We start from the raw sequence: 115,343 nt of genomic DNA on the forward strand, positions 1-115,343 counted from the left end.
CTCTAATTCGCTACCTTTAAATTCTTTTTCTAATTCAAGCGTATTTTCATCCCAGCCTAATGCTTCAACAACATCACTCGCTAAGTCTTTACCGATAATGTATTTTTTACCGTTCACATTATATTGACCATAAGTTAAATCAGGATGTACTGTAATCGCCACGTTAGAAGGTAATGTCCATGGTGTTGTTGTCCAAATGATGAATTTCGCATCTGAATCTACAACGCCTTTACCATCTTTAACATCAAACGCTACAAAGATAGACGCTGAACGTTTATCTTGATATTCAATTTCTGCTTCTGCAAGTGAAGATTCACTTGATGGTGACCAATATACAGGTTTTTTGCCTTTGTAAATTAACCCTTTATCTGCCATTTCGCCAAATAAACGAATTTGTGCTGCTTCATATTCTGGTTTTAACGTGATATATGGATTATCAAAATCACCTTTAACACCTAAACGTTTAAAATCTTTTTTCTGATTTTCAATTTGTTCTAAAGCAAATGCTTCACATTTTTTTCTGAATTCAGCAATAGATAATTCTTTACGTTTAACACCTTTTTTAGTTAGTGCTTGTTCAATAGGTAAACCATGCGTATCCCAACCTGGGACGTAAGGTGCATAAAACCCACGCATTGATTTATATCTAATCATCATGTCTTTTAAGATTTTATTCAGTGCATGTCCCATATGCAAATTACCATTAGCGTATGGTGGGCCATCATGCAAAATGTATGATGGATTCCCTTCATTTTTATCTAACACTTTTTGATAAATGTTTTGTGCTTCCCATTCTTCTTGGATCTTAGGTTCTTTATTTGGTAACCCTCCGCGCATTGGGAAATCTGTCTTTGGCATTAATAACGTTTCTTTATAATCCATTTTATACACTCCTTGTTCCGATTTTCATAATAAATTCAATTCATCCGTACAATAAAAAGAACCCTAAGTTCAATTAACAGGGACGATTAATACCGCGTTACCACCCTGATTAACTCAACTTAGAGTTCTCTCATTGTTCATATATTTTTTTAAAATTACAGTGATATAAACATCTTACATATGAAAGGCTCTCACTGTCCCTAACTCGCTTTGATATGCAAAAAGATGTTTACGCGTCTGTTATTTATATTAATTACTATTTTTTATCTGTTTCAGTATTTGTAGCCTGAGCATCTGCTTCTGCAGTACTATCTGCCTCTGCTTTCGCTTTCATCGCTTTTTCTTCTTCAGTCAAATCATTTTCATGTAAATGATTAATATTTTCTTGAGTTACTTGTTCAGAATCAAGATCATAATTTAATAAATAATCCCAATCTTCACTTTTTAGTAAATCAAGTTGAGCCTCAACTAACATGCGAAAACGTGATCTAAATATTTTTGATTGTCGTTTCATGTCTTCAGTTTGGAATGAGAGACGACGTGCTTTTTCAACCGCATCATTAACAATTTTATTAGCCTCACTTTGTGCTTTAGAAACTGTTGCTTCAGCATCTTTAGTTGCAGCTAATTTCGTTTCTTCCCCAGCTTGTTTCGCATGAATTAAAGCATCACTTACAGATTGATGAACATCTTTATATGACTGTATATTTGTATCTTTATCTTCAATGACTTTCTCTAATTGCTTTTTATCTTCTTTTAAACGTTCAATTTCGTTACTTAGTTGTTCTAAATAGCTTTCAACCTCAGTTGGTTCAAAACCAGTTTTTACGCGTGTAAAGTCTTTGTTTTTTATTTCATTTGGTGTAAAAGGCATGCGTTATCCTCCTTCTATAATACACTATTTTAGCACTGCTTTAAATATCTGAAATAGTGATTTATGTCTATATTTTCTATTTTTTTATAATCATTTGTATGCATTCTTATTGATAGAAATCTAATTTAACTTGTTTATACGTTATATAAGTATAACATTATTTGAATAAAGTTTTGTACGAAATTCTTACTTTATCTTTTTTTGTTTTACCACCAATATCAGTAATCATTGCTCTACCATAACCTTGGATTGACAATAAGTCACCACTATCAAGTTGAAAATCTGTAGCGTCGATCATTGTATGATTGACCTTGACACGCTTTTTATCAATTAATTGTTTAGCAATTGTACGGGATTTGCGAATCATTTCTTTTAAGATGACATCTAAACGCAAACCACTCACAGTAGTTTCATATGTTTGCCAATGCTCTTTTGATTGTATCATATCTTTTATAGGAATAGAATTAAGTTTAACTGTAGCACCCTTAATCCTATTTAGTTCTAACATAATATAAGATTCCAATTGTTTTGTCAAAGTAAATTGAATTGAATCATCCACAATAATATCTCCTAATTGCTCTCTTTCTATCCCTAAAGACATAATTGTTCCTAATATATGTTGATGTTGTAGCGTTACAAACTTTTTAGGATAGTCTATTTCAACCAATACAATTTCAAACAGTTCTTCTTCTGGCACAAGATAATCAGGTGCAACAATAGCCCTTTTGCGTTCTGCATATGGCCCACCAAAGAATGTGACTTCTAAATCATCGTAACTACCCACTATAACACTTATAATATATTGTCCACGTGGGTCTAGAAAAGGTGTTAATATAGGCGCATACTGCTCATTCGCACGGTTACACTTATCCATAAGTTGATCTATTAATTCATGTTCTTCTTTTCTAAAATGCTGGTAAATATCGATGTTAATCACTCCACATACAAGAGAAAGCACCTCGCGTCATACAACGTTAGGTGCTTCTCATTTATTTTATACATTAGTTATAAGTAAACTTAAATTCTATTTAACGTAAATTGATTTAAGCTAAATTACTCAAAATTAAATTAAAAATACTTGCTAAACCTTGTCGGAATAAGACAAGTACAATTATTGCTACAATTGATGATATATCGATCATACCAATTGGAGGAATAATTTTACGGAATTGTTCTAAAAATGGTTCATAAATTTTAGCTAAAAATTGACCGAATTTATTTTCTCGTGCATTAGGTATCCATGACATAAAGAAATAAACAATCATTCCGTAATAATAAATTTGAACCAAGAATAAAATAAAACTAAATATACTTCCTAATAAACCTATATCCATTTATTATTACCTCTATTCACCTTGGTATTCCATATTTTCTATGTGATCTGTAATACTACCAGCGACTTCAATATTATCTGGAGTACATAAGAATATATCTGACCCTACGCGTTGAATGTCTCCACCGATTGCATAAACTGTACCGCTTAAAAAGTCGATAATACGTTTAGCAGAAACTTTATCAATACGCTGTAAATTAACTAAAGTTGCACGACGATTTTTGAGTTCGTCTGCGATATCTTGAGTATCTGAAAAAACACGTGGTTCAAATAAACACATTTTAGAACTTTCTTCTGTAAAACCGAATTGATCTTGTTCTTGATTATTCATATTCACAACGTTCCTTGCATTATTTTTTGATGAAGTGTTATTCATTTGATACTTCCTTTCACCTGAGGATTGCTGTAATCTTGATGACTGCTTTTTGGGAACGGATTGTATGGATCTTTGTCGCTCTGTATTTTCATTATTTTTATATTCATTGAAATTCGTTTGAGACTGCGCTTGTTGCTTGTTTTGTTGTCTACCTTGTTCTTCTTCTGGTGCTTCTAATTCGTCATCTTCTTCTTCAACCACGAAAAATCCACTAAATAAATCTTTTAAAGCCACGGGGCTCACTCCTCTTTTCCTACAAGTTTAGTCCCAATTCTCACAAATGACGCACCTTCTTCAGCAGCTAAATGGAAATCATTACTCATTCCCATCGATAACTCAGTGCATGGTGCATAATTTAAATTGAGCGCTTTAATCTCATCTCTTTTATTCTTTAATGATTGAAATAAGCTTTTTATATATGACTCGTCATCAGTTAATGGAGCCATAGTCATAAGACCAACTACTTCTAAATTTTCATATTGTTCCAATGTTTCAATAAAAGTATTCACATCTTTCAACGCAACACCTTGTTTAGATTCTTCACCTGAAACATTTACTTGAACAAAACACTTTATTTTGTGTTCTGCCCTTTTGTTAATTTCTTTTGCTAATTTAAGACGATCTAATGCATGAAAGTAATCAATTTCATTAATCACTTCTTTTACCTTTCTAGTCTGCAATGAACCAATAAAGTGCATTACTATATCGTCAGGTAAAGCTTCTTTTTTTAGTTGAAACCCTTCTAAACGATTCTCACCAAAATGTCTAATCCCCGCATTATAAGCATCATTAGCTCGGTCTATTGTAACATACTTTGTCACTGCAATCACGTTTGGCAACGTTGAAATATTACCTTTTTCGCAGTGTGTTTTTAATTGTTTTTCAATTTGTTCTAAATTATATTGTACGTTCAAATCTCTACACCTCTTCATTATTGACCGATAAATGCTAACATGCGGCCAGTATTCCCTTTCTCTACTCTATATGAGAAAAATAAGGATAAATCGTCAGATGTCGCATAGTTAGTAATATAAATATTGTCTTTAGGAACACCTGCATTTTCAATTAATAAAGCATTTGCGCGTTTTAAATCAATGCCATGTCTGTCATTGTCTCTTGTCTCAATATATTCATTCATGTCTATCGGTAATGATTCAAATTTTGATTTAATATCATCATTAATTTCATAAGTTGTAGATGTTGCAGGTCCAATTACGATATTCAAATCATTTAAATTAAAATTGATATGGCGAATGACTTCATTCACAATTTGACCGACAGTTCCTCTCCAACCAGCATGTGCCAAACCGATGTAATGATGTTTTTCACTATAAAAATATATAGGTACACAGTCCGCGTAACACATTGTAAGCAGAATATCAGATTCATAGGTATATAATGCATCTACACCATGTAGAGCATCCGTTAAAATATCAATATTCGTGCCTTTATCTTTAGCTGTCACCTCTACAACTTTATTTTCATGCGTTTGTATAGGGAATACCCATTGTTCTCTCGGGTATTGAATTACAGCTGCAAGCTCTTCTTGATGTTGTGTAACGTGTTGTGGATTATCATTAATATATCTAGCCATGTTAAAAGCTGATTTAGGATAGGGACTCAAACCTTCTTCTCTTGTTGTTATACCCAATTTTACATTGCTTAAATGGCTATCCTCATATTTCAATATATGATTATCTTTAATAAATTTATCATGCATACTATGACCCTCCATTAATTAAAACTGTAATTCCTCGCTATGACTTCATATAGGAGACCCGCGACAATAATTTATTCTAAAATTTTAGACAGATATATGATTAAGTTATATTCACAAATAGCAATAAAATTCAAAAAAGTCATCAGATCTTTGGACCTGATGACATCATTGTATTTATTATTGACTACTTTAAGCTTTAAGCCTTATGTATACAAGGCGAGCTAGTTCGAAAATTAACGTCTAGTTCTTCTTGAACGTCTTTCTTCTCTATTTCTGATAAAGCTTGGAATGTCATCTTCATTTGTAGTATGACTTCTGCCTTCACTAGCACTTTCTGATGGTTGAGAAGTATTTGCTGTATTTGATGCAAATGAATCTTCTTTTGAACTGTTACTACTTGTTGCGCTTGTACCGAAACCAGTATTTGAAGCTTTACGTGCTTGTGATGAAGGTTTATCTTCAAATCCAGTAGCGATAACTGTAACTACAATTTCGTCTTGTAATTCTGGATTAATTACAGTACCGAAGATCATATTTACATCTTCATCTGCTGCATCTTGTACGATGTCAGCTGATTCTTGTGCTTCGAAAAGTGATAGTGACTCTCCACCAGTGATATTCATAAGTACACCCTGTGCACCAACGATTGAAGTTTCTAATAATGGTGACGAAATCGCCTTTTTAGCTGCTTCTACTGCGCGGTTTTCGCCAGAAGAAACACCAATTCCCATTAATGCTGAACCTTGGTTAGACATGATTGTTTTCACATCTGCAAAGTCAAGGTTTACTTCACCTGATACTGCGATTAAATCAGAAATACCTTGAACACCTTGACGTAATACGTTGTCGGCTTCTTTAAATGCTTCCATCATAGGTGTTGATTTATCAACGATATCTAATAATCTGTCATTAGGAATAACGATTAATGTATCTACAGCTGCTTTCATTGATTCTACACCAGCTGCTGCTTGTGTTTGACGCTTACGACCTTCAAAACCAAATGGACGTGTAACGACACCTACTGTTAATGCTCCCATTTCTTTAGCAATTTTTGCTACGACTGGAGCAGCACCAGTACCAGTACCGCCACCCATACCAGCAGTTACGAATACCATATCTGCGCCTTGGATAGCATCTTCAATCTGTTCACGAGACTCTTCTGCAGCTTTTTTACCAATGTCCGGGTTAGCTCCAGCGCCTAAACCACGTGTTAATTTTTCACCAATTTGGATTTTAGCTTCAGCTTTAGACAGGTTTAAAGCTTGTCCATCCGTATTGATTGAAATAAATTCAACATTATTCATACCATGGTCAATCATACGGTTTACAGCGTTGTTACCGCCGCCCCCTACACCGATGACTTTCAACGTCGCTAAATGATTAAATCCTTGTTCAAATTCTAACATTTATATTTCCTCCTAGTTTTAATGGCCAATCAATCGAATAGAGATTTCATAAGTTTTTTGAATTTACCTTCTTCTTTGTCCTGAGGTTTACGTTCTTCATCTTGGTTGACGTCTACTTTTTCGTCGTATTCCTCAGGTGCTTCTGGTTCTTCCATTTCAGAAGCTGACGTTTGTGGCTCTTCTTGTTTGTTTGATTTTTTCTTGAACCAGTCAAATCCGCTTGATTTTGTGCTATGTTCTCTTTCATCAGATTCGATGACTTCTTCTTCGAATTCTTCACTGTCATGATTACTAATTGTAACATAATCTAGCAATTCGTCGAAAGTAATGCTACTAGAAATTGTTGAAATTGCTGAAGAAAATTCAGGTTTTCTAATGCCCATTTGTGACGGTGTATGAATTCTTACTTTTTCACTTACCATATCTTGTAGTAATTCTTTAACACCTAATAGGTTTGCCGAACCACCAGTAACAACGAAACCGCCGTTAACTTTAGTAAGTCCTAGCTCTTGTAATATATCAAAAACATTAAAGAAGATATCTTCAACACGTGCTTCAATAATATCTGCTAAATCTTTTTGAGTAAATTGAGCTTCTTCTTCACTATCCACTTGGTCTACACTAAATACGTCATGATCAGAAGCAGATTCAAAGAAAGCGTGACCATATTGATGTTTAATCTTTTCTGCTGTTTCATAAGATGTGTTTAAGCCTTGCGAAATATCTTCTGTGATATCTCGACCAGCCATCTCAATTGCCTCAGCATCAACAAGCTCGCCACGTTCATAAAATGCAAGTTGTGTAATATCTTCACCGATATCGATGATACATGTACCTAGCTCTTTTTCAGTAGCTGATAGCACTGAACCATAGTTATACGCATCTGAATACACATCTAATACATCTACGCCACAAGATTCAACACATTTAATCATATTGATTAAAATTGATTTTTGAATTGCAATAACACCAGCTTCTACTTTCAAACCATGTCTAGCAATTAATTCTTTTGGATCTGAAACTTCATTTTCCCCATCAACAATAAATTTAATCGGGAATGCATTTATAATTTCAGTTTCTGGCACATCATTTTTTTCACGAATACCTTCAAGCACACTTTCAATATGTGTACCATTCAATTCTGTATCTTCATAAAATTCTATTTCATTTACTTCATCAAATACTTCAGTTCCGACTATTGGAAGTTTTAAAAACACTTCTTTAATATCTACACCTGAAGCAATAGAGGCTTTTTTGATTGTATCTTTTACCGCTTGTTTAGCGATATCGAAATCATCAATAAGACCATTTTTAATCCCACTTGTGTAGGTCTGTCCTGTACCTATCACATTTATACCATTGTGAAATTTTTCGCCCACTATCGTTTTAACGCTTGATGAACCAATATCTATACTTACATAATAATGCTCTTCCATAGATAGGCACCTCCTGACAATAACTTATTCAAGTTCACACTATTAACAGTTTACAATACGTTTTGATGCTTGTGAACTATAAACACATGTATTTGTCGAAATTTTTTAATTATTTTTATCTGATTCTTTATTTATTTTGTTTAATGCACTTTGTAACTCATCTTTTGCTGCATCTGTTTCTGTTGTTTGTTCGTCTACATTTTTGTCACTTGCTGATTTTGTTTCATTACCACCACTATAAGGAATAAATGATGCACCTACTGATAAATCAATATATCCTGACTTTTTCAATTCGCCTGATTCATCACGTTCTAGCGATTGAGACATTTGCGGATAATATTTCATTTTATTAGCAATCGTATTGAGATTACCAAGAATTTGAATATCATCAGATGTGAATAATTTGATTTGATTTTGTAAATTTTCTTGAGGATCATATTTAATTTCTGCAATCATACCTCTTACATTTGCTGGCATTTTTGCAAGTTCATTAATAATTTTTTCTTTCTCCTCTTTTTCAAATCCTTCTAAAATGGGTCCATCATCCGTTGCATTACCATCATAGTTTTTCAATTCTGTACCATTTTCTAGAATAGGCACGTAATTATCTTTCTTTTTCGTCATTCCAACAATTTGATTTTCAGAGATCTCAACCGTTAATTTATTAGGCATTTGTTTCGTGATTTTCGCGCTTTTTATCAATTTGTTTTCTTTTAATTTATCCGTCGCTTTTGAAGTGCTATATGTGTACATTCTAGAGTTGTCTTTAACATCAATTGCTTTATTGATTGCACTTTTGGAAACATTATCATTGCCTTTTATTTCCACACTACTTATCTTACTTAAAGGCGTGAACATATATATAAGAATCAAAATGATAATAAATAACAATACACCAAATACTGAATATTGAATTTGCTTTTGTCGTTTTCGACGTTTTGCTCGTTTTTCTTTTAAGTATTCAGAGTCAAATTCACTTACTTTATTAGTCATTCATTTTCACACCCTTTAAAAAGAAGGTAAGTGCGCTTGGAAACTTTTTATAAATTTATTTCCACGCTCTTCAAAAGTATTGTATTGATCCCAACTTGCACAGGCTGGAGATAAAAGTACAACGTCATTTGGCTCTATAGCGTCTTGTATTTTATCGACTGCGTCTTGTACATCAGTCGCTGTTATTACGTATTTGCCCTGACTTTCACCTAGTTTCACAAATTTACTTTGTGTTTCTCCAAATGCGACCATCACCTTGACGTTTTTCATATAAGGAATAAGTTCATCAAAATCGTTACCACGATCTAAACCACCACACAACCAAATAATTGATTGATCAAATGAATTTAGTGCAAATTGTGTTGCAAGTGTATTGGTTGCTTTTGAATCATTGTAATATTTATTCGTTTTATTTGAACCCACATATTGTAATCTATGTTCAATACCAGAAAATGTAGTAAGACTATCGATGATTGCTCTTACTGATATACCAGCTAAAAGTGCAGCTAACGTCGCTGCAAGTATATTTTCTAAATTATGTTCACCTGGTAATACTAAATCGTCTTTATGAATAATTCTAAATCCTTGAAACACAATAAAACCATCTTTTACATAAATACCATCAACTTCTTGTTGTGTAGAAAAATAATAGGTTTTGGCACTTAATGATTCCGATTCAATTAAATGACGTTGGTGATAATTACAAATTAAATAATCGTCCTCTGTTTGATTTTTATAAATTTCTTTTTTAGCATTTTGATAGTTCTCTAACGATTCATGGTAATCAAGATGTGCCGAATATATATTTGTAATAATAGCAATATGCGGCTTGTATCGATCTATACCAAGTAGTTGGAATGAAGATAGTTCCGTAACTAAATAATCATTTGCTGTAACCTCTTGAGCTACTTTAGATGCAACATATCCAATATTCCCTGATACTTTACCTGTTACTCTGCTTTTTTGAAACATATCTCCAATTAATGACGTTACTGTAGTTTTACCATTGGTACCTGTGACACCAATAATAGGTGCTTCTGATATCAAATAACTCAATTCAACTTCTGTTAAGATTTTCAAGCCTTTTTCTACTGCTGCTTCAAGTAAAGGTACAGTGTAGGGTATTCCAGGATTTTTAACTATAATAGGATTACTATCAAGTAAAGACAATGGATGTTCTCCACCAATGACTTTAACCCCTCTATTTTCTAAATCTTTGGCATGTGAATCTTGGCTTAAATCTTTGCCATCATTAACTATGACATTCGCGCCCAACTTACTTAACAACTTCGCTGCTTCATAACCACTTTTCGCTAATCCAATTACTAATACATTTTTATTTTCTAATCCTGTATATTTCAGCAATTTAATTCACTCCAATCCATAGGCCAATTAGTCCTGAAATCAAACCTACTGTCCAAAATACCGTCACAACTTTCTTCTCATTCCAACCAACTAATTCGAAATGATGATGTAATGGTGACATTTTGAAAATTCGTTTTCCTGTTAATTTGAAAGATGTAACTTGAATAATTACTGATAAAGTTTCTGCAACAAACACGAAACCAATAAAAATGAGTGATAATTCTTGATTTAACATAATTGAAATTGTGGCAAATATACCACCTAACGCCAAGCTACCTGTATCTCCCATAAATACTTTAGCTGGGTTTAAATTGAATGGTAAGAACCCAACTAAAGCAAAAATCATAATAATACAGAACAGACCGATAGAGGTAGCACCTTGGAAATAAGCCATAATTGCATACATAACAAATCCAATTATAGACAAACCAGTTGCTAGTCCATCTAAACCATCTGTTAAATTCACTGCGTTTGAGAAACCTACTTGCCAAAACACAATGAATATTACATATGCAATAGATAGTGGTATTTCTGTATTCGTAAATGGAATATGTATTCCTGTAGAAAAATCAGTTAAATTAAACGCTTGGCTCAAAATGAAGAAGATGACTGCTATCGCAATCTGTGCTAAGAATTTTTGTTTACTTGTTAACCCTTCATTGTTCTTTTTCACAACAATGATGTAATCATCTATGAATCCGATTAAACCAAACCCTATTGTTACAAATAATAGTAAAATAATTGGATTAGGATTTTCCATAAAAATAATTGCGAGTATCGAAGTTACAATGATACTAATCAAGAAAGTAAGTCCACCCATTGTAGGTGTGCCTGTTTTTTTCATATGACTTTGCGGGCCCTCTTCCCTAATACTTTGCCCAAATTTCATTCTTTTTAATGTTGGTATCAATACTGGGACTAATATAAAAGTGACTAAAAGTGCAATAATTGCGAGTAAATAAACCATATTATGCTCCTTTATATATTTAATTGGATTATTTCTAAGTGCTAAGTGGCTACAGTATGTATAGAGGTAAGTAGCTTTATCAGTTATTTAATTAACGTCATACGCTACTAAATACTGACAAGCTCCTATTTGTGAACACCTCATAATCATGAAACAAATATTCTAACATGATTTAAAATTGAATTCAGAAGTTGTGCTAATTAAATTTATTCTTTATCTTCTTTATTTTCTTCATTGTCTTTAGATTTTGATTCGTCATCAGCTGTTTCTCCATTAATTTCTTCAGAAGACAACGTTACTTCTATATTATCTTTTTTACTTATCTTTTGACCTTCTGTTATCGATTGCTCTGAAACAAATCCACTACCTTTAGTAGTTACTTTTGTATTCGTAAGCTTTTCAAATGCAACGACTTCTTCTTTAGTCCAGCCGGACATGTTTGGCATCGTAACATCGCCATCAGTCAATAATAACACTCTACTATTAGGCAATACTTCTTTATCTGCAGTAACAGATTGTTTTGTGATTTTCTCACCGTCACCTATAACAATAGGTTCTAGAGACTTACTATTCACTTTGTCTTGTGCTTTTTGTGTTTCTTGGCCTTCAACGTCAGGCACTTTGCTGTATTTCACATCTGATTTGTCTTTCGAATTTTTATCGCCGACGTTCAGATATTTCAACGTGTTCTCCATAATTGGTTTAAAAGCCTTACTTACACCACTTTCATAAGCTTCTTGGTCATTTTTCTGAGCTAAACTCATACCAGCATAAACGACAACTTCTGGGTCATCTTTTGGTGCATCACCGATAAAGCTTACGAAATATGGATTTTCACCCTCTACGTATCCACCATTATCTGGATCCGCTACTTGTGCTGTACCGGTTTTACCTTCTATTTCATACCCATCGATTCTATAGTTTTTAGCATTACTCTTTTCGCTGTTGACAACCTTATCCATTTCAGTACGTACTTTTTTAGCGGTATCTTTTTTGATTGGTTTACCAGCGATTTCTTTTTCACCTTTGTAGAAAGTATCATTACTTACAGGATTAGATACACTATCTATAAACCATGGTTTCAACATATTACCTTCATTATAAAACGCTGATTGCGCTTGTAACATTTGTACTGGTGTTACAGTCGTTGATTGACCAAATGCAGATGTTTTTTGCTGTGCTTCATTATCCCATGCAATGTCACCAGTAGCTTCACCATCAAACATGCCGTTCGTTGATTCACCGAATCCAAATTTTTCATACCATTCTTTCATCTTATCTGAACCAACTAAATCTTGTAAATGCATCATTAAGGTGTTTGAAGAATATGTGAACCCAAGTGACATTGGTATTTCTCCCCAACCTACTTTGTTCCAGTCGGAAATTTTTGAGCCCATGACTTCTTTAGGTTCTGCTGTATATTTTTTATCTGGCTTAAATTCTCCTTCTTCAATTGCTGCTGCTAAACCAAAGTTTTTAAATGTGGAACCTGGTTCATACGTATTTTGATACAAATCATTCGCCCACTTTTTACCAAAATCTTCACCAGTTTCTGGATTGAACGTAGGTCGTTGACTGTAAGCGAGAATTTCGCCTGTATCTGCATCCATGACTACAGCAAATAAATCTTTCGGTTTATAATGCTCAACCATTCCATCTAGTGCTTCTTCAACAAAGACTTGAATATTGGAATCTATCGTTAGATGGACATCATCACCGCGTTGTGGCGTTTTCTCTTTTTTAGTATTCGGCGCAATATAGCCCCAAATATCATGAATATAAGATAATGCACCTTTTTGTCCTGATAAATAACTATCGAATATCTTTTCAACACCCATAGCACCATTTAATTCACCCGTATCAGCATCTTTTTGTGCTATTCCAATAAGATGTGATGCAAAGTTACCATTAGGATAGAAACGTTCAGTTTCTGGATAAAGCGTAACTCCAGGTAAATTCATTTTCTCTATCTTTTCTTTTTCTTGATAGGTTAAATCAGAACCTTTTTGTCCAAATTCAACTTGAAATGCTTTCTTGTTATCCAATCTTTTCTCAATATCTTCTTCAGACATGTCTATCACTGTCGCTAATTTTTTTGCAGTTTCTTTTTTGTCTTTAACATGTTTCGGTTTCTCGCTACCTTCACTCGCTTTTTTATCAACAATGGCAACGACTTTATATCTTTCTACGTCTTCTGCTAGTACTTTTCCATTACGGTCATATATTTTTCCACGTTCAGGCTGCTCTTGGCTTTGGACTAAATATTTTTCGTTTGCCTTCATTATTAAATCTTCACCGGAAGAGTGACCTGTCAACATAATATATGAGTATCTTAAAACCAACGTAAAAAAGAGCAGTCCAAATCCGAGAACGAGTAGGACTGCCCCTATTTTACTTTGTTTAATTAAAAAGTTCGGTTTTTTAAATCTAATTTTTCGCTTCGCCATTATTACGCACTACCTTTACATTGTCGTTCTTAAGGCTCATTCCTTCGTCTTTTGCCTTATCGTAAATGCGTTCATATGAAGAGTTCTTTTTAATTTCAGATTCTATTGCGCTGTTTTCACTTGATTGTTGTTCGATTTTAGTATCTAAATCTGCAATTTTTCCTCGAGTATCATACGCATCCATTTTTAAAGATAGCATATAAATACTTATTAAAGCAATTACTGTTATAAGTCCTATGTATAACATTTTCTCAAACTTTGTAAGTTGAACTACTACTTTGCGTTTTACGGTTTTGGTTTTAGGTTGCGTTTTAGGTTGTTTCCTCGGCTGTGATTCGGGAATCTGTTGTTCTGATCCATTATAAGGTTGATAAATCTTCTCTACTGCCACTCATCATTCACTCCTTATTTCAATATTTCTGCAACACGTAACTTCGCACTACGCGCACGGTTATTATTATCTAGATCTTCTTCAGCAGCGGTAATGGGTTTACGGTTAACGCGTTTCAATTTAGGCGTGTACGCTTCAGGTATGACTGGCAATCCCCGTGGAACATCTGGACCTTTTTCATATTCTTGAAACATTTGTTTGCATAATCGATCTTCCAATGAATGGAAAGTTATGACTGAAATTCTACCATCAATTTTCACTGCACCTATCGCTTGTTCTAGCGAATCTTCGAATGAAGATAATTCATCATTCACTGCGATTCTAATTGCTTGGAAAATCCTTTTTGCAGGATGACCACCTTTTCGTCTAGCTTTTGCAGGTATACCTTCTTTTATTACATCAACGAGTTCTAACGTTGTTTCGATTGGCTTTTGTTCTCTGTTCTGTTCTATACGTCGGGCAATTTGTTTTGAAAATTTTTCTTCACCATATCTATGAAAGATTCTGACTAATTTTTCAAATTGCCAATCATTTACAACTTCATAAGCTGATAACGATTGTGTTTGATCCATCCGCATGTCTAATTTGGCATCGTTATGATAACTAAACCCACGTTCAGGTACATCCAATTGTGGACTGGACACACCTAAGTCGTAGTAGATGCCATCTACTTTTTCAATATTCAAATCATTTAAAATTTCAGTTAATTTTCTAAAGTTGCTATGGACAAAGGTCACTTTATGTAAGTGTTCTTTCAAAACTTCTTTAGCATTTTCAATCGCTGTTCTATCTTGGTCGATTGCTATAAGCCTACCTTCGTCACCCAATTGATTTAATAAATAGAGAGCATGCCCTGCGCCACCTAATGTACAGTCGACATAGACACCATCTTCTTTAATATTTAAATAATCAATGGTTTCTTTAAGCATAACGCTGACATGATGAAACAAATTTAACTCCTCCTATTAAAACTCAAAATCAATCAGGTCTTCAGCAATATCTTCGAAACTATCTTCAGATTCTTCATAGAAACTGTTCCAAGTTCCTCTATCCCAAATTTCAATACGATTTGAGACACCTATTACTGTACATTCCTTACTTAAGTTAGCGTATTGTCGCAAATTTTGCGGAATGTTAATACGCCCTTGTTTATCTAATTCTACTTCTACGGCTCCAGAGAAGAACATACGCATAAATTTACGGGCGTCCTTTTTAGTCATTGGTAATGTCTTCATCTTCTCTTCGATAATTTGCCATTCTTCCAAAGTATAGCCAAACAAACATTTGTCAAGGCCTCGGGTGATTATAAAACGCTCATTTAAGTCATAGCGAAACTTGGAAGGCACTATCATACGTCCCTTTGTATCCAACTGATGCTCGTATTCTCCCATGAACATTTATAATCACCTCACCTTCTCATATATATAATTTACCACATCTCACCACTATCCTCCACTAATTATACAATTTTCACCACAATTTCTTATTCAACGTAAAAAAAACCCGATTCATCATAATGATGAATCGGGTGCACCCTTACTGCCTCTAAGGTTTTATTATAATATGATCAAAAGTGTAAGAAAGTGGTGGATAAGTGGAGGGACTGAACACATTCATCCCAAAATCATTCATAATTTGTAAAGGGTTCCATATTCTTTCTTGCAATCCTTCCATTGGATGAAGTGCGCCACTTAATTCTTTGAAATGTTTCATACTAATTTCATTTTCTCGTTCTATATTTAATAAATATCTATTTATCAAATAATCGTATTGCTTTTGATGAATTGAATTGTTTTTTTCTAATAACAATGTATTATCATTGTTGCCTTTTACTTCTGATTTTAACGATTGATATAGTGTTTCTTGTTGTGCTTTCATTGATTCGATTTGATCAATAAATGCTTGAGATGCTTGTGCTCTAACAAATTTTTGTTTTTCATCTTCAATTCCATTTTCGATAATTTGGTTTTTATCCAGTTGATATTGTGTTAATAATTTTTCAATTCTGTGATTAATATAAGTAATTCGCAAGCGTGGTAGGACGATTGGCATTGAAACATCCAACGTTCTAAACACATCACTCAATTCAGTCCAATACTTTATTTCACTTGGTCCGCCAATAAAAGCAACAGTATTAAATAACCATTCTTCCATTACAGGTCTTGTTACCACATTATTTGAAAATCTTTCTGGTTCAGAATCTACTATACTTAAAACCTCTTGGGGCGTCATTGTCTTATCTGATTTATTCAAATAGAATTGTCCCTCTTTGAATGTTAGTAATTGTCTCATATTGTCTTCGTGTAAAAACAAATGCACATTTGTATCTGTTTGAATCATTTGCTCTAAACCACTATTTGTTGTTTGTGTTTGTGTTTTCCTAAAGGCTGCATCAACATCAAGATGATTTTCCACAATCTTTCTAATCAACGGTTGCTCTAACCGACGTAGTTCAGGATCATTAGCATCTATCATTAATAAACCATATGTTTTAAACACTTCATGTAGCAATGCTTTAAACATATCGGACCAACTATCATGTGCATCAATAATATTACGGCACATTTCAATTAAAGGTCGTGAATGTTCAGTTTCATTCAGTTGTTGGAAAAATTGATTCAAAGTTTCTTTAAGTTGGGCTTTATCAGGATTATAATGTGAGACGCTTGCTTCAGGTGGCTCCATTGTATGATATTTGATTTTATGTAACTTAGCATCTTGATTATTGTATGCATAAGTATGATTTACTTCGTCAAAATCATGGTCTTCCCCTGCAATCCAAAACACAGGTACAATATGTTTGTTATAATCTTTAGATAGTTTTTGGCTTAGCGTAATAATAGAAAATATTTTATGGAATGTATACAAAGGTCCACCAAATAAACCTGCTTGTTGTCCACCAACAATTACTTTTGCGCCATTACTTAATAATTTAATATTACTTTCTTGTTCTTCAGTCAAAGATAAATCACTCATATAGTTTTCAATCACTTTTGCTAATGCAACTTCTCTTCCATTATTTTCACTAAGAAGTCTGTGTTTATAGTTCTTCTCATCCATTGCATCTAAATGATAGAACTGAGCTAGTGTTGAATCACTTTGTTTAATTTTTGAAATAAATTGATCTTTTTCGTTAAGTTTCGTAGTCATACAATCCATTCGTAATTCTCCTTATGTTACTCTATTCCTAATCAGTATAAAGTTTATGTACTATATTGACAATTTAACGGCTTAAAATAACCTGTATTTTTTACTTCTTTAATTCAATGTATATACTATAATAAACGATTTTTGAAAAATTTAAAAAAAGTGTGTTTATGTATTTGAAATAAGTATCGTATACAGACCATTTTAATAGTATGTTTCGCGTCATCATTTTTGTGAAATATCATTAGAAATAAGGTATAATAAAATATAATAGTACAAAGGGGGAAGACGCTATGAGTAACGTGAAACGTCTCGATATAAATTATAAAACAGACGAATTATTCGAAGATTTTAGAAACTTCGGCAACAAAGACTTGTATATGGTTGATGAATTACGTGGAGAAATGATAGATGCGAGTTCAGATTCACCTTTTTATGGTATTCAAATTGGTGATAGATTAGGTGCAAGAATGGCATTGTATCGTAAAGGGGATGTTGAAGAAGTCTACTTCCCTGATTTCGACGATTACAACGTTTTGTGGAAATTAGAAGTATTAAACGACTTTCAAAATCGCGGTTACGGTAAAGAATTATTAGATTTCGCGAAAAAACAAGGACTTCCTATTAAAGTAATCGCTCGTAATCAATCTAAAGCATTCTTTATTAAACAAGGATTCAAAGACGTAAATGCAGTAAACAAGGATGGACATGATGTTCTAGTTTGGACACCATAAACAAGAGTACGAAAGATAAACATATGTCTTAGTTATTTATTTTCATCAGCAGTCCGACACTCAATGTATTTGTTTTCAACTTTAAAAAAACTACGCGTATACATTAATGTATACGCGTAGTTTTTATACGACCATTCCAACTCTTGAAATCCTCTTTAGTCAGCCGAGTATGGGCAAAAATCTGAAATACAATTTGATTTCGTATTCTTCCCCTCTTCTATTCCATATAAATTAGTAATTCATTGAGTGATGTTATTGTAAAATCTGGTTTGATATCAGTTTCATTTATTTTATTTCTAGGATTAAACCAACACGTGTCAATTTGGGCATTTTTGCCGCCTAATATATCTGACGTCATAGAATCTCCGACAATTATGGCATTATCTCGTTTGTCTTCACCGATTTCCTTAAATACATAATCAAAAAATTCAGGCATCGGTTTTTGGTAACCTGTTTGTTCTGAAACAAAAACACCTTTAAATAATTGACCAAACTGAGCCTTCTCAATACGGCGCTCTTGCGTTTCTAACACACCATTCGTCACAATATATAAATCATGATTTTGTTTTAAATACTTTAATGTTTCAACTGTGTCAGGAAAGAATTTTATTGGTGCTTTCGCTAATTCATCTCTAAATATGTGATCCGCTTCTTTACCATCCACAGTCATTTCATGTAAATCAAAATATACTTCAAATCGTTTGCTTAAAACTTCTTCTTTCGTTAATTTATTAATTTGAAAAGCTTCCCAATGCGCTTGATTCACTTTCATAAATGTTTTTAAATCGTCATGATTAGCGATTAATTTATATCTTTCTGTCATTTTGAAAAATGCATGTGATTCTGCATCATGAAAATCTACAATTGTATCATCAAAATCTATGAGCAGGCTTTTAGAATTCATTTTTATTTCTCCTCTTTTTATACATATTTATTATTATAATTGGATGCACTTATTGTTTATATTCACACAATAACAGTATACACATTTTGAACACACAAAAAAATGGCCAAGGTTGTTACCCTGACCACTGCTTTCTATTTTAATAATTAGAATCCAAACAATTGTCCTAATAATCCAGCGCCGCTTGATACGATATCTACAATGCTTGTCCCTAATTCCACACCATTACCTGATTGTGCTGCTTGTATAGTATTTGCAATAGCTTCTGCTAATTTAGTCATAAAAAATCTCTCCTCTGTTTATAAGTTTTATAATTTATTTTTACTAGAATCCAAATAATTGTCCTAATAGACCTACACTGCTTGATACGATATCTACAATGCTTGTCCCTAATTTAGCTCCGTCTCCTGCAATACCAGCTTGTACCGTTTCTTTTATTGCGTTAAATAAATCTGACATATCGATTATCTCCTTTAAAGTATTATTTTTTGAAATCTACTTAGATTAAAATCCTAATGCTTGAGAAATTAATGCTGCTCCATTAGAAATGATGTCTAAAACGCCACTTCCAATTTTGATGCCATCTCCTGCAATACCAGCTTGTACTGTATTTTTAATTGCTTCAAATAAACCTTCCATTATAAACACTCCTTATAAAATAAGATTTCTCTGACTGAAAACTATGTTGAAAACGATACTTAATAAAAAAATTTAGTTTGTGTATCGCTTGTTATATATAATATAAGATAATCCTTAGTTATATTGTTTAATATTCCTTACTTAATCATAAAATTGCTTTATCTGTTATTTAATTGCTAGTTTAAAACAGTTATGAATTCCCAATTGTATTTTGTACAATTAAATAACACTTTATAATATTAATGTATTATTAATTTCGTGTTAGAAAATCATTAATTTTATCAGAAACTTTAAAGATTAATGTATAAGTAGAATTACTTTGTAGTATGCTTATATAAATAAATTCAACAGACTATCTTAATAGATTGGGAGGAATATTATGAAAGCAGTGCTTAAAATTAATAACCATATACGTCTTAGGGATGCTCAAACAAGTGACATTGAAGATTATCTCTCAGTCCCTTTTAATGAAGAACTTTTGAGAATGTATGGCTCTGATATGAATGTAGAAACAGAAAAGCAAAAATCTGGTGCTAAATTACTAATTTCTAGAATTATTAATAACCCATATGAATGGGTTATTGACTATGACGCTTTATTTATAGGACAAGCTCGTTTATCTTTAGATAAAACAAATAATAAAGCAAAATTTGCAATAGGCATATTTAACCCGAATTTTTGGAATAAAGGAATTGGCACTCAAGTAACACATCAAATTTTAGAATATGCCTTTAATCACTTAGAAGTGCATAAAGTTTACTTAAGAGTCCTATCATATAATTATAGAGCTATAAAGTCTTATAAAAATGCAGGTTTTATAATTGAGGGTAGTGATCGTGAAGGTTCTTATATAAATGGAAATTATGAAACAGACTTATATATGAGTATCTTACGCAATGAATTTCAAAGTAATTTCATCGATAAAGTTAAAAATTAAAAAGGAGACTCCAAAATTGGAATCTCCTTGCAATATCTATAAAGTCACAGTTCTTTTTTAATTAAACCTCTTTAACAAAATTTCTATTTGCGGTAATAAATGTACCATGCATTGTTTTGAGTCGTGGCGTACCTTTTGAAGAAGCTACTACTTTCTGAATAGCTACTTTTTCATTTACCTTAAGCTCTTTCAAAGCTTCACCGCTAAAGTCCCTATTTTGATATTCCTTACATTCTTTTGTAATAATCACTGTTTCAGGTTTCTCATAAATATATCGATTAGCGTTACTAGTAGCAACACGATAAATAAACTTTTGATTAGCTGTTAGTACTAATCCATCAACTGTGATGAGTCTTGGCGTATTCTTTTTAGTATAGCCAATGTTTTTAATTTCTATTATCTCACCTATTTCAACATTAGCATCTGCGCGCTCTTCAAACTCCACATCTTTATATAAATTGACCTTTTTCGCTATGCCAATCGTTATTGGATTATAAGTGAAATATTTATTAGGCGCTTCTGTCTTTCTAGATTTTTTTTCATTCACAATAAATTCAGACTTGAAATTTTGTCTATTAAGTTTGAGCGTCTGCGTTGCATTAGGTAAATTCATGTTAATCGTATATTTCTTATATTTATCGTGAATTAAATTAATGTTAAAGTCAAAGTCGCACTTACTTAAATCCTCAGTTTTTACGTATAATCGATGCTCATCTTCAGAGAATTCAACTTCGATTGCATTGAGCTCGTAATTAATTTCAGTAAGTAACACTTGATCAATTGTAGTCTCTGGGGCTTTATAAACTCTTATAACTTCTCTTAATTCATTACCAATAAGATGCGTGCCTTCATAAACAGCAAATAACTCTTCTTTCATTGGTAAATAATCTTTTATAGTTTCCGGCATTAAAAAGTGAATTTGATTATCTTTCACATATCTATCTGCCTTTCCACCTTTTAATAGCATGCCGATAAAGTCAAAAAGTTTTTCATATTCTTTATTTATAAGCATTTGATAAATGTTTTTATATTTATCTCCAATGATATAATCTTCAACATTTTTATCATGCTCATTTAAAGTGTCTATCATTTGTTGAAATAGATTATAGAATACGGCTTTATTTTCACTTTTTAGAAATCTGCTATTATTAAATAATCTAGAAATGAAATCTACCTCTACAAGTCGACTCAATGATTGAAATTCTGCAGACTTAGGTATATCCAATTTCAACACTTCTTGTAGTACCAATAAATTAAAATGTGTTTTTTCTATAATATTTGTTTCACCTACAAGTGATTGATTATACGAATATCTATTCACATGATAAACAGGCGTTGAATTCATAGAAGCTGTTTTACATTTAGAAATAGCATTGATAAAGAACAATTTATCTTCACCAAATTTCATATGCTTGAACTCTATTTTATTCTCAACAATGATATCTCTTTTAATAATTTTCCCTGGTGGCCCAACTGCTCTAAATATCTTATTAATTTCATATGGCACTAAATCATTTGCAACTTTATACGAAGTGAATCTTCCTAATTTGCTAATCGCTTTATCCGTATGTTTAATACTATGTCCAAACGCAACATCGGCATTGTTCTCTTCAGCTTGGTTTAACAACATCGGCAAACCAATTGAATCTAACCAATCATCGGCATCAAGAAAAGTTATGTATTTCCCATTCGCATTTTTAATACCCACGTTTCTAGGTTCAGCAGGACTACCCGTGTTTTCTTCTAATTTAATGAGTTTTAAAAAACTGTATTTATTTTTATATCCTTCAATTATTTTTAATGAGTTATCGCTAGAACAATCGTCTATAAATATCGCTTCAATTTTATCTTCATCAATATTTAATGCCCCAATTGATTCTATACATTCATTAAGAAATAATTCCTTGTTGTACACTGGTACAATGATAGACAGCAATTTTTCCAATTCCTAATTCCCCTTTTAGATTATTTAGTATTCATTATATAATATAAATGATTACTAAAGTATTTTTTATAAAAAATAATCCCTACTTATTTTTATAATTCATTAATTTTTTAAATATGTATAAAAATCGTTTGTTATGTATTCATTAATATTTTAAAAACTACTACCTCAAAATAACATAAAATGGTAATACACAACACTTTAAATGGAATTATTTTAAAATACTAATCATTCATGTATTAAATTTAGTGAAAATTATAATTGGAATATATCTTTCTCTCATATTAAAGCGTCTATTATTATTTATTACTTTACAATATCATCTCCATAATTTGTAAAAAATCCTTTCACTCCTATTTTTTTCAAAAATCTATAGTCATTCTCATTGTTCACAGTAAATGCGTGTACTTGCATAGCATTATTTTCAATACTTCCTATAAGTTCACGATCTATTTTTTTATGCGAAATTCCAACTGCATAACTATAACTGCTTATACTTTCTAACATATTATCGTCTAATTTGTTTAATTCATTATCATAAATCAATTTAACCAATGGTATGTTTTCATCCTCATTTTTAATTGTTTTTAAAGCTCTATCATCGAAGGATTGTATAACTATGTATTTAGAATTAAATAACCTTTTATTCTTTAATTTTTCTACCGTAATATGTGCCATATTAGGATTATCTTTAGCGTTTTTTAACTCAATATAGTATTTAACATTGTTATCATATTGATCTAAAACCTCATCAAAAGTTGGAATCTCCAAACTTCGCTCTTTCTTATCTTTTAACTTCATTTTTTTTAGTTCTTCAATTGTATAGTCATCCACCTTGCCTTTTCCATTTGTAGTCCTATCTACTGATTCATCATGCATAACCACTAAATTATCGTCCTTAGTTATTTGTAGGTCCAATTCCAAATAGTCAATATTCATTTCATGAATTGCTTTATCATACGCTGGGAAACTATGTTCAGGTTCATAACCACTAGCACCTCTATGGGCAATTATTAACGGTTTTTTTCCGTTCCTTCATACCATTTAACTTTTGGTATGAATATTATTATAGACACTATAATAATCAGAATGATTCCAGGTAAAACATATGTGTAAAATGATTCTCTCTTTATTTATATCGCCCCATTTTATTTTAAAAAACTATGAAAAATGTTTTTTTCTTAACTTTTTAATTATATTGTATTATCCGTATATTTAATATACCATATACACAAATGTTTTAGATTTATTTAGTTATATATAATAAATAGCCAATACAATGAGACGACTTATAAAAATTAGATAATATATTTATATTGTGGTTATTTATAGATAGAAAAAGGGCAACACACCATACGTGTATCGCCCAACTGAGCCCCTTAAAAAGACGGTGGCCTCGTTTAATAAATGATTAAATAACCATCAAACTCGGTCAAAGTTAGAGATGGTTATTTTTTATGGTTTAATTTAACAATTGTAATAACTAAACCTAACAAGGTAACGATGAACGTACCGAAACCTAACATTGAGTGTAGCGCTTCTACAATTGAAACCACAAAAGGCGTCTCCTTTCTAAAGTTGTTAACGGTACTTTCATAAGCATCACTTTACTTTATACTGAGGTTAGCCACCATCTATCCAATTTACTCGCTCTTATTTCACTATATTTTTCTACATACTATTACTTTTGTCGACCTATAGAATTTGATAATATTTTTATATTGTGGTAATTTATAGATAGAAAAAGGGCAACACACCATACGTGTATCGCCCAACTGAGCCCCTTAAAAAGACGGTGGCCTCTGTATCTAGTTATAGTATAACCTTCTACTGCCAGCCAAAGCGAATAGAAGGTTATTTTTTATGGTTTAATTTGACAATTGTAATAACTAAACCTAACAAGGTAACGATGAACGTACCGAAACCTAACATTAAGTGAAGCACTTCTACAATTGAAACCACACAAGGCATCTCCTTTCTAAAGATTTTAACGGCACTTTCATAAGCACCACCTCACTTTATACTGAGATTAGCCACCATCTATCCAACTTGCTCGCTCTTATTTTACTATAATTTTTAATCTCATAACCATTACTTTTAATGACCTTTTTTCACTACGTTATAATCAAAATATTTCAAGCTGATAAGTATAAGATTTAAAAAAAGAACCCTTAGCTGCATCTGTAAATGGGTTATCTTTCCACATCGTGATTAATGCGACTGCGATAGTCATTAGTGTTGACTCATCCACTGGAATAGGACTCACTTCTTTATTTGACAACCACTGGTTCACTAACACCAAAATTAAACTTAATACTCTTACGATTACTGTTACTTTTACATCCATATTCTTTTCCTCCTCATAATAAAAAGCCGACACAATATGCCGACTTAAACATTTGATAATATTTATATGTTGTGTTAATTTATATATAGAAAAAGGGCAACACACCATACGTGTATCGCCCCAATGAGCCCGTTAAAAAGACGGTGGCTTTGATAGTTATTTAGTAACCATCTACAACTCGCCAAAGCTAGAGATGGTTATTTTTTATGGTCATTTTTACTAACTAATACTAGGCCAATGATTGTCATGACAATCATTAACATTTCATAATCAGTCAATGTTACTCCTTTCTAGGAGTCAAACCACATTTCATAGGCATCACCCCATTTATAATGAGATTAGCCACCATCTATCCAAGTTGCTCGCTCTTATTTTACTATAATTTTTAATCTCCTGACCATTACTTTTAATGATCTTTTTTCACTACGTTATAATCAAAATATTTCAAGCTGATAAGTATAAGATTCAAAAAAAGAACCCCGTCGTTACAGGGTTCTTAGTTTTAAAAGGTATGTAGTTTTACTGCTTTAGTGTCCTGGGAGGGATTCGAACCCCCGACCGATGGCTTAGAAGGCCATTGCTCTATCCAACTGAGCTACCAGGACATAATCTTTTTGAACACAAGAATAATTATATCTAACTTAGCCTAATAAAGCAATACTCCGAGCATTAAAAATAAATATGATTTTTCACTATAATAAACCTTTTATCTTATTTTCATACTATTTTTGAAATTTAATTTAAAACAACCGCTGAAACTGCCATATTAATTATTTATCCATTTTAATAATATATAGAAGCGCATACCCATAATGACTCGAATATGCACTACTCATATTATATACTAAATGTTTCACTATCAATTATATCGTGATTTCGATTACGAAAATTTAATTTTGCGCTTTGGTCTTCTTCATTGATCAATAATTCTGCATAAGTTTCTTCAACTCGGCTTCGTGATTGTGAAATACTACCAGGATTAATAACATGAACGCCACCAATATTTTCATATTTTGCCACGTGTGTATGGCCATAAAAAGCAAATTCACAACCTAACGCTGTAGCTTTTTCAGCTAATTTCATTCTTGTACGATTAACGCTATATAAATGACCATGCGTGGAGAAAGCATGAATGCCATTTTTTTCTATTTTTTCTTCGTTTGGAAATTCTGGAGAAAAATCTGTATTTCCTTTTACTCTATGAAAATGACTGAGTTCACTATCATCATAAGCAAATTCAGAATCACCTAAATGCAATGCAACATCTGCATCTTCATGATGATTGATAACATCAAAAAGCACGCCCTGTTCAGTGTGATTATCACTGACTATAATCCATTTTGTCATTAAGCATCACCTTCTAAATAATGTTGTAACTTCTCTATTGCTCTACCCCTATGACTTATTTCGCTTTTTTCTTCAACAGTGAGTTGAGCCATTGTTTTATTTTTGTCATCTATATAAAATATCGGATCGTAACCAAACCCATTTTCACCGATTTTATTTAATGTAATTTCTCCTTGGACTGTGCCTTTAAATTGAACTGTTTCTTCATTAGGCGCACTCATGCTAATTACACATACGAACTGCGCACTACGATTTGTTGACCCACCTAATTTGGAAAGGACTTTTTCAATATTAGCATCATCATCTTTAGCCGTGCCAGCATATCGAGCTGAATAAACACCCGGCTCTCCATTTAAAGTAAATACTTCGAGTCCACTATCGTCTGCAATCACACGTTTGTTTAATGCTTTTGCCGCTGCTTCTGATTTTAATTTTGCATTGGCTTCAAAAGTATCACCAGTTTCTTCCACATCAAAATCTTCAATAATTTCAGAAATGCTAATGACATTAAAATCTGGAAAAATAACTTTAAAATCATTTATCTTACCTTTATTATTTGATGCAATTACAATATCCTCCACTATTATGTTCCCTCTTTCTATACTTCTATTTTTTCTACTTTTGTTTCCATATTTAACCATTCTTCTATTATACGTTCGATATGCTCTGTTTCACCCGTAGCAAAAAACCTATGTTCTGGGTGAGCTGTATAAGCAGCATGTTCATTACTAAATGTTAATAATGCGCTTACTTCACGTGCTGTCTCTAAACCAGAAGAAATCACCACTTTTTCGCCACCAAAATAATCGTTTATTGGCTGATAAAGTAAAGGATAATGCGTACAACCTAATATAACAGTATCTGCATTACTATTTCTCCAATGTTTCAATGTTTGATGCACGATAATACTAGTTATTGTAGGATCTTTATAACGCATTTCTTCAACTAAAGGAACAAAGCCAGGACATGCGATACCAGAAACTTCTACATTAGGATTAATGTTTTTAATGTGATATCTATAAGCCTCAGATTTAATTGTACCTTCTGTACCTAAGATTAAAACATCATTATTTTTCGTTGTCATTATTGCTGTTCTCGCACCAGGCTCAATGACACCAATGACTGGTATAGCTAATAATTTTTGTAAATATTTTAAAGCAACTGCCGTCGCAGTATTACAAGCAATAACAAGCATTTTTATATCAAATTCCATCAGCTTTTCAGCTAATTCTGTTGTGAATTTCCTAACTTCTGCGCCTTCTCTCGGGCCATAAGGGCAACGTTTAATATCACCCAAATAATAAATTGTTTCGTGAGGTAGTTGGCGCATGATTTCTTTTGCTACTGTTAACCCACCGACACCCGAGTCTATTACACCAATTGGTTTCTCCATATTCAATTACATCCTTATTCATTTGCTTGTCCTTTATTGTAGCACAGCCTTGTTTTCAAAATCATTTATCAAGACTGAAATACAATATTATTTTTTGCTATACATATATAATTATACCAATTAGCAAATTATGACACCTAGTAAAACAATAAAAATGAGCGATAAAAGACTCTAGCCATATCTCATGTTCCTTTAAAATCTGAAGATTTTCAAAATAAAAAGACTTAACATCTGTTTTAAATAGATGTTAAGTCTTTTGTTTATATTATACGCTATTAATTGACTTGGTGATCTGAACCAAAGAATGATTTAAACATATGGAATGATGTTTCTCTATTTAATGCTGCAATCGATGTTGTTAAAGGAATACCTTTAGGACATGCATTGACACAGTTTTGAGAGTTACCACATGCTTGTAGTCCACCGCCACCCATTAAGGCTTCAAGACGCTCATCTTTTGTCATTGAGCCTGTTGGGTGTAAATTAAATAATCTAACTTGTGAGATTGCTTGTGCACCAACGAAATCATTACTACTTGTAACGTTAGGACAAACTTCTAAACATACACCACATGTCATACATTTTGATAATTCATAAGCTGTTTGACGTTTTTTCTCAGGCATACGAGGTCCAGGACCTAAATCGTAAGTACCATCAATTGGAACCCAAGCTTTCATACGTTTCAAGTTATCGAACATTCTAGTACGGTCAACTTGTAAGTCACGAATAACTGGGAAAGTACTCATTGGTTCTAATTTAATTGGTTGTTCTAATTGATCAACAATTGCAGAACATGATTGTCTTGCTTGTCCGTTAATCACCATTGAACAAGCACCACACACTTCTTCTAAACAGTTCATATCCCAGATTACAGGTGTTGTTTTTTCACCTTTACTGTTAATTGGGTTACGTCTGATTTCCATTAAACATGCTATAACGTTTAAGTTTTCTCTATAAGGAATTTCAAACTCTTCCTCATAAGGTTTTGATTCTTCTGTATCTTGACGTTTAATAATTAATTTGATTGATTTTTGGCTTGGTTGTTGGTTTTGTTCTTCTTGCGCTGCCGTTTCATTTACTTCTTTTGTATCTGCCATAATTATTTACCTCCTTTAGACGTCGTAGAGTAGTCTCGTTTACGAGGTGGAATTAAGCTTATATCAACATCTTCGTAAGTGAATTTAGGCGCTTCTGTTTTTCCTTGATATGTTGCTAAAGTAGTTTTTAACCATTCTTCATCATTTCTATCAGGGAATTCTGGTTTGTAATGTGCACCACGAGATTCATTTCGGTTGTATGCACCGATTGTAATTACACGGGCAAGTACAAGCATGTTCCATAATTGACGAGTGAAGAATACTGCTTGGTTACTCCAAGTTTGAGTATCTTCAATATCAATATTGTTATAACGCTCCATTAATTCTAAAATCTTTTTATCAGTTTCTAATAAAGTTTTATTTTCACGAACAACGGTTACGTTAGCTGTCATAACTTCTCCGAGCTCTCTATGCAATTTGTACGCATTTTCTGAACCTTGCATATTGAGTAATTTATCAAATTTCTCTTGTTCTTCTTTTACACGTTTTTCAAAGATACTATCATCTAAGTCAGCGTAAGAAGTTTCAATGTTAGAAATATATTCAATAGCATTTGGACCTGCAACTGTACCACCATAAATTGCTGACAATAGTGAGTTGGCACCTAAACGGTTACCACCATGTTGTGAATAATCACATTCTCCAGCTGCGAACAAGCCTTTGATATTTGTCATTTGATCGTAATCTACATATAGCCCGCCCATTGAGTAATGCACTGCAGGGAAGATTTTCATTGGTACTTTACGAGGATCATCACCTGTGAATTTCTCATAAATCTCAATGATACCACCTAATTTTACATCTAATTCATGTGGATCTTTATGTGATAAATCAAGGTAAACCATGTTTTCACCGTTGATACCTAATTTTTGGTTTACGCAGACGTCAAAGATTTCACGGGTAGCAACGTCACGTGGTACAAGGTTACCGTAGTCTGGGTATTTCTCTTCTAAGAAGTACCAAGGTTTACCATCTTTATAAGTCCAAATACGTCCACCTTCACCACGCGCAGATTCACTCATTAATCTAAGTTTATCATCACCAGGAATTGCTGTTGGATGGATTTGAATAAATTCACCATTTGCATACATTGCACCTTGTTGATAAACAATTGATGCTGCTGAACCTGTGTTAATCATTGAGTTCGTTGTCTTACCAAAGATAATACCTGGACCGCCTGTAGCCATGATAACTGCATCAGAACCAAATGATTCAATACCAGATGTCGTCACGTTTTGAGCAACGATACCTCTTGCCATGTTGTCATCATCTTTAACTATACCTAAGAATTCCCAGCCTTCGTATTTAGTAACTAAACCATCTACTTCAAAACTACGAACTTGTTCATCTAAAGCGTATAGTAGCTGTTGACCAGTTGTTGCACCAGCGTATGCTGTTCTGTGATGCATTGTTCCACCAAAACGTCTAAAGTCTAATAAACCTTCATTTGTTCTATTGAACATTACACCCATACGGTCTAGTAAATGAATGATCTTAGGTGCTGCATCTGTCATTGCTTGAACTGGTGGTTGGTTTGCTAAGAAATCTCCACCATATATTGTATCGTCTAAGTGAACTGCAGGCGAGTCGCCTTCACCTTTTGTATTTACTGCTCCGTTGATTCCACCTTGTGCGCACACAGAGTGTGAACGTTTAACAGGAACAAGTGAGAACAAGTCGACATGCGCTCCTTGTTCTGCTGCTTTAATTGTTGACATTAGACCGGCAAGTCCTCCACCGACAACAATAACTTTCTTCTCTGCCATAAATTGTCACTCCCCTAAATATAAATCTGAAACTTATTTTTTATCTTATAAAAACGCAAGAATAGCACTTATACCAATGTATGAAACTACGATAAATACCACTAATGAAACCCATGTGAAAATTTGTTGTGATTTTTGTGATTGTAATACACCCCATGTTACTAAGAATGACCATAAACCATTCGCAAAGTGGAATGTAACAGCTAATAAACAGACAATATAGAAAACCAACCAAAATGGGTTAGTTACAATGTCATGTACCATGTCGAAATTTACTTCATGACCTAACGCACGTTGAATACGTGTTTGCCATACATGAATAGCAACAAACACAAAAGTGATAACACCTGTTATACGTTGTAGTAGGAACATCCAGTTTCTAAAAGCTGAGTAATGCCCTACGTTCTCTTTTGCCGTAAAGGCAATATGTACACCATAAACTGCGTGATACAGAATCGGAATGTAAATCAATACAAATTCCAATACAATTAAGAAAGGTAAAGATTCAATGAATCCAGCCGCTTGGTTAAATGCTTCTGCACCTTTCGTTGCTTGGTGGTTTACGAGTAAATGGAAAATTAAAAATCCACCTATAGGTATGACACCAAGTAAAGAATGTAAACGTCTTAAATAGAATTGATTTTTCGAGTATGCCAAAAGGAAGTTCCCCCCTGTGAAACAGTTGATTTTTTTGAAATTCTTTCTTAGAAATATATAAAGCGATTACATAATTTCTTTCGAAAACAAACGTACAACACTAAATTATAATATTATATGTTTGTTGCAATATAATATTATGCCGTATAATTCTAAACATTTAAGCGAATCCTTAATTGAATATTACTCAATGTTTAAAAGGTTTGATTTCAAATGATAATTTTTCTCAATTAGAAAACGCTTCCACATACTTTTAAAAAAAGAATTCCTCTTATTTGCTATTGTAACACTAATTAAAAACAATTTGGGCATGAGAATGATTCTCATGCCATAAACATTTTATTTTTTATTGTATAAGGCTTGATGTAAATTTTGGGCTACATTTTGTGGTAAGCCTGATGCTTTCAAATCATCAATACTTGCTTCTTTCATTTTTTTAATTGAACCAAACGTTCGCAACAATTTCGTTTTACGCTTGGCACCAATACCATCTACTGTATCTAATACTGATTGCAAACCTGTTTTTTGGCGTGTTTGTCTATGAAAAGTAATAGCAAATCTATGCACTTCATCTTGTATCCTTTGTAACAGATAAAATGCTTGGCTGTTTTTTTTGAGCGGAACGATTTCAGCACTTTCTCCATATAATATCTCTGACGTTTGATGCTTATCATTTTTACGAAGGCCAGAAACAGGGATATCTAATCCTAATTCATTCTCAAGCACATCTATTACACCACTCATATGCCCTTTACCACCATCTACAATAATTAAATCTGGCAATGGTGCGCCTTCATTTAGGACGCGCGTATAGCGCCTACGTACCACTTCACGCATTGATTTATAATCATCTGGCCCATCTACTGTTTTAATTTTATATTTTCGATATCCTTTTTTATTTGGTTTACCATCAATAAACGAGACCATAGCGGAAACTGGATTGACACCTTGTATATTAGAATTATCAAACGCTTCAATTCTAATTGGTGTTTGAATGCCCATACGGTCACCAAGCTCTTCAATTGCTTTAACTGTTCGGGACTCGTCTTTTGCGATTAACTCGAATTTATTTTCAAGCGTTACTTCAGCATTATGATTCGCTAAATCTACCAATTCTTTCTTTTTTCCTTTCATAGGTTGGACAATTTTTGTATCTACGACTGAACCAACCATTCCTTTATCTAAATGTTGCGGAATGTGCACTTCTTTAGGTAACAAGTGTTGATTCAAATCATAAAATTGACCGATAAAAGTATAGAATTCTTCTTCTTCTGTTTGTTGTATCGGTATCATTGTTGCATCACGTTTAATCATATTACCTTGGCGAACGAAAAATACTTGAATACACATCCAACCTTTAGATACGCTATATCCAAAAACATCTCTTATTGTATAGTCTGAAGTTGTGATTTTTTGTTTTTTAGTTAAATTATGAATATGCTGAATTAAATCTCTATACTCTTTTGCTCTTTCAAAATCTAACGTTTCACTCGCATCTTTCATATTTTGTTCTAAATTATGCAAAATCGTTTTATCTTCACCATTTAAGAAATCTGAAACCTCTTTGGTCATTTCTGCATATTTTTCTAATTCAACTGGATAGACACATGGGCCGAGGCATTGACCAATGTGATAGTATAAACACAATTTGTCAGGCATTTTATCACATTTTCTAAATGGATAAATACGATCAAGTAATTTTTTTGTCTCTTGCGCAGAATAAGCATTAGGATAAGGGCCAAAATACTTGCCGGTACCCTTTTTAACTGTTCTTGTAACAATTAACCGCGGATATTTTTCTTTAGTAATTTTAATAAAAGGATAACTTTTATCGTCTTTTAATAAAATATTATATCTTGGTTGATATTGTTTGATAAGGTTAAGCTCCAATAACAGTGATTCAGTCTCACTAGACGTGACAATAAACTCAAAATTTCGAATCTCTCCAACTAAACGTGTTGTCTTTGCATCGTGAGCTCCAGTAAAATAAGACCTTAATCTGTTTCTTAATTTCTTCGCCTTACCGACATAAATAATTTGGTCATTACGATCTTTCATCAAATAACAACCTGGTTCAGTTGGTACAACTGTGAGTTTCTGTTTGATTTGTTCTTGATACGTCTCCACGTTAATGTCTCCTCCTTTCACTTCATATTTCCTTTAAATCTATATAATACAACGACATGAAAGTAAATATACATCATGTTTTAGTTAATAATTTTTAATCATATATACATCTCATTATTTGAGTTGTTAAATATTACCTACAATCTATTATAAATAGTACCGACGCATTAAACAATCTATTGAAACGCTAATAAATTGAAAACTGGGACATTAAATAAATTAATGTCCCAGCTTTGCTAGTGATTTACTATAAATGTTTCTCGATTACTTCTGCTAAGTTTTCTTTAGGTTGGAAACCTACTACTTTATCTACTGGTTCGCCATCTTTAAATACGATTAAAGTTGGGATACTCATAACTTCAAATTTAGCAGCTGTTGATGGATTTTCATCTACATCAAGTTTTAAAATATTAGCTTTGCCATCATAGTCACCAGCTAATTCTTCTAATACTGGAGCAATCATCTTACAAGGGCCACACCATGTTGCCCAAAAATCTACTAAATTTACACCTGATTTGATATTTTCATCAAAGTTTGAATCTGTTGCTTTTACGATTGCCATAACTGCCAATCCTCCTTAAATTTCAAATGATGAAGAAATTATAACAGACTTTATATCATTCTGCATATTTCTTGCTCACGCTTATTTTAATTCTGCCACGGTAACGCCAAATCCACCTTCGCTTGGCATTCCGTTTCTATATGATGACACACTTTTATGTCGTTTTAAATGTTTTTGCACACCTTTTTGTAAAGCACCTGTACCTTTACCATGAATAATATAGACTTGTTCATAATTACTCAACACTGCTTGGTCTAAATATTGATCAACAGCTACCATTGCTTCATCATATCGATAACCACGTAAATCAAGTTCCATTTTAATACTTTGTCGGTTTTCTCGTTTAATCATCTTGGTAGGTGTTTCTTGGGTTTTCTTCGTTTTCTCTAAATCTTCTAATGGTAATTTCATTTTTATGATACCCATCTGTACTACCGCTTCTTTATCACCTATTAACTCTAACACATCACCTTTTTGACCATACGTCAGTACTTTTACTTCATCTCCAGCTTTAATCTCGTCCCATTTTTGCTTTTGAACATTTTGTTTCAGTGATTTAGCTTCGTACTGGTCTTCAAGCTGTTTCTTCTTATCAATTAACTCATGCTCTTTAACATCAGCACCTTTTTTATCTCTAAGATCACGTAACTCTTTAAGAATGTCATCTGCTTCTTTCGTAGCCGATTTCACACGTTGATTCGCTTTTTCTTTCGCTTCACTTAAAAGTTGTTTTTCATAATTTTGATATTGCGCATACTGTTTAGCAAGTGCATCACGCGCTTCTTGTGCTTCTCTTACTAGCTGATCTAATTCAATACGTTGTTCGTCAACACGTTTAGAATTATGTTCTAATGAGGCAATCATTTCATTAATTTCTTGTTCATCTTGCCCAATCATTGATTTGGCTTTTTGAATCACTTTCATATTAAGTCCTAATTTTTTAGAAATATCAAACGCGTTTGATCGTCCAGGAACACCCATTAATAATTTATAAGTCGGACTTAATGTATTAACATCAAATTCGACACTGGCATTCATCACGCCTTTCCTATTATAGCTATATGCTTTTAATTCAGGATAGTGTGTCGTAGCCATTACAAGTGAACCAATTTCATGTACATGATCTAATATGCTCATTGCTAATGCAGCCCCTTCACTTGGGTCTGTCCCTGCACCTAATTCATCAAATAAAATCAAACTATTTTTAGTAGCGTCTTGAAGTATTTCTACAATATTTTTCATATGAGAAGAAAACGTTGATAAAGACTGCTCAATGGATTGTTCGTCACCAATGTCACAATACACATTTTCAAAAATACTTAATTTACTGCCATCAAGTGTAGGAATTAACATGCCTGATTGAGCCATAGCAATAATTAATCCCAGTGTCTTGAGCGTTACCGTTTTACCACCCGTATTTGGTCCCGTTATAATCACAGTTTCTATATCTTGAGCAAATTCAATCGTATTCGCCACAACAGAGGTTCTATCTAGCAAAGGATGAAATGCTTTTGGTAGATAAACAGTTCTATCCGTAGTAAATTCTGGTTTCGTACCTTTAATTGATCTTGCATAACGTGCTTTAGCTGTTAAAAAATCAATTTGACCCATAATAGATTCTGAAATCAAACAAGCGTCTGCTTCTTCAGCAACCTGTACAGTTAGTTCAGTCAATATACGTTCACGCTCTACAGCTTCATCGTTACGGAAACTACTAATTTGATTACTCATTTCTACAATTGAGGAAGGTTCTATATACAATGTTTGACCAGAAGCTGATTGATCATGCACAATCCCGTTAAAATCTTGACGATACTCAGCTTTTACTGGTATAACATTACGATCGTTACGTACTGTCACAATTGCATCAGAAAGTTTTTTCTGGTTGCCTTGATGCTTTACAATTTTATCTAAATTTTGTTTTATGCGTTGCGTTGTTTTAGAAATCTTACTTCTAATACCTTGTAATTCGTAACTAGCATCATCAAATAAATCATAAGCATCACATTTTTGATGTATATTTTGATACAAGTCTGATAACACAGGGAGTTGTTCCATTCTATCGTTTAGAATTGGGTAATTAATTTCTTCTTCTTCGTTCAACAAACTATTATAAAATGTTTTATATTGATTTTGTATTTGTACTAAGCGTTTAATTACATTTAATTCGCTAACATTGAGTACGCCACCAATTGTCGCTCTATGAATAAATGAAGATATTTTTGCTAAACCACTTAAACTTGGCATGCGATGCTTATTATAGATTTGAGCTATTTCATCTGTTTCATTCATTTGAAATTCGACAGTATTGAAATCAGTTGCTGGAGTCATCGCTACAACTTTTTCTTTACCTAAATCACTTATTGTTTCATTCTCTACAAGTACTTTTATTTTGTCGAATTCCAGGACATTTAATGATTTCTGTCTCATATAATCCCTCTATTTCTTCAATTTAATGTTATTTTCTATAAGCGATTTAAACGCCTCTCGTGACATCGTATTGATTACTCTGTCTTTTTTTACAAACCCTTTTTGTGCAGTCGCCACACCGTACTTCATGAATTCAAGATGATCTACATGATGGGCATCCGTATTAATAGTTAATTTAACATTCGGATGTTTTTTAACTGTTTCGGCATTTAGATCTAACCGTTTAGGGTTTGCATTAATTTCTAAAATCGTGTTTGTCTCTTCGGCAATCTCACATAATCTATCAATATCTGGTTCATAACCTGGGCGTTTACCAATAATACGACCAGTTGGATGTGCAATATGTCTAACATATGGATTGCGACATGCGTTTTCTAAGCGTTTCATAATGTCTTCCTGCGATTGGTTAAAACTTTGATGTATTGCTGCAATAACATAATCTAATTGCGCCAATACTTCATCGTCATAGTCTAAACGGCCATCAGGAAGTATGTCCATTTCAATACCTGAGTAAATATCAATTTCTTCATATTTATTATTCAAGGCTTTGATCTCTTCATTTTGGCGTAATAGGCGCTCAACTGACAAACCATTGGCAACTTTTAAGCTTTGAGAGTGATCTGTAATCACCATGAATTGATGGCCTTTAGCAATGTTAGCTTCTATCATCTCTTCAATACTGAATGCACCATCACTATACGTCGTATGCATATGAATATCACCATTAATGTCATCTAATTTTATAATTTCTGACAGGTCCTTATCAAACTCGCTTCCATCTTCACGCATTGCTGGGTCAATCCATTTCACACCGAAATGATCATAAATTTCTTTTTCACTTTGATATTGCAGCAATTCGCCATTTGCTTGTTCAATGCCATATTCACTCACTTTTTCATCTTTTTCTTTAGCTAACTGACGAATACGAATATTATGATCTTTAGAACCAGTGAAATGCTGTAGTGTGTGATAGAAAGCTGAGGGTTCGATTAATCTGAAATCTACACCTATTGTTTCATCATCATAAGTTACTTCTAATGATACTTTTGTTTGTCCAACAGCTACTTCTTTAACTTTATTAGGTATATCAAGTAATGCCTGTTGTACTTTAGTTGGTTCATTTGTACTTATAATATAGTCTAAATCTTTACTCATTTCTTTAAATCTTCTATAACTACCAGCAACTTCGTATTGTTCGATACCTTCAATTGAGGATAAATGTTCATTAATTTCAATGTTTAAGCCTCGCATTTGATCAATAGGGTATTTATCTTTTTTCGCACCAAGCGCTTTAACTGCCTCTAAGATATTTTGTTCCGTTTTTTTAGCAAAGCCGCTTAATTCACTCACTTCACCAGCTTCACAAGCTTTTTGTAATGCTTCTTTACCGTCTATATTTAATTCTTTATAAAGTTTCGCTATTTTCTTGCTACCTAATCCCTGTATTTTCAGTAAAGGGATTAGCCCTTCTGGTACTTCTTCTTGTAGTGACTCTAATGTCGAAGAAATTCCTTCTTGTTGATATTCTTTAATTACGTCTCCTACACCTTTACCAATACCTTTTAACTCTGTGACATCCTCTATTTGATCAAGTGGACGTTCATCTATTTCAAGACTTTGAGCTGCTTTTCTATAAGCTGAAACTTTAAATGTGTTTTCACCTTTTAATTCCATATAAGTAGCTATTTTTTCTAATAATTGAATAATATCTTTTTTTGTCATTACTTTCACTCCATAAAAAAAGGTCAAGACAGATTACTGTTATGCGTTCATCAGTAAATTGGTTATGCCCTGACCTCCTGTATTTTAAAAATCTATATATTTTACGAAAATTATGCTAGCTATATGTTTAATACAAACGTCGATACATAAGGTGTATGTAATAACATATATTCTGCAATAATCGAGCTTGAAAGTTGCTGTTGTATGAATTCTAATGGATAAAGTGCTGCACTATACAATAATGTTGTGCAGATAATAATTGAAGATATTATTCCCATTAACATACCAATAAATCGACTTATTAAATTGAGCCCTCGGTATTGAATAACCTTATCAAAGACAACAATAACCCCATAACAAATTATCTTGGTAATTGTCGCTACGATTAAAAATGCAATAATGTGGTCGAATCGCTGTTGTAGGTTATCAAATTGAAAAGCATAATTCAAATCGTAAGCTTGTGTTTTAGGAAAAGGTATAAATAATTCCAATCGTTGAGATATTTGCAAATAAAATCGTTGCGCTACCCATAATGAAAACAACGTAGCACCTAGATGTAATGCACTAAACCATACACCTCTTCTAAATCCAATCATTCCTATGTAAATAAAAACAATTACAATTAATATATCAAAAATCATTATTCATCACTGTTTTTCAGTTGTTTTATTTCTTGTTGCAGACGATGATTTTCCTCTTCTAATTGTACTTTTTCATGCATAATGTTTACTGCTGTTAATATTGCTTTTCTTGTCGTGTCTAAGCCTGCACTCTTACTACCTAGTTCTTTAATCCTTTCATCGACGAGATGTGCTACATAACGGATATGTTCAGGGTTGTCCTCTCCGACAATTGTATAACGCTGATCATTTATAGTGACGTTAATCCGATTTTTAAACTCTCCCATATAATAACTCCTGACTTTTGTTTATATTTCCGAATTCATTCTCTAATTGATTCTTTTAAGTGTTTAATTTAGTAATTTATACTATTTATTACGAACCATTATACACGACAAAATATTATTTTGTAAGAGGTGTGATTTGTAATATTTGAAATATTTGTTATTTATAACATTTTTGACAATGTAAATGAAAACGCCTCTACATAAACTTTTAATAGATGGTGCTTTCACTAGTAGCTCGGTTATTTATACTTGTGATATGATATTCATTGTTGAAATATAAATATTAGTAATCCATATAAAGTGAGGCCAAAAAACATGACAAATGTTGTACTTAAATTAACAAATCAAGAAATCCAGCAATTAATGTCTAAAATTCAATTTGATACATCGAATGTTTCTCAAGGAATGAAAGGCAAAACCAAATATAAAAGCACTTCAATTTCAATTTACAATTCAAATAAAGTCATGTTTCAAGGTAAAGATGCAGATAATATAGCATCTCAACTCTTACCTAATACAGCTAAACCTGCACAATCTAAAACGAATTCAGTTAAAAAAACTTCTAGCACTAATAAAACTATTCGATATAACAATTATCAATGTATTGGTAGTGATGAAGCAGGCAGTGGCGATTATTTCGGTCCACTTACTGTATGTGCTGCTTATGTTTCCAAAAAGAATGTACAAGTATTAAAAACGCTTGGCGTTGATGATTCTAAGAAATTGACTGATGCAAAAATCGTTGAATTAGCTGAACAACTTGTAACTTTTATCCCTCATTCTTTGTTAACTATGCACAATGAAAAATATAACGAAAAACAAAAATCTGGCTGGTCACAAGTTAAAATGAAAGCAGTATTACATAACGAAGCAATCAAAAATGTAACACAAAAGATAGATACTGATGCATTAGACTATATTGTCATTGATCAATTTGCTGAGGCTGGTGTATATAAACGCTATGCTCTAACCGATTTACCCTTCAGTACTAAAACAAAATTCGAAACAAAAGGTGAATCTAAATCTATAGCAATTGCGGCAGCCAGTATTATTTCACGTTATGCCTTTGTTAAAAATATGGATAGTCTCTCGCGTTCTGCTAAAACAGAGATTCCGAAAGGAGCTAGCAATAAAGTCGACCTTGCAGCAGCTAAAATCATTGATCGTAAAGGCATTGACTATCTAGACTCTATTACTAAAAAGCATTTTGCTAACCGTTCAAAAGCAGAAAAATTAGTACAAAAGAAACATCGTTAGCAACTAAATTCACTATTAATATTATAACTTTAGCATAAAAACCTTGACATCCCATAATAATGGTCTACCAAGGTTTTTAAATTACACTATTTTATCTAATTGTTGCACCTTCTGCTTGTAAAGCAGCTAAGATGTCTTCATGTACTGCATTTACTTTGTCATCTGTAAGTGTTTGTTGTGTATCTAAATAAGCTAAACGAATTGCAATTGATTTCTCATCTTCAGCAATGTGTTCGCCTTCATAAACATCAAATACTTCGGCTTTTTGTAAAATTTCTCCACCATGATTTTCAATGACTTTCACTAATTTAGCTGAAGGTATTGTACGGTTGATAACTAAAGCAATATCTCTTGATACACCTGGGAATCTAGGGATTGGTTGATAATTAATATATCCAACTGAGACAGCCATCAATTTCTCATAATTTAATTCAAAAACGTATGTGCGTTTTAAGTCATTTTCTTTTTCAACTTGAGGATGTAATTCACCAACAAAACCAATGATTTCATCGTTTAATTTAACCATAGCTGTTCTACCAGGATGTAAGCCATCAATTTCTCCAGATTCATAGTCAAATTGGATATCCAGTTTTTCGGCAATGCGATCTACGATACCTTTGGCAACAAAGAAATCAACTTCTTCTTTCTTACCTTGCCAAGCATTAACTGTGTAATCACCTGTTAAGATGCCACTTAGATATTCAACTTCATCTGGTAATTCACTTTCGCCATTACCAAAGAATACACGTCCTAGTTCATACAAGCGCACATTATTATTTTTACGTGCGACGTTATAAGAAACTGCATCGATTAAATGAGGTATCAAACTTTGTCGCAAAGTAGCATGCGCCTCACTCATCGGCATTAATAAATCAATTGTAGCGCGTTCTTGTAGTGCGAAATCTTTTGCTCTTTGTTTGTCTACCAATGAATAATTTATTGCTTGACTTAAACCAGCACCTTCTAGTGTTGCTTTCACGACACGAGACTTACCTTGTCTATCCGTTAAAGCACCATGTGTTACTTCCTCAAACACAGGTAATGTTGATGGGATTTCATCATAACCATACATACGTGCAATTTCTTCAATTAAGTCTTCTTTTATTGTAATGTCTTTACGACGAGACGGCACCATAACAGTTAAGATATCTTCATTTCTAGTTGTTTCAAATCCTAATTGTACAAAAATCGCTTCAATTTCTTCCGCTGATAGTTCAAAACCTACTGTAGTATTTACTTTATCAATAGAAATTTCAATTGGAGTAACAAATTGACCTAAATCGCCTTCTGCCACACGACCTTGTGTTACTGAACCGCCTGCATAAGTTTGTAGTAAATAACACGCTCTATCTACCGCTTCATCTACAAATTCTGTCGCAATACCTTTTTCAAAACGACTAGAGGCTTCACTTCTTAAGTTTAATCTTCTTGACGTATGTCTAATAGAAACAGGGTCAAAAATCGCACCTTCAATCACAACATTCGTTGTTGATTCAGTCACTTCTGAGAAATCGCCGCCCATTACACCAGCTATTGCTATTGGATTTGTGCCGTTTGTAATAACAATATCACTGTCTTTCAATATTCTTTCTTGATCATCTAAAGTAGTCATTTTTTCATCAGTATGAGCTTGACGTACTTCTATTTGACTTGAACCTATTTGATCTTTATCAAACATGTGTAGTGGTTGTCCGTATTCTAAAAGTACATAGTTTGATATATCTACGACGTTATTGATTGGGCGAATGCCTGCTTTGATTAAACGCATTTGCATCCACTCTGGAGAAGGCGCGATTGTTAGACCATTTACTACTCTTGCACTGTAATATGCTACTTTATCTTTATTTTGAATGTTCACGCTGATTTCATCTGACGTTTGTTCAGAAATTTCATTACTATTTGTTTCTGGTTTCTTCATTGACACATTGTATAACGCTGCAGTTTCATAAGCTGTACCAATCATACTTAATGCGTCAGCTCTATTTGGTGTTAAATCAAATTCCATCACTTGGTCATTTAAATATAGCGCAGTCATAGCGTCTGTACCTGGAGTCACTTCAGACGAAAAGACATAAATACCATCTTCAAAGTTTTTAGGGACAAGATTGCTTGGCACACCAATTTCTTGAAGGGAACAAATCATACCCTCTGAACGTTCTCCACGTAATTTAGCACGTTTAATTTTTATGCCACCAGGTAATCTGCCACCTACTGTTGCTACAATGACAGTCTGACCAGCATCAACATTAGGAGCACCACACACGATTTGAACCGGTTCTGCTTCACCAATGTCTACTAAACATATATTTAGCTTGTCAGCATCTGGATGAGGCGCTTTAGATTGTACGTATCCGACAACTAAGTTCTTGATTTCTTTTGTATAATCTACAATATCATCTACTTCAATACCAGTACGTGTAATTCTTTCTGCAAGTACATTAACTGGTTCATTAATATCTACATAACTTTCTAACCATTCTTTTGAAATAAACATTACTTTTCACCTCTATCTTCTACAGCTTTAAATTGATCTAAGAAACGTACATCATTTGTATAGAAATGACGTATATCCTCAATACCATATTTCAACATTGCAATTCGATCAGGACCCATACCAAATGCAAAGCCAGTATATTTATTTGAATCAAAACCTGCCATCTCTAACACATTAGGATGCACCATACCAGCTCCTAGAATTTCTATCCAACCAGTTTCCTTACAAACATTACAGCCTTCACCTTTACATTTGAAACATGAAACATCTACTTCTACAGAAGGTTCAGTGAATGGGAAGTAACTTGGACGTAGTCTAATTTCTCTCTCTTCACCAAATAATTGTTTAGCTAATAATTCTAATGTACCTTTCAAATCGCTCATTTTAATATTTTCATCTACAACTAAACCTTCAATTTGAGTAAATTGATGACTGTGCGTTGCATCATCAGAATCGCGTCGATAAACTTTACCAGGGCATAAAATTTTCACAGGACCTTGGCCATTGCGTTCCTCCATCGTTCTTGCTTGAACAGGAGACGTGTGTGTACGCATTAATATTTCATCTGTAATATAAAAGCTATCTTGCATGTCTCTTGCAGGATGTGATTTAGGTAAGTTTAGCGCTTCAAAGTTATAGTAATCTTTCTCTACTTCAAAACCATCAACAATTTCGTAACCTAAACCTAAGAATAAATCTTCAATCTCTTCAATCGTTCTTGTTAAAGGGTGTTTAGAGCCTATCGAAATTTTACGGCCAGGTAATGTAACATCAATTTGTTCTTCTTTTAATTGTTGTTCTAATTGTTCATGCGCTAAAAGTTCATGACGTGATTCAATTTCACCTTCAATGGCTTGTCTCACTTCATTCACTTGTTGACCATAGGCTGGTTTTTCTTCATTCGATAAATCTTTCATATGTTTCATTAAACCAGTAACTGAACCTTTTTTACCTAAATATTTAACTTTTACATCTTGTAATTCTTTTTCATTTTGAGCTTCATTAATATCAACTAATGCTTGCTGCTTAATCTCAGTCATCGCTTCTGTCTGTGCCATACATAGTCCTCCTATTTTAAAATCTTAATGTGTAATGATTTTTTGTAAAAACGCAAAAAAGACTTCCATCCCTTGAAACTGGGACGAAAGCCTTCCGTGGTACCACCCAAATTTATGCCTAAGCATACACTTGCTGTCATTGATAACGGAAATGAGATCCGACTTAAATTTCTTTAAGTAACCAAAAAGGTGAAAAAAACTAAATACAGTGGATTATCTTGCAGTCTTCGGATAATCTCCCTTAAGCAACTGTATGAAAATAGTCTACGTCTTTTTAAAGGTTAATATTTATTTTGAAATATCATTAACTATATTATATACGATAATTGATTAAAGGGTCAACCTTTCAAGTGATACATCACGATACTACCAGCTATTGCTACATTTAAACTTTCTGCCTTGCCATAGATAGGTATTGTTAAATTTTGAGACGTTTTACTCAATAATTCAGGGTTTACACCTTCACCTTCATTACCTAAAAGTAACGCGAACTTTTCTTGACTTTGTATTTGATTATAGGCTACTGCATCATCCAATGCAGTACCATACACTCCCCCTTCAAATCCATCAATAAATTCACTTAAATCTTGTGACACAATTGGAATATGAAAGACGCTGCCTTGACTCGCACGCATAACTTTATCTTGATAAGGGTCTGCTGTACCTTTTTCAAGCACAATTAAATCTAATCCGGCAGCATCTGCGGTACGAATTAATGTTCCTAAATTACCTGGATCTTGGATACAGTCTATAAGTAGCACTTGTTGTGCTTTCGCTGTTTCATGAACAGGTTTTTCAATCACCGCAAAGAAGCCTTGTGGTGTAACTGTACCTGATAATGCTTCAGCAACTTTTAAATTAATTTCAAATACTTCTTCAGCATAATTAATCATACCATCATCAAGTCTTTCAATATCTACGACATACAATTGTTCAATTTTTAAATTGCTTTTATAAGCTTCTTCAATTAAATGATAACCCTCGATAAGTGCGCGTCCTGTCTTATCTCTTTCACGTTTCTTTTTTAATTTAATTGCATTTTTAACTTTACTATTTTGAGCCGAAGTAATCATTTCCATAGCATAGCCTCTTTATTTTAGTATTTTTAACTCTTAAATTTATGCTTAATATTGGTACTAATATTTTTAAAAAATGTAGAAAACTGGCTTTCACTTTCCACTAAAATATTATCTCCTGTATATGTTACTATATCACCTTTAACTGGTGAAGCGTTATTGAGAAATTTAATTTTCAAAGTTTGAGTGGTTTGTATATCTTTATGATTCATCACTTGAAAGTGTACATGTGGCTCAGAAGCATTTCCTGAATTACCTACATTTGCGATATGTTGTCCACGTAATAATGTATCACCTTTCTCAATTTTGAACGAATACGGTTTGATATGTGCTATCATACTATATTCATTACGACCGTGCTTAATAACTATGTAATTACCTTCGGGATGCATTGTATTATATTCTCCAGGTGTGCAATCAGGAATCCCATCTACAACTTCTTCTACTACCCCGTTTGCCGGAGCTAAAATAGGTGCATTATAACTAAAATAATTCTCGCACTCTGTGGGGTCACCATTATATGTAAAACCTTCTATTACTTTTACAAAATCAAAAGCATTACGTTGATTTTTATATCTATAGTGATGATTTAACAACTCATTTGCGCCACCAGTATGAACTAGCCAATCTTCTTGTAAAGGGATTGTATAACTACATTTCGAGAATTTAATTGAATGTGATTGCTTAATCGGTATTAGTGCCATTCCAATAATTTCTTGATATTTATTTAAGATAACACTTACACCTGATTCCATATTAGTATCAAACCAAATATACTCATCTTGACGATTTATATGTAAATGCTTATACAACCTGTTTGTTCCTCTAATACTGTTATACGCACTTAATAACTTCTTAAATTCTTTATAAGAAGAAATTTCTTGAAAATAATCACTAAAATGCTCATAAAGCCAAATGGCATCACTATTTTCTATTTTATTTATAATTATTTGTGCATTAATTGTTTCCATAATTTTACACAACCTATCAGCTGAATATAAATACTACCTATCACTAACATAAAAAATCGCTCAAAAATTATCAAGTGAATAATTAGTGAACGATTAGTATAGGCTATTATTAAGCCATTTAATTAAATGAAATTATTTTGATACAACGTCTTCGCCATTGTATGAACCACAGTTCTTACACACGCGGTGAGATAATTTATATTCTCCACAACTTGGGCACTCTGTCATACCAGGTACTGAAATTTTGAAATGCGTACGACGTTTATTTTTTCTTGTTTTTGACGTTCTTCTTTTTGGTACTGCCATGATATATCCTCCTTATATTCAAACACTAAATAGAAATTTTCAGATTCAATAATCCATTATACTATAGATTATTAAAATCCGCTATTACTCTTCGTCATATAATTGTTGTAGTTTTTGAAGCCTAGGATCAATTTGCTTAGATTCAGATTCTTCCTTATCTTTTGCAAGCTCAACCGCTTCTTCTTCGTCAATAACTTCCCAACCATTGCCTTCACTTAACATCTGATCGCTTTCGTTTGAAAAAACACGCATTGGTTTTCCAATGATAACTAGTTCTTCAGTAATATCTTTTAGATTTATCATACCGTTTGTTGCATCATGGTAATGTTCATCTTTATCTTCGCCATTACTATATTCATCATATCCTTCTAAATCAAAAATCTCTTGAGATTTAATATCTATAGGAGTTTCTACAGGAACTAAAGTACGTGCACACGGCATCGTATACGTTCCAGTTATATGCATATCTGCAATGACTTCATTTGATCTGACGGTTAATTCACCTTCAACATCAATATCAGATAGATCTATTAAATCTAATGATTTTACTAAATGATCAAAATTAACCGTTTGATGGAATTCAAATGGTTTATCTTGGAATTTTCTTAATTGTGTTATTGACCATTTCATAGGGCTTCACCTCTAACAAGCACAAAATTTATTTTAACTTTATAGACATAAGTTGTCAAGATTTTTTCTTAACACATTTACATCTGTTACAATATATATAATGAATTCTGAAAGGAAGAATTGCAAATGAAAAGCGTTGCACTAGTCACAGAATATAATCCTTTCCACAATGGTCACTTATACCATGCACAGAAATCAAAGTCAATTACTGAAGCTGAAGTTTCTGTCGCAATTATGAGTGGAAACTTTGTAATGAGAGGCCAACCAGCAATTTATAATAAATTTACGCGAACACAAATGGCGTTAACCGCTGTCGACCTAGTTATTGAATTACCTGCCTACTCTGCAATTTCTGCAGGACAATATTTTGCAGAGACTGCAGTTCAAGTCGCAGATTATTTAAATGTTAATCATTTATCATTCGGAAGTGAATCTGGTGATATAAATGCATTTTTATCACTTGCACAAGAAATGAATAAAGTAGAAGATTCACCACAATTTTCAGAAAAATCTAAAGAAGGTAAAAGCTATCCACGAATCATTAGTGAACTTATCTCTGACCATTCATTACTTTCGTCACCTAATAACACTTTAGGGATATCATATGTGCGTGCGATTCAAAAATGGGCACCAACCATCCAACCCTGGACGATAACTCGAGAACAAAGCGCTCATCATGATGATTTGATTTCAAACTTTGCTTTTGCAAGTGGTACTTCGATTCGTAAATCAATTCAAACAGGTGATGACCAATGGAAAAAAGTTGTTCCTGAATCGGCTCAAACACTTTATGAAGCGCCCCAAGTTTCAATTGAAGATACCTTCACTTATATCAAATACGCAATTTTAAGCCAAGATGTGCAAACTTTAAAACAAATCCACTTAATGAGTGAAGGATTAGAACATCGTTTAGTGCATTTAATCAATGAAGCTACTTCTTTTGAACATTTAATGAAATTAATTAAGTCAAAGCGTTATACATATACGCATATCCAACGTTTACTTATGAACATTTTACTGAATTTCAAACAACAAGATAAACCTTCAACAATTGAAGCAGTTAGAGTATTGGGCATGACACAAAAAGGACAACAGTATTTAAAATATTTAAAGAACACTTTTCCAGAGCGTAATTATATAACACAAGTCAACAAACAAAACGCGCATTATTTTACGAACGAAATACACGCTACTCAAATTTATAATTTTCTTTCTAATAATACCGCTACCGACTTCAATACACCTGTGATACGTGTTTAAAAAGTGTAATAATCATAAATTAAAAATGGCTGACCGCATACCTAAAAGTATGAAGTCAGCCATTTTTAATTATCCAGTTGCCTACTTGAATAGCTACAGTTCAGCGATTTCATACAAAGTCTAGAGCCATTTTCCAATTTGTTATTTAGCATTTGGTTCTTTATAGTTATTTTCTAAATTTTTTATTCAATGCTTTTTCCACATGTACTGGAACAAAATCTGAAACATTCGCCTTATATGCAGCAACTTCTTTAACAACACTTGAACTAATAAACGAGTAATTTGTACTAGTCATCATATACATTGTTTCTACATCACTATTTAGCTTTTTATTCATTGAAGTCAGTCTCAATTCATATTCAAAGTCACTTACAGCTCTCAAACCTCTGATTATTGTCTGCGCACCAATATCGTCACAAAAATCAACAAGTAAACCATTAAAATGATGTACTGTAACGTTATCCAAATGTTTCACTGATTCTTTAATCAATTCTATGCGTTCTTCAATTGAAAATGTTCCTGCTTTACTACTGTTTTTCAAGACACAAATGTGAAGCTCATCAAAGCGATCAGCACTTCTATCTATAATATCTATATGCCCATAGGTAATTGGATCAAAACTTCCGGGAATAACTGCTTTAGTTGTAGACATTTTAATCTCCTTTTTCTAATAACAAAGTGTCTGTCAGTCCATAATGATAACGCTTTATCACATGGAAAGGATCAGTATTAATTTTTTCGTGATGATTGAACTCACAAACGATAATACCACTTTCTTTTAATAAATTAAACTTTGCGATTTCTTTCAACGCTTCATCTATTAGTCCTTTTTCATATGGGGGGTCCAAAAAGATTACATCAAATTGAATATCTCGTTTCGAAAGTGCTTTCAACGCACGGTCTGCATTGTTTTTATATACTTCAGTTTGCGATTCTATATTCAAACTCTTTAAATTTGCTTTAATCACTTTAACGGCTTTAAAATTTTGATCTACAAAAATCATTTTATCAATACCACGAGACAAAGCTTCGATACCTAAAGACCCGCTACCTGCATATAAATCTAAGCCTATTCCTGAAACTTCATGAAGACTATTAAAAATGCCCTCTTTCACTTTATCCATTGTAGGTCTGGTATTGCGCCCTTCTATGCTCTCTAGCGCTTTACTTTTATGTATTCCTGAAATCACTCTCATATTATTAACACTTCCATTCTTAAATCAAATTTTATATAATGCATACTGCATGATAAGGAGGATACAATAATGAAACAATCATTTATAAAATTAGGCGAAGGCCTCACAGACTTATTCGAATTTAACACTTTAATAGAATATAATTTCAAACGTATCGACCATATTGTTTATTTCCACGCTGCTACTTTCGAGAAAAAACCTTCTTCAGTAGCAATCGTTATGCATCCTACAAGTGAAAATCACTTCCAAGCTATGTATATCATGGTTAATGCTTTAAATTACCCCTATCCTAATTCCAATAAAAAGTTTGAAATGATCAATGAGCAAGCAAAACTATATAATATAGATATCAAAGAGGTAGATGTACAACCTAGTGAAACCTTCCACGACATCGATTTATATTTTAACTACTTAATCAGTGTTTTAAGACTACAGAGATGGATTCCACCATTGCAATAATTGAATAAAATAAGCCACTGTAGACAATCACTGTACTATTGTGGCTTTTTAACTCATTCCTATTAACTCTTTAGCTACATTTCTTTTAATCAGATACAAAAAATCAAGATATTTCATGCTGTTCTTTTTCATAAACCTTTTTTAAATATTTATAAGGTGAGCCTTCAATATCCTTTACATATTTGAGCTTCATTAATTTTTCAACAATTTGATCCGCTTCTTCTTCATTTATATACATTACAACATAGCGTTGTTGTCTATTTACACTTACAATATGGCCAAACTTTCTTACTTGTCTTTCGTGTTTCATATGTTTTAAATAAATTATCAAACTTGTTCTAGCTATAGTGTTCATATTTTTCACTCCAATTATTAGCCTTTATATAATATCATGTCTTTTTATTTTTAGAAATAACAATTATTTTGATGTATCACAAACATTTGCTATATTACTTTATATACTCAAAACTGAGGAGGATTGCTCGTGACAAAAATCAATAAATTAATTAAGGGCGGATTTTTAAGTACACTTGGTTTAGTCGGTAGTGTATTTTTACTTACTAAATATAAAGCTAAACCGAATAATCAAAGTATACCATCTTTCTTTTCTAAACCTGCACCATATATATTTGCCCATCGTGGTGGCATGGCTGTAAGACCAGAGCAAACTAAACTTGCTTTTGATAATGCAGCAGCACATGGTATTGATGGATTTGAAACAGATGTGAGACTTACAAAAGATCGAAAACTCATCGTTTTCCATGATGTAGACGTGGATCGTACGACTAACGGATCAGGTAAAGTATCCGAACATACTTTAGCAGAGATAAAACAGTTAGATTCAGGATATCATTTTGTAGATATAAACGGTCATAAACCTTATAGAGGCCACAAAGATGCTTATATTTTATCTTTTGATGAATTACTTAAATTATATCCAAATCAATTGATTAATGTTGATTTAAAAGATGACCCTGAAAGTGAACATGGCCATCTTGTACCAGAAATTATATTTGAGGATATTGTTGCTAATAATGCTCAAGATCGCGTATTAGTAACAAGTTTCCATAGTAAACAAATTGAACGTTTTAATATAATAAGTAATGGTACAGTAGCCATTGGCGCAGGTCAAAGTGAAGTTGCAGAAGGTTTCTTAAAGTTCTATTTAGGACTAGGCAATAGCTTTCAACCACGTGCGCACACTTTCCAAATGCCTGTTTCATTCAAAGGTATTAAACTAACTTCACCAAGATTCATTCAATGGCTAAACACACGTGATATCATTCCAGGTTATTATGGTGTGAATAATCTCGACTTAATGAATGATTTGATTTTTAATGGTGCGCATACCCTTGTTACTGATAGACCCGATTTAGCAGAACGCTTTAAACATACTTATCACTAGCAACGCATGCTTCAGAATAAAGCTGGGAAACCTCAATGAGGCGTCCCAGCTTTTTTCAATATTTCTTATTGATAACTCTTAAAATTCAGCTTAAAGTGAACAGCTACATGATCCACCTGTAGCACAACCACTTGCATCTTTTTGGAAAAATGGATTGCCTGTTTCAATTTTTACATTTTCAGAAACAGCGTATGCAATTTTAACAATCACTTCATCTATTAAATCCTGTAGTAAAACTTCTTTTTGTTTAAAATCCATTACAACTGGCAACATTTCATACGCACGTTTACGTTTACGTGTGTCCAACATCACTGTTTGGTAATCAGGGTGGTATTTACCAAAACGCATAATTTCATCATATTTATCTTTTGATTTCAAAAATGCTTGGTATAGTAAGTGTGCCTCATCATTATCCGCTAATTGTTGTTCAGCCTCTTTATATTCTTTATATAATCTTGATTCAAGTATTTTATCACTAAGTGCTTCAATTTCATCAAGCACTGTTAATGTTTCTTCAGTAATCATCGTTACAAATCTCCTTTCTATTTATCTTCAACAAAAATAATTGTGTAGTAACCATTCGTTACTTCGCCACCCATTTCATTATATTTAGAGTTTAACATCCTAGATCTATGAATATCTGAGTTGAGCCAACTATGTATTAAAGTTGGAACTTCGTTAAAATCATAGCCTACATTTTGACTAGCAGATACAAATGGCACTTCTTGCTCATTTAACTGTTGTTTTAAAGCATCTTCAGTAAATTCAACACTATCAGTACCAATTGCTTCATACAAGTTAAATGAGGCAATATGCGTCAATTGATTATTAACCTTCAATGGCTCAGCATCCTTTAACTTTCTCATTTCATTTGTAATTTCATAAAGTGTAGTCAGCTGATTTGAGTTTTGCTCATAAGTAATATTACTATATTTACTTTTAACTTCTTTATCTTCTTTGGTAGATAACATTTGATACGGTTTAAATGCTGCCAAAGCTTCACTATCTAAATATCTAACCGCGACTACCTCATTAGATTGCTGATCTATGTAAACTTGAGCATAGATATCTTTGAATTTAATTAATGCTTGTGTTTTCATATCTGAATCAGATAATTCTAATTGATATTGCTTACCATTTACAGAAATCATTGGTTCTGGATTGATACTATATTTTTCAAAAACGTGTGACGCATCATCCTGTATCTTTATAGGATTTACATTAGCATCTTTACCTGTCGCATAAACAGACTTAACAATCCCTTTTTTAGTAGTAATCAAATAATATTTATCTTTTTGCTTAAATACATAATTTTTAAAATTATTTTTATATGGATAAACTCGATCAGCTTGACCATATTTATCAGTTAATTCATCTAAGCTTTGACCAACCCACGTACTTACGCCCTTTTCAGGTTTAGGGTTTTCAGCGTTTGTCTCAGTTTTTTGAGCATCCTTATTTTGAGTCGTTTTAGTTGAATCTTTATTAGGATTTTCGAGTACGTCAAACTTTAAACGCGGTGAGTAAAATAGATAAATTAAAAAACAAATTAATAATAATACACCAATAATTTTAATTATTAGTTTTTTCATCGCTCACCCACCTATATATTACTTTCATTTATTGTACATGTTTCATTATGTCACAAGCAAGGTATGACGTTGTAAATTCTTTGTTAAGATTAGCACAGGTCATTTAAAATACACATTTTTACGATTCAGCGATACAAGTGATACATCACCTTTTTTTGGGTATAGTGATAATTGAGAGGTGAAAGTCATGACAACAATTCGTATTCACGGTGCAAAACAAAATAATTTGAAAGATGTTTCTGTCGATATACCCAAGCATCAAATAACGGTTTTTACTGGTCGCTCAGGTTCAGGAAAATCTTCATTAGTATTTAATACCATTGCTGCCGAGTCAGAACGTCTTTTAAATGAAACATATTCTACATATATACAACATCAATTAACTCAATATTCAAAACCAAAAGTAGATTTGATTGAACACCTACCAGTTGCTATGATTATCAACCAAAAACGATTGGGTGGTAATTCGCGTTCTACAGTAGGTACAATATCTGATATATATGCTTCAGTGAGATTATTATGGTCTCGAATCGGAGAACCTTTTGTGGGTTACTCTGACATATTCTCATTTAACAATCCTAAAGGGATGTGCGATACATGCTCAGGTCTAGGCTATGTGGAAGATATAGACTTAAATGAGCTGTTAGATTTCAATAAATCATTAAATGAAGATGCGATACGATTCCCCTCTTTTAGACCGGATAGTTGGAGAGGAAAGCGTTATTTATATACAGGGTTATTTGATAACGATAAAAAATTAAAAGATTATACACAAGAAGAACTTAATACATTGCTATATACAAAGCCTACTAAACTGAAAAACCCACCTGATAATTGGCCTAAAACAGCCAAATTCGAAGGTTTAATTCATCGGTTTAGACGTTCTTTTTTACTCAATGATAATTTTGAAAAAAATAAATTTAGAGATGCCATAGATCGTGTCGTAACTTCAAAAGAATGTCCGAAATGTCATGGAAAAAGATTACATCCAGATATTTTAAAATGTAAAATTAATGGTTTTGACATCTCAGATTTCACTCAATTATCCATAGATGATGCATTAGATTTCATTAAAAACATTCACTCAGATAAAGCCCGCGTCATCATTGAACCGCTACAGCAACAATTACAATCTTTAAGTTATATCGGGCTTAATTACTTAACTTTATCTAGAGAAACTACCACGCTTTCTGGTGGTGAATCACAACGTATTAAATTAATAAGACACCTTAATAGCCCTCTAAGCGATCTAGTTTACATTATAGATGAGCCTAGTGTTGGTTTGCATCCTGATGATATACAACGTATAAATGAAATCATACAATCTTTAAAAGACAAAGGAAATACTGTGTTGGTCGTTGAACATGACCCTGATGTTATACGTATTGCTGATCACGTTGTAGATTTAGGTCCACTTGCTGGAAAAAACGGTGGAGAAATTACATTTACCGGGTCTTACAATACTTTATTAAAATCAACTACGAGTACAGGCGTTGCTTTACGAAGAATGCATAATCTTAAATCACAACCTAGAGAAATCCAAGATTATATTAAACTTTCTAATATTTCTCGTAATAATTTAAAAAATGTTTCAACTAAAATACCTAAACAAGCTATGACTGTAGTGACTGGTGTCGCAGGTTCCGGCAAAAGTTCATTAATTCATGAAGGATTAGGTCAGTTACAAGACACTATTTTTATTGATCAAAAACCTGTACATGCATCAAGTCGTTCTAACTTACTCACTTATTTAAATATATTTGATGAAGTACGAAGCTATTTCAGTGAAGAAACTGGATTAAAAAAATCTATGTTTAGTTATAATTCAGAAGGCGCCTGTCCAGAGTGTCATGGTAAAGGAATTTTAAAAACTGAGCTTGCATTTATGCCAGATTTTACTCAAACATGTGATGTTTGTGACGGCTTAAGATATAAACCAGAAGTTCTTGATGCAAAAATAGCTGGTTATTCAATCGCAGATATTCTTGCGCTAACTGTAGATGAAGCAATCGAATTCTTCCATTCAAAACACAATATTTCAACACCTTTAAATGCTTTAAAATCCACGGGACTTAATTATATGACATTAGGTCAAACATTAAATACATTATCAGGCGGCGAAATTCAACGTGTGAAACTAAGTAAATATTTAACACGTACTGTAAATCACCAAACTTTTGTCTTCGATGAACCTACAACAGGATTGCATGAAGATGACATACCTATCTTATTAGACTGTTTTAATCAACTCATTGATGACAACAACACAGTAGTAGTAATAGAACATAACTTAACCATGATGACTCATGCAGACTGGATCATTGATATAGGCCCTTATGCTGGTGGACAAGGTGGTCAATTGCTATATGAAGGAAAACCAAAAGGGTTATTAGACATTAAAGCTTCTGTAACTGCCAAACATTTACTAAGATATTTAGGTAACTAGATTGAACCTTTGGTATTGTTGTTTATTAACGATATCGCTGTAATTAAAAAATGGTAAGCAATCAAAATTTGATTGCTTACCATTTTTATTATATGCCGATAATCTTTCCGTAAAATGACTAACAGTAAGTCAAAAATATTAGTTACAATCCAAACGTTGCTTTAATTAGCGATGTAGTCTCTCCGCCAGGATAAATTACATAGAGTAAAGCATAAACTGCTACACCAGTAATTGCAGTAAAGAACCATATAATCGATGCAATCGGGCCGACAAATCTATGCACTTTAAATTTCTCTTTAAAGGCCGTGATGATTTGTGATACACCTAAAATTGCACCAATTGTTGCTAAATTGATATGGAATACTAAGAATATTGTGTAATAAATTTTCACTGAATCTGGACCGCCGAAAGCAGTATTACCAACGAAAATCGTTCTTGAAGCATAAATGATAAAGAATGCGAGTGCAAAAAACGCTGCGCTTAGCATTACTTTTTTATGACTTTCAATTTCTCTCTTCCAAATTTTGCGCCAACCTATTGCAACTAAGATCGCACTAATAATAATAAAACTTGTACTTAAAGTAGGTAAAATTGGTAAATTCATATAATACATCCTCATTATTAATTATTAGAACATTTGAATTAATGACACGACGACAACGAGCACAAAGAATACTACTAAATAATTCAATGAATAAATAAACATTTTTGTTGCCCATTTCGTTTCATCTAAATCTTTCTTAAAGCTTGTTAACCACATGTACACCCAACCTAAATTCAACAATGTTGCGATTACAATAAACGTTGTGCCTAAAGTGCTAAGTAAAAATGGTAGTGGTAATAAGAAAACAAGCCATATTAACATGCTTACTCTCGTACGACTAAACCCTTTAACGGATGGTAGCATTGGAATATTTGCTAATGAATATTCATCTTTACGCTTAATTGCTAACGCATAAAAATGAACCGGTTGCCAACAGAATACTACTAAGAATAGTGCTACTGCTACCAAACTGAGGTTTCCTTCTATTGCAGTCCAACCAATTAATGGTGGCACTGCACCTGGAAAACTACCAATTACTGTATTCCAAACCGTATGACGTTTAGACCAAATAGAATAAAACGAAACATACCCAACGATTCCTATCAAGCCAATTACTCCCGAAGGTATGTTTAACGCAAATAGAAATGCCTCCCCTATAAGCATCATTCCAAAACTGAGAATCAATAGATTTCTGTCTGAGATTCTCTCATTAACTGTTGGTCTCTGTTGTTTACTTGGCATGATACTGTCAATATCTTGATCATAGTAATTATTTAAAGCACATGCGCCCCCCATAATTAACGTAGAGCCCACCAACATCATTAAGATTTGTGGTATTGACGAGAGGAAGGAATGATTCGCCAACACAATTGCAAGCCATGAACCAGCAAATGCAGGCAGTAAGTTTCCTTGTACAAGTCCTGTTTTGATGATTTGCTGTAACTCTTTAAAAGTTACACGACTAGAATTATGTGACAAAGTTTGTTCTTTGTTCATAATTTCCCTCCTATTTTTTTCATATAATACAATGATATATTAAATTTGTGTTATTGACTACATTTATGTAAAGTTATTTGTGACACTTTAGCGACTTTCACAAATAGTCATTTTTGTGACACAATTTAATCTATATTTCTTGTTATAATGTTAGTTAAGATTTATTTAAATTTTATAAGTATGTTTTTTCGAGATTAATAATTACAATAATTACAACAAATAATGGTACAACTGAATGTAATTTAATGTCTCAAGAATTTTACATATAAGTGGGGGGTTAATTCTTGTTTAGCAAAAAAAACCTAAAATGGTTATCTGTTTTAGCAACACTCATTATGGCTTTTGTTCAATTGGGTGGTGCCTTAGTTACCAAGACTGGTTCAGCAGATGGATGTGGCTCTGACTGGCCATTATGTCATGGTGCATTTTTACCTCAAAATTTACCAATTCAAACGTTGATTGAATTAAGTCACCGTGCAGTTTCAGGCATATCCATGCTTGTTGTCTTATGGTTAGCGATAGTTGCTTGGAAACATATTGGTTATATTAAAGAAGTAAAACCTTTAAGTATTATAAGTGTTGGATTCTTAGTCATCCAAGCGCTTGTTGGTGCAGCAGCAGTAATGTGGCAACAAAATTCTTATACGTTAGCTTTACACTTTGGTATTTCATTGATTTCATTCTCATCAGTGTTTGTCTTAACTTTAATTATTTTTGAAATTGATCGAAAATATGAAGCTGATGAACTATTTATCAGAAAACCATTAAGAATTTATACATGGATTATGGCAATTGTTGTATATTTAACTATATACACGGGAGCACTAGTAAGACACAAAGAAGCCAGCTTAGCATATGGTAAATGGCCACTGCCATTTGACGATATCATACCGCATAATGTACAAGACTGGGTAAACTTTACCCATAGAGGTATGGCTTTAATTGCTTTCATTTGGATATTATTAACATTTATTCATGCAGTAAAAAATTATAGCCATAATCGTACAATACGTTTTGGTTATACATCTGCCTTTGTCTTAGTAGTTTTACAAGTTATTACAGGTGCTTTATCTATGATGACAAATGTTAATTTATTCATTGCTTTGTTACATGCGCTATTTATTACTATATTGTTTGGCTTAATAGCTTACTTTATAGTACTAATGCTTCGAACAATTCGAAGTGGCGGATAAATTAGATTTTATTGGTTCATAAACAATATAAGTACGTAGATAAACCAAATGCTAAAAAAGCATTTGGTTTTTTATTGATAATATTCATTAAAGCTATTTTCATTAAGTGGGTTATATATTCATAGTTATTTGCGTTGCATTTTTAATAATTCAACTAATTAATTATTAAAAATGACAATGCTTTGAGCGGACTCCTAAGTTGTTGAGGAAGCACTAGTTGAAGACTACAGACTGAGAGTGTCCCGCGGAAAGTGGACAACACATAAAAAAATTCCAGAGACTTTGTTGACTCTTAGAACTACCCTTTTCTATTAAAGTTTTTGACATATAAAACAGCCGTCAAATTCCCTTTAAGAAATCTGACGGCTGTTTGATTGTAGAATAAAAAATTTAATCTACTGGCTCTTTCTCAATTTCAATTAATAAGTCACCTGTTTGGATTGCTTCTCCACTTTGAACTGTAACCTTCTTAACCACACCATCAAATGGTGATTGGATTGTAGTTTCCATTTTCATTGCTTCTGTAATTAATAAAGCTTGACCACTCGTAACAGATTCACCTTCTGAAATTTTGACTTCAGTAACTGAACCTGGCATTTGAGCGCCGATATGATTTGGATTTAATTTATCTGCTTTAGGTTTCACACTTTCACTTGCCTTGACGTTTTCATCTTGAATGAAGATACGACGTGCTTGACCATTCATATCATAGAAAATTGTGCGAATACCTTTTTCATCAGGTTCTGTAATTGTCTTAAGTGTAATAATGAGTCTCTTACCTGTATCAATTTCGATTTCTACAGTCTCGTTAGATCTCATACCGAAGAAGAATGTTGGCGTATCTAATAATGACACATTACCGAATTGTTCTCGCGTTGAGATAAACTGTTCATAAACTTTAGGATATAACACATAACTGATTATATCTTGTTCTGTAACTTCTCTTTCTTGTTTCTCTTCTAATTCTTTTCTTACAGCTTCAAAATCTACAGGTTCTAAATATTCACCTGGTCTATCTGTTAAAGCTGTTTGACCTTTTAGGATGACTTTTTGCAATTGTTTATTAAATCCACTTACTGGTTGGCCAATTTCTCCTTTAAAGAATGATACAACAGATTCCGGGAAGTCTAATTTATAGCCATCATCAATGATAGTTTGCTCATCTAAATCATTTTGCACCATGTATAAAGCCATATCACCTACCACTTTAGAAGAAGGTGTTACTTTTACAATATCGCCAAATAAGAAATTAACACGTTTGTACATTTCTTTTACTTCATTAAATCTATTGCCTAGACCTAAACTTTTAGCTTGTTGACTTAGGTTTGAATATTGTCCCCCTGGCATTTCGTGTTGGTAAATTTCAGTATTAGGTGATTTAATATCACTTTCAAAATCACTGTAATACTGACGCACTGTACCCCAATAATGAGATAATTCTTCCATACCATCAATATCCGCTCGTACATTTCTACCAAAACCATTTAATGCATAGTATAACGAATTAGAACTTGGTTGACTTGTTAGGCCACTCATTGACGCTACAGCAGTATCAATGACATCTACACCAGCATCTATCGCTTGTTTGTATACAAGTATGCCATTACCACTTGTATCATGCGTATGCAGATGGATAGGTAAATCTACTGCAGCTTTTAATTCTCCAATTAACTCGTTCGCAGCTTTAGGTTTCAATAAGCCCGCCATATCTTTAATCGCTAAAATATGGAAGCCTTCTCTTTCAAGTTCTTTCGCCATATTCACATAATATTCTATTGTGTACAGGTCAGAACGATTCGGATTCAAAATATCGCCTGTATAACAAATTGCGCCTTCTGAAATTTTACCTGCTTCTTGTACTGCTTCGTTTGCTACTTTCATTTGATCTACCCAGTTTAATGAATCAAATATACGGAATACATCAATTCCAGCATCTGCACTCTCTTTGACAAACTTTTTAATTACGTTGTCAGGGTAATTTTTATAACCGACTGCATTAGAAGCACGTAGTAACATTTGGAATAGTACATTTGGAACAGCTTTTCTTAATCTTTCTAATCTTTCCCACGGGTTTTCTTTTAAGAAGTTAAATGCGACATCAAATGTTGCACCACCCCACATTTCTAATGAAAAACTATCTTTCATTACATCTGCAGTTTTAGAAGCGATGTTCATCATATCTTTCGTACGTACACGAGTAGCAAGTAATGATTGATGTGCATCTCTAAATGTTGTGTCTGTTATTAATACATCTTCTTGTTGTTTTAACCAATCTGCAACTGCTTTAGGGCCTTGTGCGTCTAAAAGTTGCTTAGTACCTTCTAATTGTTCAACCTCTTTTTTAGCAATCTTTGGAATTGGAGATGCTTCATAAATCGGTTTTGGTCGTTTTTCAACATTCGGGAAACCGTTAATTGAAACATTACCTATATATTCTAGTGTTTTCGTACCACGATCAAGTGTTGGTGCTATATCAAAAAGCTCTGGCGTTTTCTCGATGAATTTTGTTGTATAATCGCCGGTTTTAAATTGTTCATGTCTCATCACATTAATCAAGAATGGCACATTGGTTTTAACACCACGTATTCTCATTTCTTGTAACGAACGATCCATTTTTTCATTTGCTTGTTTAAATGACATCGCATGAGTAGATAGTTTCACAAGTAATGAATCATAATAAGGTGAAATTTCTGCACCTTGGAAACCATCACCAGCGTCTAATCTAACACCAAAGCCACCACTTGAACGATAAGCTATGATTCTACCCGAATCAGGCATGAAATCATTTGTAGGATCTTCAGTAGTAATACGACATTGTATAGCGTATCCTAACGTTCGAATATCTTCTTGTTTTGGCATGTTTATTTCATCGTCAAATAATACTTCACCGTCTGCTACAAGTATTTGTGTTTTTACAATATCCACGCCTGTTATCATTTCAGTAATTGTATGTTCAACTTGTACACGTGGGTTCACTTCTATGAAATAGAAATCATCTCCTGATACTAAAAATTCTACAGTACCAGCGTTAACGTATTTTATATTTTCCATGAGTTGGATTGCAGCATCAGAAATACGTTCTCTTAAATCATCAGACAAAGCAACAGAAGGTGCTACTTCTACTACCTTTTGATGACGTCGTTGTACTGAGCAATCACGTTCATATAAGTGAACGATATTCCCATGTTCATCACCGATAATTTGAACTTCTATATGTTTTGGATTATCGATATATTTTTCAATATATACTTCACTATTACCAAATGATTTTTCAGCTTCAGACTTAGCACGGTGGAATGCGTCCTCTAATTCATCTTCTGCATAGACGATACGCATGCCTTTACCACCGCCACCGCTTGTAGCTTTAATCATAAGTGGATAGCCCGCTTCATTTGCAAAAGCTATAGCATCTTCTTGATTATCAATTGGTCCATCAGTACCTGGGATAACTCTTAAATCTGCTTTAATTGCTGTTGATCTTGCTTTAACTTTGTCCCCAAACATATCTAAATGCTCTACACGTGGTCCAATAAATTTGATGCCTTCTTCCTGACATCTGCGTGCAAATGTTTCATTTTCACTTAAAAAACCATAACCAGGATGAATTGCATCTACATCGGCACGTTTCGCCACTTCTAAAATGCGTTCAATATCTAAATATGATTCTGCAGGACCTAAATCTTCGCCTACTAAGTATGATTCATCTGCTTTATATCTATGTAAAGACCCTTTATCTTCATTTGAATAAATCGCAACTGTTTGTACATTTAACTCAGTTGCTGCTCTAAAAATCCTTATTGCTATTTCTCCACGATTGGCTACCATAAGTTTATTTATTTTTTTCACAACATGGTCCCCCTTAAAATTTGAATTTTCTAAAAAGTTTGATATAGAAACCATTATAGCAAAATGCGAACAATGTATACAAATAAAGTTTGTTCGTTTATTCTAGAAACACTTCTTAAACTGTTGAATTATGATCACTGAATGATAAAATTTTATCTGTATGTGATAGTCTCTAAACACTGTAGTATACTCGCATTTCTATGGAATTATATCATAGCTTAAGTATAATAAAAAATTATTAAAATTGATAACTTTTTATTATCATTAACTTTAAAAACACTAAGTTTTTCAAAATTAAGATGTCTGATTATAAAAATAAGCAAACGTTTTCAACATTTTACTGTTGTAACGTTTGCTTTTACAAATTACATATTTATATCATAACTACCATAATTAAGTAACTTATGATCTTCTAGAAATTCCTACATTATCGTTAATTTTATTTGCTTTTTTCTTTCTTAATTCTTCGATTTTAATTTGTTTCGCTGTAATTAGCAATAGACCCATGGCGATACTTAAACTTATCATTGAAGAACCACCAAAGCTTATGAATGGTAATGGTACACCTGTTAATGGTATTGTACCTGAAATGCCACCTAAGTTAACAAACGTTTGACTGCCGATATAGCTTGCAATACCTACACAGACCAACTTGTAAAAGTAAGAATTGGTTTTATTTGCAAGTTCAAATGCTCTGTAAACTATAAAGAATAATAAGCCTATAACCACGACGCAGCCTATCAAACCTAACTCTTCAGCAATAATTGAAAATATAAAATCAGTATGTGGCTCTGGTAAGTATCCTAATTTCATAATACTATTACCTAACCCTCGTCCAAACAATCCGCCATTTCCGATTGCAATCAAGGAGTTAGAAATATGATACCCAGTACCTTCTTCATTACTAAATGGATTAGTTAATGTACTAAAACGCGCAGTCAAGTAATCTGGAACTAATCCTAACAGCAGGAACAACCCACCTATAATAACTACACCGAATAAAATCATCAAACCATATTTAAGTGATTTTTGAACACCAATGCCTGCATAAAATATGATTGAAAAGAAGATTATTAAAATTAATAGTGTTTGGCCTACATCTCTTTGTAGAAGCACAAGTGCTATACAAAATGAAGCCAAAATAATTGGTGATGTTAATAGTTTAGGATTTTTAAAAACTTTTGGTCGTTTCTTTTCTATCATATAAGGTATATATACAATTATTGCAATTTTCAATAGTTCCGAAGCTTGTAGATTCATAAACCCTAAATTGAGCCAACTTTTCGAACCATTAATATTACTTCCTACAAGTAAAGTTGCTACAAGTAAAGCAACCATTATCATCATCATCCATTTCTGAAATTTGATGGATTCAAGGAATTTGACATTCATAAAGAAGGCCATGAAAAAGACAAGAATTAAACTCATGATTACATACATTAATTGTCTTGTATAAAAGTAAGTCCCAGTCACTGGAACGCCACCTGTCAATGAACCTTTTGTAGCTGCAACCATACTTGCACTATATACCATTACTAAGCCTATAAGACATAATAAAATATATGTAATTACTAACGGATAATCAATATACTTGGCATTTCTACCAATATATCGAAAAAATTGTTTTATGTTATTCATTTGACATATCATCCAATTCTAATTATTAATATCATTTATCATTACTAGCTCAAATTCGTAACATTAAAACGATATTTATTGTTGTAAATCGTCTTAAGATATTGGGTCTGTTTCATAAAAAATAAATTACACTTTTAACATTATATCAAACATCACTATGATATTTCGAACAAATATAACACTAAATACCATTATTTTAACCATTAATTTCGTCATTTGTCTATTTTGAGCAAAAGAAAATGGCTGCGATGCAATCAACAATATATTGATGTCCCAGCCACTCTGAAATATGTTATGTAGTTTTGAAGATACTACTTATTCAAGTTGTGTGTATTTTCAAAGCTGGTTAAAATCTTTCCAGCCAAAAAATCTATTTATTTAACCATATTAAACATTAGTAAATGCGTCATGCAATTTAGAAAGTTCTTTTTCTAATCGTAGCATTAAATCTTTGCCCACTTCTATATCGACTAAACCAAGTTGAACAGCAAAATCTACTTCTTTTTGCAATCCAAACATTTGTGTATCGAGTACTTCTTCATATAACGGGCATTGAGGTAACGTCAGATTATCCATTTGTACTTTTATAAGTTGGAGAATCCTATCAGCATCTTTATTCAACTGGTCATATGCCGCATTGTTCATTTTTTGATTTTTTACCAAGACATACTCCCCCTATCAATTGTAACTTTATATGTAGAAGTGTATCTTACTGATTCATAAAAAGCAAGTGAATTCCTTAATATACTAAACCGTGTTATTTGTGATAATATTGATATTAAAGAAATCTTTATCTCAAATATATTTTTTACAGAATCGTCAGACTACTGACATCCGTTGTGAAAACGTTTTATTTCAACACAGTTTTTAATGTACAATGAGTATAGAAGTGTTCACTAACAAGTGAGAAACATTCACAAAAAGTTCATTTTTACATATTTTTGTTATAAAGATAGATAAGATATACAAATAGGAGTGGGACTATGATTCAAATTAAGGGCGCAGTTAAATTTCCAATATCATTAGATAGTACAACTTGGATTTTTGATGATAGAAAAGTACAAATTGAAGATTTAGAAAAAGGTGTATTCGACGGTACAAAACCAATCAATTTTGACGATAACCGTGAATGGAATCGTGCAATTTTGGAAGGCCAAACTAATCCGCCAACATTAAATTCTGAAATTAAATATAAAAGACGTGCAGTATTGGAACAATCATTTGTTATCAATATGACACCTTTTTTCAAGAATGCTGAACCACATGATTCTGCAAAGATCATCCGTTTATATAATGAGAATGATGCCATTGAGGTTCCGATTGATTTATTACCTTACCTCTTTTTCCAATTCGCTAAAGATGGTAAAAGATTATATGATGACTATAGTGTAGATAGCTTTGTTTACATTCCAAATGAAGGTTATTCTTACCAATTTGCATACGTTACTCATATTGAGGTGATCTAAGTATGAAAAAAGTTCAATGTATTATTTGTGATACAGAAGTATTTATCGATCAAAATACATTAGAAGCGAAAAGACTTAGAAATGATCCGATGCACACATTTATGTGTGATGAGTGTAAAAGTAGACTTGATACACCTAAACAGCGCAATCAAGTAACAACTTACAATCATCTCTAACACAAAATTTTATTACACAATAATTTAATAAACAAACTTTATAATTATAATAGCTAATTGTTCAATAATTACGAGCCGTAACTAAAATGCAGCTCAAATTGTTAAATGCTTAGCTATTTTTATATGTTATAAATCATCAAGTACATATAATGTTAATAGCAATATACTTTTAATTTTATTAACCACATTATTTTAAATGACAATTTTAAAATAAAAGAACCAAACTAGATAATATTAACTAGTTTGGTTCTCATATCAAATCTTTTTTAATTAATCATCTTCTTGCATCAATTGTTTGATACGTTTAGATTCTTTTTCACGTGCTGATTTTTCTAGCACTGTTTTTCTAATACGAATATTTTCTGGTGTAACTTCTACAAGTTCATCGTCATTGATAAATTGTAATGCTTCTTCTAATGTTAAAATTCTTGGGCGTTTCATACTTACAGTTTGGTCTTTATTAGCAGAACGTACGTTTGTTTGGTTCTTTTCTTTCGTAACATTAACTGTTAAGTCATTATCACGGTTATGTTCACCAACAACCATACCTTCATATACTTCAGTACCAGGTTCCATGAAGTTTGTACCACGGTCTTCTAAGCCCATAATTGCATAAGCACTAGCTTTACCTTGATCAAGAGATACAAGTGCACCATTTCTTCTGCCACCGATACGACCTTTAACACGTGGTCTAAATTCGTCAAATGTATGGTTAATGATACCGTAACCACGAGTTTGAGACATAAATTCTGTAGTATAACCAATTAAACCACGAGCAGGAACCATAAAGATAATACGAGTTAAGCCATTATCTGTTGTAACCATATCAAGCATTTCACCTTTACGTTGGCCTAATGACTCGATTACAGGACCTGTATATTCTTGTGGTACTTCACATTGTACACGTTCAAACGGTTCACATTTCACACCATCAATCTCTTTTAAAATAACTTGAGGTTTAGATACTTGTAATTCAAAGCCTTCACGTCTCATGTTTTCTATTAAGATTGATAAATGTAATTCTCCACGACCTGCAACAACCCATTTATCTGGTGACTCAGTTGGTGTAACTTTTAATGAAACGTCTGTTTCTAATTGTTGATCAAGACGTTCTTGAATTTGACGAGATGTTACATAATCGCCTTCACGACCTGCAAATGGTGAATTGTTAACTCTAAATGTCATTTCAAGTGTTGGTTCATCAATTCTTAATACAGGTAACGCATCTTGGTGATCACTTGGCGTTACTGTTTCACCAACGTTAATATCTTCCATACCCGATACGGCAATTAAATCACCAGCATATGCTTCGTTAACTTCTTCACGTTTTAATCCGAAGAAACCAAAGATTTTTGTTACACGGAAGTTTTTAACAGTACCATCTAATTTAATTAAAGATACACTGTCTCCTACACGCATTGTTCCTCGGAACACACGTCCTACACCAATACGTCCTAAATAGTCACTATAGTCTAATAGTGCAATTTGGAATTGTAGCGGCTCTTCTCTATTATCAACTGGTGCTGGTACATAATCGATAATTGTTTCGTATAAAGATTGCATATTTTCATCTTGTTTTTCTGCATCTAAACTTGCAGTACCATTTACAGCTGATGCGTAAACGACTGGGAAATCTAATTGTTCGTCAGAAGCTTCTAACTCGATAAATAGGTCTAATACTTCATCTACTACACCTTCAGCACGTGCTTCTGGTTTATCAATTTTATTTACAACTACAACTGGTTTTAAGTTTTGCTCTAATGCTTTTTTCAATACGAAACGTGTTTGTGGCATCGTTCCCTCATAAGCATCTACTACAAGTACAACACCATCAACCATTTTCATGATACGCTCAACTTCGCCACCGAAGTCAGCATGTCCTGGTGTATCTAAAATATTAATTCGATTGTCTTTATAGTTAACTGCTGTATTTTTAGCAAGGATTGTGATACCACGTTCTCTCTCAATATCATTAGAATCCATTGCTCTTTCGTCTACTTGTTCATTTTCACGGAATATTCCTGATTGTTTTAATAACTCATCTACTAGTGTTGTTTTACCATGGTCAACGTGAGCGATGATAGCTATATTACGAACGTCTTCTCTTCTATTAGTCATTTATACAAATTCCTTTCTCGAGTAAATTCCCACTTTTCTTTGCAACTTTTTTATTATATCATATAATTGGTTAAAGAAAACTATAAAGGTGTGGTAGTATGCAACAAAAAAAATCGAAAGCAATATTCTGGGTACTTGCTGTAGTAGCTGTAGTATTCTTGCTTTTATTTAGCTTTAGTTTAGCTGCAACAAATGTTCCATTGATGATTTTAACACTTATATTATTCATTGCAACATTTGGTTACGGTTTCACTTTAAAAAAGAAATATCGCGAAAACGATTGGCTATAATCGAGTCAAATTTTATATACAATCTATAAAAGCGTCTCAATTCTAAAAAATAGGATTGAGGCGCTTTTCATAGGCTGTTTTTTCTTCTAAAATAATCTTTTATTATTTATTTTTTAAACGTTGTTGCAATAATCCAATGATTTCATTATTTTTTTGAAAATGTTGTTCAATGAGTTCAGCGTGTAATTGTTTATTCGCCATTACAATAGAACTAGGTTCATAAATTGATAGTGCGTCTCCCATTAAATCTGTACCTTTTCCACCTACTTCATTTAAGATGATGTGACCACCAGCAAAATCCCAGGGTTGTAATCGAGGTGTAATATATCCAGCTAATTTTCCGGTTGCGACATGAATAATTTCTAAAGCAGCTGATCCATAAGCTCTGGCACTCCTGGATTCTTCTACTATAGGTTTAAATAATTCTCCTAAACGAGGCTTGGTTAGCCAATTAGGATTAATGCCAATAATACTTGTACTTAAAGTTGTCGATTTTATTTCAGGAAGTCGATTTTCATTCTCGAATGCTCCTTCTCCAACCTTAGCGTGATATAGTGCATCGTTCATCACATCATATACAAATCCTGCATATGGCTGCCCATCATTATAAATACCGATAGAAATTGCAAAATTTTCTTTTTGATGAACAAAATTCAATGTGCCATCAATTGGATCAACTACCCACACAACCCCCGTCACGTTGTTAAGGTCATGACCATGCCCCTCTTCACCAATGACATGGTGGTTAGGATATGTTTTTAAAATATTTTCAAAAATATAGTTTTCTGTAGCTTTATCTACATTAGTCACTAAATCATTAGGATTTGATTTTGTTTCTATCTCTATATCTTCTTTCATTATTTTTTTTACATTATTCCCTGCCTCTAATATGAGACCTTTAGCAAACTCGTAAACAGTCATTGTATCAGCTCCTTATGGACTTCTCATTATACAGTAATTAATACTTAAAAAGTTAATACTTAACTTTTCTAATTTCTAATAATAATATGTATAAAAATATATTTTGTATATTTTATGATTTCTTACATGTATACCCTATTTAGTCTTTTCTACACGTGCACCATAAAGTTATGTTTTAAGGTGCGCAAAATGGGCAAAGACAATGTTAAACCAATTATATTATGCTACAATACAAACGTAAATAATGTTTACAGGAGGCCCCAATGACTAAATACATATTTAAACCTAAAGATTTCAAAGCATTCACAGTTGATGGTCTTGATGCAAGAATGGAAGCGTTAAATGAACGTATCCGACCACAACTTAATGAATTAGGTGATTATTTCGCACAATATTTAGAAACAGTAACCGGTGAAAAATTTTATCCACACGTAGCTAAACATGCACGTCGAAAAGTTAACCCACCAAAAGATACATGGGTCGCATTCGCTACAAATAAACGCGGTTATAAAATGCAACCTCATTTTCAAATAGGTCTGTTTGAAAATCAATTATTTGTCATGTATGGTATCATGCATGAAACAAAAGACAAAGCACAACAAATAAAAGCTTTCGAGGACCAATTTGAAACACTTAAAAATTTACCAAATGACTATAGCATTAGTCCTGATCATATGAGCCAAGAAAAATTTTACATCCATGAAATGTCAGATGAAGACCTAACAAAAGCGCTCAATCGTGTTAAAGAAGTTAAAAAAGGTGAGTTCTTTGTAGCTCGTACATTGTCACCAAATGCTGAACAATTACAAAGCGATAAAGTCTTTTTAAACTTCCTCGAAGAAACCTTCGAACAATTACTCAAATTCTATAAATAATTCATCTGATATATCTAAAAAGCACGTTACTTAAAATAAATTTAAGTAACGTGCTTTTCTATTTTTACCAATTTATCTTTATAAATGATTGTCAGATACATTTAGTAAATATACGGGTCATCATCTTTTTTTCGTTTCATTTCTGCCTCAGGATCCATATCTTGCTGCTGGGGCTTTTGTTTTTCTTTTTCGTTATTATAAATATTATAATTTGGCATCTGATTGATGTGATTAGCTTGATTATTGTCGTCTTTTTTAACAAATAGCATAATACCAACAATAAACCATAAAATCATCGCAATAAAGTTGCCACCAAACATACCAATAATAGCAGAAACGATAAATAAACATCCTGCGAGTATGCGATTGCCTTTAATCGTAAATACTGCAATAAAAGCTAAAATCGTTGAAATAAGTGTAAAGACACCTTGGAATATGATAGAAGCTTTAAATGCTTCTGGCGACATTTCTACACCTTGTTGTTGGTTCATTTCATTAAACACTTCTTTAAATTCTGGCACGTTGATGAACGCATATACAATTATCGAAAATATTAAGAAAATTAAACTAAGACTATTTGCTATCCAAGCTAGAATACGTTCTGTTTTCCTACTCATACTCTTCCTCCTATAAATTCATTAATTATATCATAGCAAATTTATGAATAATTAAAAATAACCACGACCTATCGCTAAATAATATTATGTTAGAGCAATATAAATAAAAACCCGATTGCCGCACATCATGTGAGCAATCGAGTTTATTAATCGAATAACAAATGGAATTGTTTTAAAAATAACACAACTTTTATTATGATTTGTCTTTTGTTTCAGAATCATTTTGTTCTTTAGACTTTGCATCTTGTGATTCTTCGGCATCTTGCGAAGTGATTTTCTTACGTTCTTCGAAATTCTTTCTACGCTGATTGGCTGCACTTGGTTGTTGTTTACGTTTTTCTTTTTCACGTTTTCTGCGTTCTTTTTTCTCTTGTTTAATACGTGCTTTTTCTTCTGCTTTTTCTTGTTTCAATCTTGCAGCTTCTTCTGCTTCTTCTTGTTTACGGCGTTGTTGTTCTTCTTGCTCAGCTTGTTTTCTTTGTTGCGCTTCGTATGCTTCTTGTTTACGGCGTGCTTCTTCTTCCGCCATACGTTGATTTTCTAATTCTGTTTCATTATCTTGTTGTTTTTCTTGCTCATTCGTTACTGCATCTTTGCTATTTTGGTCTTCGTTGGCAACTGCTTCACCATCTTCATTATATACATTGCTAACTTGACCGAATTCATCTTCAGTACTTTGACTGTCATCTTTAACATTATTGTGTTTTCTTTGCTTATAATTATATTTTGCTTGTCTAGAAAGTACTTGTGGTTCTTCATCAGATGCATTATTTTCAGAGTTTACTTTTTCTGCAACTTCAGAACTATAACCGCCTCTTCTTAATTGATTATCATTACTTTGTTGTTGTTCTACGTCAGAAGTTTGTTGCTTTTCAATGTATTGAGGTGAGTTCGGTTCTGATTGTTGCTCATAATCTGAAAAACGTTCTTGGTATCCTTCTGCATAATATGCAGGCACCGTTTCTACCTTTTCTTTTCGTGCAAACATCATGATTGCCACGATTAAAAATAGAATTGGGATAATTAGCGGTACAAATAGCAACACTAATGGTAACGTCACTATCGTTGCGACTAAAAATAAGAATCCTGATAAAATTCTTATATTCATTGAAATTAAGGCTAAAAATGATAAAAGCAAACAAACGATGAAATATACTATAATCGCCCACACGCCATTTTGTAGCCATATTACAAATTGGATTGTATTTAATCCATTATTCGCTAATATTTGTTGAATAAAATCATTGCCATTCAATGAAGTCTCCAAATTTTGTATTGATGCTTCACTACTAAATGATACTAGTGCAATAAACATCGTAATAATGGTTAGTAATAATAAGAATATCCAACTCAACCAACCTAATACTTTTTCTGCTAGTCGACTCACCGGGCGTCTAACTTGAGTATATTGCTCTCCTGACATGTCTTTACAACTCCTTATATTGCTTGTCAAACTATTATATCGAATTAACGATAAAATAACTACTAACTATGACTTATTTTAGTGACATTTTAAAATTTAAAAATCTTTCATTATATTCACTTAATGTCTCTTTCCCTAAATCTTTATAAACTTCTAAATTAGCTTGTTCTTCCTTTGTAGGATAAAACCGCTCATCATTTTTTATGCTTGCAGGCAATTGTGCTCTTGCTGATTTATTAGGCGTCGCGTAGCCCACCCATTCTGTATTTTGTTTACTATGCTCTGCATCTAATAAAAAGTTCATAAACTTATAGGCACCTGCTTTATTTTGTGTTGTCTTAGGTATAACCATATTATCAAACCACAGATTTGAACCTTCTTTAGGAACTACATAATCAAATTCTTCATTTTGTTGTACAATTGGAGCTGCTACACCGCTCCATACTACTGCAACATTTGCTTCATGCTGTTCTAACATCATTGAAATTTCATCACCTACTACGCCTTTTACATTAGGACCTAAATGTGTTAAATTTCTCTCAGCTTCTGCTAAATATGATGAATGTGTCTCATTTAAACTATAACCTAATTTATTTAAAGCTACACCTATAATTTCTCTCGCACCATCTACTAATAATATATCATTTTTATATTTCACTTTATAAAGCTGATTCCACGATTCAAAGTTATCATTTGGATATACATTTTTATTGTAAAGAATACCCACAGTACCAAAAAAATAAGGTATTGAATATGTATTATCTTCATCAAATGGCATATCGAGATAATCTGAATCAAGATTTTTCATATTAGGCAGTTTCTCATGATTTAGAGGTAATAACAATTGTTGTCTTTTTAATTTTTGCACTGTATAGTCACTCGGAAAAGCAACATCATAATGAGTGCCGCCATTTTTTATTTTGGCCTCCATCGCTTCGTTTGAATCAAAAGTTTCGTAGACGACTTCAATTCCTGTTTCTTTTTGGAATTGTTTTAACAAGCTAGGATCAATATATTCTCCCCAATTATAAATATAAATTTTTTCACCAGTGCTAGAATGATGTTTTGAAGTGAATTTTTGACTGATAAATAAACATATCAAACCAACGATGATAGAAATTATAATTAACTGTAAAAAACGTTTCATTATAATATACCCCGTTTCACTTGTTTTTTATGCTTAAGCACATTTTTAATTAAATAATAACCAAGTATACCGAACATAATCACGACAAATAAAAGTGTAGATATTGCATTTATTTCCATGCTAATACCTTTTCTTGCCATTGCATAAACTTCCACAGAAAGCACACTAAATCCATTACCGGTAACAAAGAAACTGACAGTGAAATCATCTAATGAATAGGTCAATGCCATAAAAAAGCCACCTATAATTGCTGGCATCAACTGAGGTAACATGACCTTATTCAAAACTTGAAACTCCGTTGCACCTAAATCACGTGCCGCATTTAACGTATGGTTATTCATTTCATACAGTTTAGGTAACACAATGATTACCACAATAGGAATACAAAAAGCAACATGTGAAATAAGTACCGTCATCAACCCGAGACCCATACCAGTAAAATGTCCGATTGCTGTAAACATAATCAAAAATGAAGCGCCTATAACAACATCAGAAGACACTAATAAAACATTATTTAATGTAAGTAATGAAACCTTTATTTTTTTATTTTTTAAATGATATAAACCAATCGCACCTAGTGTTCCTATCACAGTAGCAAATGCAGCGGCTAACAATGCTACACCTATCGTATTAAAAATAACAGACATTAACCGGTCGTTACTAAATAATGATTGATAATGTTCTAAAGTAAACCCATCAAAATGAACCATATTACCAGCAGCATTAAATGAATAAACCATTAAAAATAAAATTGGAGCATATAAAACAGCGATTAATATGCCGATATATATTTTTCCATACCATTTCATATGATTCACCTTTTCCCATTCGTAGGTTTAGTATTTGTAATAATTAAGACTAGCGCCATAAATACAATTAAAAACAACGCAATCGTAGAACCCATTCCATAGTTTTGTATCACTAGAAATTGTTCTTCTATCGCCGTCCCAATATTAATCACTTTATTTCCTGCAATTAGTCTTGTAATCATAAAAAGCGATAATGCTGGTATAAATGTGACTTGAATTCCTGTCAATACGCCTTGCTTCGTGAGTGGTATAATAATTTTTCTAAATGTTGTTAGCCTGCTCGCACCTAAATCACTTGAAGCTTGCAAAATATTATTAGGAATATCCTTCATACTATTGAAAATAGGTAAAATCATAAATGGAATGTAAATATAACTTGCTACTATTAAAAACGCAGGAACAGTAAATAACAATTCCATTTTAGGCAAAGATAAAACATTCAATATTTGATTGATAATACCATCATGACTGAATATGCCTATAAATGCATAGGTCTTCAGTAGTAAATTAATCCAAGTTGGTACAATCAGTATAAGTAACCATACATTTTGATATTTAGATGAACTTATAAAATACGCAGCTGGATAGCTTATAAGTAGCGTCATACACGTAATCGCTGCCGCAAAACATACCGAGTCCCAAATCATTTTGAAATATTTGAGTGAAATCAACTTTTTATAATTTTCCAATCCAAAATGTCCTTGTATATCAATGAATGAGAAATAAACAAGAAGGATTACTGGAACAACGATAAATAAAACCATCCACAGTATATAGGGTATAAATAGATATGTATTAATCTTGCGCATGATTTATTTCCTCGTAACTTTGAATACGCTTATCAAATTCAGCTTCACTTTCACCTGGCACCATAATATGAATTGTTTCTGGCTCAAAGTATAAACCCACTTTACTATTAACTTCTGCTTTTTTAGTAGAATGAACTAACCATTTATAACCTTTACTATCAGTACAATTGATTTCATAATGTACTCCTCTGAAAAGCATAGAAACAACTGTCACTTCGAATAAACCTTGCTCTGATTGTACCAAGGATATATCTTCTGGCCTAATCACTACTTCTACTTGCTCTTGTGGTGAAATACCCATATCTACACATTCTAAATCTTGACCATAGATGTTCACCACATAATCCTCAATCATAGTACCCACAATAATATTTGATTCTCCAATAAAATCTGCAACAAAGCGATTTACAGGTTCGTCGTATATATCAGTAGGTGTGCCAAATTGTTGAATTTCACCATTTTTCATTACAAATATATAATCACTCAGCGCTAAAGCTTCTTCCTGATCATGTGTAACAAAAATAAATGTTATACCTAATCTAGACTGTATTTCTCTTAATTCATATTGCATTTGGGTTCTTAATTTTAAATCCAGTGCTGATAAAGATTCATCTAATAATAATATTTCTGGTTCATTCACAATCGCACGTGCAATTGCAATACGCTGTTTTTGCCCCCCACTCATACTTTCAATTGTTCTATCTTCATAACCAGTGAGTTTTACAAGTTTTAATGCTTCTTGCACTTTTTTATTTATGTCGCTTTTGTTCATTTTCTTTAGTTTTAATCCAAAAGCAATATTATCATAGACATTTAAATGAGGAAATAAAGCATAGTCTTGAAATACTGTATTCACTTTGCGTCTGTTTGATGGTATATGATTAATTGTCTGATTTCGATATATAATATCCCCTTCATCGGCTTGTTCAAATCCTGCGATAAGTTTTAAAATTGTTGTTTTACCACAACCAGAAGGCCCAAGTAATGTATAGAAATGACCTGACTCAATATCTATATTGATTTTATTTAATACTGGTATATCATCATAAGCTTTACTTACTGCGCTGAAAGATAATAACGGATTCATTTGTGTTTCCTCCTATAAATATGACGTGGTTGTAACAATCATAACTTGAGTTTCATTTGGTGTAGGATTATGTATTTTTATGACGTGCACTATAATAAAATTTCGCAAAAAAAGCTATATACTGTTTACTTTTATCAAACATTTTGTTTAATGCTTAATAAAAATATCAGAATATAGCTTACATGACAATAGTTATTTTTTCGTTGCGCTAAAAAACGTTTGACTGTTGTCAGTTTGAACTGTTTTAACAGCTTGGTAACTATTATATCCACTACTTTTTTCGAATTCTTTAAAAATCTGTTTTTCTTCTGCTTTCCCAGGAACGATTGTTTTAAATTGCTTGTAGCGATCAATTAATAATTTTCCTTCTACTTCAGATTCATAAAAAGATTCCACAGCATTGAAAAATGACACAACTTGCATCATTTCGTCATTTGACCAATCAAGATCTATTGGATATTGATACTCCATATAAGCATGCCTCCTACTTTTCCATTGAATATTTATAGTTAAAGTTTATTTTAGATATTACATTTTAAAATGAAAAAGGAGCGGGACAGAAATCAAAATTTGATTTCATATTCCCGCCCCCACAAGGCTATCGTTATATCTGTTACAACAATGAAATTACATTGTGTGTACTGGTAAACCTATAGCTTTTTCAGCTGCTTCCATAGACATTTCACCTAATGTTGGGTGAGCATGTACAGTTAATGCTAAATCTTCAGCATTCATACCAGCTTCGATTGCTAAACCTAGTTCAGAAATAATATCAGATGCGCCAGTACCAACTACTTGAGCACCTACTAAAGTATTATCTTCTTTAAGCGTAATAAGTTTAACAAAGCCAGTAGTGTCATCTAATGATAACGCACGGCCATTAGCTGCATAAGGGAATTTAGAAGCAGTAATTTTTAATCCTTCTTCTTTAGCTTGAGCTTCTGTATAACCTACTTGAGCAAGTTCTGGCTCAGTGAAACATACAGCAGGCATACCGATGTAATCTACTTCTGATGCTTCACCAGAGATTACTTCAGCTGCAACTTTAGCTTCATAGCTTGCTTTATGCGCAAGTGGTAAACCAGGAACAATATCACCGATTGCAAAAATGTTTTCAATTGAAGTACGGCTTTGTTTGTCTACCTCGATTAATCCACGTTCTGCAAATTTAAGACCTAATTCTTCTAAGCCTAATTCGTCAGTGTTAGGACGACGACCTACAGTAACTAATACGTAATCAGCATCAATTGTTTGTTCTTCGCCTTTTACTTCGTAAGTTACTTTAACACCGTCTTCAGTTTCTTCAGCAGATTTAGCCATAGCTTCAGTTACAATATCAACGCCTTTTTCTTTCATGCCTTTTTTAACAGGTTGAGTCATTTGTTTTTCAAAACCGCCTAAGATATCTTTAGCGCCTTCTAAAATAGTAACTTCAGAACCAAAGTTTGCAAAAGCAGTTCCGAGTTCAGAACCAATATAACCGCCACCAACAACTACTAATTTACCAGGAACTTCTTGTAAATTTAGAGCGCCAGATGAATCAATTACACGATTTCCAAACTCAAAGTTAGGGATTTCAATTGGTCTTGAACCAGTTGCAATGATCGCGTTTTTAAAGTTATATGTTTGAGCACTTTTCTCATCCATAACACGTAAGCTATTGTTATCAACAAAGTAAGCTTCGCCTTTAACGATTTCTACTTTATTACCTTTTAACAATCCTTCAACGCCACCAGTTAATTTTTCAACTACTGATTGTTTGAATTCTTGAACTTTATTAAAATTAAGTGAAACACTTTCAGCAATAACACCTAAATTTTCTGAGTTCTTAGTTTCATCATAACGGTGTGAAGCGTGTAACAATGCTTTAGAAGGAATACAACCAACGTTAAGACATACGCCACCTAATGTTCCTTTTTCAACGATTGTTACTTTTTGACCTAACTGTGCTGCACGAATTGCTGCAACATAGCCTCCTGGTCCTGCTCCGATTACAATAGTGTCTGTTTCAATTGGGAAATCTCCAACTACCATATTTTACCCCTCCATTAATAATAATTCTGGATTATTCAATAAACGTTTGATGTGATTCATAGCATTTTGTCCAGTAGCACCATCAATTTGTCTGTGGTCAAAGCTTAATGATAATGATAATACTGGCGCAGCTACTATTTCACCATCTTTAACAATTGGTTTTTGTGCAATACGGCCAATACCTAAGATAGCTACTTCTGGGTGGTTGATTACTGGAGTGAACCATTGTCCACCAGCTGAACCGATATTACTAATTGTACATGTAGCATGTTTCATTTCATCTGCCGCTAATTTTCCGTCACGTGCTTTAACAGCAAGTTCGTTAATTTCGTCTGAGATGCTAAACATTGATTTACGGTCTGCATGTTTAACAACAGGCACTAATAGTCCTCTGTCTGTGTCAGCAGCAATACCAATGTTCCAATAATGTTTGTGTACGATTTCGCCAGCATCTTCGTTAAATGAAGTGTTAAGCGCTGGATATTTTTTAAGTGCAGAAACAAGTGCTTTAACAACATAAGGTAAGAAAGTTAATTTAGTACCTTGTTCAGCTGCAACTTCTTTGAATTTTTTACGGTGATCCCATAATTCTTGAACATCAATTTCATCCATTAATGTTACGTGAGGTGCAGTTTGTTTTGAATTAACCATTGCTTTAGCAATTGCTTTACGCATTGCAGGTATTTTCTCAGTTGATTCTGGGAATTCACCTTCTGTAGAAACTGGTGCTGATTGTGCTGCACTTGAAGTTTCTTCAGTTGCTGTAGCTGCGCTTTCATTTGAAGCTGCTTCTCCGCCACCATTTAAGTAGGCGTCCACATCTTCTTTAGTTGTACGGCCATTTTTACCTGAACCTGAAACAGCTTTAATGTTAACACCATTATCGCGAGCATATTTACGAACTGAAGGCATCGCTTTAACGCGTTTACTTTCATCTACTTCTTCGTCTTTAGATGCTTGTGCAGGTGCTTCTTCTTTAGTGCTTTCTTCTGCAGGTGCTTCTGTTTCTTCACTTGCTGAATCGTCACTTTCACTACCTTTGAATTGCATATCTTCTGCATCTGGTGAATCGATTTTTACGATTGTGTCACCAACAACTGCAACAGTACCTTCATCTACTAGTACTTCTTCAATAGTACCTGAAACAGGTGATGGGATTTCAACAACTGATTTATCGTTTTGTACCTCAGCTAAAATATCGTCCTCTTCAATTGTATCTCCAGATTTAATAAACCATTTTACAATTTCACCTTCGTGGATACCTTCACCAATGTCGGGTAATTTAAATTCAAATGCCACGTTATTATCCTCCTAAAAATTCATATTAAGTCAAAAATTAGAAATTGAGCGATGGACAATTAAGTCACTATCTCATGCTATAAATATAAATTTGGATGAAGTAGGTGCATCAATTAAACTGATATCATCCTACTTCATTAAATATATATTAAAATTCTAAAGTTTCTTTCGCTTTTTCAATGATGTCATTTTTGTTTGGTAACCAAACATTTTCAGCCTGTGTAAACGGATAAACTGTATCTGCCGCTGCAACACGAGCGATTGGTGCTTCTAATGAAAGGATAGAGCGTTCTGCTAATTCAGAAACAACTGTTGCTCCAACACCCGCTTGACGTTGCGCTTCTTGTACTACTACAGCACGTCCTGTTTTTTCTACTGAAGCAACAAGTGTTTCGATATCGATTGGTTGAACAGTACGTAAGTCAATAACTTCTACTGAATAACCATCTTTTTCTAACTCTTCTGCTGCTTTTAATGATTCTTGCACCATTGCACCATATGCAATAAGTGTAATGTCATTACCTTCTTGTTTCACGCTTGCTTTACCAATTTCAATTGTGTACTCTTCTTCAGGTACTTCATCACGGAAAGAGCGGTATAATTTCATATGTTCTAAATATACAACCGGGTCATTACTTCTGATTGCTGAGATTAATAATCCTTTAGCATCATATGGGTTAGACGGGATTACAACGTGTAAACCTGGTGATTGAGCTAAAAGACCTTCTAAGTTGTCAGCATGTAATTCTGGTGTATGAACGCCGCCACCAAATGGTGCACGAATAGTAACGGGTGATTGTTTAGAGTTACCAGAACGGAAACGCGTACGTGCAATTTGTCCTGCTATAGAGTCGAATACTTCAAATACAAATCCAAAGAATTGTACTTCCATTACTGGACGGTATCCTTGAGTAGATAAACCTAAAGCTAAACCACCAATACCAGATTCTGCTAAAGGTGTATCAAATACACGGTCTTCACCGAATTCTTTTTGTAAACCTTCAGTTACACGGAAAACACCACCGTTAACACCGACGTCTTCACCGAAAAGTAAAACATTCTCATCGTTTTGTAATTCGGTTTTAAGCGCGTTGTTAATCGCTTGAACCATTGTCATTTGTGCCATCGGTTACTTCGACTCCTTCTCTTTATAGATTTCATATTGCTCTGCTAAATTTTGAGGCATTTCTTCATACATATTTTCCATCAAGTCAGTAACTTTTTGTTTTTCAGTATTGTCTGCTTCTTTAATAGCAACTTTAATTTCAGCTTTTGCACGGTCGATAACTTCATTTTCTTTATCGCCAGTCCATAGACCTTTATTTTCAAGATATTTTCTGAAACGAACTAATGGATCCTTTTTCTCCCATTCAGAATCTTCATCAGATGTTCTGTATTTCGTTGGGTCATCTCCAGCCATAGTATGTGGACCATAACGATAAGTGATTGTTTCAATTAAAGTTGGACCTTCACCATTAACAGCACGATCACGCGCTTCTTTAGTTGCTTGGTATACTGCTAAAGCATCCATACCATCAACTTGAATACCTGGGATACCAACTGCAATAGCTTTTTGAGCTAATGTAATAGCAGCAGTTTGCTTACTACGTGGTGTTGAAATCGCATAGTTGTTGTTTTGTATAACGAAAATTGCAGGTGCTTTATATGCAGAAGCAAAGTTAATACCTTCATAGAAATCACCTTGTGAAGAACCACCATCACCAGTATAAGTAATTGCTACAGCACTTTTACCACGTTTTTTAATACCAAGCGCTACACCAGCAGTTTGAACATACTGAGCACCGATAATAATTTGTGGGCTTAATGCATTAACGCCTTCAGGCATTTGGTTTCCTTTAAAGTGACCTCTTGAGAATAAGAAGGCTTCAGTTAAAGGTAAACCTTGCCAGATTAATTGTGGAACATCACGGTAACCTGGTAATATAAAATCTTCTTGTTCTAAAGCATATTGTGAAGCTAATTGTGAAGCTTCTTGTCCTGCTGTCGGAGCGTAGAAACCTAATCTCCCTTGTCTGTTTAATGAAATAGAACGTTGATCAAGAATACGTGTCCAAACCATTCTCTCCATTAATTCAACTAATTGCTCGTCTGATAAATCTGGTACTAGATCTTCATTAACGATGTTACCATCTTCATCCAAAATTTGGATCATTTCAAATTGAGATTCAGTATCTTTCAATACTTTCTCTGCATCGAATTGGGCTTTCAATTTCGGAGCCATTCAATTCACCATACCTTTCCCGTATAATAGAAACTTATTTTATCCTTCAATATTGTACCACAAAACTGTTACACTGTTAAATAATTTGAAAAAGTTCTGTAATACTTACGACAAGTATAGTTTTTAATCTGTACCACTGTTTTTCATGGCGCTGTACTATTTAAAAACTAAGTCGCTATAAAGTAATTCCCTTAAAATTGTAAGCGCCCTCATAACTTATGCTATAACGTAGCAATTTAAAATTCAAATTTACCGCTTTATAATTTAAGAAAGGTTATCTACATCTTCTTTTTCTTTGTTCACTTTATTCATTGCATCTGAGTATTTTTCAAATGCTTTATTCATGTTTTTATATGCTTTCGAAACTGCTTCTGCTTTTTTGTCTATTTGTTCTTGATTCACTTGATCACCTGAAGTATAGCCAAACATATCTTTTTCCTTATTCAAAATGTTTTTATATGCTTTGGCATATTCATCATGTGCTTTGTATTTATCTTTAAGCGCTTGATTCAATTGTGTCACTTCTTTTTTCTTATCATCATCACTTATATTATCGACATGCTTTTCAGCTTTTTCAAATTCTTTTTCTGAGTTATCTATAGCTTCTTCTTCTTTTTTAAATGTTTTTTCTCTTTCTTCAACATTGTCCACGACTTTTTTCGAAGTATCCTTCACTTCTGCTTGGTCTTTACCATTAATTTTCTCTACTAATTTTTGCTTGTCTTGTTCAAGACTATTTAACTTCTTCCCTACTGAAGACACAGGTTTCTCTTCATCAAATGCTTTTTGTACTTTTTCGTTATAATCTTCTATTTCACCTTTGTCTGTTGTACACCCCGCTACTAACATTGTAGAAGCGAGTATCGCACCGATGCTATACTTTAATTTCATTTTTTGAGAAATCCTCCTTTATTTGTGTGTTATATTATATAATATTTTATAAGAAATCAAATGTATCACTGTATTTTAAGCGTTAAACTTTGGTATATTTTATATTAAGGAAGGTGTATGAACAAAATGATAACAATGAAAGATATTATCCGAGATGGTCACCCAACACTTCGTGAAAAAGCAAAAGATGTAACAATACCGCTTTCTGACGAAGATCGTGAAACTTTAAAATCTATGCGCGAATTTCTAATTAATAGTCAAGATGAAGAAACAGCTAATAAGTATGGACTTCGCTCAGGAGTAGGCCTTGCTGCTCCACAAATTAATATTGCAAAAAAAATGATAGCAGTCTATTTACCAGATGACGGTGATGGCAAAAGTTATGATTTAGCATTAGTTAACCCTAAAATCATGAGCCACAGTGTTCAAGAAGCATATTTACCAACTGGCGAAGGTTGTCTAAGTGTAGATGAAAACATTCCAGGACTCGTTCACCGTAAATATCGAATCACAGTAAAAGCAACAGATATAGATGGTAATGACGTAAAATTACGTTTAAAAGGTTATCCAGCTGTTGTCGTTCAACATGAGATAGACCATATTAATGGTGTAATGTTTTATGATCATATTGATCCAAATAATCCACTTACACCACATGAAGATGCAGTAGAAGTTTAATCTATTAAAAATAAAATGCCGTTAGCACTTTGAGAATTTCTCATTAGCTAACGGCATTTTTTACATAAAGTCATCTCTACGTTCAGTAAATGGTATATCTAATTTTTTAAGTTCTGTCTTTAAGTCGTTTAATTCTTTAATGTCTATAAATTCTGGATCATGATTATGTTTGACGTAATTTTGATCGCCATTTACAGTATCAATTATTTCATTATAATTAAAAAACATGATTACTTGTTCTGTACGGATTTCAAAAGTTATATCTTGAAATATTTTATCGTGTCGTTTTTTTTCTCTTTTAACATCTTCTATAATTCTTTTTACTCGATCCATTTCTATCACCCTTACCCATCTATCATTTCTATAATTAATAATAACTCCCTTTCATCATAATTAACTTTCAACGTGCACTCAAGTTTTATGATAATTTTTTGCAGCTTTTTTACATAACTAAAGATTTGATTTTGCAGATTAAATATTAATTATAATAAAAATGAAATTATTTGTACTTATTAAAAGAGGTACTAAAGATAAAACTGCTTTATTTATTCTACTACATCATGTAAAATGAGAAATAACTGAAAACATATGAATCATAGTGTTTGTAGTTTTCTAAACGAACGAACTGAAGATCTCCCTAGAAACATACTAAGCAAAAAACTAGTATGTTCTATTTATATACAGTATTAGTGTCCATGCATAATTAGAAGTGCAGTTAATTTCAAATAACCAATGGGTACTTCAAACTTTTATATTACTAGGGTTTTAATATAAAAAATTAAAAATCAAACATGATTTTAGGAGGAAATATATAAAATGGCAGTATTTAAAGTGTTTTTTCAAAAAACCAAAGAAGAAGTAATTGTACGTGAACACACACAAACAATTTACGTTGAAGGACAAACAGAAGAACAAGTAAGAAGATATTTAAAAGATCGTAATTTTAACATTGAATTTATTACTAAATTAGAGGGCGCACATTTAGAATATGAAAAACAATCAGATCACTTCAATGTGGAGCAAGCTGAATAATGAAACAAATTCATAAAAATGAAGTTGCGGTTTATGCTCTTGGTGGCTTAGGCGAAATTGGTAAAAATACTTATGCCGTTGAGTATCAGGACGAAATCGTTATTATCGATGCAGGTATCAAATTCCCTGATGATAATTTATTAGGTATTGACTATGTCATTCCTGATATTACTTATTTAGAGCAGAACCAAGATAAAATTGTTGGTCTGTTTATCACTCACGGACATGAGGACCATATAGGTGGTGTGCCCTACCTATTAAAGCAAATTAATGTGCCTATATATGGTGGACCATTAGCTTTAGGTTTAATCAGAAATAAATTAGAAGAACATCATTTATTAAGAACTGCAAAACTTATTGAAATTGATGAAAGTAGTGTCATCAAATCTAAACATTTTGAAGTTTCATTCTATTTAACTACACACAGTATTCCAGAAGCATATGGTGTTATCGTTAATACGCCAGAAGGAAATATTGTTCATACGGGTGACTTCAAATTTGATTTCACACCAGTTGGTGAACCAGCAAATATAGCTAAAATGGCAAAATTAGGTGAAGAAGGCGTCCTTTGTTTGCTTTCTGACTCTACCAATTCACTTGTACCAGATTTTACTTTAAGTGAACGTGAAGTCGGCCAAAATGTTGAAAAGATATTCCATGATTGTAATGGACGAATCATATTCGCCACATTTGCATCAAACATCTATCGTGTTCAACAAGCAGTTGAAGCTGCAATTAAACACAACCGTAAAATTGTTACATTTGGTCGTTCAATGGAAAACAACATTAAGATTGGTATGGAATTAGGCTATATCAAAGCACCACCAGAAACGTTTGTTGAACCAAATAAAATTAATACCGTGCCTAAGCATGAATTATTGATTCTATGTACAGGTTCTCAAGGTGAACCAATGGCAGCATTATCTAGAATTGCCAACGGTACGCATAAACAAATTAAAATCATCCCTGAAGATACAGTTGTATTTAGTTCTTCACCTATTCCAGGTAATACGAAAAGTATTAATCGCACAATAAATTCACTTTATCGTGCCGGTGCAGAAGTTATTCATAATAAAGTATCTAATATTCATACTTCTGGTCATGGTTCTAAAGGCGATCAACAGTTAATGTTACGTCTGTTACGTCCTAAGTTCTTTTTACCAATCCATGGTGAATACCGTATGCTAAAAGCGCATGGTCAATCAGGTGTTGAGTGTGGCGTTGAACCAGATAATGTATTTATTTTTGATATAGGTGATGTCTTAGCACTGACACATGATTCTGCTAGAAAAGCTGGTAGAATACCATCAGGTAATGTATTAGTTGATGGTAGTGGTATTGGTGATATCGGTAATGTAGTTATTCGTGATCGTAAACTATTATCAGAAGAAGGTTTAGTGATTGTTGTTGTAAGTATAGACTTCAAAACAAACAAACTACTTTCTGGACCTGATATTATCTCACGTGGTTTTGTATACATGCGTGAATCTGGACAATTGATTTATGATGCACAACGTAGAATCAAAACGGATGTTATTTCAAAATTAAATCAAAACCCAGAGATTCAATGGCATCAAATTAAATCGTCAATCATTGAAACGTTACAGCCTTATCTATTTGAAAAGACTGCACGTAAACCAATGATCTTACCAGTCATTATGAAAGTAAATGAAGATAACAACCAATCATTTGCTAAGAAACCTAGCCCTAAAAATGACAAACCTAAAAACAACAACACGAAAGCACCAGCAAAAAATCCAAAACCTAACAATCAAAACAAGAAAAAAAACAATAACAATAACAATCCAAAACCTAAACCTAAAAAAGATGAAACAAATCAATCATCTGAATCATAGGTCTTATAAACAGTCCACACATTGTCAAAACAATGTGTGGACTGTTTTGCTATGACTAATCTATTTCATAAAAACTGAACATTTTACTACATAAAAGCAATTCCATAATTTCTACTGCTTAACATAGCACTTTTTAACCCTTTTACCATTTATTAACACACCTCGTTTAATTAATAGTATTTTTATGTGGTTTTGAACTAATAATCTTTATTAAAGTTGAATACTTGTTTATTTCTTTAGCTGTTATATCGATGTTATTTTCATATTCATTCAATTGTATTTTTAAGCATTCAAACAGTTCAACTGGTGGGAGTGAGACAGAAATCTAATTTTTCTAACAAGATTTCGTCGTCCCAGCCCAGCAAAGTTAACTAGAAAATGGAATACAAAAACTTCAACTCTTGCATAAGAACCACTTTCCTTCATAAATGAAGTAGTATTTCTTTAAAAGATTGATAAAAGCGCATTTTCAGTTCAGTCAGCCACTGACACTGCCAATATAATAATCGAAATAATAAAAAGAAGCCTCCAATTTTGGAGACTTCTTCAATATTACATTGTTAGCGAACTACTTTTTTCTCAAAACGATTTAAGTCATTATCATGCCCTATCATAATTAATATATCACCGATTTCAATACTAATATTAGGATCAGGAGAAACTAAAATTTCTTTACCTCTTTTTATAGCAATAATACTTATCCCGAATTGTGCTCGAATATCTAATTCTATAATGGTTTGGCCAGCCATTTTTTCGCTCGCTTTAATCTCTACAATTGAATGTTCATCTGCAAGTTCTAAATAATCTAACACACTTGCACTTGCGACATTGTGAGCGATTCTTCTTCCCATATCTCTTTCTGGATGGACAACTGTATCCGCACCAATTTTATTCAAAATTTTTGCGTGATAATCATTTTGCGCTTTAGCTGTTACTTTCTTAACACCTAACTCTTTTAAAATTAGCGTTGTTAATGTACTTGATTGTATATTCTCACCTATTGCTACGATAACGTGATCAAAATTTCTGATGCCTAAACTTTTCATAACAGCTTCATCTGTTGTATCAGCAATGACAGCATGTGTGGCAATATCACTATATTCATTTACACGTGCTTCATTCATATCAATTGCCATAACATCCATATCTAATGCATTAAGTTCTCTTACTATACTGCCACCGAATCGACCTAAGCCGATAACCACATACTCTTTGTCCATATGCGTCCTCCAATTTAAAAAATCACGGATAAGATAGCTACTCATCAGCCTAAGCAAGCGAATGAATAACTATCATTACCTCATTTTAAAAAATTTATTTATTTTTTTCCTTCAACATAATCTTTGTCGAAAACAAATAATCTTAATAATAATATTAACGATGGAATGAGTAAAAGTAAACCTAAAACAAATGCAATAATTAAAGCAATGGCCATGTTACTATTAACGACACCTTCATCTATACGAACATATGGGTATAAGATGTATGGCATTTTGCTGGCGCCATATCCGAAAAATGCAAATGCCATTTGTAGTATAACAAGGATAAATGCAAATCCGTGCCATTTTTTTATTAATGTAAGTACCATGACACCTATAAAGCTTATAAAGCTTAGTAGGAACATCCACCAATAATCAGTTACTGCGCTTAAGAAATGCGCTTCGTTTTGTAGTCTTAACGATACAAATACGAATAATGAAATTGCGATCATCGGCGGTCCCCAGAACAAGAACCAATATCTTAATAAATCATATGCTGGTTTATCTTTAGCTTTTGAAGCATAGTACGTAAGGAAGCCTGAAGAAATATATAGCACTGATATAACGGCTAAGAATACGACAGACCATGAATAAGGACTCAAGGCTAATTCAAGCCAGTTCAAATCTATATTATCACCTGAACCTGTAATAAAGCCCCCTTCTGATATTGTTAGCGTTGTAGCAAGCGCAGCTGGAATAAACAATCCTGACAAGCCGTACATTGCTAACCAAATGAGTTTTGAATCAGGTCCATAATTTTCAAATGCGTAAAAACTACCTCTAATTGTTAGTAATATTAATGCAATTGAAGCTGGTACGAGTAGTACGGTACCAAAGTATTTCGCTGCATCAGGGAAAAAACCTACGATGCCAACGAAAAAGAATACAAAGAATACGTTTGTTACTTCCCACACAGGATTTAAATAACGACCTATTAAATGGTTAATTTGTTTATCTTGTTTAGTCACTTTTGCGTGAAGTGTAAAGAACCCAGCACCAAAATCAATAGAGGCGATAATAATATAAGAGAATAAGAATATTCCAAGTACTGTAATACCTATATAAGCAAATATCATTACTCATCACCTCTTTCTGGTGTATTTTCTTCTACATCTTTATATGTTGGTTTATTACTGAACATCCGAATTAATACATATGCGGTAGTCACGATTAATATTATATATAAGATACCGAATAATATTGTCACGAGTGTTAAACCACCTGCTTGAGTTGCAGCATCAGCTACTTTAAGGTAGCCACGAACCAACCATGGTTGACGACCTTGTTCAGTTAAGAACCACCCAGCTTCTATTGCAATCATTGCTGCTGGTCCAGTTAACAATGCACCATACAACATTGGTTTTGAATAAGTGAATTTGCGTAACTTCTTAAATATAAGTGTTAATATAAACGCACCTGATATAATCAAGCAGAATACACCCATAGAAACCATAATATCAAAGTAATAGTGTACAATCATCGGTGGATGCAGTTCTTCTGGAAACTCATTTAATCCTTTTACTTCTGTGTCTGTATTATTATCAGCCAAGAAACTGAGTATGCCAGGTATTTTTATGGCACCGGATACTTCTTGTGTTTCTTCATCTAAACTACCAAAGAATATTAAATCTGCATTGGACTCTGTTTCAAAGTGCCATTCATAAGCAGCAAGTTTTTCTGGTTGCTCTTGATGTAGAAACTTAGCTGATAAATCTCCAGCTAACATAGAACCTAAAGTAAATACTACGCCAAGAATCATCGTTAGTTTCAATGCTTTTTTATGATATTCTGTGTCTTTTTTGAATTTATTTTTCAATAATTTAAATGCAGCAATTGCAGCAAGTACAAATGCCATCGTCATAAGTGCTGTAGCAACAACGTGGAATGATCTAATTAAGAATGATTCGTTAAACATTGCTGCCCAAGGTTGGACGTTAACCATTTTCCCATCCTTCATTTCAAAGCCAGCTGGTGTATTCATAAATGAATTGACCGCTGTAATGAAGAATGCTGAGAATGTACCACCTATAATGACAGGAATACTAATAAGGAAATGAGTCCATTTACTCTTAAATCTATCCCATGTATATAAATAAATACTTAAGAAAATTGCTTCAAAGAAGAAAGCAAATGTTTCCATAAATAATGGTAATGCAATAACATGACCGCCCATTTGCATAAAGGTTGGCCATAATAGTGATAATTGCAGTCCAATAATTGTTCCTGTCACAACACCAACAGCTACCGTAATGGTATATCCTTTAGACCATCTTTTGGCTAATGTTATATATTTTGGATCATTTCTTTTTATACCTAAAAATTCAGCAACAGCAAACATTAATGGCACGCCCACACCAATCGTTGCGAATATGATATGAACCGCGAGTGTCATCGCAGTTAAAAAACGGGCTAATTCAACTGAATCCATAATATCACCTTTTTTATTTATTTGTGACAAAAATCACAACGTTCATTCATTATAAACTGCTTTACGTTGTATTGAAATAAGTTGCGTTCAAAATATAGTGACAAATTAATGACCACTTGCATGTAAGTCAAAGATTTGTAATAATTTAAAAAGTTTCTTATATTAAAGTATATCGAATTTAAAATAGGAAGGACGAGTTTTAATGGATAAAATAATAATTTATACGCAAAATGAATGCCCACCTTGTACTTTCATAAAAAACTATTTGTCAGATAAAGGCGTCTCATATAGCGAAAAAAACATCTCAAATTCCCAATATAGAAATGAAATGATAGACTATGATGCTTTCGCTACACCTTTTATCTTGTTGAATAATGAGCCAATGTACCAAATTGACATTGATAAAATCAACCACACTTTAAATATAGAATAGTTATCAACCAATGTAGCCATTCTACATTTGAATTAGTAAATCTTTCACTTTCTAAACTATATGATTTTTAGTGTTATTACAAAGTTACTGTTTAACAACATGAAATGACTTATTACGTTAATTCTAATTTTTTTGAATTTATAGCAAAATAAAAAAGCTGATAGCCCCACTATAAATGGTCTATCAGCTTTTTTCGAACTCAAATGTTCAATTATTATTTAGCATATTGCTCAACTAGTTCTTGTACTTCTTCAGATGTTGCACAATTAATTGCTCTTTGTGACAATTCTTCCATTTCATTTTGGCTTAAACCTTTGATTTGACGACGGGCTTTAAGCACTGATGTAGCACTCATTGAAAATTCATCTAATCCTAAGCCTAATAATAATGGAATAGCGATTTCGTCGCCTGCCATTTCGCCACACATACCAGTCCATTTACCTTCTTTATGTGATGCTTCGATCACTTGTTTTACTAAACGTAAAATTGAAGGATTGTATGGTTGATACAAGTAAGAAACGCGTTCAGACATGCGGTCAGCCGCCATTGTATATTGAATTAAATCATTTGTTCCTATACTGAAGAAATCAACTTCTTTTGCGAAGACATCTGCTAATGCAGCAGTTGAAGGAATTTCAACCATGATACCTAATTCAATATCATCAGAAACATCTGTACCTTCTTGTTTTAAGTTTTCTTTTTCTTCAAGTAATAATGCTTTAGCATCACGGAACTCATTGATTGTTGCAACCATTGGGAACATGATATTTAATTTACCGTAAACAGATGCACGTAATAATGCACGAAGTTGTGGTCTAAAAATATCAGGTTGGTCTAAACATAAACGAATCGCACGATAACCTAAGAATGGATTCATTTCTTCAGGTAAATTTAGATATGGTAACTCTTTATCGCCACCGATATCTAATGTACGTACAACAACACGTTTATCTTCCATCGTTTCTAGAACTTTTTTATAAGCTTCGAATTGTTCATCCTCAGTAGGCATTTCATCTCTACCCATATATAAAAATTCCGTACGATATAAACCAATACCTTCTGCACCATTTTCAATAACACCTGTTAAATCATTAGGTGTACCGATGTTTGCAGCTAATTCAGCATGTTTACCATCAATTGTTTTTGTTTCTTCATTGCGTAATTTTTGTAATTCCTTTTTATCTTCGAAGAAACGTTCACGCTTATTTTCATAAGCGATTACTTCATCATCTGTAGGATCAATAATTACTTCGCCTGTTAATCCGTCAACGATAATCATATCGCCTTGTTTAACGTCTTCAGTAATAGATTTTGTACCTACAACCGCAGGTATTTCTAAAGAACGGCTCATAATTGCTGAGTGTGATGTTCTTCCACCAATATTTGTTACAAAGCCTTGTACGAATTCTTTATTTAACTGAGCAGTATCTGAAGGCGTTAAATCGTTTCCAATTATAACAACGCTTTCATCAATGATACTAGGATTTGGTAACTCTACACCTAAAATATGTGCTAACACACGTTTAGAAACGTCACGGATATCAGCAGCACGTTCTTTCATGTATTCATTATCCATATTTTCAAATATAGTAATGAATTGTCCAGTTACTTCAGATAATGCAGTTGGTGCGTTAACTTGGTCATTTTTAATCTTGTCTTCAATCGGTTGAATTAACTCTGGATCATCTAAAACTAATAAATGAGCATCAAAAATCGCTGCTTTATCAGCACCTAGATTTTTTTCAGCATTATTTCTTATTTTTGTTAACTCAACTTTAGATGTTTCGATGGCGTCATTGAACTTAGCAATTTCAGCGTCGATATCTGTAATCTTTTCACTATTATATGAAAGATCTGGTTCAACTAATAAATATGCTTTAGCAATAGCTACACCATCAGATGCAGCAATGCCATTTATATAGTTAGTCATATTATTTAGTTAATCCTTCTTTAGATAAAATCTCAGTGATTGCTTCGATTGCGTCTGTTTCGTCGCTACCATCAGCGTAGATAGTGATTTCAGCATCTTTACCTACACCTAAACTCATAACACCCATGATTGATTTCAAGTTAACTTTTTTACCGTTATATTCTAATTGAATATCTGAATCAAATTTTGAGGCAGTTTGAACAAGCATTGTCGCTGGACGAGCGTGAATACCTGTTTCATCGATAATTACATATGATTTTTGTTCCATAATTTATTTCTCCTTCGTATAGTTAGAATCGTTAGTTTATTATAAAACCTAACAAAGTTTTATATAATAAGATTACCAAATTATATATATAAATTCAATTCCTTGCACCCATGACATGACAATATTCAGCGTTTATTTAACAATTTGTGAAAACGCTGTAGTTTTACACAAGTGATTTAGCAACTTTTTCACATTTTTGAATATGATCATTACCTATTTTTTTCATGAAATAATAACTTATAGAAGCAGTGATTGCTTGACCTACTACCGGGAACCATTTCGTTTGTTTTGCTGCAGTACGTTTCGCTACATCACGAATAACTACTTTGAGAATAGCACTTGATACTTTTTTACCAATAAATTGGCTGCCTTGAATTGCCGCAGTAGTTAGCACACGCTCTTTCATGTCATCTCCCATGGTATTAACTTGTTTATGATCAAGACCATAAATTTTATTTACGTCCTCAATTATATCTTTCATAAGTTTAATATCTACACTGAAGCCTAAACCAGGAATAGGTACTACACTTACCCCAGATGATAGCATTGATTTTTTTCTTACTAAAGCCTCTGCACGTTGGCGACGTTCTTCAATTTCACTATGTGTTGTTGGTATGCTACCTTTATTATTTATATCTTCTATATTTAAGACTTTATTTCCTACTTTTTGTGTAACGTTATTTGTGATTTTATTTTTAAAACTCATTATGTTCACTCCTTAGTAAATTCTATACACTAAGAATAATACCCGTTTTTTCACACTTTACTGTATTTTTACAAAAATCGCTTTTAAATATTTTGAAGGTTTATAGTGTGCATGCGTCTTAAAATCTTTTGGCAAGCCCATGACATCAATAATTTCAAAGTCCACTTCTTCTTTAGTTAATGTTTCTGTAACTACATTTTTAAAAGCTTTTAGTGAAAACGTACTATTATTTGTACATAATAGCAATGTACCTTCAGGTCCAAGTATATCGAGTGCACCAACAATTAATTTATCGTAGTCTTTTAATACAGAAAATGTTTTTTTCTTATTTCTCGCAAAACTTGGCGGATCGATAACAATTGTATCGTAGAAGAAATCATGACGACGAGCATAATTATAGAAATTAAAAGTATCCATAACATAAATGTATTGTGACGCTGGGTCAATAGAATTTAAACCGAAATTACTTTCAGTAAGCGCTCGAGAACGGTTAGCTAAATCAACGCTTGTTGTCATCTCTGCATTTTCTGCAGCTACAACTGAGAATGCCCCTGTATAACTGAATAAATTCAATAAATTTTTATCTTGCGCGTATTGGTCTTTTAATTTCTTTCTTACTTCTCTTTGATCTAAAAAGATGCCCGTCATTGGCCCATCATTTAAATGCACATTATAAAATGTAAAGTTTTCTTCGATGACAATTGGGAATTCCGGTGCATCTCCGTCAACGAAGCCACCTTCTACATTAGCATCTTTAAAACGTAACTTTTCAAAAATTGACGTATAACCAAATATTGCTTTCAGCGCACTCAAAATATTATAACGGAACTTATAAATACCTTTAGAATACCATTGAACTAAGTAATGACCGTTGTAATTGTCGATTGTAAGACCACCAACACCATCACCTTCTCCGTTAAATACTCTAAATGCATTTGTGCCCTCTACATTATAAAAATATTCACGTTCTTTTTTCGCAATATCAAATAATCTTTCAAAAAATTGTGTGTTAACAATTTCATCACGCGAGTAACTCAATACCCAACCGATGCCTTTATGCTGACGTCCAACATATGCTGTTGCAATATACTGGTCTTTATCATTTAATAATTGAAATAAATCTCCTTCGTGTAAGTGATCGTGTGCGTAAATATCATCTTCGCTTACCAATGGATATTCATTTAAATATTTTGTTTCTTTACCTCTATTTAATGTGGCAGTTTTCATAAAATTATGTCAGCCTTTCTACTATTTTTTTATATTTATCTGTCGCTTACTTATTTTATCATTTCAAGTACATCGTAACATCATTAATATTCATTTAGCTCAAACGTTTTGACTAAGTATTGATCTTTTTTAATAAAAAAACCTATCTTCCAACCAATTGGAAGATAGGTTCGTCAAACAACAGTATTAAGTTCTTAATCTCTAGAAGGTTCTCGCAATTTAATTATAAACGCTACCACAATTGCAATTAACATCATAACTAGAATCGGTGTAATGAAAATTGAAAGTAATAGCCCATGAACCATTATATTCATAAATTCAGTGAATAATTTAAAGAACAATAAACTTACCATAAATAATTGTAAATAATAAAATCGGCCTTTCAAATAATTCGTCAATGTCGTTAAAATATAAATAATGATGATGATCATTAAGATGAACAACGTTATCCATTCAATAACATATTGTGTTTGGCCAATCTCCCAATTACCAGAAACGAATAATGAATTTCTATTATTAAATTCAATTAATGTGAAGAATAATAAAACAGCACCACAAAATAATTCTACATAACTCGGTTTAATCCATTTCGGTTTCTTCATCCAATTTGGAACATCATCTTCTTGTATATCAATAATGTTCTTCCATTTTTCAATAAATTTATCTTTCTTATCTCTTACTTTCTGAATATCTACACTTCTGCGAGTTTTACGTGTGAATTCTGTCGTTTTGTCTTGTAAAGTCTTCCAACGTTCTATCGTTTGGTTCGTTACAGTGTCCTTACTCGTTCTTGATAATTCTGGTTCTTCTTCGCCTAATTCCTGTTTTGTTAATGGCAATGATCTTCTTAAGAATAAGAAATTCCAAATTGACATTTGTCCCAGTAGCCACATAATTATGAAAAATGTGTTAACACTTAAGATGTCGATTGGTATAATTTCATCACTTTCGATTCTTCCATATAACACCAATTGCGTTATCAAATAACTAAACCCATAACTGAAAATAATCCATAAATAATGATATTTTCTATGCTCTATATTTAACTCATCTTTATAAACGATATAACCAATGTGAATTACAAATGGTATTACGAAAATAATAGCGAAAAAACTATAAACTTGGGTCATTAAAATTAGCGTTATGATAAAGAATAGAATACCAATAACTAAAAAGAATATTGAAATATCGTAGTCATATCGTGTTGTTCTAAATAAAGTAATTCCTAGCATAATTAATCCAATGCCAAATATAATTATTAAAATGGCGCTAACTACTGGAAAATCCCCTATGTAATTGCTCATTACCCTAATTATTTCAGCAAAAAATGCGTTTATAAAATCCCATACATTATGAATGTGTAAATCAATTTTACCTTTGCCATTTAATTTATGGATCATTGGTAAATTAATTAAAATGATGAGACCTGTGAAAAGCGAAACGATGCCTATAATATAACTATATAATATCTCAGCGTGTTTCTTCATAAAAGACATACCATTCACCTCAAAGTTATTATATATTAACATTTAGCTCTTGTCTTTAATAATTTCAATAAATAAGTCTATAGTATGATATAAATTAGTTGTATAGTCAAATTTCCACATATACCTTTACTCTAAACAATTTATTTAATATTACTTTTAATTTTACAGTTTTATCCTTCATTTTTTTAAGTACTTTTGTTTACCTCTTTTTCTTCGTGGTATTTATATTGTATAGATGATTAAAACATGAAGGAGTGTTTTGTTTATGAGTAAAGAAGAATTAAATAAAAAAGCAGCTGAAAAAGCTAAAGAAACTGAAGATAAATTAAAAGATGAAAAAGATTCGTCTGAAGAAAATAGCGAAGAAACGCAAAAAAATATTCAAGATACATTTGATTAATTAAAGCGTAAATTAGACGTATATAAACATATCAGACTTAATTATTATACTAGTAGTAGTTATCTGATAGCTATTCTACTTTGTGGGAGCGAGATTACAGAGTCAATTTTTGATTACTGTTTCGCTCTCTTTTTTAGTTTTATGTCATCTTCCCTCACCTTTCGTCTAACTTAAATCATTTACAGTGTTTTATATAGTGAAAGGCTCAATATATTTTAAATACATAATATTTTTGATTAATTTCATTTACAACCTTGACAGAAGTGATTAAAAATCATACATTAGAGTTAAATTAAATAATCATTCGCACTAGGGGTGTTTAGTGACTGAGATGAGGTATACCCTCAAACCCTTTGAACCTGATCTAGATTAAACTAGCGTAGGAAAGTGTACTGCGATACTTTTATAAAAAAATGGTATCCGTATGCCTGTATTTAACGCGCACCTTTCTAGAAGGTTGTGCGTTTTTTTATATAGGAGGAGTATATATATGTCCAAAGGATTAAAACTTTCTGAGATACTGGTAACTGTATTAATAGCAGTAGTTTTCGCTGTCATTTATAATATTTGGAATTTTGTCTATAAAGCGTTACAAGTTACAGGTCTACATTTTGAAGAACTAACTTACGGCGCTTGGTTTATGGCAGCTATAGTAGCTTATCTTATTATTCCTAAAGCAGGCATTGCTATTTTAGCTGAATTTGCTGCAGGTGCCGGCGAAACCATCGTTATGGGCCGTTTTGATATCGCTACAATGATTTATGCTTTAATACAAGGTTTAGCATGTGAACTTATCTTTGCACTTTTCAGATATAAATCTCGCTCAGCAATGGTTGCAATGTTGGCCGGTTTCTTAGCCTCAGTATCTACTTTACCCTTGGATTTTGCTTACGGTTATCTCGGTGAAATAGCTGGTTGGAACCTTATGCTATATATCGTATTTCGACTTATAAGTGGAATTGTTGTGGCTGGACTTTTATCTTACTATATTGTAAAAGCCTTAGATCAAACCGGTGTCACTAAATTATTCAGACCTGCAACTCAGAGCGATTATGACAATTTATAAGGAGCAATAAAGTTGATAGTCACAAAAAATTTACGCTTAAAATACCCTAACAGTAATAATAAAATATTTGATAATTTAACACTTCATATAAAAAACAAAGAAAAAGTGTTGCTCTTAGGTCCTTCTGGTTCAGGTAAAAGTACGTTATTAAACGTTTTAAGTGGTATCGTTCCTAATCTAATTGATTTACCTATGAAATATGATGAATTACAAATTGAAGAAGATTGTGGCGTTATTTTTCAAGATCCAGACACTCAATTTTGTATGCCTAAAGTATATGAGGAACTGGCTTTTGTTTTAGAAAATTTGCGCGTACCACGTGATGAAATGGAAAGCCGAATTCAATCTGCCTTGTCAGCAGTAGATTTAAATGTCGATGAAAATCAACATATTAATCAATTGAGTGGTGGAATGAAGCAAAAATTAGCAATTGCAGAAACTTTGTTACAACAAGCAAACACCCTATTCTTAGATGAACCAACAGCAATGCTAGATGTGGATGCAACTGCGGATTTATGGCAAAAAATAAAATCATTCTGGCATGACCAAACTGTGTTAATTGTAGAACACAAAGTAGAACATATTTGGCAACATGTTGATCGTGTCATTCTATTAAATTATGATGGTGCCATAATAGCCGATGCACCTCCTAATAAGATATTGCATGACTATGAGCATCTATTAACAGAATATGGTGTCTGGCATCCTAATGCTTGGCAATACGCCCCACCATCATCAAAAACACAAAATGATGCAACTACACAACAATCAGATGATAGCTTTAAATTTAAAAACGGTTTGATTAAACGAGGTAAACAGCAACTGATCAACATATCAGAATTAAACATTTATGCTGGCGAATGGATTACCATTACTGGCTCAAATGGTAGTGGCAAAACGTCCTTATTAGAATCGATGATGCAACTAATTAAATATGACGGAAAAATGTATTTTAACAATCATACTCTATCAAAAATTAAAACCGCCGCAAAGCATATGTATTTAGTTTACCAAAACCCAGAATTACAATTTATTACACATTCTGTATATGATGAAATTTACATTCAATATAAGAATAAAAACCGTTCAACTGTTGAAGCTGAGCGAGAGACTCAAAACATGCTTGAAATACTAAATTTACAAGCCGTTAAAACACAGCATCCATTTGAACTGTCTACAGGCCAAAAAAGACGTCTAAGCGTTGCTATTGCACTAAGTTCATCTTCTGACTTTATTTTACTTGATGAACCTACCTTTGGTCTCGATAGCCATAATACATTTAACCTTATTAAATTATTCCAAAACCGTATACAAAATGGACAAACGATTGTAATGGTGACGCATGATTCAGAAATTATTGCACGGTATCCGACCCGTAGACTCCATGTCGATCAACATCAATTAACTGAATTAAAGGGTGATACTTATGTTTGAGATGTGGAAAAAACACTATTCATTTGTTGATGACGTCAACATTATTACTAAATTAGCAATTGCAGTCATTTTGTTTTTCTTTGTAATCTTTGTACATCAATTTGATTATATGCTCTATATAACGTTATTAATGTTGATATTTCTACTTTTATTTAATGGATTGAAATTCAAGGTCACTTTTGTTTTCATACTCTTTACTGTCACTTTTAGTTTGATATCTGCTTTATTCATGATTTTTTATGGTGATGGGACACACACGATATTTAAGCTAGGCTTTATTCAAATTACTACCGAAAGTTTATATCGTGGTCTACATTTAGCAATGCGTACGACAACAGTTTCTCTTTTTGGAATTTTAATTGCCTTCACATCACAAATCGTCATGATTTTCTATAGTCTTATGCAACATCTCAAAGTTAAACCTAAAGTAGCTTATGCCTTTATGGCAGCAATTAGAATGGTACCTTTGATGTTCACTTCATTGTTCGAACTCAGAAAATCATTGAAAATGCGCTATCAAATGATTGATTCACGTAATTATAGAGGGTTTCAACGTTTAAAACACCTTGTAATACCGCTACTAAGTCAAAACATTAGAAAAGCACATCAATTGTCAGTTGCTATGGAGAAAAAAGGATTTAAAGACGGACCTAGAACATACTATTATTATGCACCTTTCTCGTATAAAGATCTTTTATTAATCGTAGTTGTAAGTTCTATTTTAATCGTTGCATATTTCCTAGCACAATATATTCCAATCACAGGAATTAATGATGTGCGTATTTCAAGTATTTACTGAATCACTTTACTATCCATATAATTTAAATAAAAAAGCGTTAAGACAAAACTTAAACCATTTTGTCTTAACGTTTTTTTGATAGCTAATTCAATTTTCTTGATTACATTTATATAATTCAAAATAATCATTTGTAAATTACTTTAATTGCTATTTAAGTGCTTTATCACTAATATCCTTTCGATAAAACAATGCATTGCTTTTAATTTTATCGACTGCTTCATACGCTTTAGCTTTTGCACTTGCAATATCTTTTCCCTCACCTAAAGCTAGAATGACACGGCCACCAGATGTCACATATATATCTTGTTCTTTTTTTAATCCACTTACAAAGTATTGACCATCTAAATCGAAGCCAGAAACAGTTTTACCCTTTTCATAATTTGCTGGATAACCTTTAGATGCAAGCATAACACCTACTACGGAATCTACTTTCCATTGAAATTGGATTGGTTTTTTAGCTTCTAAATCTAAAATATGCTGCATCAAATCACTTTCCATACGAGTTAAAAGCACTTGAGCTTCGGGATCGCCAAAACGTGCATTAAACTCAATCACTTTTGGTCCTTCATCTGTAATAATGGCTCCAATGTAAAGTACACCAAAAAATGAGTAGCCTTCATTAACCAATGCTTTTGCAATAGGCTGTGCAATTTCATCATTTGTTCGTTTGATAATAGAATCCTCAATATGAGGCACAGGACAATACGCACCCATACCTCCAGTGTTCGGGCCTAAGTCACCATCAAACGCACGTTTATGGTCTTGAGCTATGCAATCAAACGGAACAGCATAGTCATTATTTACGAAAGTCATTAACGAGAATTCTTCACCCTCAAGAAATTGCTCAAAAACCACAATACCTTCTTCTTCCTGGTATAGTTCTTCTACACCTGATAATGCTTCCTCATAACTTTCCGCAATGATAACCCCTTTACCTGCTGCTAATCCATCTTTTTTCAATACAACTGGATATTCACATGATTGAATATAAGTTAATGCATCTTGCTTATTTGTAATTTGAGTATATTCAGCAGTTGGAATATCATATTTTTTCATTAATTCTTTCGCAAATAATTTAGAACCTTCTATTTGTGCTGCTGCTCGATTAGGTCCAAATACTTTTATTTGTGCAGCTTCTAATTTGTCAGTTAACCCTTCTGTTAAAGGTTGCTCAGGGCCAATGATTGCCCATGTAATACCGTGTTGTTGTGCAAATGCTACAATTTGTTCATGTTCTGTTTCTGCTATTTCACTATGTACCTGTGCAACTTTCGACATTGCGTCATTACCTGGGATTGCAAATATTTCATTAACAAGTGGTGATTGCTTTAGTTTGTGCGCTATTACGTGCTCTCTACCACCTGCACCAATTACAAGTACTTTCATAAAGTATATTGCCTCCAATTCCCTTAATGTTTAAAGTGTCGAACGCCTGTAGTTACCATTGCAATACCATATTTGTTCGCCATATCAATAGATGCTTGATCTTTAATTGATCCACCTGGTTGAATAATAGCTTTGATACCTGACTTAGCTGCTAATTCAACTGTATCATCCATTGGGAAGAAACCATCTGATACCATTGCAACTTGATCATTCATTTCTATCGCACGATCTATGGCGATTTCTGCTGACCCAACACGGTTCATTTGCCCTGCGCCAATACCGACTGTTTGTTTTGCATTACTTAGAATGACAGCGTTACTTTTCACAGATGCAACCACTTTCCATCCTAATAACATTGCATCCCATTGTGCTTCAGTAGGCTCAACTTCCGTAACCACTTTCATATCGTCACGTGTTAATTTCACATTATCTTTATCTTGTACTAAATAACCACCTGAAACAGACACGACTTCTTGTTCACTATTATCAATCGTCATATCAATTTCTAAAAGTCTTATATTTTTCTTTTTACTTAAAATGTCTAATGCTTCTTGTGTGAATTTTGGAGCAATGATAACTTCTAAGAATATTTCATGTAAAGTTTCTGCCAACGTACTATCTACAGATCTATTTAAAGCAACGATTCCACCGAAAATAGATTGACTATCCGCTTCAAAGGCATGTTGATAAGCATCATTAATTGTTTCGCCAACACCTACACCACAAGGATTCATATGTTTTACCGCTACTGCCGCTGGTTGTTCAAATTGCTTAACAAGTGATAAAGCTGCATCTGCATCTTTAATATTGTTATAGCTTAATTGTTTACCATGTAACTGTTTAGCGCCTCCAAGTGTGTGCGCTGCAGTAGATGTACGAACAAACTGTGCTGATTGTTGTGGATTTTCGCCATAACGTAAACTTTCTTTATTATTTTTAAAGAATTCAACAATTGCTGCATCATATTGATTTGAGTGATCAAACACTTTAATCATAAGTGACTTACGGTACGCTTCATCCAAATCGTCATTTTTCAATTTTTCGATAACTTCATTATAATCTGCTGGATGTACGACTGTCGTCACGTGCTTAAAGTTTTTAGCTGCAGCACGTAACATAGTTGGTCCACCGATATCGATGTTTTCAATTGCATCGCCTTCTGTAACGTCAGGATTCGCTACAGTTTCTTTAAATGGATATAGATTAACTACAACCATATCTATAAGATCAATATGTTGCTCTTTTAATTGTTGCAAATGCTCTGGCTTATCACGATCAGCTAGTATACCACCATGAACAGATGGATGTAATGTTTTAACTCTTCCATCCATAATTTCTTCAAATTGTGTTAATTCTGAAATTGATTTTACTGGAACATTTGCTTCTACTAAAGCTTGCATCGTGCCACCTGTAGAATATAACTCATACCCTAATTGGTTTAAGGATTGGGCAAATGCCACAACACCACTTTTATTAGACACACTTAAAATTGCTTTTTTCATTTTGTATTGGCACCTCTTATTGAATGATTTTGGATATCACTTTCGGATATAACTTATGTTCCATCACTTTAATTCTTTCTTCTAGTTGTTCTTTAGTATCGTCCGTATATATATCACATGTCCATTGTTCGATAATTTCTCCTGTGTCCATCCCACTGTCCACATAATGCACTGTTGTACCTGTAATCGTGTCGCCACTCTCCAGAGCTTGGCCTACTGCGTCTTTACCTTTATATTTAGGTAACAGTGAAGGGTGTATATTAATAATACGTCTATTGTATGCTTTTAATATATTTTCACCAATCAGCTTCATATAACCAGCTAGGACAATCCATTCTACTTGTTCTGAAGTAAGCCATTCGATAATTTTGCGCTCATAATCTGCTTTAGAAGGAAAATTTTTAAGTTCATTGATATGAACATCTAAATTATATTTTCTAGCACGCTCAATGCAATACGCATTTACTTGGTCTGTATATAAGGCAGTGACTTCTATATTCGGTAAATTACCTTCTTCGATTTGAGTCATGATGCTTTCAAAGTTACTGCCTGATCCTGACGCAAAAATAGCTATTTTAGTCACAGTTATACCCCCAATAATTGAATTGGCTGATCACCTTTAACAATTTCACCAATTTGGTATGCCTTAACTTGTTGTTGTTGTTTCAATATATTTAACACTGCTGCTTCATTTTCTTTGTCTACAATTAATGTAAAGCCAACACCCATGTTAAAAACGTTATACATTTCTTCAGTTGAGATTTCTCCTTGTGCTTGTAACCAGTCAAATATTGGTGGCGTTGGGAATTGTGACGTATTAATTTTTGCCATAACTCCTTCAGGCAAAGCTCTAGGAATATTTTCATAGAAACCACCGCCAGTAATGTGCGTCATTGCATGGATTTTCACTGCATCTTTGACAGCAAGCACTGGTTTAACATATAAGCGTGTAGGTTCTAAAAAGACATTTAGATATGTGCGTTGTTCATCAAACTTATCATTTAAGTTAATGCCAGATTTTTTAATTAAATTTCTAACTAAACTATAACCATTTGAATGAATACCACTAGATTCGAGACCTATAATGACTTGTCCTGGTGCTACTGAAGTACCATCGATATATTCATCTTTTTCTACAGCGCCTACAGCAAAACCTGCTAAATCATATTCTCCTTCGTGATACATTTCTCCCATTTCAGCTGTTTCTCCACCAATAAGTGCAGTGTTTGTTTCTTCACAGCCATCGCTTACCCCTTTGACAATCTGTTCAACGACTTCTGGAATAACTTTATGTGTTGCGATATAATCTAAGAAATAAAGTGGCTCTGCACCGGTTGTTAAAATATCATTCACACACATTGCAACGGCATCGACACCTATTGTATCGTGCTTATTGTTATCTATAGCTAATTTCAACTTTGTTCCAACACCATCAGTTCCTGAAACAAGTAATGGTGCTTTCATATTCAATTGTGACAAATCAAATGTTGCGCCGAAACCGCCAAGTCCACCAAGTACTTCCTTACGCATCGTTCTTTTGACATGACTCGACATACGATCTACCGCTTCATAACCTGCGTTAATGTCGACACCTGCTTGTTGGTATGCTTTAGACATTTAAATTCCCCTCTTTATCAAAGTATTGTGTATGATTTGCTAAATATTCCTTTTGACGCTCACTTAAATGCTCTAGATAGTCAGACTCATAGTCATAAAGTCCAGCTGGATAATCTCCAGTAAAACTTTCTACACATAAACCACTGTATGGTGCATCTTCATTCAGTCCAATAGATTGAATAAGTCCATCGACAGTTAAGTATGCTAAGGAATCTGATCCAATATGCTCGCTAATTTCTTGAGGCGATTTATTCGCAGAAATCAATTCAGCTGTAGTCGAGACATCTATACCATAAAAACTTGGGAACATGAACTCTGGTGATGCAATACGAACGTGCACTTCATTTGCACCAGCGTCTTTTAACATTTGTACAATGCGTTTACTTGTCGTACCCCTTACAATGGAATCATCAACAAGTACAATATTTTTATTATGAACGATATCTTTAACTGCAGACAGCTTAACTCGTACGCCTTGCTCTCGTAGTTCTTGCGTAGGTTGAATAAATGTACGTGCTACGTATTGATTTTTAACAAGTCCCATCTCATAAGGTAATCCGCTTTCCTCTGCATAACCTGAAGCCGCAGATAGAGAAGAGTTTGGCACACCAATGACCATGTCAGCATTGTCAGCTGGGCTTTCTTGGGCAAGCTGTTTACCTGATTGTTTTCTAATCGCATGAACATTTTTACCAGCAATCGTAGAATCAGGTCTTGCGAAATAAATGTATTCCATTGCTGAAATTGCAGTTGTCGTATGTCTTGTATAAGACTCTACTCTAATACCCTCGTCATTAATCACAACATATTCACCTGCATGAATATCTTGCACAAATTCTGCGCCTAATACATCAATCGCACATGTTTCACTAGCAATGATATATGCACCAGTCTTCATTTTGCCTACAACTAACGGGCGAATTGCATTAGGATCAACTGCACCATATAACGCATCTTTCGTTAATAATGCGAAAGTAAAGCCACCTTTGATTTTTCTCAAACTTTCTTGAAGCGCATCTTCAAAGGTTGGTGCCTTGCTTCGACGTATTAAATGCATAATTACTTCTGTATCTGATGAAGAATGAAAAATAGAACCTTGATGTTCTAACGATCTTTTTAAACTTTGTGCATTAATTAGATTACCGTTATGACAAACTGCGGCACTCATATCATAAAAATGATATAAAAACGGTTGGATATTTTCTATTCCTTTATTACCAGAAGTGGCATAACGTACATGACCAATTGCATGTTTATAGGATTTAAAAGATTCAAGTTGGGTATCTGAAATTGCTTCAGTAAGTAAACCCATACCGCGTTGTCCAACAAGTGATTCGCCATCCGAACACACGATACCAGCGCCTTCTTGGCCACGGTGTTGTAAACTGTGTAACCCCATATATGTTAACTGTGCAGCTTCCGGATGATCCCAAATTCCAAATACACCACACTCTTCATTTAATCCACTGTAGTCATACATTTAGGAATAGCCCCTTCCCACAATTCATTCAGATTTTTAACTTCTCGTGTTACTTGAACTTCCTTGTTTGATACGAGGAAATGGTTGTCTTGAGTTAACTTACCAATTTCTACTGCGTTTTCTACATCGAACGATTGACCTTCTTTAACTGCAACAACATAACGACCTTGTGTTTCACTGAAAAGTTGTTCATTTGTAACATCTAAATTAACGTTCATACCTAATTGGTAATGTGCACTTATACGAGCCAATGTCACTAGTAATCCACCCTTACCAACTGTTTGTACATGTGATGCAATACCATTACGAATTACTTGTTTAATAGATTCGCCTTTACGTACTTCGTCCGATAAATCAATCGCTTCAAACTCATGATTGACCTCTTTGTAAAGTAGTTTCTCAATTTGACTTCCGCCAAAATCGTCTTTTGTTTCACCAACAATGTATAAAGTATCTCCTGCATGCGGAGTAAATTCATTTAGATATTGAATATCTTCAATTAATCCAACCATACCTACAACCGGTGTTGGGAAAATAGATGCTTCTCTATTTTCGTTATATAACGACACGTTACCAGACACGACAGGGGTACTTAAGACTTCACAAGCTTCTGCCATACCTTTTGTTGAGTCTGCAAGTTGTTGATAGATTTCTTTATTTTCTGGAGAACCATAATTCAAACAATCAGTCATAGCTAATGGTGTAGCCCCTACAGATATTAAATTGCGATATGCTTCAGCGACGACCATTTTTCCGCCTTCATACGGATTATTAAATACGTAACGTGCTTCACCATCAATTGTGGATGCAATAGCTTTATTTGTACCTTCAACACGTACTACAGATGATTGCAAACCCGGTTTTACAATGGTATTTGCACCGACTTGTTGGTCATATTGTTCATATAAATAACGCTTTGATGCAATTGTAGGATGTTGTAGTAATTGGTCAAACACATTTTCCACATCAATATTGCTATAATCATTTTTTGCTGTACTATATTCTGGTGCTTCACCTTCTAGAGTGTATACAGGTGCTTCGTCTGATAACGGTTGTACTGGTATGTCAGCATATACTTCGTCTTCATAAGTAAGAACAAAACGGTCTGTATTTGTCACTTCACCAATTACTGCACTATCTAATTCATGCTTGTCGAATAATTCCAAAAATTTATCCTCTGTACCTTTTTCAACAACAAGTAGCATACGTTCTTGCGTTTCAGAGAGCATCATTTCATATGGTGAAATGCCTTCTTCTCTAGTTGGTACATTTTCAAGTTTAAGGTGTAAACCACTGCCACCTTTTGCTGCCATCTCTGAAGATGAAGAAGTAAGTCCGGCTGCACCCATATCTTGTATCCCCACAAGTTCGTCAAATGTAATTGCTTCAAGTGTTGCTTCCATTAGTTTTTTACCCACAAATGGATCACCAATTTGAACAGATGGTCGTTTGCTTTCGCTATCTTCACTTAGTTCTTCAGAAGCAAATGTAGCACCATGAATACCATCGCGGCCAGTTTTTAATCCAACATAAATCACTGGGTTGCCTTCACCTTTTGCAGTCCCTTTTTGAATCATGTCGTGGTCGATTACACCTACACACATAGCATTAACTAAAGGGTTGCCATCATATCTACTATCGAACTCAATTTCACCTGCAGTAGTTGGAATACCAATACAGTTACCATAACCACCGATACCAGCGACAACACCACGCAATAAACGACGATTTTGTTTCTCTGTTAATTCACCAAAGCGTAAACTATTTAGTAAATTGATAGGTCTTGCACCCATAGAAACGATATCTCTAATGATGCCGCCCACTCCTGTAGCTGCGCCTTGATAAGGTTCTACTGCTGAAGGATGGTTATGTGATTCAACTTTGAATACTACTGCTTGATCATCGCCAATATCCACGACACCAGCGCCTTCACCTGGTCCCATTAATACATGATTACCAGTAGTTGGGAATTGTGTTAAAAATGGCTTTGAATGTTTGTATGAACAATGTTCACTCCACATTACAGAAAAAATACCTATTTCAGTAAAATTAGGTGCACGTCCTAAGATTTCACAAACTTTGTCGTATTCTTTATCAGTTAAACCCATATCTTTATATAAGCGTTCTAATTTAATTTCCTCTGAGCTTGGTTCTAAAAATTTAGACATTTTGTTCCCTCCAACTATTTACCATTGCTTCAAATAATTTCACTCCACTATCAGTGCCTAGAATTGACTCAATTGCGCGTTCTGGATGTGGCATCATACCGCATACATTTCCTTTTTTGTTAATAATTCCGGCTATGTCATTATACGAACCATTCGGATTGTCCAGATATTTTAAAACAATTTGATTGTTGGCTTCTAATGCTTCATACATTTCTGGCGTACAATAATAGTGCCCTTCACCATGTGCAACTGGATAAATTACTTCTTCATTTGCTTCATATAAATTGGTATACATCGTTTTATTATTTACAACTTTTAAAGTTTCATTACGGCTCACAAATAAATGCGAGTCGTTATGCAATAATGCACCTGGTAACAGTCCAATTTCAGTCAAAATTTGAAAACCATTACATACACCTAAAACCGGTTTCCCTTCATCTGCAAAACGTTTAACTTCTTCAGTAATCGGTGCAACACTCGCCATCGCACCTGAGCGTAAATAATCTCCAAATGAGAAACCGCCAGGTATAAGTACACCATCAAACCCTTCTAAAGAAGTATTTCTATAATCTACAAATTCTGCTTGGACACCAGATTTCACTGCCGCGTTATACATATCTCGGTCACAGTTTGATCCTGGAAATTTCAACACTGCAAATTTCATTAAGCTTTCTCTCCTTCATCCAAAACTTTGTAACTATATTCTTCAATTACAGTATTAGCAAATAATTTTTCACTTAGTGTTGTAACCACATTGTGTACAGCTTCGTCAGTTGCTTCATCAATTGTCATATATAAAACTTTACCTACGCGAATATCGTTCACTTGTTTATATCCTAAATCATGTACTGCGCGGTTTAATGCTTGTCCTTGTGTATCAAGTACTTGCGGTTGTAAAGTGATGTGTAATTCGATTGTTTTCATTTTTATAGTGCCTCCAATTTATTTAAGAAAGTTTGATATGTTTCAATAATTGATCCCGTGTCTTCACGATATACATCTTTATCAAAATTTGTATCGCTATGTTTATCCCATATGCGACAAGTGTCTGGTGAAATTTCGTCAGCTAATATAATTTGACCATCTGTCGTACGCCCAAATTCAATTTTAAAGTCAACTAACCTTAAATCCATTTTATCCATTAATTGAACAAGTATCGCGTTTATTTCTTTAGCTGCTTCTTTTAAAATTGCAATTTCATCATCTGTTGCTATGTGTAATAACTTAATATGATCTTCTGTAATCAATGGATCATTTAAATCATCATTTTTATAGAAAAACTCTACGAGTGGAGCATCAAATTCATGACCTTTTTCAAAACCTAATCTCTTTGTTATAGAACCAGCTGCAATATTTCTTACTACTACTTCCAAAGGAATAATATCTACCGATTTCACAAGTTGTTCAGTTTCAGAAGTCTGTTCAATAAAGTGACTATTCACGCCTTGAGCTTTTATAAAATTAAAAATTCTAGTAGTAATTTGATTGTTTAATCGTCCTTTACCTTCTATGAAATCTTTTTTCGCCCCATTTCCAGCTGTCACTTCATCTTTATATTCAACGCGTAGTATTTCAGGTTCTCCAGTTGAGAAAATTCTTTTCGCTTTCCCTTCATATAACAAAGACATTAGTTGTATCTCCCTTCAAATCTGTTTAACAATATTTCTTCAGAACGAGTCACATCATCAGTTAAAACAGTTAAATGACCCATTTTTCTATCTGATTTACGTGTGTTTTTACCATATATATGCACATGCCAATCTGGATGGTCAGCAAATTGATCTTCTAAAAGATCTAAATCTCTACCTAATAAATTCATCATTACTGCAGGTTTTAGCAATTCAATAGATTGTGGTAACTTTTGTCCTGTAATTGCTAATATATGTGTATCAAATTGAGAGTAATCACATGCTTCTATTGAATAGTGTCCTGAATTATGTGGTCTCGGTGCAATTTCATTAACATATAAATGATTATGTGTATCGATGAAGAATTCAACGGTAAATGTACCTACAAAATGGATGTGATCAATAATTTTTTTAACTTCATTTTGTGCTTCTTGTTCTTTTTCTATATCTGTACGGGCTGGTACAATTGTTTTAAAAAGTATTTGATGTTGATGTTCATTTTCTTGGAGTGGAAAGTACGTGATTTGGTTATCATTGCCAATCGTCACTGTAAGTGAAACTTCTTTTTGTAAGTCTAGAAATTGTTCGGCTACACATTCTTGTTTATCAACAAGCGACTTTGCTTCATCAATATAAGTTGCGTCTTTAACCAAAACTTGACCTTTACCATCATAACCACCGAAACGTGTTTTTACGATAAATGGATAACCAATATTTTCAATTGCTTGATTCAAATCACTCGGTTCAGATAATTGAACAAATGGTGCAATTTGAGTTTGTGCTGCTTGCAACGTTTGTTTTTCAGTCAATCGGTCTTGTAGTAACTGAATTGCTTGATAACCTTGAGGAACATTATATTTTGAAACTAATGTTTGTAATTGACTTGCTGAAATGTTTTCAAATTCGTAAGTAATGACGTCCGATGATTCACCAAGTTGATTTAAAGCTTCTTGATTATCGTAAGCGGCATTAATAAATTCATGTGCAACATATTGACATGGGCATTCTTGATCAGGATCAAGTACAATGACTTTAAATCCCATTTTTTGGGCAGATTGTGCCATCATTTTACCTAGCTGACCTCCGCCAATAATTCCAATAGTCGAACCGAATTTTAATTTACTGAAGCTCATGTTGCATTTCACTCACTTTCTCAACTAATGTTTTTTCGAAATTTTCCAAATTCTTTTGGACTGTTTTATTGCCAATACTTAAAATCCTAGCCGCTAACACGCCTGCATTTTTGGCACCAGCTTTGCCTATCGCAGTTGTTGCTACTGGTATACCTCCTGGCATTTGAACGATAGATAATAGCGAATCTAATCCTTTTAAACTTTTTGACTCGATTGGTACCCCAATCACGGGTAATGTTGTCATTGATGCTACCATACCTGGTAAATGTGCCGCACCACCTGCTCCAGCAATAATGACATCATATCCTTTTTCTCTTGCTTCTTTAGAAAATTCAAACATTAATTGTGGCGTACGATGCGCTGAGACTACTTTTTTATCATAAGGAATTTCTAATTGGTCTAGCATAAGACAACTTTCTTTCATTGTCTCCCAATCAGAAGAACTCCCCATTATAACTACCACTTTCACAATGAACACCCTTTCAGAAATTTGAAATGATACTACTATTAGATGTATATTACAGATATAGCATAACAACTAAACGATGGTTTTTCAATCAAAAATCGAACTTTAAATCAAAAAAATGATTCAATCTACGTCTTTTGGTTGTTATTCATCGAGTTTTTTATGTTAAAGTTAAGTAAAGTACACACATTGGAGGAGGATTTTTCATGGTCGCTAAAATTTTAGACGGGAAACAAATTGCAAAAGATTACAGACAAGGTCTTAAAGATCAAGTTGAAGCTTTGCAATCTAAGGGTTACACACCTAAACTATCTGTAATACTTGTAGGTAACGATGGTGCAAGTCAAAGTTATGTAAATTCTAAAAAGAAAGCAGCAGAAAAAATTGGTATGATTTCTGAAATCGTACATTTAGATGAATCAACATCTGAAGCAGACGTTCTAAACGAACTTAAACGTTTAAATGAAGATGATACTGTGAGCGGTATATTAGTACAAGTACCTTTACCAAAACAAGTAAGTGAACAAAAAGTTATAGAATCTATAGATCCAACAAAAGATGTGGATGGCTTCCACCCTGAAAATATTGGTAAACTTTATATAGACCAACAAACTTTCGTTCCATGTACACCTTTAGGCATTATGGAATTATTAAATCATGCTGATATTGATTTAGAAGGTAAAGATGCAGTTGTTATCGGACGTAGTCATATCGTAGGACAACCAGTATCTAAATTGTTATTACAAAAAAATGCATCTGTTACGATTCTTCATTCAAGAACTAAGGATATGCAAAGTTATTTAAAAAATGCTGATGTCATCGTTAGTGCTGTTGGTCGTCCGGGATTAGTTACAAAAGAAGATGTCAAAGAAGGCGCAGTTGTAATTGATGTTGGTAACACACCAGACGAAAATGGTAAATTAAAAGGTGATATTGCTTATGATGAAGTAAAAGAAGTTGCAGGCGCAATTACTCCAGTTCCTGGTGGCGTTGGCCCAATGACTATTACTATGGTTTTAAATAATACGCTTATGGCGGAAAAAATGCGTAGAGGTATTGAATAATCATTCTAGAATAATTATTACGTATTGTTACAATTAATATTTAAATAAAGAGAGGTTAGATGTCACAATGTGAAATCTAACCTCTCTTTTTATAAAATATTCAAAATTCAAATACTTCATCTAAATAATAATTTCACACCAGTACTTATTTTGGGTATAAATGATTCGAACTTTATTTTCTATCCATTTATACCTTTTTGTCGTAAAGTTGTGATAATAGATTTTAAGAAAAAACTTCCTCCATATATTTCTGAATCTCTTGAAATAAACTTACCTACTTTAAATTTATCAACTATTATTGAAGAAACTCCACCTTCATAATCATTATCAACATCTCTTTTTACTGTAAATGTGAATAATTTAGACCACCTTCTACTATATAAATAGTGTCTTTTACATGACATTCCAATTTTCCACTTTCTACATCTATAATAATATATTGACCAAATATAAAAATGACAGAGATCTTTCAATGACATTTTTCATTTTCAGTTAAAACCCTCCCCCAAGAATTTCGAATTAAATTTAATATTATTTGAAGTTTGTTATGTCAAAACTCGCAGAACGTTCAATTTACTAAATGTTTACTGAAAATTACAGCTAGATTCAAAGTCATAGGTTATATTAAGACTATAGTACGATGTATTCTAAACTCATTTAAAGTATAGTATAGTTGAATAAAACAAATGACGGTCATACGGAGGTTAACGTTATGAATAAACTAATACAGTCATTATCAGCGTTAGGCGTATCTGCAACACTTGTGTCACCTAACTTAAGTGCAGAAGCTACTGATAATTCAACACCAGAACTAAAAGGTACTAATGATACAATCATCGAAAAAGGTGACGATTACAATTTACTTAATGGTGTAAGTGCCTTTGATAAAGAAGATGGCGATTTAACTCATAAAATTACCGTTGATGGAGATATAAATACAAATAAAACTGGAAAGTATAAAGTTGAATACAAAGTTGAAGATTCAAATGGTGCTGTAAAAAAATCTATACGTTATGTTGAAGTTAAGTAACACCTAGGTTTCATACATAGTCTCAAAAATCGTAAATGATAACGATTATCACAATTTTTAAGACAAAATTACCCTTTCGACTTAATTATGACACTTTTCACAAAATGTACACATAATTTTAACAAATCTTTAAAAGCCCGTCAGACATTGGTTCTGTTGGGTTTCTTTTAATTTTACAATAATTTTTTTCGCACAAACACTTGTAATAATTGCGTAATATCTTAAAATTGATGTTAAGCCCTACAATTGTAGTATTAGGAGGTCAAAAAAGTGTCAAAATTTAAGTCTTTGCTTCTACTCTTTGGCTCGCTAATTTTACTTAGTGGTTGTGAGAATGTAGAAGTTTTAAACCCAAAAGGGCCAATGGCAAGTGATACGAAGTTCTTGATTATCTATTCAATCATCTTCATGCTTGCTATAGTTGTCGCTGTAATTCTCTTGTTCACAGTCTTTCTATTCAAATATAGAATGGGCAAAACAGAGGAAACAGGAAAGATGCATCATAGTTTTTTACTTGAATCGATCTGGTTCATTATTCCAATTCTCATTGTAATTGCTATAGCCATTCCAACGGTTAAATCACTTTACATGTATGAGGAAACACCAGACAAAGAGGATGATCCAATTGTAGTTTATGCTACAAGTGCTGGTTACAAGTGGTTCTTTAGTTATCCTGAAGAAAAAATTGAAACTGTTAATCACTTAACAATACCGAAAGATCGTCCAGTTGTTTTCAAACTCCAATCAATGGATATGATGACAAGTTTCTGGATACCACAACTTGGTGGTCAGAAATACGCGATGACAGGTATGACGATGGACTGGACATTAACATCCAGTGAAGAAGGTACGTTCCGTGGACGTAACTCAAACTTCAATGGTGAAGGTTTTTCTCGTCAAACTTTCGATGTTAACTCAGTAAGTCAAAGTGAATTTAACGATTGGGTCAAAGATGCTCAAAGTAAAAAAGAGTTAGATCAAGATACATTTGATAAGCAACTTTTACCAACTACTGAAAATGAAGAGTTAACTTTCAGTGGTACCCATCTAGCATTTGTTGATCCTGCAGCAGATCCTGAGTATATTTTCCACGCTTATGATCGCTTCAATTACGTACAGAAAGATCCGAACTTTAACACTGAAGAAGAATTAACTGAAGATGTGTTAGATGAACCTGATCAACCTGCACGTAAACCGCAAATCACAAATGCGAACTATGAGAGACATGGTATGAAAGCCATGATTCTTGGCAACGATGAACCATACAACAGTGAATTCAAAGGCGAAGAAAAACATAACGTCGAGGAAATGGACAAAATCTCTAAAGGTGCTAAAGACGAAAAAGTATCTGAAATAGAGAAAAAAGAGCATGAATCTGGAGGTGGACATTAATGAATTTTCCATGGGATCAATTACTTGTTGAAGGTTCTTGGATGATTACAATGGCACAAATCGGTGCCCCATTTGGAATCATTGGACTAATCGCAGTAATTACTTATTTTAAATTATGGAAATATTTATACAGAGAATGGTTCACATCTGTCGACCATAAGAAAATCGGGGCAATGTACTTAATCTGTGCCGTATTAATGTTCGTTCGTGGTGGTATTGACGCATTAATGATGCGTACACAATTAGCGATTCCTAACAATACGTTCTTGGACTCAAATCACTATAACGAAGTTTTTAGTACACACGGTGTTATCATGATTATCTTTATGGCAATGCCTTTCATATTTGGTTTATGGAATGTCATTGTACCTTTACAAATTGGTGCTCGAGACGTTGCATTCCCTGTATTAAATAGCGTAAGTTTCTGGTTATTCTTCTCAGGTATGATTTTATTCAACCTGTCATTTATAATCGGAGGCTCACCTGCTGCTGGTTGGACTAACTATGCACCACTCGCAGGCGAATTCAGTCCCGGGCCAGGTGTCAATTATTACTTAATTGCAATACAGATTTCTGGTATCGGTACACTGATGACAGGTATTAACTTCTTTGTAACTATACTTAGAATGAAAACACCTACAATGAAATTTATGGAAATGCCAATGTTTACGGTTACTACTTTCATTACAGCTTTAATCGTTATCTTGGCTTTCCCAGTACTAACAGTAGCATTAGCACTATTTACAACCGATAATATATTCGGTACAGCATTCTTTACAGTTGCTAATGGTGGTATGCCAATGCTTTGGGCTAACTTCTTCTGGGTATGGGGGCACCCCGAAGTATACATCGTTATCCTACCAGCATTCGGTATATACTCTGAAATCATTCCAACGTTTGCGCGTAAACGCCTATTTGGTCACCAAAGTATGGTTTGGGCGACTGCAGGTATCGCATTCTTAAGTTTCTTAGTTTGGGTTCACCATTTCTTCACAATGGGTAATGGTGCATTAATTAACTCATTCTTCTCGATTTCAACAATGCTTATTGGTATACCAACCGGTGTCAAAATATTTAACTGGTTGTTCACGCTTTACCAAGGTCGTATTACCTTTGAATCACCAATGCTATTCGCATTAGGATTCATACCTAACTTCTTAATTGGTGGGGTAACTGGTATTATGCTTTCTATGGCAGCAGCAGATTACCAATACCACAACACGTACTTCTTAGTAGCCCATTTCCACTACACATTAGTAGCGGGGGTTGTATTTGCCTGTCTAGGAGCTTTAATATTCTGGTGGCCTAAGATGACTGGATTTAAGCTGAACGAGACATTAAATAAATGGTGTTTCTGGTTCTTTGTAATTGGTTTCAACATTTGTTTCATACCTCAATTCATACTAGGTCTTGATGGTATGCCACGTCGTTTATACACTTATATGCCTGAAGATGGTTGGTGGTTACTAAACGTAATTTCAACTTTCGGTGCCCTATTAATGGCATTAGGCTTTATGTTCTTAGTCGCAAGTATTGTTTACAGCTTCTTCAAAGCACCACGTGAAGCAACTGGTGATAATTGGGATGGCTTAGGTCGTACTTTAGAATGGTCAACTGCAGCTGCAATGCCACCTAAATACAACTTTGCTATCACACCAGACTGGAACGACTACGATACATTTGTTGATATGAAAGAACATGGTCGTCATTATTTAGATAACCATAATTACACAGATATCCACATGCCGAATAATACGCCAGTTGGTTTTTGGATGGGAATATTCTTCACTATTGGTGGTTTCTTCCTAGTCTTTGAAACAATGCTACCGGCTATTCTTTGTTTAATTGGTATTTTCGGAACTATGATTTACCGTAGTTTCCAAGTAGATCACGGTTATCATATTCCAGTTTCTGAAGTAATTGAAACTGAAAAACGTTTACGTGAAGCACGAATAAAAGAAAAGGAGGCTGTAAGTCATGAGTCATGATGCAAACACAATTGATCAACGTTCGCATGAAGGTGAATTAAATAAGCTTGGCTTTTGGATTTTC

Annotated in this window: 114 protein-coding genes, 1 tRNA gene and 1 riboswitch (2 of these 116 only partly in view); of the genes, 25 read left to right on the forward strand and 90 right to left on the reverse strand. The window is 33.2% G+C overall.

Annotated features, from left to right (window positions below; genetic code table 11):
• The 17 genes from ileS to bshC form a co-directional block, all read right to left on the reverse strand.
• Nucleotides 1-882, reverse strand: partial view of an isoleucine--tRNA ligase gene (ileS, locus tag PYW44_RS08325; protein ID WP_021338698.1) — the start only. 1,869 nt of this gene lie to the left of the window's left edge; 882 of the gene's 2,751 nt are visible here — the first part of the coding sequence; its start codon is at nt 880-882; the stop codon falls past the left edge of the window.
• 256 nt (nt 883-1,138) lie between these two features.
• A complete protein-coding gene (locus PYW44_RS08330; protein ID WP_021338697.1) occupies nt 1,139-1,756 on the reverse strand; it encodes a DivIVA domain-containing protein in 618 nt (205 codons plus the stop codon).
• A gap of 157 nt (nt 1,757-1,913) precedes the next feature.
• On the reverse strand, nt 1,914-2,693 hold the full coding sequence (locus tag PYW44_RS08335; protein ID WP_021338696.1) for a YlmH family RNA-binding protein: 780 nt from the start codon (nt 2,691-2,693) through the stop codon (nt 1,914-1,916).
• A 106-nt stretch (nt 2,694-2,799) separates the two neighbouring features.
• Nucleotides 2,800-3,090: a YggT family protein gene (locus tag PYW44_RS08340; protein ID WP_002507929.1), complete on the reverse strand. Its 291-nt coding sequence runs from the start codon at nt 3,088-3,090 to the stop codon at nt 2,800-2,802.
• Nucleotides 3,091-3,102: 12 nt separating this feature from the next.
• Nucleotides 3,103-3,699 (reverse strand): cell division protein SepF, encoded by a 597-nt coding sequence (locus PYW44_RS08345; RefSeq protein WP_002507930.1) that lies wholly within the window; start codon nt 3,697-3,699, stop codon nt 3,103-3,105.
• 5 nt (nt 3,700-3,704) lie between these two features.
• Entirely contained in the window at nt 3,705-4,379 is a 675-nt protein-coding gene (locus tag PYW44_RS08350; protein ID WP_021338695.1) for a YggS family pyridoxal phosphate-dependent enzyme, read from the reverse strand.
• Nucleotides 4,380-4,396: 17 nt separating this feature from the next.
• On the reverse strand, nt 4,397-5,185 hold the full coding sequence (gene pgeF, locus PYW44_RS08355) for a peptidoglycan editing factor PgeF (protein ID WP_021338694.1): 789 nt from the start codon (nt 5,183-5,185) through the stop codon (nt 4,397-4,399).
• Between the two features lie 233 nt (nt 5,186-5,418).
• Complete coding sequence (gene ftsZ / locus PYW44_RS08360) at nt 5,419-6,591, reverse strand: cell division protein FtsZ (protein ID WP_002507933.1); 1,173 nt, start codon at nt 6,589-6,591, stop codon at nt 5,419-5,421.
• A 29-nt stretch (nt 6,592-6,620) separates the two neighbouring features.
• Nucleotides 6,621-8,027 carry a cell division protein FtsA gene (gene ftsA, locus PYW44_RS08365; RefSeq protein ID WP_021338693.1) on the reverse strand — a complete coding sequence of 469 codons (1,407 nt, stop codon included), beginning with the start codon at nt 8,025-8,027 and terminating at the stop codon, nt 6,621-6,623.
• Nucleotides 8,028-8,132: 105 nt separating this feature from the next.
• Nucleotides 8,133-9,020, reverse strand: coding sequence for a cell division protein FtsQ/DivIB (locus PYW44_RS08370; protein WP_021338692.1), 888 nt, complete (start codon nt 9,018-9,020; stop codon nt 8,133-8,135).
• Between the two features lie 15 nt (nt 9,021-9,035).
• Complete coding sequence (gene murD, locus PYW44_RS08375) at nt 9,036-10,385, reverse strand: UDP-N-acetylmuramoyl-L-alanine--D-glutamate ligase (protein ID WP_002507936.1); 1,350 nt, start codon at nt 10,383-10,385, stop codon at nt 9,036-9,038.
• A gap of 1 nt (nt 10,386) precedes the next feature.
• Nucleotides 10,387-11,352, reverse strand: coding sequence for a phospho-N-acetylmuramoyl-pentapeptide-transferase (gene mraY, locus PYW44_RS08380; RefSeq protein ID WP_021338691.1), 966 nt, complete (start codon nt 11,350-11,352; stop codon nt 10,387-10,389).
• Nucleotides 11,353-11,558: 206 nt separating this feature from the next.
• Nucleotides 11,559-13,799, reverse strand: a complete 2,241-nt coding sequence (locus PYW44_RS08385; protein ID WP_021338690.1) for a penicillin-binding protein — start codon at nt 13,797-13,799, stop codon at nt 11,559-11,561.
• Nucleotides 13,780-14,190, reverse strand: a complete 411-nt coding sequence (ftsL, locus tag PYW44_RS08390) for a cell division protein FtsL (RefSeq protein WP_021338689.1) — start codon at nt 14,188-14,190, stop codon at nt 13,780-13,782. Before ftsL ends, PYW44_RS08385 begins: the two co-directional genes overlap by 20 nt.
• A 14-nt stretch (nt 14,191-14,204) precedes the next feature.
• The gene (gene rsmH, locus PYW44_RS08395) at nt 14,205-15,140 is read right to left on the reverse strand and encodes a 16S rRNA (cytosine(1402)-N(4))-methyltransferase RsmH (protein WP_002507940.1); all 936 of its coding nucleotides are present in this window, start codon (nt 15,138-15,140) and stop codon (nt 14,205-14,207) included.
• 15 nt (nt 15,141-15,155) lie between these two features.
• On the reverse strand, nt 15,156-15,587 hold the full coding sequence (gene mraZ / locus PYW44_RS08400) for a division/cell wall cluster transcriptional repressor MraZ (RefSeq protein ID WP_021338688.1): 432 nt from the start codon (nt 15,585-15,587) through the stop codon (nt 15,156-15,158).
• A gap of 148 nt (nt 15,588-15,735) precedes the next feature.
• Nucleotides 15,736-17,349: a bacillithiol biosynthesis cysteine-adding enzyme BshC gene (bshC, locus tag PYW44_RS08405; RefSeq protein WP_021338687.1), complete on the reverse strand. Its 1,614-nt coding sequence runs from the start codon at nt 17,347-17,349 to the stop codon at nt 15,736-15,738.
• Nucleotides 17,350-17,630: 281 nt separating this feature from the next.
• Between bshC and PYW44_RS08410 the strand changes: the two genes are divergently transcribed.
• Complete coding sequence (locus tag PYW44_RS08410) at nt 17,631-18,071, forward strand: N-acetyltransferase (RefSeq protein ID WP_021338686.1); 441 nt, start codon at nt 17,631-17,633, stop codon at nt 18,069-18,071.
• A gap of 217 nt (nt 18,072-18,288) precedes the next feature.
• On the opposite strand, the gene PYW44_RS08415 is transcribed toward PYW44_RS08410, so the two are convergent.
• The 4 genes from PYW44_RS08415 to PYW44_RS08430 form a co-directional block, all read right to left on the reverse strand.
• Nucleotides 18,289-18,975 carry a YjjG family noncanonical pyrimidine nucleotidase gene (locus PYW44_RS08415; RefSeq protein WP_002507944.1) on the reverse strand — a complete coding sequence of 229 codons (687 nt, stop codon included), beginning with the start codon at nt 18,973-18,975 and terminating at the stop codon, nt 18,289-18,291.
• Nucleotides 18,976-19,121: 146 nt separating this feature from the next.
• Nucleotides 19,122-19,256 (reverse strand): beta-class phenol-soluble modulin, encoded by a 135-nt coding sequence (locus tag PYW44_RS08420; RefSeq protein WP_002507945.1) that lies wholly within the window; start codon nt 19,254-19,256, stop codon nt 19,122-19,124.
• Between the two features lie 43 nt (nt 19,257-19,299).
• On the reverse strand, nt 19,300-19,434 hold the full coding sequence (locus PYW44_RS08425) for a beta-class phenol-soluble modulin (protein ID WP_002507946.1): 135 nt from the start codon (nt 19,432-19,434) through the stop codon (nt 19,300-19,302).
• Between the two features lie 45 nt (nt 19,435-19,479).
• On the reverse strand, nt 19,480-19,614 hold the full coding sequence (locus tag PYW44_RS08430; protein ID WP_002507947.1) for a beta-class phenol-soluble modulin: 135 nt from the start codon (nt 19,612-19,614) through the stop codon (nt 19,480-19,482).
• Nucleotides 19,615-19,993: 379 nt separating this feature from the next.
• Here PYW44_RS08430 and PYW44_RS08435 point away from each other — a divergent pair, with 379 nt between their 5' ends.
• Nucleotides 19,994-20,551, forward strand: coding sequence for a GNAT family N-acetyltransferase (locus PYW44_RS08435; protein ID WP_021338684.1), 558 nt, complete (start codon nt 19,994-19,996; stop codon nt 20,549-20,551).
• 61 nt (nt 20,552-20,612) lie between these two features.
• Here PYW44_RS08435 and PYW44_RS08440 read toward each other — a convergent pair whose 3' ends face one another.
• From PYW44_RS08440 to zapA, 18 genes are all read right to left on the reverse strand, one after another.
• Nucleotides 20,613-22,496, reverse strand: a complete 1,884-nt coding sequence (locus PYW44_RS08440; protein ID WP_069812506.1) for a glycosyltransferase family 2 protein — start codon at nt 22,494-22,496, stop codon at nt 20,613-20,615.
• Between the two features lie 306 nt (nt 22,497-22,802).
• Nucleotides 22,803-23,510 (reverse strand): glycerophosphodiester phosphodiesterase, encoded by a 708-nt coding sequence (locus PYW44_RS08445; protein ID WP_081329724.1) that lies wholly within the window; start codon nt 23,508-23,510, stop codon nt 22,803-22,805.
• 434 nt (nt 23,511-23,944) lie between these two features.
• Nucleotides 23,945-24,052 carry a putative holin-like toxin gene (locus PYW44_RS13400; protein WP_021338681.1) on the reverse strand — a complete coding sequence of 36 codons (108 nt, stop codon included), beginning with the start codon at nt 24,050-24,052 and terminating at the stop codon, nt 23,945-23,947.
• A 298-nt stretch (nt 24,053-24,350) separates the two neighbouring features.
• On the reverse strand, nt 24,351-24,458 hold the full coding sequence (locus tag PYW44_RS08455; protein ID WP_021338680.1) for a putative holin-like toxin: 108 nt from the start codon (nt 24,456-24,458) through the stop codon (nt 24,351-24,353).
• Nucleotides 24,459-24,621: 163 nt separating this feature from the next.
• Nucleotides 24,622-24,843 (reverse strand): phage holin, encoded by a 222-nt coding sequence (locus tag PYW44_RS08460; protein ID WP_021338679.1) that lies wholly within the window; start codon nt 24,841-24,843, stop codon nt 24,622-24,624.
• A 531-nt stretch (nt 24,844-25,374) separates the two neighbouring features.
• Nucleotides 25,375-25,448: transfer RNA gene (locus tag PYW44_RS08465), tRNA-Arg, on the reverse strand.
• Nucleotides 25,449-25,680: 232 nt separating this feature from the next.
• Complete coding sequence (locus tag PYW44_RS08470) at nt 25,681-26,190, reverse strand: YfcE family phosphodiesterase (RefSeq protein WP_002507954.1); 510 nt, start codon at nt 26,188-26,190, stop codon at nt 25,681-25,683.
• A complete protein-coding gene (locus tag PYW44_RS08475) occupies nt 26,190-26,771 on the reverse strand; it encodes an XTP/dITP diphosphatase (protein ID WP_069812512.1) in 582 nt (193 codons plus the stop codon). Before PYW44_RS08475 ends, PYW44_RS08470 begins: the two co-directional genes overlap by 1 nt.
• A gap of 17 nt (nt 26,772-26,788) precedes the next feature.
• Entirely contained in the window at nt 26,789-27,583 is a 795-nt protein-coding gene (gene racE / locus PYW44_RS08480; RefSeq protein ID WP_002507956.1) for a glutamate racemase, read from the reverse strand.
• A gap of 275 nt (nt 27,584-27,858) precedes the next feature.
• Nucleotides 27,859-28,680: a succinate dehydrogenase iron-sulfur subunit gene (sdhB, locus tag PYW44_RS08485; RefSeq protein WP_002507957.1), complete on the reverse strand. Its 822-nt coding sequence runs from the start codon at nt 28,678-28,680 to the stop codon at nt 27,859-27,861.
• A gap of 2 nt (nt 28,681-28,682) precedes the next feature.
• Nucleotides 28,683-30,446: a succinate dehydrogenase flavoprotein subunit gene (sdhA, locus tag PYW44_RS08490; protein WP_002507958.1), complete on the reverse strand. Its 1,764-nt coding sequence runs from the start codon at nt 30,444-30,446 to the stop codon at nt 28,683-28,685.
• 45 nt (nt 30,447-30,491) lie between these two features.
• Nucleotides 30,492-31,103, reverse strand: a complete 612-nt coding sequence (locus PYW44_RS08495) for a succinate dehydrogenase cytochrome b558 subunit (RefSeq protein WP_002507959.1) — start codon at nt 31,101-31,103, stop codon at nt 30,492-30,494.
• 339 nt (nt 31,104-31,442) lie between these two features.
• A complete protein-coding gene (gene uvrC, locus PYW44_RS08500; protein ID WP_021338675.1) occupies nt 31,443-33,230 on the reverse strand; it encodes an excinuclease ABC subunit UvrC in 1,788 nt (595 codons plus the stop codon).
• Between the two features lie 247 nt (nt 33,231-33,477).
• Nucleotides 33,478-33,792 carry a thioredoxin gene (trxA, locus tag PYW44_RS08505; protein ID WP_002507961.1) on the reverse strand — a complete coding sequence of 105 codons (315 nt, stop codon included), beginning with the start codon at nt 33,790-33,792 and terminating at the stop codon, nt 33,478-33,480.
• A gap of 81 nt (nt 33,793-33,873) precedes the next feature.
• Nucleotides 33,874-36,222 (reverse strand): endonuclease MutS2, encoded by a 2,349-nt coding sequence (locus PYW44_RS08510; protein WP_021338674.1) that lies wholly within the window; start codon nt 36,220-36,222, stop codon nt 33,874-33,876.
• A 9-nt stretch (nt 36,223-36,231) separates the two neighbouring features.
• The gene (polX, locus tag PYW44_RS08515; RefSeq protein WP_021338673.1) at nt 36,232-37,944 is read right to left on the reverse strand and encodes a DNA polymerase/3'-5' exonuclease PolX; all 1,713 of its coding nucleotides are present in this window, start codon (nt 37,942-37,944) and stop codon (nt 36,232-36,234) included.
• Between the two features lie 119 nt (nt 37,945-38,063).
• The gene (locus PYW44_RS08520; protein ID WP_002512279.1) at nt 38,064-38,585 is read right to left on the reverse strand and encodes a CvpA family protein; all 522 of its coding nucleotides are present in this window, start codon (nt 38,583-38,585) and stop codon (nt 38,064-38,066) included.
• Nucleotides 38,585-38,851, reverse strand: coding sequence for a cell division protein ZapA (zapA, locus tag PYW44_RS08525; protein WP_002507965.1), 267 nt, complete (start codon nt 38,849-38,851; stop codon nt 38,585-38,587). The genes PYW44_RS08520 and zapA overlap by 1 nt, the downstream gene beginning before the upstream one ends.
• A gap of 315 nt (nt 38,852-39,166) precedes the next feature.
• On the opposite strand from zapA, the gene rnhC reads away from it, so the two are divergent.
• Nucleotides 39,167-40,108, forward strand: a complete 942-nt coding sequence (gene rnhC / locus PYW44_RS08530) for a ribonuclease HIII (RefSeq protein WP_002507966.1) — start codon at nt 39,167-39,169, stop codon at nt 40,106-40,108.
• A gap of 91 nt (nt 40,109-40,199) precedes the next feature.
• On the opposite strand, the gene pheT is transcribed toward rnhC, so the two are convergent.
• The 6 genes from pheT to PYW44_RS08560 all read right to left on the reverse strand — a co-directional run bounded on the left by pheT (nt 40,200) and on the right by PYW44_RS08560 (nt 46,643).
• The gene (pheT, locus tag PYW44_RS08535) at nt 40,200-42,602 is read right to left on the reverse strand and encodes a phenylalanine--tRNA ligase subunit beta (RefSeq protein WP_021338672.1); all 2,403 of its coding nucleotides are present in this window, start codon (nt 42,600-42,602) and stop codon (nt 40,200-40,202) included.
• Nucleotides 42,602-43,660: a phenylalanine--tRNA ligase subunit alpha gene (pheS, locus tag PYW44_RS08540; RefSeq protein ID WP_002512277.1), complete on the reverse strand. Its 1,059-nt coding sequence runs from the start codon at nt 43,658-43,660 to the stop codon at nt 42,602-42,604. The genes pheT and pheS overlap by 1 nt, the downstream gene beginning before the upstream one ends.
• Nucleotides 43,661-43,998: 338 nt before the next feature.
• Nucleotides 43,999-44,739, reverse strand: a complete 741-nt coding sequence (locus tag PYW44_RS08545) for a TrmH family RNA methyltransferase (protein WP_021338671.1) — start codon at nt 44,737-44,739, stop codon at nt 43,999-44,001.
• Nucleotides 44,740-44,765: 26 nt separating this feature from the next.
• Entirely contained in the window at nt 44,766-45,707 is a 942-nt protein-coding gene (locus PYW44_RS08550; protein WP_021338670.1) for a M23 family metallopeptidase, read from the reverse strand.
• Nucleotides 45,708-45,839: 132 nt separating this feature from the next.
• Entirely contained in the window at nt 45,840-46,013 is a 174-nt protein-coding gene (gene rpmF / locus PYW44_RS08555; protein ID WP_002507971.1) for a 50S ribosomal protein L32, read from the reverse strand.
• Between the two features lie 84 nt (nt 46,014-46,097).
• Nucleotides 46,098-46,643 carry a YceD family protein gene (locus PYW44_RS08560; RefSeq protein WP_002507972.1) on the reverse strand — a complete coding sequence of 182 codons (546 nt, stop codon included), beginning with the start codon at nt 46,641-46,643 and terminating at the stop codon, nt 46,098-46,100.
• A 126-nt stretch (nt 46,644-46,769) separates the two neighbouring features.
• Here PYW44_RS08560 and PYW44_RS08565 point away from each other — a divergent pair, with 126 nt between their 5' ends.
• Nucleotides 46,770-47,903, forward strand: a complete 1,134-nt coding sequence (locus tag PYW44_RS08565; RefSeq protein ID WP_021338669.1) for a nucleotidyltransferase — start codon at nt 46,770-46,772, stop codon at nt 47,901-47,903.
• A 166-nt stretch (nt 47,904-48,069) separates the two neighbouring features.
• On the opposite strand, the gene coaD is transcribed toward PYW44_RS08565, so the two are convergent.
• Entirely contained in the window at nt 48,070-48,555 is a 486-nt protein-coding gene (gene coaD, locus PYW44_RS08570) for a pantetheine-phosphate adenylyltransferase (protein WP_002507974.1), read from the reverse strand.
• 1 nt (nt 48,556) lies between these two features.
• Nucleotides 48,557-49,099, reverse strand: a complete 543-nt coding sequence (gene rsmD / locus PYW44_RS08575; protein WP_002512273.1) for a 16S rRNA (guanine(966)-N(2))-methyltransferase RsmD — start codon at nt 49,097-49,099, stop codon at nt 48,557-48,559.
• A 69-nt stretch (nt 49,100-49,168) separates the two neighbouring features.
• Here rsmD and PYW44_RS08580 point away from each other — a divergent pair, with 69 nt between their 5' ends.
• Nucleotides 49,169-49,558, forward strand: a complete 390-nt coding sequence (locus tag PYW44_RS08580) for a DUF7147 family protein (RefSeq protein ID WP_002507976.1) — start codon at nt 49,169-49,171, stop codon at nt 49,556-49,558.
• A gap of 103 nt (nt 49,559-49,661) precedes the next feature.
• Here the strand turns inward: PYW44_RS08580 and PYW44_RS08585 are convergent, their stop codons facing one another.
• Nucleotides 49,662-49,913, reverse strand: coding sequence for a YlbG family protein (locus PYW44_RS08585; protein ID WP_002507977.1), 252 nt, complete (start codon nt 49,911-49,913; stop codon nt 49,662-49,664).
• A gap of 129 nt (nt 49,914-50,042) precedes the next feature.
• Here PYW44_RS08585 and PYW44_RS08590 point away from each other — a divergent pair, with 129 nt between their 5' ends.
• Complete coding sequence (locus tag PYW44_RS08590; RefSeq protein ID WP_021338668.1) at nt 50,043-50,963, forward strand: lysophosphatidylglycerol phospholipase D; 921 nt, start codon at nt 50,043-50,045, stop codon at nt 50,961-50,963.
• A 90-nt stretch (nt 50,964-51,053) separates the two neighbouring features.
• Here PYW44_RS08590 and PYW44_RS08595 read toward each other — a convergent pair whose 3' ends face one another.
• A complete protein-coding gene (locus PYW44_RS08595; protein WP_002507979.1) occupies nt 51,054-51,488 on the reverse strand; it encodes a YlbF/YmcA family competence regulator in 435 nt (144 codons plus the stop codon).
• A 17-nt stretch (nt 51,489-51,505) separates the two neighbouring features.
• Nucleotides 51,506-52,555, reverse strand: a complete 1,050-nt coding sequence (locus PYW44_RS08600; protein ID WP_002507980.1) for a CAP-associated domain-containing protein — start codon at nt 52,553-52,555, stop codon at nt 51,506-51,508.
• A gap of 187 nt (nt 52,556-52,742) precedes the next feature.
• Here PYW44_RS08600 and PYW44_RS08605 point away from each other — a divergent pair, with 187 nt between their 5' ends.
• Nucleotides 52,743-55,001, forward strand: coding sequence for an ATP-binding cassette domain-containing protein (locus PYW44_RS08605; RefSeq protein ID WP_021338667.1), 2,259 nt, complete (start codon nt 52,743-52,745; stop codon nt 54,999-55,001).
• Nucleotides 55,002-55,143: 142 nt separating this feature from the next.
• Here PYW44_RS08605 and PYW44_RS08610 read toward each other — a convergent pair whose 3' ends face one another.
• Both PYW44_RS08610 and cyoE read right to left on the reverse strand, forming a co-directional pair.
• Nucleotides 55,144-55,605 carry a DUF420 domain-containing protein gene (locus PYW44_RS08610; protein ID WP_002507982.1) on the reverse strand — a complete coding sequence of 154 codons (462 nt, stop codon included), beginning with the start codon at nt 55,603-55,605 and terminating at the stop codon, nt 55,144-55,146.
• 24 nt (nt 55,606-55,629) lie between these two features.
• Nucleotides 55,630-56,541, reverse strand: coding sequence for a heme o synthase (gene cyoE, locus PYW44_RS08615; RefSeq protein ID WP_021338666.1), 912 nt, complete (start codon nt 56,539-56,541; stop codon nt 55,630-55,632).
• Nucleotides 56,542-56,825: 284 nt separating this feature from the next.
• Between cyoE and PYW44_RS08620 the strand changes: the two genes are divergently transcribed.
• The gene (locus PYW44_RS08620) at nt 56,826-57,734 is read left to right on the forward strand and encodes a COX15/CtaA family protein (protein ID WP_002507984.1); all 909 of its coding nucleotides are present in this window, start codon (nt 56,826-56,828) and stop codon (nt 57,732-57,734) included.
• Nucleotides 57,735-58,124: 390 nt separating this feature from the next.
• Here PYW44_RS08620 and PYW44_RS08625 read toward each other — a convergent pair whose 3' ends face one another.
• The 3 genes from PYW44_RS08625 to PYW44_RS08635 form a co-directional block, all read right to left on the reverse strand.
• On the reverse strand, nt 58,125-61,580 hold the full coding sequence (locus tag PYW44_RS08625; protein WP_021338665.1) for a pyruvate carboxylase: 3,456 nt from the start codon (nt 61,578-61,580) through the stop codon (nt 58,125-58,127).
• Nucleotides 61,581-61,982: 402 nt separating this feature from the next.
• Nucleotides 61,983-63,218 carry a cell division peptidoglycan polymerase FtsW gene (gene ftsW, locus PYW44_RS08630; RefSeq protein ID WP_021338664.1) on the reverse strand — a complete coding sequence of 412 codons (1,236 nt, stop codon included), beginning with the start codon at nt 63,216-63,218 and terminating at the stop codon, nt 61,983-61,985.
• Nucleotides 63,219-63,605: 387 nt separating this feature from the next.
• Nucleotides 63,606-63,863: an Fpa/YlaN family protein gene (locus tag PYW44_RS08635; protein WP_031265880.1), complete on the reverse strand. Its 258-nt coding sequence runs from the start codon at nt 63,861-63,863 to the stop codon at nt 63,606-63,608.
• A gap of 338 nt (nt 63,864-64,201) precedes the next feature.
• On the opposite strand from PYW44_RS08635, the gene PYW44_RS08640 reads away from it, so the two are divergent.
• Together PYW44_RS08640 and PYW44_RS08645 are read left to right on the forward strand one after the other, a co-directional pair.
• Entirely contained in the window at nt 64,202-64,684 is a 483-nt protein-coding gene (locus tag PYW44_RS08640) for a hypothetical protein (protein WP_002512269.1), read from the forward strand.
• A gap of 2 nt (nt 64,685-64,686) precedes the next feature.
• A complete protein-coding gene (locus PYW44_RS08645; RefSeq protein WP_002507989.1) occupies nt 64,687-64,860 on the forward strand; it encodes a DUF2197 domain-containing protein in 174 nt (57 codons plus the stop codon).
• A gap of 270 nt (nt 64,861-65,130) precedes the next feature.
• Here PYW44_RS08645 and typA read toward each other — a convergent pair whose 3' ends face one another.
• Nucleotides 65,131-66,978, reverse strand: a complete 1,848-nt coding sequence (gene typA, locus PYW44_RS08650) for a translational GTPase TypA (protein ID WP_021338663.1) — start codon at nt 66,976-66,978, stop codon at nt 65,131-65,133.
• Between the two features lie 98 nt (nt 66,979-67,076).
• Between typA and PYW44_RS08655 the strand changes: the two genes are divergently transcribed.
• Nucleotides 67,077-67,268 carry a DUF5325 family protein gene (locus PYW44_RS08655; protein WP_002507991.1) on the forward strand — a complete coding sequence of 64 codons (192 nt, stop codon included), beginning with the start codon at nt 67,077-67,079 and terminating at the stop codon, nt 67,266-67,268.
• Between the two features lie 102 nt (nt 67,269-67,370).
• Here PYW44_RS08655 and PYW44_RS08660 read toward each other — a convergent pair whose 3' ends face one another.
• On the reverse strand, nt 67,371-68,189 hold the full coding sequence (locus PYW44_RS08660) for an inositol monophosphatase family protein (protein WP_021338662.1): 819 nt from the start codon (nt 68,187-68,189) through the stop codon (nt 67,371-67,373).
• 263 nt (nt 68,190-68,452) lie between these two features.
• On the opposite strand from PYW44_RS08660, the gene PYW44_RS08665 reads away from it, so the two are divergent.
• Nucleotides 68,453-69,064: a YktB family protein gene (locus PYW44_RS08665; RefSeq protein ID WP_021338661.1), complete on the forward strand. Its 612-nt coding sequence runs from the start codon at nt 68,453-68,455 to the stop codon at nt 69,062-69,064.
• A 101-nt stretch (nt 69,065-69,165) separates the two neighbouring features.
• On the opposite strand, the gene PYW44_RS08670 is transcribed toward PYW44_RS08665, so the two are convergent.
• From PYW44_RS08670 to PYW44_RS08725, 12 genes are all read right to left on the reverse strand, one after another.
• A complete protein-coding gene (locus PYW44_RS08670) occupies nt 69,166-69,681 on the reverse strand; it encodes a DUF4064 domain-containing protein (protein WP_021338660.1) in 516 nt (171 codons plus the stop codon).
• 193 nt (nt 69,682-69,874) lie between these two features.
• On the reverse strand, nt 69,875-71,104 hold the full coding sequence (auxB, locus tag PYW44_RS08675) for a lipoteichoic acid stability factor AuxB (RefSeq protein ID WP_021338659.1): 1,230 nt from the start codon (nt 71,102-71,104) through the stop codon (nt 69,875-69,877).
• A gap of 73 nt (nt 71,105-71,177) precedes the next feature.
• Nucleotides 71,178-72,251 (reverse strand): ABC transporter substrate-binding protein, encoded by a 1,074-nt coding sequence (locus tag PYW44_RS08680; protein WP_021338658.1) that lies wholly within the window; start codon nt 72,249-72,251, stop codon nt 71,178-71,180.
• Nucleotides 72,251-73,060: an ABC transporter permease gene (locus tag PYW44_RS08685; RefSeq protein WP_021338657.1), complete on the reverse strand. Its 810-nt coding sequence runs from the start codon at nt 73,058-73,060 to the stop codon at nt 72,251-72,253. The genes PYW44_RS08680 and PYW44_RS08685 overlap by 1 nt, the downstream gene beginning before the upstream one ends.
• A gap of 5 nt (nt 73,061-73,065) precedes the next feature.
• Nucleotides 73,066-73,869, reverse strand: coding sequence for an ABC transporter permease (locus PYW44_RS08690; RefSeq protein ID WP_021338656.1), 804 nt, complete (start codon nt 73,867-73,869; stop codon nt 73,066-73,068).
• Nucleotides 73,856-74,956 carry an ABC transporter ATP-binding protein gene (locus tag PYW44_RS08695; RefSeq protein ID WP_021338655.1) on the reverse strand — a complete coding sequence of 367 codons (1,101 nt, stop codon included), beginning with the start codon at nt 74,954-74,956 and terminating at the stop codon, nt 73,856-73,858. The genes PYW44_RS08690 and PYW44_RS08695 overlap by 14 nt, the downstream gene beginning before the upstream one ends.
• A gap of 192 nt (nt 74,957-75,148) precedes the next feature.
• Nucleotides 75,149-75,427, reverse strand: coding sequence for a UPF0223 family protein (locus PYW44_RS08700; protein WP_021338654.1), 279 nt, complete (start codon nt 75,425-75,427; stop codon nt 75,149-75,151).
• A gap of 156 nt (nt 75,428-75,583) precedes the next feature.
• Entirely contained in the window at nt 75,584-76,990 is a 1,407-nt protein-coding gene (gene lpdA, locus PYW44_RS08705) for a dihydrolipoyl dehydrogenase (protein WP_021338653.1), read from the reverse strand.
• A 3-nt stretch (nt 76,991-76,993) separates the two neighbouring features.
• Nucleotides 76,994-78,289 carry a dihydrolipoamide acetyltransferase family protein gene (locus tag PYW44_RS08710; RefSeq protein WP_002508002.1) on the reverse strand — a complete coding sequence of 432 codons (1,296 nt, stop codon included), beginning with the start codon at nt 78,287-78,289 and terminating at the stop codon, nt 76,994-76,996.
• Between the two features lie 148 nt (nt 78,290-78,437).
• Nucleotides 78,438-79,415 (reverse strand): alpha-ketoacid dehydrogenase subunit beta, encoded by a 978-nt coding sequence (locus PYW44_RS08715; RefSeq protein WP_002508003.1) that lies wholly within the window; start codon nt 79,413-79,415, stop codon nt 78,438-78,440.
• 3 nt (nt 79,416-79,418) lie between these two features.
• Nucleotides 79,419-80,531, reverse strand: coding sequence for a pyruvate dehydrogenase (acetyl-transferring) E1 component subunit alpha (gene pdhA, locus PYW44_RS08720; RefSeq protein WP_021338652.1), 1,113 nt, complete (start codon nt 80,529-80,531; stop codon nt 79,419-79,421).
• A 264-nt stretch (nt 80,532-80,795) separates the two neighbouring features.
• On the reverse strand, nt 80,796-81,422 hold the full coding sequence (locus tag PYW44_RS08725) for a YkyA family protein (protein WP_021338651.1): 627 nt from the start codon (nt 81,420-81,422) through the stop codon (nt 80,796-80,798).
• A gap of 126 nt (nt 81,423-81,548) precedes the next feature.
• Here PYW44_RS08725 and def point away from each other — a divergent pair, with 126 nt between their 5' ends.
• The gene (gene def / locus PYW44_RS08730; RefSeq protein WP_021338650.1) at nt 81,549-82,100 is read left to right on the forward strand and encodes a peptide deformylase; all 552 of its coding nucleotides are present in this window, start codon (nt 81,549-81,551) and stop codon (nt 82,098-82,100) included.
• A gap of 60 nt (nt 82,101-82,160) precedes the next feature.
• On the opposite strand, the gene PYW44_RS08735 is transcribed toward def, so the two are convergent.
• Nucleotides 82,161-82,433 carry a hypothetical protein gene (locus PYW44_RS08735; RefSeq protein ID WP_021338649.1) on the reverse strand — a complete coding sequence of 91 codons (273 nt, stop codon included), beginning with the start codon at nt 82,431-82,433 and terminating at the stop codon, nt 82,161-82,163.
• Between the two features lie 483 nt (nt 82,434-82,916).
• Between PYW44_RS08735 and PYW44_RS08740 the strand changes: the two genes are divergently transcribed.
• Nucleotides 82,917-83,132 (forward strand): DNA-dependent RNA polymerase subunit epsilon, encoded by a 216-nt coding sequence (locus PYW44_RS08740; RefSeq protein ID WP_002508008.1) that lies wholly within the window; start codon nt 82,917-82,919, stop codon nt 83,130-83,132.
• Entirely contained in the window at nt 83,132-84,988 is a 1,857-nt protein-coding gene (rnjA, locus tag PYW44_RS08745) for a ribonuclease J1 (RefSeq protein WP_021338648.1), read from the forward strand. Before PYW44_RS08740 ends, rnjA begins: the two co-directional genes overlap by 1 nt.
• A gap of 560 nt (nt 84,989-85,548) precedes the next feature.
• Here the strand turns inward: rnjA and PYW44_RS08750 are convergent.
• The 3 genes from PYW44_RS08750 to PYW44_RS08760 form a co-directional block, all read right to left on the reverse strand.
• Nucleotides 85,549-86,208 carry a potassium channel family protein gene (locus PYW44_RS08750; RefSeq protein WP_002508010.1) on the reverse strand — a complete coding sequence of 220 codons (660 nt, stop codon included), beginning with the start codon at nt 86,206-86,208 and terminating at the stop codon, nt 85,549-85,551.
• 98 nt (nt 86,209-86,306) lie between these two features.
• Nucleotides 86,307-87,323 carry a cytochrome d ubiquinol oxidase subunit II gene (locus PYW44_RS08755; RefSeq protein WP_021338647.1) on the reverse strand — a complete coding sequence of 339 codons (1,017 nt, stop codon included), beginning with the start codon at nt 87,321-87,323 and terminating at the stop codon, nt 86,307-86,309.
• Complete coding sequence (locus PYW44_RS08760; RefSeq protein WP_115076014.1) at nt 87,323-88,675, reverse strand: cytochrome ubiquinol oxidase subunit I; 1,353 nt, start codon at nt 88,673-88,675, stop codon at nt 87,323-87,325. Before PYW44_RS08760 ends, PYW44_RS08755 begins: the two co-directional genes overlap by 1 nt.
• 202 nt (nt 88,676-88,877) lie before the next feature.
• Between PYW44_RS08760 and PYW44_RS08765 the strand changes: the two genes are divergently transcribed.
• Nucleotides 88,878-89,108, forward strand: a complete 231-nt coding sequence (locus tag PYW44_RS08765; RefSeq protein WP_002508013.1) for a glutaredoxin family protein — start codon at nt 88,878-88,880, stop codon at nt 89,106-89,108.
• Nucleotides 89,109-89,322: 214 nt separating this feature from the next.
• Here the strand turns inward: PYW44_RS08765 and ptsP are convergent, their stop codons facing one another.
• The 5 genes from ptsP to auxA form a co-directional block, all read right to left on the reverse strand.
• Nucleotides 89,323-91,038 carry a phosphoenolpyruvate--protein phosphotransferase gene (gene ptsP, locus PYW44_RS08770; protein ID WP_002508014.1) on the reverse strand — a complete coding sequence of 572 codons (1,716 nt, stop codon included), beginning with the start codon at nt 91,036-91,038 and terminating at the stop codon, nt 89,323-89,325.
• 1 nt (nt 91,039) lies between these two features.
• Entirely contained in the window at nt 91,040-91,306 is a 267-nt protein-coding gene (locus tag PYW44_RS08775) for a phosphocarrier protein HPr (RefSeq protein WP_002508015.1), read from the reverse strand.
• Nucleotides 91,307-91,469: 163 nt separating this feature from the next.
• A complete protein-coding gene (locus PYW44_RS08780; protein ID WP_021338646.1) occupies nt 91,470-92,012 on the reverse strand; it encodes a hypothetical protein in 543 nt (180 codons plus the stop codon).
• 57 nt (nt 92,013-92,069) lie between these two features.
• Complete coding sequence (locus PYW44_RS08785) at nt 92,070-93,239, reverse strand: class I SAM-dependent rRNA methyltransferase (RefSeq protein WP_002508017.1); 1,170 nt, start codon at nt 93,237-93,239, stop codon at nt 92,070-92,072.
• A gap of 194 nt (nt 93,240-93,433) precedes the next feature.
• Complete coding sequence (gene auxA, locus PYW44_RS08790; RefSeq protein WP_002508018.1) at nt 93,434-94,735, reverse strand: lipoteichoic acid stability factor AuxA; 1,302 nt, start codon at nt 94,733-94,735, stop codon at nt 93,434-93,436.
• A gap of 256 nt (nt 94,736-94,991) precedes the next feature.
• Between auxA and graF the strand changes: the two genes are divergently transcribed.
• The 4 genes from graF to PYW44_RS08810 all read left to right on the forward strand — a co-directional run bounded on the left by graF (nt 94,992) and on the right by PYW44_RS08810 (nt 98,425).
• Nucleotides 94,992-95,126, forward strand: a complete 135-nt coding sequence (gene graF / locus PYW44_RS08795) for a glycopeptide resistance-associated protein GraF (protein ID WP_002508019.1) — start codon at nt 94,992-94,994, stop codon at nt 95,124-95,126.
• Nucleotides 95,127-95,427: 301 nt separating this feature from the next.
• Nucleotides 95,428-95,529, forward strand: a riboswitch (TPP riboswitch).
• Between the two features lie 87 nt (nt 95,530-95,616).
• Entirely contained in the window at nt 95,617-96,192 is a 576-nt protein-coding gene (locus PYW44_RS08800) for an ECF transporter S component (protein ID WP_002508020.1), read from the forward strand.
• A 12-nt stretch (nt 96,193-96,204) separates the two neighbouring features.
• A complete protein-coding gene (locus PYW44_RS08805; RefSeq protein ID WP_021338645.1) occupies nt 96,205-97,626 on the forward strand; it encodes an ABC transporter ATP-binding protein in 1,422 nt (473 codons plus the stop codon).
• Nucleotides 97,619-98,425 (forward strand): energy-coupling factor transporter transmembrane component T family protein, encoded by an 807-nt coding sequence (locus PYW44_RS08810; RefSeq protein WP_021338644.1) that lies wholly within the window; start codon nt 97,619-97,621, stop codon nt 98,423-98,425. Before PYW44_RS08805 ends, PYW44_RS08810 begins: the two co-directional genes overlap by 8 nt.
• Nucleotides 98,426-98,572: 147 nt before the next feature.
• Here the strand turns inward: PYW44_RS08810 and purD are convergent, their stop codons facing one another.
• From purD to purE, 11 genes are read right to left on the reverse strand one after another with little or no spacing between them, the layout of a single operon-like run.
• Nucleotides 98,573-99,811: a phosphoribosylamine--glycine ligase gene (gene purD, locus PYW44_RS08815; RefSeq protein ID WP_021338643.1), complete on the reverse strand. Its 1,239-nt coding sequence runs from the start codon at nt 99,809-99,811 to the stop codon at nt 98,573-98,575.
• 23 nt (nt 99,812-99,834) lie between these two features.
• The gene (gene purH, locus PYW44_RS08820) at nt 99,835-101,313 is read right to left on the reverse strand and encodes a bifunctional phosphoribosylaminoimidazolecarboxamide formyltransferase/IMP cyclohydrolase (RefSeq protein WP_021338642.1); all 1,479 of its coding nucleotides are present in this window, start codon (nt 101,311-101,313) and stop codon (nt 99,835-99,837) included.
• Between the two features lie 16 nt (nt 101,314-101,329).
• A complete protein-coding gene (gene purN / locus PYW44_RS08825; protein ID WP_002508026.1) occupies nt 101,330-101,896 on the reverse strand; it encodes a phosphoribosylglycinamide formyltransferase in 567 nt (188 codons plus the stop codon).
• Between the two features lie 2 nt (nt 101,897-101,898).
• Nucleotides 101,899-102,930 carry a phosphoribosylformylglycinamidine cyclo-ligase gene (purM, locus tag PYW44_RS08830; RefSeq protein ID WP_021338641.1) on the reverse strand — a complete coding sequence of 344 codons (1,032 nt, stop codon included), beginning with the start codon at nt 102,928-102,930 and terminating at the stop codon, nt 101,899-101,901.
• Nucleotides 102,923-104,410, reverse strand: coding sequence for an amidophosphoribosyltransferase (gene purF / locus PYW44_RS08835; protein ID WP_021338640.1), 1,488 nt, complete (start codon nt 104,408-104,410; stop codon nt 102,923-102,925). Before purF ends, purM begins: the two co-directional genes overlap by 8 nt.
• Nucleotides 104,389-106,578 carry a phosphoribosylformylglycinamidine synthase subunit PurL gene (purL, locus tag PYW44_RS08840; protein ID WP_021338639.1) on the reverse strand — a complete coding sequence of 730 codons (2,190 nt, stop codon included), beginning with the start codon at nt 106,576-106,578 and terminating at the stop codon, nt 104,389-104,391. Before purL ends, purF begins: the two co-directional genes overlap by 22 nt.
• The gene (gene purQ, locus PYW44_RS08845; protein WP_021338638.1) at nt 106,571-107,242 is read right to left on the reverse strand and encodes a phosphoribosylformylglycinamidine synthase I; all 672 of its coding nucleotides are present in this window, start codon (nt 107,240-107,242) and stop codon (nt 106,571-106,573) included. Before purQ ends, purL begins: the two co-directional genes overlap by 8 nt.
• A complete protein-coding gene (gene purS / locus PYW44_RS08850) occupies nt 107,242-107,502 on the reverse strand; it encodes a phosphoribosylformylglycinamidine synthase subunit PurS (protein WP_002508031.1) in 261 nt (86 codons plus the stop codon). The genes purQ and purS overlap by 1 nt, the downstream gene beginning before the upstream one ends.
• A gap of 2 nt (nt 107,503-107,504) precedes the next feature.
• Nucleotides 107,505-108,206 (reverse strand): phosphoribosylaminoimidazolesuccinocarboxamide synthase, encoded by a 702-nt coding sequence (gene purC / locus PYW44_RS08855; RefSeq protein ID WP_021338637.1) that lies wholly within the window; start codon nt 108,204-108,206, stop codon nt 107,505-107,507.
• Nucleotides 108,206-109,339, reverse strand: a complete 1,134-nt coding sequence (purK, locus tag PYW44_RS08860) for a 5-(carboxyamino)imidazole ribonucleotide synthase (RefSeq protein ID WP_021338636.1) — start codon at nt 109,337-109,339, stop codon at nt 108,206-108,208. Before purK ends, purC begins: the two co-directional genes overlap by 1 nt.
• Nucleotides 109,326-109,808: a 5-(carboxyamino)imidazole ribonucleotide mutase gene (purE, locus tag PYW44_RS08865; RefSeq protein ID WP_031265876.1), complete on the reverse strand. Its 483-nt coding sequence runs from the start codon at nt 109,806-109,808 to the stop codon at nt 109,326-109,328. Before purE ends, purK begins: the two co-directional genes overlap by 14 nt.
• 203 nt (nt 109,809-110,011) lie before the next feature.
• Here purE and folD point away from each other — a divergent pair, with 203 nt between their 5' ends.
• Complete coding sequence (gene folD, locus PYW44_RS08870) at nt 110,012-110,869, forward strand: bifunctional methylenetetrahydrofolate dehydrogenase/methenyltetrahydrofolate cyclohydrolase FolD (RefSeq protein WP_021338634.1); 858 nt, start codon at nt 110,012-110,014, stop codon at nt 110,867-110,869.
• A 179-nt stretch (nt 110,870-111,048) separates the two neighbouring features.
• On the opposite strand, the gene PYW44_RS08875 is transcribed toward folD, so the two are convergent.
• Entirely contained in the window at nt 111,049-111,273 is a 225-nt protein-coding gene (locus tag PYW44_RS08875) for a hypothetical protein (protein WP_021338633.1), read from the reverse strand.
• Between the two features lie 308 nt (nt 111,274-111,581).
• Here PYW44_RS08875 and PYW44_RS08880 point away from each other — a divergent pair, with 308 nt between their 5' ends.
• From PYW44_RS08880 to qoxC, 4 genes are all read left to right on the forward strand, one after another.
• Nucleotides 111,582-111,899 carry a DUF5011 domain-containing protein gene (locus PYW44_RS08880; protein ID WP_002508037.1) on the forward strand — a complete coding sequence of 106 codons (318 nt, stop codon included), beginning with the start codon at nt 111,582-111,584 and terminating at the stop codon, nt 111,897-111,899.
• Nucleotides 111,900-112,169: 270 nt separating this feature from the next.
• Nucleotides 112,170-113,291 (forward strand): cytochrome aa3 quinol oxidase subunit II, encoded by a 1,122-nt coding sequence (qoxA, locus tag PYW44_RS08885; protein WP_021338632.1) that lies wholly within the window; start codon nt 112,170-112,172, stop codon nt 113,289-113,291.
• On the forward strand, nt 113,291-115,279 hold the full coding sequence (qoxB, locus tag PYW44_RS08890) for a cytochrome aa3 quinol oxidase subunit I (RefSeq protein ID WP_021338631.1): 1,989 nt from the start codon (nt 113,291-113,293) through the stop codon (nt 115,277-115,279). The genes qoxA and qoxB overlap by 1 nt, the downstream gene beginning before the upstream one ends.
• Nucleotides 115,269-115,343, forward strand: partial view of a cytochrome aa3 quinol oxidase subunit III gene (qoxC, locus tag PYW44_RS08895; RefSeq protein ID WP_002508040.1) — the beginning only. Its footprint extends 531 nt past the window's final position; only the first 75 of its 606 coding nucleotides appear in the window; the start codon lies at nt 115,269-115,271; its stop codon lies beyond the right edge, outside the window. Before qoxB ends, qoxC begins: the two co-directional genes overlap by 11 nt.

It is taken from the genome of Staphylococcus equorum, from assembly GCF_029024965.1.
Taxonomy (GTDB): Bacteria; Bacillota; Bacilli; order Staphylococcales; family Staphylococcaceae; genus Staphylococcus; species Staphylococcus equorum.

Bases quoted from the DNA above. Each gene is read 5' to 3' on its own strand.
- PYW44_RS08780 (WP_021338646.1), bottom strand. From the start codon at position 92,012: ATGAGTTTTAAAAATAAAATCACAAATAACGTTACACAAAAAGTAGGA.
- PYW44_RS08875 (WP_021338633.1), bottom strand. From the start codon at position 111,273: ATGTCATGTAAAAGACACTATTTATATAGTAGAAGGTGGTCTAAATTA.
- PYW44_RS08640 (WP_002512269.1), top strand. From the start codon at position 64,202: ATGATTCAAATTAAGGGCGCAGTTAAATTTCCAATATCATTAGATAGT.
- purH (WP_021338642.1), bottom strand. From the start codon at position 101,313: ATGAAAAAAGCAATTTTAAGTGTGTCTAATAAAAGTGGTGTTGTGGCA.
- ftsA (WP_021338693.1), bottom strand. From the start codon at position 8,027: ATGGAAGAGCATTATTATGTAAGTATAGATATTGGTTCATCAAGCGTT.
- mraY (WP_021338691.1), bottom strand. From the start codon at position 11,352: ATGGTTTATTTACTCGCAATTATTGCACTTTTAGTCACTTTTATATTA.
- trxA (WP_002507961.1), bottom strand. From the start codon at position 33,792: ATGGCAATCGTAAAAGCAACAGATTCAAACTTTGATGAAAATATCAAA.
- PYW44_RS08750 (WP_002508010.1), bottom strand. From the start codon at position 86,208: ATGGACAAAGAGTATGTGGTTATCGGCTTAGGTCGATTCGGTGGCAGT.
- auxB (WP_021338659.1), bottom strand. From the start codon at position 71,104: ATGTCAGGAGAGCAATATACTCAAGTTAGACGCCCGGTGAGTCGACTA.
- polX (WP_021338673.1), bottom strand. From the start codon at position 37,944: ATGACAAAAAAAGATATTATTCAATTATTAGAAAAAATAGCTACTTAT.
- PYW44_RS08370 (WP_021338692.1), bottom strand. From the start codon at position 9,020: ATGACTAATAAAGTAAGTGAATTTGACTCTGAATACTTAAAAGAAAAA.
- pgeF (WP_021338694.1), bottom strand. From the start codon at position 5,185: ATGCATGATAAATTTATTAAAGATAATCATATATTGAAATATGAGGAT.
- pdhA (WP_021338652.1), bottom strand. From the start codon at position 80,531: ATGGCTCCGAAATTGAAAGCCCAATTCGATGCAGAGAAAGTATTGAAA.
- purM (WP_021338641.1), bottom strand. From the start codon at position 102,930: ATGTCTAAAGCATACCAACAAGCAGGTGTCGACATTAACGCAGGTTAT.
- PYW44_RS08550 (WP_021338670.1), bottom strand. From the start codon at position 45,707: ATGGAAACAATTAATGCACAAATAATTATAAATAAAATAGAAAATAGT.
- PYW44_RS08510 (WP_021338674.1), bottom strand. From the start codon at position 36,222: ATGAGACAGAAATCATTAAATGTCCTGGAATTCGACAAAATAAAAGTA.
- PYW44_RS08740 (WP_002508008.1), top strand. From the start codon at position 82,917: ATGGCAGTATTTAAAGTGTTTTTTCAAAAAACCAAAGAAGAAGTAATT.
- pheS (WP_002512277.1), bottom strand. From the start codon at position 43,660: ATGGCACAGACAGAAGCGATGACTGAGATTAAGCAGCAAGCATTAGTT.
- purL (WP_021338639.1), bottom strand. From the start codon at position 106,578: ATGTCTAAATTTTTAGAACCAAGCTCAGAGGAAATTAAATTAGAACGC.
- rsmD (WP_002512273.1), bottom strand. From the start codon at position 49,099: ATGAGAGTGATTTCAGGAATACATAAAAGTAAAGCGCTAGAGAGCATA.
- purK (WP_021338636.1), bottom strand. From the start codon at position 109,339: ATGAGCTTCAGTAAATTAAAATTCGGTTCGACTATTGGAATTATTGGC.
- PYW44_RS08560 (WP_002507972.1), bottom strand. From the start codon at position 46,643: ATGAAATGGTCAATAACACAATTAAGAAAATTCCAAGATAAACCATTT.
- PYW44_RS08735 (WP_021338649.1), bottom strand. From the start codon at position 82,433: ATGGATCGAGTAAAAAGAATTATAGAAGATGTTAAAAGAGAAAAAAAA.
- ptsP (WP_002508014.1), bottom strand. From the start codon at position 91,038: ATGACTAACTATATAAATGGCATTGCTGCATCTGATGGTGTAGCTATT.
- def (WP_021338650.1), top strand. From the start codon at position 81,549: ATGATAACAATGAAAGATATTATCCGAGATGGTCACCCAACACTTCGT.
- PYW44_RS08595 (WP_002507979.1), bottom strand. From the start codon at position 51,488: ATGATTACTGAAGAAACATTAACAGTGCTTGATGAAATTGAAGCACTT.
- PYW44_RS08760 (WP_115076014.1), bottom strand. From the start codon at position 88,675: ATGGATTCAGTTGAATTAGCCCGTTTTTTAACTGCGATGACACTCGCG.
- PYW44_RS08755 (WP_021338647.1), bottom strand. From the start codon at position 87,323: ATGATATTTGCTTATATAGGTATTACAGTACTTGGAATATTCTTATTC.
- ftsZ (WP_002507933.1), bottom strand. From the start codon at position 6,591: ATGTTAGAATTTGAACAAGGATTTAATCATTTAGCGACGTTGAAAGTC.
- PYW44_RS08385 (WP_021338690.1), bottom strand. From the start codon at position 13,799: ATGGCGAAGCGAAAAATTAGATTTAAAAAACCGAACTTTTTAATTAAA.
- PYW44_RS08520 (WP_002512279.1), bottom strand. From the start codon at position 38,585: ATGATTTTTGATATATTAATTGTAATTGTTTTTATTTACATAGGAATG.
- PYW44_RS08545 (WP_021338671.1), bottom strand. From the start codon at position 44,739: ATGGAAATGATTACTTCGGCTCAAAATAGTAAAGTTAAAAATGCAATT.
- sdhB (WP_002507957.1), bottom strand. From the start codon at position 28,680: ATGGCAGATACAAAAGAAGTAAATGAAACGGCAGCGCAAGAAGAACAA.
- PYW44_RS08415 (WP_002507944.1), bottom strand. From the start codon at position 18,975: ATGAATTCTAAAAGCCTGCTCATAGATTTTGATGATACAATTGTAGAT.
- PYW44_RS08410 (WP_021338686.1), top strand. From the start codon at position 17,631: ATGAGTAACGTGAAACGTCTCGATATAAATTATAAAACAGACGAATTA.
- pheT (WP_021338672.1), bottom strand. From the start codon at position 42,602: ATGTTTATTTCAAAAGAATGGTTAGAAAGTTATGTAGATATTAATGAA.
- PYW44_RS08765 (WP_002508013.1), top strand. From the start codon at position 88,878: ATGGATAAAATAATAATTTATACGCAAAATGAATGCCCACCTTGTACT.
- PYW44_RS08470 (WP_002507954.1), bottom strand. From the start codon at position 26,190: ATGACAAAATGGATTATAGTCAGTGATAATCACACTGAACAGGGCGTG.
- cyoE (WP_021338666.1), bottom strand. From the start codon at position 56,541: ATGAACAAAGAACAAACTTTGTCACATAATTCTAGTCGTGTAACTTTT.
- PYW44_RS08800 (WP_002508020.1), top strand. From the start codon at position 95,617: ATGTCCAAAGGATTAAAACTTTCTGAGATACTGGTAACTGTATTAATA.
- PYW44_RS08665 (WP_021338661.1), top strand. From the start codon at position 68,453: ATGACTAAATACATATTTAAACCTAAAGATTTCAAAGCATTCACAGTT.
- PYW44_RS08340 (WP_002507929.1), bottom strand. From the start codon at position 3,090: ATGGATATAGGTTTATTAGGAAGTATATTTAGTTTTATTTTATTCTTG.
- purD (WP_021338643.1), bottom strand. From the start codon at position 99,811: ATGAAAGTACTTGTAATTGGTGCAGGTGGTAGAGAGCACGTAATAGCG.
- PYW44_RS08580 (WP_002507976.1), top strand. From the start codon at position 49,169: ATGAAACAATCATTTATAAAATTAGGCGAAGGCCTCACAGACTTATTC.
- ftsW (WP_021338664.1), bottom strand. From the start codon at position 63,218: ATGAATAACATAAAACAATTTTTTCGATATATTGGTAGAAATGCCAAG.
- qoxB (WP_021338631.1), top strand. From the start codon at position 113,291: ATGAATTTTCCATGGGATCAATTACTTGTTGAAGGTTCTTGGATGATT.
- graF (WP_002508019.1), top strand. From the start codon at position 94,992: ATGAGTAAAGAAGAATTAAATAAAAAAGCAGCTGAAAAAGCTAAAGAA.
- auxA (WP_002508018.1), bottom strand. From the start codon at position 94,735: ATGTCTTTTATGAAGAAACACGCTGAGATATTATATAGTTATATTATA.
- purC (WP_021338637.1), bottom strand. From the start codon at position 108,206: ATGTCTTTGTTATATGAAGGGAAAGCGAAAAGAATTTTCTCAACTGGA.
- PYW44_RS08810 (WP_021338644.1), top strand. From the start codon at position 97,619: ATGTTTGAGATGTGGAAAAAACACTATTCATTTGTTGATGACGTCAAC.
- PYW44_RS08585 (WP_002507977.1), bottom strand. From the start codon at position 49,913: ATGAACACTATAGCTAGAACAAGTTTGATAATTTATTTAAAACATATG.
- rnjA (WP_021338648.1), top strand. From the start codon at position 83,132: ATGAAACAAATTCATAAAAATGAAGTTGCGGTTTATGCTCTTGGTGGC.
- zapA (WP_002507965.1), bottom strand. From the start codon at position 38,851: ATGGGAGAGTTTAAAAATCGGATTAACGTCACTATAAATGATCAGCGT.
- PYW44_RS08330 (WP_021338697.1), bottom strand. From the start codon at position 1,756: ATGCCTTTTACACCAAATGAAATAAAAAACAAAGACTTTACACGCGTA.
- rnhC (WP_002507966.1), top strand. From the start codon at position 39,167: ATGACAAATGTTGTACTTAAATTAACAAATCAAGAAATCCAGCAATTA.
- PYW44_RS08670 (WP_021338660.1), bottom strand. From the start codon at position 69,681: ATGAGTAGGAAAACAGAACGTATTCTAGCTTGGATAGCAAATAGTCTT.
- PYW44_RS08635 (WP_031265880.1), bottom strand. From the start codon at position 63,863: ATGAACAATGCGGCATATGACCAGTTGAATAAAGATGCTGATAGGATT.
- purS (WP_002508031.1), bottom strand. From the start codon at position 107,502: ATGAAAACAATCGAATTACACATCACTTTACAACCGCAAGTACTTGAT.
- PYW44_RS08600 (WP_002507980.1), bottom strand. From the start codon at position 52,555: ATGAAAAAACTAATAATTAAAATTATTGGTGTATTATTATTAATTTGT.
- PYW44_RS08725 (WP_021338651.1), bottom strand. From the start codon at position 81,422: ATGAAATTAAAGTATAGCATCGGTGCGATACTCGCTTCTACAATGTTA.
- PYW44_RS08565 (WP_021338669.1), top strand. From the start codon at position 46,770: ATGAAAAGCGTTGCACTAGTCACAGAATATAATCCTTTCCACAATGGT.
- PYW44_RS08775 (WP_002508015.1), bottom strand. From the start codon at position 91,306: ATGGAACAAAAATCATATGTAATTATCGATGAAACAGGTATTCACGCT.
- racE (WP_002507956.1), bottom strand. From the start codon at position 27,583: ATGGAGAAACCAATTGGTGTAATAGACTCGGGTGTCGGTGGGTTAACA.
- PYW44_RS08690 (WP_021338656.1), bottom strand. From the start codon at position 73,869: ATGCGCAAGATTAATACATATCTATTTATACCCTATATACTGTGGATG.
- lpdA (WP_021338653.1), bottom strand. From the start codon at position 76,990: ATGGTAGTTGGAGATTTCCCAATTGAAACAGACACTATTGTAATCGGA.
- PYW44_RS08655 (WP_002507991.1), top strand. From the start codon at position 67,077: ATGCAACAAAAAAAATCGAAAGCAATATTCTGGGTACTTGCTGTAGTA.
- purQ (WP_021338638.1), bottom strand. From the start codon at position 107,242: ATGAAATTTGCAGTGTTGAAATTTCCAGGATCAAACTGTGACCGAGAT.
- PYW44_RS08645 (WP_002507989.1), top strand. From the start codon at position 64,687: ATGAAAAAAGTTCAATGTATTATTTGTGATACAGAAGTATTTATCGAT.
- coaD (WP_002507974.1), bottom strand. From the start codon at position 48,555: ATGTCTACAACTAAAGCAGTTATTCCCGGAAGTTTTGATCCAATTACC.
- PYW44_RS08420 (WP_002507945.1), bottom strand. From the start codon at position 19,256: ATGACTAAATTAGCAGAAGCTATTGCAAATACTATACAAGCAGCACAA.
- typA (WP_021338663.1), bottom strand. From the start codon at position 66,978: ATGACTAATAGAAGAGAAGACGTTCGTAATATAGCTATCATCGCTCAC.
- PYW44_RS08610 (WP_002507982.1), bottom strand. From the start codon at position 55,605: ATGAATTTACCAATTTTACCTACTTTAAGTACAAGTTTTATTATTATT.
- mraZ (WP_021338688.1), bottom strand. From the start codon at position 15,587: ATGTTCATGGGAGAATACGAGCATCAGTTGGATACAAAGGGACGTATG.
- PYW44_RS08680 (WP_021338658.1), bottom strand. From the start codon at position 72,251: ATGAAACGTTTTTTACAGTTAATTATAATTTCTATCATCGTTGGTTTG.
- bshC (WP_021338687.1), bottom strand. From the start codon at position 17,349: ATGGATTGTATGACTACGAAACTTAACGAAAAAGATCAATTTATTTCA.
- PYW44_RS08425 (WP_002507946.1), bottom strand. From the start codon at position 19,434: ATGTCAGATTTATTTAACGCAATAAAAGAAACGGTACAAGCTGGTATT.
- PYW44_RS08785 (WP_002508017.1), bottom strand. From the start codon at position 93,239: ATGAAAACTGCCACATTAAATAGAGGTAAAGAAACAAAATATTTAAAT.
- purF (WP_021338640.1), bottom strand. From the start codon at position 104,410: ATGTATGACTACAGTGGATTAAATGAAGAGTGTGGTGTATTTGGAATT.
- PYW44_RS08695 (WP_021338655.1), bottom strand. From the start codon at position 74,956: ATGAATCCGTTATTATCTTTCAGCGCAGTAAGTAAAGCTTATGATGAT.
- folD (WP_021338634.1), top strand. From the start codon at position 110,012: ATGGTCGCTAAAATTTTAGACGGGAAACAAATTGCAAAAGATTACAGA.
- PYW44_RS08700 (WP_021338654.1), bottom strand. From the start codon at position 75,427: ATGGAGTATCAATATCCAATAGATCTTGATTGGTCAAATGACGAAATG.
- PYW44_RS08715 (WP_002508003.1), bottom strand. From the start codon at position 79,415: ATGGCACAAATGACAATGGTTCAAGCGATTAACAACGCGCTTAAAACC.
- PYW44_RS08460 (WP_021338679.1), bottom strand. From the start codon at position 24,843: ATGGATGTAAAAGTAACAGTAATCGTAAGAGTATTAAGTTTAATTTTG.
- PYW44_RS08880 (WP_002508037.1), top strand. From the start codon at position 111,582: ATGAATAAACTAATACAGTCATTATCAGCGTTAGGCGTATCTGCAACA.
- PYW44_RS08685 (WP_021338657.1), bottom strand. From the start codon at position 73,060: ATGAAATGGTATGGAAAAATATATATCGGCATATTAATCGCTGTTTTA.
- rpmF (WP_002507971.1), bottom strand. From the start codon at position 46,013: ATGGCAGTACCAAAAAGAAGAACGTCAAAAACAAGAAAAAATAAACGT.
- sdhA (WP_002507958.1), bottom strand. From the start codon at position 30,446: ATGGCAGAGAAGAAAGTTATTGTTGTCGGTGGAGGACTTGCCGGTCTA.
- PYW44_RS08605 (WP_021338667.1), top strand. From the start codon at position 52,743: ATGACAACAATTCGTATTCACGGTGCAAAACAAAATAATTTGAAAGAT.
- PYW44_RS08435 (WP_021338684.1), top strand. From the start codon at position 19,994: ATGAAAGCAGTGCTTAAAATTAATAACCATATACGTCTTAGGGATGCT.
- PYW44_RS08660 (WP_021338662.1), bottom strand. From the start codon at position 68,189: ATGACTGTTTACGAGTTTGCTAAAGGTCTCATATTAGAGGCAGGGAAT.
- PYW44_RS08430 (WP_002507947.1), bottom strand. From the start codon at position 19,614: ATGGAAGGTTTATTTGAAGCAATTAAAAATACAGTACAAGCTGGTATT.